Source organism: Erythrobacter ramosus, assembly GCF_009828055.1.
Lineage (GTDB): Bacteria > Pseudomonadota > Alphaproteobacteria > Sphingomonadales > Sphingomonadaceae > Erythrobacter > Erythrobacter ramosus.
On record NZ_WTYB01000003.1, the window covers coordinates 590 to 89,631 of the forward strand.

General features: G+C 63.8%; 65 protein-coding genes. 35 read left to right on the plus strand and 30 right to left on the minus strand.

All coding sequences use genetic code 11. The annotated features are described in order from the left end of the window. The 6 genes from GRI59_RS12935 to GRI59_RS12960 form a co-directional block, all read left to right on the plus strand. Positions 1 to 1,523, plus strand: a 1,523-nt coding sequence (locus tag GRI59_RS12935) for a VCBS domain-containing protein (RefSeq protein ID WP_202391016.1), incomplete at its 5' end; no start/stop codon positions are given. A gap of 44 nt (positions 1,524 to 1,567) precedes the next feature. Further along, a complete protein-coding gene (locus GRI59_RS12940; RefSeq protein ID WP_160761669.1) occupies positions 1,568 to 5,746 on the plus strand; it encodes a beta strand repeat-containing protein in 4,179 nt (1,392 codons plus the stop codon). 210 nt (positions 5,747 to 5,956) lie between these two features. Continuing rightward, on the plus strand, positions 5,957 to 6,169 hold the full coding sequence (locus GRI59_RS12945; RefSeq protein WP_160761670.1) for a hypothetical protein: 213 nt from the start codon (positions 5,957 to 5,959) through the stop codon (positions 6,167 to 6,169). 157 nt (positions 6,170 to 6,326) lie between these two features. Continuing rightward, entirely contained in the window at positions 6,327 to 7,565 is a 1,239-nt protein-coding gene (locus GRI59_RS12950; protein ID WP_160761671.1) for a TolC family protein, read from the plus strand. Next, positions 7,565 to 9,673, plus strand: a complete 2,109-nt coding sequence (locus tag GRI59_RS12955; protein ID WP_160761672.1) for an ATP-binding cassette domain-containing protein — start codon at positions 7,565 to 7,567, stop codon at positions 9,671 to 9,673. The genes GRI59_RS12950 and GRI59_RS12955 overlap by 1 nt, the downstream gene beginning before the upstream one ends. 78 nt (positions 9,674 to 9,751) lie before the next feature. Next, positions 9,752 to 10,870, plus strand: coding sequence for a beta-barrel domain-containing protein (locus tag GRI59_RS12960; RefSeq protein ID WP_202391017.1), 1,119 nt, complete (start codon positions 9,752 to 9,754; stop codon positions 10,868 to 10,870). 158 nt (positions 10,871 to 11,028) lie between these two features. Here the strand turns inward: GRI59_RS12960 and GRI59_RS12965 are convergent, their stop codons facing one another. Beyond that, positions 11,029 to 11,334 carry a helix-turn-helix domain-containing protein gene (locus tag GRI59_RS12965; RefSeq protein WP_160761674.1) on the minus strand — a complete coding sequence of 102 codons (306 nt, stop codon included), beginning with the start codon at positions 11,332 to 11,334 and terminating at the stop codon, positions 11,029 to 11,031. An 890-nt stretch (positions 11,335 to 12,224) separates the two neighbouring features. On the opposite strand from GRI59_RS12965, the gene GRI59_RS12970 reads away from it, so the two are divergent. Both GRI59_RS12970 and GRI59_RS12975 read left to right on the plus strand, forming a co-directional pair. Next, positions 12,225 to 12,737: a hypothetical protein gene (locus GRI59_RS12970; protein WP_160761675.1), complete on the plus strand. Its 513-nt coding sequence runs from the start codon at positions 12,225 to 12,227 to the stop codon at positions 12,735 to 12,737. Positions 12,738 to 13,289: 552 nt separating this feature from the next. Next, positions 13,290 to 14,390 carry a L,D-transpeptidase family protein gene (locus tag GRI59_RS12975; RefSeq protein WP_237440843.1) on the plus strand — a complete coding sequence of 367 codons (1,101 nt, stop codon included), beginning with the start codon at positions 13,290 to 13,292 and terminating at the stop codon, positions 14,388 to 14,390. 23 nt (positions 14,391 to 14,413) lie between these two features. Here GRI59_RS12975 and GRI59_RS12980 read toward each other — a convergent pair whose 3' ends face one another. Then, positions 14,414 to 15,868: a M20/M25/M40 family metallo-hydrolase gene (locus GRI59_RS12980; protein ID WP_237440844.1), complete on the minus strand. Its 1,455-nt coding sequence runs from the start codon at positions 15,866 to 15,868 to the stop codon at positions 14,414 to 14,416. Between the two features lie 29 nt (positions 15,869 to 15,897). After that, complete coding sequence (locus GRI59_RS12985; RefSeq protein WP_337190275.1) at positions 15,898 to 18,249, minus strand: zinc-dependent metalloprotease; 2,352 nt, start codon at positions 18,247 to 18,249, stop codon at positions 15,898 to 15,900. 325 nt (positions 18,250 to 18,574) lie between these two features. On the opposite strand from GRI59_RS12985, the gene GRI59_RS12990 reads away from it, so the two are divergent. Continuing rightward, positions 18,575 to 21,895, plus strand: coding sequence for an amidohydrolase family protein (locus GRI59_RS12990; RefSeq protein ID WP_160761677.1), 3,321 nt, complete (start codon positions 18,575 to 18,577; stop codon positions 21,893 to 21,895). A gap of 86 nt (positions 21,896 to 21,981) precedes the next feature. Then, complete coding sequence (locus tag GRI59_RS15955; protein WP_272917031.1) at positions 21,982 to 22,395, plus strand: hypothetical protein; 414 nt, start codon at positions 21,982 to 21,984, stop codon at positions 22,393 to 22,395. Between the two features lie 230 nt (positions 22,396 to 22,625). Here GRI59_RS15955 and GRI59_RS13000 read toward each other — a convergent pair whose 3' ends face one another. Then, a complete protein-coding gene (locus GRI59_RS13000; RefSeq protein ID WP_160761678.1) occupies positions 22,626 to 23,213 on the minus strand; it encodes a TetR/AcrR family transcriptional regulator in 588 nt (195 codons plus the stop codon). Between the two features lie 103 nt (positions 23,214 to 23,316). Here GRI59_RS13000 and GRI59_RS13005 point away from each other — a divergent pair, with 103 nt between their 5' ends. Continuing rightward, positions 23,317 to 24,717: an NAD(P)-binding protein gene (locus GRI59_RS13005; protein ID WP_202391018.1), complete on the plus strand. Its 1,401-nt coding sequence runs from the start codon at positions 23,317 to 23,319 to the stop codon at positions 24,715 to 24,717. Here GRI59_RS13005 and GRI59_RS13010 read toward each other — a convergent pair. After that, on the minus strand, positions 24,714 to 25,781 hold the full coding sequence (locus tag GRI59_RS13010; RefSeq protein ID WP_160761679.1) for a BLUF domain-containing protein: 1,068 nt from the start codon (positions 25,779 to 25,781) through the stop codon (positions 24,714 to 24,716). The two genes, GRI59_RS13005 and GRI59_RS13010, sit on opposite strands and share 4 nt — an antisense overlap. Before the next feature lie 598 nt (positions 25,782 to 26,379). Here GRI59_RS13010 and GRI59_RS13015 point away from each other — a divergent pair. Both GRI59_RS13015 and GRI59_RS13020 read left to right on the plus strand, forming a co-directional pair. Continuing rightward, positions 26,380 to 26,649, plus strand: a complete 270-nt coding sequence (locus GRI59_RS13015; RefSeq protein WP_160761680.1) for a GlsB/YeaQ/YmgE family stress response membrane protein — start codon at positions 26,380 to 26,382, stop codon at positions 26,647 to 26,649. Between the two features lie 17 nt (positions 26,650 to 26,666). After that, a complete protein-coding gene (locus GRI59_RS13020; protein ID WP_202391019.1) occupies positions 26,667 to 26,957 on the plus strand; it encodes a hypothetical protein in 291 nt (96 codons plus the stop codon). Positions 26,958 to 27,047: 90 nt separating this feature from the next. On the opposite strand, the gene GRI59_RS13025 is transcribed toward GRI59_RS13020, so the two are convergent. Then, a complete protein-coding gene (locus GRI59_RS13025; RefSeq protein ID WP_160761681.1) occupies positions 27,048 to 27,584 on the minus strand; it encodes a sigma-70 family RNA polymerase sigma factor in 537 nt (178 codons plus the stop codon). A 205-nt stretch (positions 27,585 to 27,789) separates the two neighbouring features. On the opposite strand from GRI59_RS13025, the gene GRI59_RS13030 reads away from it, so the two are divergent. Next, the gene (locus tag GRI59_RS13030) at positions 27,790 to 28,395 is read left to right on the plus strand and encodes a DUF4142 domain-containing protein (protein WP_160761682.1); all 606 of its coding nucleotides are present in this window, start codon (positions 27,790 to 27,792) and stop codon (positions 28,393 to 28,395) included. 69 nt (positions 28,396 to 28,464) lie between these two features. On the opposite strand, the gene GRI59_RS13035 is transcribed toward GRI59_RS13030, so the two are convergent. From GRI59_RS13035 to GRI59_RS13045, 3 genes are all read right to left on the minus strand, one after another. Continuing rightward, a complete protein-coding gene (locus GRI59_RS13035) occupies positions 28,465 to 29,883 on the minus strand; it encodes an alpha,alpha-trehalose-phosphate synthase (UDP-forming) (RefSeq protein WP_160761683.1) in 1,419 nt (472 codons plus the stop codon). A gap of 156 nt (positions 29,884 to 30,039) precedes the next feature. Next, positions 30,040 to 30,753, minus strand: a complete 714-nt coding sequence (gene otsB, locus GRI59_RS13040; RefSeq protein WP_160761684.1) for a trehalose-phosphatase — start codon at positions 30,751 to 30,753, stop codon at positions 30,040 to 30,042. Beyond that, positions 30,750 to 32,009 carry a cation:proton antiporter gene (locus GRI59_RS13045; protein ID WP_160761685.1) on the minus strand — a complete coding sequence of 420 codons (1,260 nt, stop codon included), beginning with the start codon at positions 32,007 to 32,009 and terminating at the stop codon, positions 30,750 to 30,752. The genes otsB and GRI59_RS13045 overlap by 4 nt, the downstream gene beginning before the upstream one ends. A gap of 626 nt (positions 32,010 to 32,635) precedes the next feature. On the opposite strand from GRI59_RS13045, the gene GRI59_RS13050 reads away from it, so the two are divergent. Continuing rightward, complete coding sequence (locus GRI59_RS13050) at positions 32,636 to 33,388, plus strand: helix-turn-helix domain-containing protein (RefSeq protein ID WP_160761686.1); 753 nt, start codon at positions 32,636 to 32,638, stop codon at positions 33,386 to 33,388. Positions 33,389 to 33,454: 66 nt separating this feature from the next. Here the strand turns inward: GRI59_RS13050 and GRI59_RS13055 are convergent, their stop codons facing one another. Together GRI59_RS13055 and GRI59_RS13060 are read right to left on the minus strand one after the other, a co-directional pair. Beyond that, positions 33,455 to 33,829, minus strand: coding sequence for a response regulator (locus GRI59_RS13055; protein ID WP_160761687.1), 375 nt, complete (start codon positions 33,827 to 33,829; stop codon positions 33,455 to 33,457). Between the two features lie 13 nt (positions 33,830 to 33,842). Continuing rightward, positions 33,843 to 35,981, minus strand: coding sequence for a PAS domain-containing protein (locus GRI59_RS13060; RefSeq protein ID WP_160761688.1), 2,139 nt, complete (start codon positions 35,979 to 35,981; stop codon positions 33,843 to 33,845). A gap of 152 nt (positions 35,982 to 36,133) precedes the next feature. On the opposite strand from GRI59_RS13060, the gene GRI59_RS13065 reads away from it, so the two are divergent. From GRI59_RS13065 to GRI59_RS13075, 3 genes are all read left to right on the plus strand, one after another. After that, on the plus strand, positions 36,134 to 36,379 hold the full coding sequence (locus GRI59_RS13065) for a hypothetical protein (RefSeq protein WP_237440845.1): 246 nt from the start codon (positions 36,134 to 36,136) through the stop codon (positions 36,377 to 36,379). Positions 36,380 to 36,557: 178 nt separating this feature from the next. After that, positions 36,558 to 37,286, plus strand: coding sequence for a Crp/Fnr family transcriptional regulator (locus GRI59_RS13070; RefSeq protein ID WP_160761689.1), 729 nt, complete (start codon positions 36,558 to 36,560; stop codon positions 37,284 to 37,286). 138 nt (positions 37,287 to 37,424) lie between these two features. Beyond that, positions 37,425 to 37,727 (plus strand): SemiSWEET family sugar transporter, encoded by a 303-nt coding sequence (locus GRI59_RS13075; RefSeq protein WP_160761690.1) that lies wholly within the window; start codon positions 37,425 to 37,427, stop codon positions 37,725 to 37,727. A gap of 35 nt (positions 37,728 to 37,762) precedes the next feature. Here the strand turns inward: GRI59_RS13075 and GRI59_RS13080 are convergent, their stop codons facing one another. Then, complete coding sequence (locus GRI59_RS13080; protein ID WP_160761691.1) at positions 37,763 to 38,125, minus strand: PRC-barrel domain-containing protein; 363 nt, start codon at positions 38,123 to 38,125, stop codon at positions 37,763 to 37,765. Between the two features lie 359 nt (positions 38,126 to 38,484). Between GRI59_RS13080 and GRI59_RS13085 the strand changes: the two genes are divergently transcribed. Continuing rightward, entirely contained in the window at positions 38,485 to 38,835 is a 351-nt protein-coding gene (locus tag GRI59_RS13085) for a hypothetical protein (RefSeq protein WP_160761692.1), read from the plus strand. An 83-nt stretch (positions 38,836 to 38,918) separates the two neighbouring features. On the opposite strand, the gene GRI59_RS13090 is transcribed toward GRI59_RS13085, so the two are convergent. The 6 genes from GRI59_RS13090 to GRI59_RS13115 all read right to left on the minus strand — a co-directional run bounded on the left by GRI59_RS13090 (position 38,919) and on the right by GRI59_RS13115 (position 46,467). After that, positions 38,919 to 39,533 (minus strand): 3,4-dihydroxy-2-butanone-4-phosphate synthase, encoded by a 615-nt coding sequence (locus GRI59_RS13090; protein WP_160761693.1) that lies wholly within the window; start codon positions 39,531 to 39,533, stop codon positions 38,919 to 38,921. After that, positions 39,530 to 40,102, minus strand: a complete 573-nt coding sequence (locus GRI59_RS13095; RefSeq protein WP_160761694.1) for an NADPH-dependent FMN reductase — start codon at positions 40,100 to 40,102, stop codon at positions 39,530 to 39,532. The genes GRI59_RS13090 and GRI59_RS13095 overlap by 4 nt, the downstream gene beginning before the upstream one ends. Beyond that, positions 40,099 to 41,601 (minus strand): glycerol-3-phosphate dehydrogenase, encoded by a 1,503-nt coding sequence (locus GRI59_RS13100; protein ID WP_160761695.1) that lies wholly within the window; start codon positions 41,599 to 41,601, stop codon positions 40,099 to 40,101. The genes GRI59_RS13095 and GRI59_RS13100 overlap by 4 nt, the downstream gene beginning before the upstream one ends. Then, entirely contained in the window at positions 41,601 to 42,695 is a 1,095-nt protein-coding gene (locus tag GRI59_RS13105; protein WP_160761696.1) for a YeiH family protein, read from the minus strand. The genes GRI59_RS13100 and GRI59_RS13105 overlap by 1 nt, the downstream gene beginning before the upstream one ends. An 85-nt stretch (positions 42,696 to 42,780) precedes the next feature. Continuing rightward, positions 42,781 to 44,046, minus strand: a complete 1,266-nt coding sequence (locus GRI59_RS13110; protein ID WP_160761697.1) for an MFS transporter — start codon at positions 44,044 to 44,046, stop codon at positions 42,781 to 42,783. 105 nt (positions 44,047 to 44,151) lie between these two features. Further along, a complete protein-coding gene (locus GRI59_RS13115) occupies positions 44,152 to 46,467 on the minus strand; it encodes a TonB-dependent receptor (RefSeq protein ID WP_160761698.1) in 2,316 nt (771 codons plus the stop codon). Positions 46,468 to 46,631: 164 nt separating this feature from the next. On the opposite strand from GRI59_RS13115, the gene GRI59_RS13120 reads away from it, so the two are divergent. From GRI59_RS13120 to GRI59_RS13155, 8 genes are all read left to right on the plus strand, one after another. Further along, complete coding sequence (locus GRI59_RS13120; RefSeq protein WP_160761699.1) at positions 46,632 to 48,620, plus strand: alpha-glucosidase; 1,989 nt, start codon at positions 46,632 to 46,634, stop codon at positions 48,618 to 48,620. Further along, positions 48,617 to 49,624 (plus strand): LacI family DNA-binding transcriptional regulator, encoded by a 1,008-nt coding sequence (locus GRI59_RS13125; protein WP_160761700.1) that lies wholly within the window; start codon positions 48,617 to 48,619, stop codon positions 49,622 to 49,624. The genes GRI59_RS13120 and GRI59_RS13125 overlap by 4 nt, the downstream gene beginning before the upstream one ends. After that, on the plus strand, positions 49,625 to 50,539 hold the full coding sequence (locus tag GRI59_RS13130) for an aldo/keto reductase (RefSeq protein WP_160761701.1): 915 nt from the start codon (positions 49,625 to 49,627) through the stop codon (positions 50,537 to 50,539). A gap of 150 nt (positions 50,540 to 50,689) precedes the next feature. After that, positions 50,690 to 51,781 (plus strand): LLM class flavin-dependent oxidoreductase, encoded by a 1,092-nt coding sequence (locus GRI59_RS13135; RefSeq protein WP_160761702.1) that lies wholly within the window; start codon positions 50,690 to 50,692, stop codon positions 51,779 to 51,781. A gap of 509 nt (positions 51,782 to 52,290) precedes the next feature. Beyond that, entirely contained in the window at positions 52,291 to 53,487 is a 1,197-nt protein-coding gene (locus tag GRI59_RS13140; protein WP_160761703.1) for an acyl-CoA dehydrogenase family protein, read from the plus strand. 24 nt (positions 53,488 to 53,511) lie between these two features. Continuing rightward, a complete protein-coding gene (locus GRI59_RS13145; protein WP_160761704.1) occupies positions 53,512 to 54,642 on the plus strand; it encodes an acyl-CoA dehydrogenase family protein in 1,131 nt (376 codons plus the stop codon). A 102-nt stretch (positions 54,643 to 54,744) separates the two neighbouring features. Beyond that, positions 54,745 to 55,269: a sigma-70 family RNA polymerase sigma factor gene (locus GRI59_RS13150; protein WP_160761705.1), complete on the plus strand. Its 525-nt coding sequence runs from the start codon at positions 54,745 to 54,747 to the stop codon at positions 55,267 to 55,269. After that, positions 55,266 to 55,916 carry an NrsF family protein gene (locus tag GRI59_RS13155; RefSeq protein WP_237440846.1) on the plus strand — a complete coding sequence of 217 codons (651 nt, stop codon included), beginning with the start codon at positions 55,266 to 55,268 and terminating at the stop codon, positions 55,914 to 55,916. Before GRI59_RS13150 ends, GRI59_RS13155 begins: the two co-directional genes overlap by 4 nt. Before the next feature lie 18 nt (positions 55,917 to 55,934). On the opposite strand, the gene GRI59_RS13160 is transcribed toward GRI59_RS13155, so the two are convergent. The 4 genes from GRI59_RS13160 to GRI59_RS13175 form a co-directional block, all read right to left on the minus strand. After that, complete coding sequence (locus GRI59_RS13160; protein WP_160761707.1) at positions 55,935 to 57,734, minus strand: DEAD/DEAH box helicase; 1,800 nt, start codon at positions 57,732 to 57,734, stop codon at positions 55,935 to 55,937. Between the two features lie 176 nt (positions 57,735 to 57,910). Continuing rightward, positions 57,911 to 58,171, minus strand: a complete 261-nt coding sequence (locus GRI59_RS13165; RefSeq protein ID WP_160761708.1) for a hypothetical protein — start codon at positions 58,169 to 58,171, stop codon at positions 57,911 to 57,913. Between the two features lie 51 nt (positions 58,172 to 58,222). After that, positions 58,223 to 59,248 (minus strand): LacI family DNA-binding transcriptional regulator, encoded by a 1,026-nt coding sequence (locus GRI59_RS13170; protein WP_183363654.1) that lies wholly within the window; start codon positions 59,246 to 59,248, stop codon positions 58,223 to 58,225. 2 nt (positions 59,249 to 59,250) lie between these two features. Continuing rightward, positions 59,251 to 60,579 (minus strand): MFS transporter, encoded by a 1,329-nt coding sequence (locus tag GRI59_RS13175; protein WP_160761709.1) that lies wholly within the window; start codon positions 60,577 to 60,579, stop codon positions 59,251 to 59,253. Between the two features lie 176 nt (positions 60,580 to 60,755). Between GRI59_RS13175 and GRI59_RS13180 the strand changes: the two genes are divergently transcribed. The 4 genes from GRI59_RS13180 (at position 60,756) to GRI59_RS13195 (ending at position 66,221) form a co-directional block, all read left to right on the plus strand. Next, positions 60,756 to 63,227, plus strand: a complete 2,472-nt coding sequence (locus GRI59_RS13180; protein WP_160761710.1) for a TonB-dependent receptor domain-containing protein — start codon at positions 60,756 to 60,758, stop codon at positions 63,225 to 63,227. Between the two features lie 88 nt (positions 63,228 to 63,315). After that, positions 63,316 to 64,395, plus strand: a complete 1,080-nt coding sequence (locus GRI59_RS13185; protein WP_237440847.1) for a glycoside hydrolase family 68 protein — start codon at positions 63,316 to 63,318, stop codon at positions 64,393 to 64,395. After that, complete coding sequence (locus GRI59_RS13190) at positions 64,395 to 65,255, plus strand: ROK family protein (protein ID WP_160761711.1); 861 nt, start codon at positions 64,395 to 64,397, stop codon at positions 65,253 to 65,255. The genes GRI59_RS13185 and GRI59_RS13190 overlap by 1 nt, the downstream gene beginning before the upstream one ends. Before the next feature lie 57 nt (positions 65,256 to 65,312). Then, complete coding sequence (locus GRI59_RS13195; RefSeq protein WP_160761712.1) at positions 65,313 to 66,221, plus strand: alpha/beta hydrolase; 909 nt, start codon at positions 65,313 to 65,315, stop codon at positions 66,219 to 66,221. Here the strand turns inward: GRI59_RS13195 and eda are convergent. From eda to GRI59_RS13215, 4 genes are all read right to left on the minus strand, one after another. After that, entirely contained in the window at positions 66,218 to 66,826 is a 609-nt protein-coding gene (eda, locus tag GRI59_RS13200) for a bifunctional 4-hydroxy-2-oxoglutarate aldolase/2-dehydro-3-deoxy-phosphogluconate aldolase (protein ID WP_160761713.1), read from the minus strand. The genes GRI59_RS13195 and eda overlap by 4 nt on opposite strands. 3 nt (positions 66,827 to 66,829) lie before the next feature. Then, entirely contained in the window at positions 66,830 to 68,641 is a 1,812-nt protein-coding gene (gene edd, locus GRI59_RS13205) for a phosphogluconate dehydratase (protein WP_160761714.1), read from the minus strand. Further along, positions 68,634 to 70,073: a glucose-6-phosphate dehydrogenase gene (zwf, locus tag GRI59_RS13210; protein WP_160761715.1), complete on the minus strand. Its 1,440-nt coding sequence runs from the start codon at positions 70,071 to 70,073 to the stop codon at positions 68,634 to 68,636. The genes edd and zwf overlap by 8 nt, the downstream gene beginning before the upstream one ends. 91 nt (positions 70,074 to 70,164) lie before the next feature. Next, entirely contained in the window at positions 70,165 to 71,580 is a 1,416-nt protein-coding gene (locus GRI59_RS13215; protein WP_160761716.1) for a sugar MFS transporter, read from the minus strand. Between the two features lie 178 nt (positions 71,581 to 71,758). Here GRI59_RS13215 and GRI59_RS13220 point away from each other — a divergent pair, with 178 nt between their 5' ends. Next, positions 71,759 to 72,778, plus strand: a complete 1,020-nt coding sequence (locus GRI59_RS13220; protein ID WP_160761717.1) for a LacI family DNA-binding transcriptional regulator — start codon at positions 71,759 to 71,761, stop codon at positions 72,776 to 72,778. Between the two features lie 205 nt (positions 72,779 to 72,983). Here GRI59_RS13220 and GRI59_RS13225 read toward each other — a convergent pair whose 3' ends face one another. The 4 genes from GRI59_RS13225 to GRI59_RS13240 all read right to left on the minus strand — a co-directional run bounded on the left by GRI59_RS13225 (position 72,984) and on the right by GRI59_RS13240 (position 79,674). Further along, the gene (locus GRI59_RS13225; RefSeq protein WP_160761718.1) at positions 72,984 to 75,740 is read right to left on the minus strand and encodes a phosphoenolpyruvate carboxylase; all 2,757 of its coding nucleotides are present in this window, start codon (positions 75,738 to 75,740) and stop codon (positions 72,984 to 72,986) included. Further along, complete coding sequence (locus tag GRI59_RS13230) at positions 75,737 to 76,726, minus strand: glucokinase (protein ID WP_160761719.1); 990 nt, start codon at positions 76,724 to 76,726, stop codon at positions 75,737 to 75,739. The genes GRI59_RS13225 and GRI59_RS13230 overlap by 4 nt, the downstream gene beginning before the upstream one ends. Positions 76,727 to 76,810: 84 nt before the next feature. Beyond that, positions 76,811 to 78,949 carry a S46 family peptidase gene (locus GRI59_RS13235; protein WP_160761720.1) on the minus strand — a complete coding sequence of 713 codons (2,139 nt, stop codon included), beginning with the start codon at positions 78,947 to 78,949 and terminating at the stop codon, positions 76,811 to 76,813. Between the two features lie 92 nt (positions 78,950 to 79,041). Beyond that, positions 79,042 to 79,674, minus strand: coding sequence for a DUF1826 domain-containing protein (locus GRI59_RS13240; protein ID WP_160761721.1), 633 nt, complete (start codon positions 79,672 to 79,674; stop codon positions 79,042 to 79,044). A gap of 185 nt (positions 79,675 to 79,859) precedes the next feature. Here GRI59_RS13240 and GRI59_RS13245 point away from each other — a divergent pair, with 185 nt between their 5' ends. From GRI59_RS13245 to GRI59_RS13255, 3 genes are all read left to right on the plus strand, one after another. Further along, positions 79,860 to 80,720 (plus strand): hypothetical protein, encoded by an 861-nt coding sequence (locus GRI59_RS13245; RefSeq protein ID WP_160761722.1) that lies wholly within the window; start codon positions 79,860 to 79,862, stop codon positions 80,718 to 80,720. 371 nt (positions 80,721 to 81,091) lie between these two features. Continuing rightward, positions 81,092 to 82,849 (plus strand): ShlB/FhaC/HecB family hemolysin secretion/activation protein, encoded by a 1,758-nt coding sequence (locus GRI59_RS13250; RefSeq protein WP_337190277.1) that lies wholly within the window; start codon positions 81,092 to 81,094, stop codon positions 82,847 to 82,849. A 1-nt stretch (position 82,850) separates the two neighbouring features. Then, positions 82,851 to 89,042: MBG domain-containing protein (locus tag GRI59_RS13255; protein ID WP_202391020.1), on the plus strand; the 6,192-nt coding region annotated here is incomplete at its 3' end.

Here is an 89,042-nt window from a genome sequence, read left to right on the forward strand (position 1 = left end):
TGAATGCGCCGGTGGCGGGCCTGACGTTGAACCCGAACGGCACCTACAGCTTTGATCCGTCGAACGCGGCGTATCAGCAGCTGGCGGCTGGTCAGACCCAGGTGGTTACGGCCAACATCACTGTGAGCGATGGCAACGGCGGGGTTGTCCCGACGACGCTGACGATCACGGTGACCGGCACCAATGATGTGCCGGTGGCGGTGGCCGATGTGGCGGCTGCGACCGAAGATGGCGCGGTGGTGACCGGCTCGATGCGTACCAACGACAGCGATGTCGATACGACCGATGTCCTGACCTACACGCTGAATGCGCCGGTGGCGGGCCTGACGTTGAACCCGAACGGCACCTACAGCTTTGATCCGTCGAACGCGGCGTATCAGACGCTTCGCTCTGGCGCGACGCAGGCGGTTACGGCCAACATCACTGTGAGCGATGGCAATGGCGGGGTTGTCCCGACGACGCTGACGATCACGGTGACCGGCACGAACGATGCGCCGGTGATCACGTCGCCGACGACTGGGTTGGTGTCTGAAAACGCCCCCAACACGACGGTGGTGTATGACGCGAACGCAACCGATGTCGACGCTGGTGACGTGCTCTCCTACAGCATCAGCGGTGTTGATGCGGCTGCATTCAATATCAATGCAGCCACGGGTGAAGTGCGGTTGAACGCACCGGCGAACTTCGAGCGTAAGACGAGCTACTCGATCACAGTGACGGCTACCGATAACGGGACCCCGGCTCTGTCGGCTACTCGGGCGGTCACCATTTCCGTGGCGAACGAAATCGATGTCCTGTCGATCGACGGCCTCGGTGCGACCAATGCTGCAGTTGTGGTCAATGCCGGAATTCAGGCCGGTGACGTGACGGACACCAACTTCCGGTTCGACGAAACTTCGGGCGGGTTTACCGAAGTCAACATCATCGCCTTCGGCGCCAACGACTTCATCCGGTTCGGTGGGTTGGATCCTAGTGACTACACCTTCCAGAACGACGGGAACGGCGATCTTGTGATAAGCCGTCTAGATGATGACGGGAGCACCACCAATCTCATCACTCTCGTCGGTGTGCTGAATGGCATCAACACTCCGATCGTGACCGAGGCAGATGCTGAAGCCGCTCTTGCTCAGGCCTTCGGGGCGGCTGGCGACTACTTCCGGGGTTCGGCTTCGCCGCTAGCTGTGGCGATCGCTGGTTCAAGCACGGTCAACGCAGCAGGTGCGAAGGTGACCTTCACCGAAGACCTCGCCGGACCGGAAAGCTCGATCATCATCAACAACTTCAGGGCTGATGATATCATCCGGTTCCTGAACGGGCCTGCTATCGAAGTCAGCTTTGGCACCGATCCGAACGATGCCAAGGACCTGCGCATTGACTACTTCGATCCGGACACGAACCAGGCGAGCGTGATTATTCTGAACGATGTGCTAGACGAAAATGGTCCGGCCATTTTCAGCGAAGCAACTGCGGAGGCGGCCCTTGCGGCCACCCTCGGGGCCGGGGACTACTTCCAGTTTGGTTGATTGAATTAAAAACAAGTTTGTCTTTTCAAGAAGGAAATTGAATTATGGCACGGGTTACTCTTGGTACGGGTGATACGATCACTGTCGGGGGCGTTACCGAGATTTTCGGGACGTCGGGCGCTCAGTCGGTCACCATTCTTGACGGTTCGACCGTCACTTTCCGCAGCGGCTTCAACACGGGCGGTGACTCCATTCGCCTGAACGGTCGGGCTTCCGACTTCCAGGTGTCAATCTCCGGGTCGAACGTGCGCCTGACCAGTGCCGTTGATGGTATCACGATCGTGATCCCGGTGGGGAATGTCGCTAACACGCTGGTATTCGACAACGGCGACACCCGCTCGCTGTCGTTTGTCAACGGCGTCCCGACCCTCGGCACCCAGACGATCACGGGCACCGCAACCGCGCTGACCGCCGGTCCGGGCGTGTACAGCGTCGCTGTTACGCCGCAGCCCGGTGTGACCGGCACCGAAGGTGACACGGTGACCTTCACCGTGACCCGCACTGATACGTCAATTGCCAATGAGACCCTTCAGTTCACTGTTCAGGGCGACACCGCGAACGGCACTCTGCCGGCCGCAGTTTCTGGCCTGGACTTCACGGCTGCCAACACCCCCATCACGTTTGTGGGCAATTCGGCGACGGCGACCTTTACCGTCGCGCTCAACGCCGACAACAATGTGGAAGGTATCGAAGGTTACCGCGTCGCTATCCTGAAGGGGGCGACCACTGTCGCTTCGACCTCGGCGCTGATCCTCGACGCCAACAATGTCGGGCAGACCTTCTCGCTGACCACCGCGCTTGATCGCATCGGCACCGGTTCGCAGCTGGATCTCATCGGTAGCGAAGGCAGCACCAACACCAATGGTCAGGACACCATCGTCGCGACCGTTGGAACGATCAACACCTTCGACAACATCAATGGCGGGCTTCAGCGAGACCTGTTCATCGTCCTCGACAGCGCGGCTCCGTTCACGTTCGCGCCCAACTTTACCAACGTGACCGTCACCAACGTCGAAGCGCTTGAGTACACCTCGCAGCGCGGTCTGTTCAACGGTACGATCGACACCCGCGCTTGGACCGGTCTCGTGAACACCGAGTTCAACCTCGATAGCAACTTCGATCAGACTTTCACGCTTGCCACCACCACCAATTCGGACATTACCCAAGCAGGTAACGGCGACGTTAACGTAATCGGCGGCGGCGGTTTGTTGACCATCGAACAACTCGGCAACGGCGATACCAATGTCGGCACCACCGGTGCGGCCAATGCTTGGACTTCCATTAGCGTTGATGGCGGCGACGATGTCACGATTGTTGACAACCTTGTCCAAGAACTCACCACGGTTGTTCTGAGCGACTTCGACGATGACGCGACCCTCACCGGTACGGCAATCACAAGCGTGACGGTTCGTGACCTCGACGGCGGTTCGGTTGATCGCGATGTGACGCTCACCAACGCCGCTGCCGTGGCGGTGACCCTCAGCAACATTGACGTCAATGATCTCGATGTCATCCTGCAAGGTTCCGGCCGCCTCACGGTAAACGGCGATGGCAGCGTGGACGGGCTCGACGACATCACTGCTGGCAACAATGTCACGGTGAATTCGACCGGCGGTACGTTGGTGTTCGACGACATTTCGGCGGGCGGCAGCGACCGCACCGTCACCCTGAACGCCACCGGTGGCAACCTCATTCTCGATGATCTTACGGCTGGCGATGTCATCGCCGTCAACATCACCGGCACGGGTTCTGTAGCACTCGACGTGGTGACCCAGTCGGGTGACGCCACGGGCACCGTGATTACCTCGACCAACACCGGCGGTGTGACCATTGGCTCGCCGCTTGCTAGCAACACCCGCTTCGCGGGCGCTGCCAGCAATGGTAACGACACCGTTGCTTTCAATGGCACGGATCGTTCCAACAGCTTCGGTGGTGGCAACGACGTGGTCACCTTCAACGCGAACGCTTTTGTCAACATCGCCAACAATGGTGACACGGGTTCGTTTGACGGTGGCGCCAACCGCGACACGTTCCGCATGGAATCGAACAACGCTAACACCTTCTCCGCTACGGCGCAGGCTGTGAGCAACTTCGAAGTGCTGGAGCTGCTCGCCCAGACGGTCGCCAAGCATGATACGATCAACCTCGCCAACCTCGGCTTCAATGCCACGACCGGTTCGGACGTAATTTCGAACGTCGGAAATGGCTCGGTTGCCGAAGTAACCAGCGTCGTGTTCACGGGGCCTTCGGCATCGTCGGTCACTGGTATTGGCGACAAGGTCGTCTTCACAGGTCGTCTTGATGCTGTCACCGACATTGTCTTTGCCGACAAGACCAGCGCAACCGCTATCGCTACTGCTGTTCGGGCTCAGATCCTCGCCGACCTGCCGGGTGTCTTCTCGATTGTTCAAAGTGGTAGCACCCTGACGTTGACGGACCTTGTCTCTGGCGAGATTACGGACCTTACGGGCTCTATCACCTTCACGAATGCAACTTCGGTCGGGACTCCGTCGCTCGAACAGGGTATTCCGGTTGTGACGCTCGTCGAGGGCGTGACCCCTGTGACTGCCGTCTCTGAGCAGCAGACCCTCGTGCTTACCGACGTTTCTCTCCTCAACGGTCAGTCGATCACGATCTCGTGGGATCCGGACGGCGCTGGCGGGCTTGCTCCGCGCACCTTCACGTACCTAAACAATACCGGAGGCGCACTTACGCAGAACGGTGGCGCTCTTGCGGATGCCATCGTTGCAGCAGCAAATGCAGCCTCTCAACCAGGTCTTGACTTTGACGATGTTTGGACAGCCGAGCGTGTCGGCAATAATGTGCGGTTCACAGCGATTGGTGCAGCGCAATTTAACCCCTTCCCGTTCCTCGAAGCTGTCCCTGCGGACGGTAATCGTCCATTGATCACTTTGTCCGGCCTCAATGGTGGTGATGTGTTCGCGGTCCAGGAGACCCGCACGGGTGCCACTGGGGTTACCGGTGTCCAAGAGGTGCAGACGTTTGCGCTCGATGGTGTGGCCAGCGGTGAGGACACCTTGACGTTTGACGGTGTCACGATCACGTTCGTCGACGGATCGACCCCGGCTCAGCTCGCCGCGCAGTTCAATGCGCAGTACACCGCCTCAGGTCTCACCAAGACTTGGGAGGTGATCGCTGTGGTCGGATCGACCGTTACGGTCCGCTCACTTGCGCCGGGCAACCGTCCGCAGCTGACGACGAGTGACTTCGTCTTCGGCGACGACACCAACGCTGGAGTGCCGTCGGCCAATGTGAATGTCACCACTCAGGGCACCGACGACTCGGTGACGCTTAACAACTTCGTCTCGGGTTCCACTCTGACCCTGAACGCGGTTAATGGTACTCACACTGTGAACACCGTCACCGACACCGGTGCCGATGTCCTCAACCTCGTGCTTGCTCTCGTTGGCAATCATGGTTTGGTGACTGTCAACAATGCTGAAACTGTCAACATCAACACTGCCGGTAACACTGCTGCGGTCGACACTCTCAACCTGTTTGGTGGCGATCTGACGACGCTGGTACTGACTGGTGCCAACGGTCTCACGCTCGACACCAACAGCACGATCGTTTCCTCGGTCGATGCCTCGGCTCTGGGCGGCAAGTTCACCTGGGATGCCGGTGCGAACACGGTGGCCATCACGGTCCGTACCGGTGCTGGCGGCAGTGACGTTGACTTCACGCAGATGACGATCCCGGGTGGAAACGCTTCGGCCGGCACTGCGCCGATCACCTTCCTCGGTGGCTCGGGTAACGATGAAGTCACCACCGGTGACCTCGGTACTTCGCGTGGCACGATCACGACTGGTGCTGGCAACGATGTCGTCTTTGTCGGGATTGTCGATGGCGGTAACGACTTCTGGTCGATCAAGGACTTCGATGCGTCGAACTCCGCTGGTCCGGCTGGCCGTGACGTCCTCGACTTCGCTGCTGCGTCGACCTTCCTCGGCCGTGACCAGGTGCTCGAACCGACTGCCATCTTCCAGGATTACCTGGATCAGGCGGCCCGTGGTAACACCATCGACGGCAACTTCGTTGCAGGCGGCGTCCGTTACTTCTGGTACGACGAAGACGGCGATGGCGACATCGATGCGACCTACGTGGTGCAGGACAACTCCAACAGCGAAGACTTCGTTGACGGAACCGACACTGTGATCCGCCTCGAAGGTCAGATCACCTTGACGGCTGACAACTTCATCTAAGCCGAACGATCATATCGTTCTGAAAATTGAGCGACGGCCCCCTAACGGGCCGTCGCTTTTTTCGTGCCTCAAGGCGAGATGCGTTGCGATCACGGAAAGTGAGGTCTAGAGAGCAATGACAAACCTCAGTATCAGCGATCAAAGATTGACGATTGTCTGAGGCCGTTCACCTGCCCTGAGGGCACTGTAAAAAATCTTGAAGGAATACCGATGTTGATTGAAGGTTTGGGCACTGCAACGATCGTTAACGGCATGATGCGGATTGAGACTCTCTATCGCAACGCCAAGGGCGCCGATGTATCCGGTCCGGAGCTGCTCATCCCGGTGGCGCGCGTTGCAGCAGTGGCCCAGGGCCTGCAGGTTCTCCTCGATCGTGCGGAAGAAGCCGCCAAGGCGCAGCCCGCAGACGCGGAACCGAATTGAAATTCGGCAAAGGGTATATTCTGATGAAGACATGTCTTGCCGTCTATGGGTGCGGGATATGAGATTGCGGGTCACGCCCGTAATTGTAGGCCTGTGCGGATCGTTGATCTTTGCCGGAGCGGCATTCGCGCAGTCTGAAGGAGTCTATGGTCCGCCCGTGCCCGCCGAATTGGTGCCGGCCGAGGTGCCAGAGCCTGAAGCATTGCCGGTCGGCATCCCGCTCGCGCTCGGGCAAGTCGTCGAAATCGCGGCCCGACAGCACCCTTTGATCATGCGGTCCATTGCTGATCGGCGATCAAGTCTCGCTGACCTGCGCGGTGCGAAGTGGCAAGTCTATCCGAGCCTGGCTGTCGAAGGCCTGGCGCTCGGCGGTGGGAACAATGTCGGCACTCAGAACGGGGTGGGCGCCAATCTCATTCTGGAGCAGCCGCTTTACACCTTTGGCCGGATCAACGGTACGATTGACCGGGCTGAAGCAGCCTTGGAGTCGAGCACCTATGCGGTTGTCGATACCCAGCAAGAGATCGCGTTGCGGACGGTCGGGGCCTATTACGATCTCTCACTGGCGACGCGCCGGGAGCTGATCTTGAAAGATGCGCTTGGTCAGCATCAGGAACTGCTGCGCACAATGGAGCGCCGCGTTGAGCAGGAAGTGTCGCCCGGTTCAGACCTCGACCTGGCGCAGTCACGAACTGCGCAGATCGAACAGGATCTGGCGTCGGTCGCAGGCCTGCGGTCGACCAGCTTTAGCCGATTGCAGGAACTGGTTGGCTACGCTGAGATTGAATTGGGATCGGTGCCGGAGTTTAATCCGAACCTGCTCACACCGACGGAAGATGAGCTCGTCGCCATGACGTTGGAGTGCAGTCCGCGGCTCAAGGCGCTCCAGTCGTTGCGGGCGGAGGTCGACGCCGAGCGGCGCGTTGCGAAGGCGCGGCTCTTCCCGCAGTTGTTGGCCCAAGCGAGCACCAATGAGATTACCGGGACACGCGCCGGCGTTGCGGTCCGCGTGCAGACCGGCAACGGCCTGTCGCAGTTCTCTGCGGTCCAGTCCGTTGAGGCTCAGATTGTCTCGGCCGAATTCGAATTGGCGACCAACGAGCGCGAGATCCGCGAGCTGATGCGGACAGATTATCTGACATACATTTCGGGATTGAACCGCGCTCTGGCTAGCGAGAGAGTCTCGCGCTCATCCGAATTGGTCACAGAGTCCTACAAGCGCCAGTTCATAACCGGGCGCCGCGGATGGCTCGATGTGATGAATGCCGTGCGTGAAAGCATGACAGCAAAGCTCTCCGAAGCCGATGCTGAGATTGGCACACTAGCCGCTTATTCGCGCCTCATGTTGCGCAGCTGCATTTGGCGGCCGACACCGATTGCTATGGAAGACAACTGATGACTGTCAGTGCAACATATAACATCTGCTCCGCAATCGACTTCCTGGCTCAGGCTCAGGGTAAGTCGCTTCCTCCCAGCTGGACAGATGAGATCGATGAGTCAGAGTTGGCCGGCGACGTCGCTGACATTGCCCGCGTCTGCAAAAAGATGGGTTGGGCGATACCCGTCCTTCAGCAGTCGCGTCCCAGGCCCGACCAGCTGCCGCTAATTGTCTACGATAAGAATGAGGGCTGGGCGGTCGTCGATCAGTGGGAAAACGAGCATCAGTTCCGGTTGCGGAACGGAGGGGGTCTGAAGGACTTCGATGATGACCTCGTCTTCTTTGATATGAACCTTCCTGATCCGCTTCAGGGCGGAAAGGTACAGACGGCACGGTCGATATTCTGGCAGGCTATTATGCGCCGCAAGCAGGTGCTTGTGTCGGCAGCAATTGCCACGATTTTTGCCAATATCATTGCGCTTGCTACGTCACTCTTCTCGATGCAGGTCTTTGACCGGGTTATCCCGCTAGCCAGCTATTCGACATTGTTTGTGTTGACGCTGGGGACGCTTGTAGCGCTCAGCTTCGATTTTGTGCTTCGTACAGTGCGCTCCCTCATGATCGAGCGTGAGGCCGCTGATATCGATTTTGAGGTGTCTGAGTACTTCTTTGCTCGGTCGCAGGCGCTGCGGATGGATACACGCCCGCCTGGCGTTGGCACTTTGGCCGCGCAGTTACGCGGTCTCGAGCAGGTGCGCAGCACCATGTCGTCCGGTTCGCTGTTCTTGATTGCCGACTTGCCTTTCGCGCTGTTCTTTATCGGGTTCATATATTGGGTCGGCGGGCCTGTGGCCTTTGTGCCGATCATTTCCCTGCCGATTGCTCTTATATTCGCGCTGATCTTGGCGCGACTGATCCGTAACGGGACCGATCGGGCTCAGGTCAGTGGGAACCGCAAGAACGGCCTTTTGGTCGAGTCCCTCGATGCTGTCGAAACGATCAAGGCGTCACGCGGCGGGTGGTTCATGCTGGCCAGATGGAACCGACTGGTCAGGGACGTCCATCACTATGAGGACCCGGTGAAGCGTACCTCAGCGGTCGCACAGTCGGTGTTTTCTATTCTTCAGCAGGTATCCTATATCGCAATCATTGCGGTAGGCGCGATCCAGGTTGGCGAAGGTCATATTACGTCGGGCGCTTTGCTTGCGTGTTCGATCATCGGCGGCAGGGTGAATGGTCCGTTGATTGCGCAGCTTCCAAACCTCATTGTTCAGTGGGGCTATGCCAAGTCATCTCTGGCAGCACTCGACTCGATCCTGAAGCTGCCGATCGAGCGTAGTTCTGGCGACAATTCGTTGCGTCCCGATGTTCTGAAGGGTCCGCTGATCGCTGATGGCGTACGGTTCGGCTACCCCGGCGCTCGCGAATCTCTCGAAGTTCCGGGGCTGGTCATTAAGGATGGCCAACGGATCGCGATCGTGGGTGGCATTGGGTCAGGAAAGACGACCCTGCTCAGGGTTCTGTCTGGTCTGTATTCGCCACAATCAGGGGCCCTGAAGTTGGGCGGCCTCGATATGGCGCAGATCGCTGATGATGTGCTTCGGAAGCACATCGGCTATCTTCCACAAGACTACCGTCTGGTGAACGGGACGCTGCGCGACAATCTGCTGATGGGTATCGGGTCCACTGACGATGAAGCCATTTTATCTGCCGCCAGCAAAACGGGGCTCGATCAAACGATTTCGGCGCACCCGATGGGTCTCGATCTTCCCATCCAAGAAGGCGGTCGCGGCCTCTCAGGAGGTCAGCGGACCCTCGTCGGCCTGACGCGATTGATGCTGATAAACCCTCACATGTGGATCCTGGACGAGCCGACTTCGAACCTTGATGCTAATTCCGAAGCGCAGTTCATGGACCTTATTGGCCGCGAATTGTCTAGTGACCGGACACTCGTCGTGGTCACGCACAAGTTGCAGCTTCTCAATCATTTCCAGCGGGTCATCGTAATGGCTCGTGGGAAGATAGTCGCGGATGGCCCGCGAGACGAGGTGCTGCGCAGGCTACAGGCGAATGCGGCAAACGTGGCTTCGAGCACCGTCCACCCGCTGTCTCGCGCAACTTCATAGTGTTCATGACGATAATTTAACTTTAATTAGTCCAGAGATATTATGTTACAAAGATTCCGCCTGTCTCACATTATCGTATTGACCATCGGGCTACTGATCATAGCCTCGATCACTTGGGCACGGTGGGCGGAACTCGATCAGATTACGCGGGCTCCGGGTACCGTTATCCCTATTGGGCGGGTTCAGATCGTCCAGAGCGTCAACGGCGGCGAGATTGCGCGCATCAACGTGCGTGAGGGTGATCAGGTCCGTAGGGGTCAGGTTCTCGTCGTCTTGAGCAAGGTGCGGGAAAAGGCTGCGGTCGATGAAGCTCAGGGAAAGGTCGCCGCCTTGCTCAGCCAGCGGACGCGCATCGACGCAGAGTTGTTCGACAAAGCGCTGGTCTTTCCGGCCGAAGCCCTTGCGTACACGGACTTCGTTCGCAACCAGACGCAGCTTTATCAGCGCCGGCGTGAGGCACTCGCGGCGGAGCTTTCAAGCTTGGCGGAAATGAAGGCACTGCTCAAGCAGGAGTTGGATTTGAACCTTCCGCTGCTTAGGACCGGTGACGTTGCACGCGTTGAAGTCATTCGGATGGAGCGTTCCATTGTCGATGTTGAAGGACAGATGTCATCCATCAGGCAACGATACATCCAGGAATTACAAACAGAACTAGCGCGAACCGAAGAAGAACTCGTCACAGCTCAGCAGGTTCTCGCGCAACGCAATGATGCTCTTAAAGTTACCGAGCTTGTTGCTCCGACTGACGGTATCGTGAAAAACGTTCGGCTCACCACTGTAGGGGGAGTTTTGCGTGCAGGTGATGAAGTTCTGCAGATTGTTCCGACCGGGGAAATGCTTGTCGTAGAGGCAAAAGTGCCACCGCGCGACATCGCCTTTGTCAAGGCAGGTCAAGCTGCGTCGATCAAATTTGATGCATATGATTATAGCACTTATGGCCCAGCCTCGGGGAAGGTCACCTACATTAGCCCGGATACCCTCACGGCAGAGGGGGCGGACGGTAAGCAGGAAGTTTATTACCGGGTCAGCCTTGAGGTCGACGTATCGGGAATGCGTCCAAAAGAAGCTGGAGAGAGGATTGTCATTCAACCCGGTATGACAATCGTAGCTGAGATCAAGACCGGTAAGAATACCGTGTTCGATTATCTCACGAAGCCCATCACCAAGACCTTCTCCGAGTCCTTGCAAGAAAAGTGATCATTGCGACCCGTGGGGTTTAGTGGCGCCCACCGTCGGGAAAATGGCTCGCTGGGAGTTTGCCAGCGGCCCATTGGTGCCCTTGAGCCATGTTGCGCCAAATGATCTCAACCACGGATCCTTGGCCAAGCGGGACGAGTGCCTAGCCTTGTGCGCAGTTAACGGTCGGACAGCGAATCTGAATTCTCGCTAAATGCTATGAGCGCGTCCTCGAGCACCTTGATCTCTTGCATAAGAGACATGCCCCATTCCGTAAAAACCACTCCCTTCCGGGTCTTTTGGAACACGGGGGATGGTGAGTTCTCTTCAAACCGTCGGCACGTCCGGGATACATTCGCGATCGAGGTGTTCAATGCCATCGCAGCCGCTGTGATTGAGCCTGTCCGCCGGACCATCGAAACGATTTCAATTTGGCGCAGCGTCGTTCGACGCTTGAACTGATCAATTGATCGCTCGGCCTTCATGCTTTTCCCCACTCTATGGGTGAGATGCTTCCCGATCCCGCTCGAAACAGCTCTAGTGGGTTACAAGCAATAAGAACATCATTGAATGTAATCAGATCGGTACATGAGTTTTGTTGTGTGGGCAGGTGTCAGCCTGACCATAGGAAGGCAGAGCATTTCGCTGAGAGGGCGGTTCCCGATCAGAAGAAGCATCGGTTATGAGCGACGCGCTCGGCCTGTGCAGCTGTGCTCCGTTTTTGGCAGGATTGGGCAAGCGGAGGCCGTTCAGTTTGCGCAAGCATTAGCCGAGCCGACGCGTGCGATCTTGTTCACTGTTCCGGAGCCGTTGAGCGATAGTGCTTCTAACCTTGATGATCTGGTGGTGGACACCGCCCCTCGATGTCAGTTTCAAGCATATGCCCGATTCAAAAGCCTGCGATGAGCGGCAACGACTACGTCAATATACGTAGGGCCGTCTAGGATCAGTCAGGCTGCTTCTTCGCCGTTTTACCTCCACTCCGCATTTCGCTGTGGTCGTTGGGCCATTCGTTGCGCCGGTGAGGAATGGCCAGCATCCTACAGCGTTTCGAGCGCCGCGAAGTAGCGTGTGCCGGTGCTTATTCGATCAGTCAGAAAACTAAGCTCTTGATGCTAGATATTTTTCCGCTAGTATAGATTGGTCGAACGGCAGTCGTCTTGCTTTGCGTGATAGCATCATGAAGACAAGGGCTGTCTAGGGACTTAGACAATAATGATTTATAGTTACATACGAACACAAAGGATGTGAATGAGATCATTTCAATCCAGGTTGTACTAAATTGTTATACACTATCAGATCCCTTAGGTGTGTTAGTCAAATTAACTCACTTCTGAGGGGCGGGTCGCAAAAATGTAAGTGGTTGTAACAAAACATGAACAAGGCAACATTGACGCTCACGATAGCGGACATAGAGGCGCTTAGCCTCGTCGCTCGTGAGGAATTGCAGCAGCTGTTTTTTGGGGCGCTTGAACAAGGTGTCTCAAGCGCGTTCGGGGTTCGGTCTGAGCCGGCCGAAGCTATCTCTGAGTTTTTGGAGGGGCCGGCAGACTTGACCGTCGCGATGTGTCGCAGGTTGATTGCCCATCCTATTCACGACAAAAGCCTCGCGATCCTGCGAACGATTGCGCAGAATGAGACGCCGAGGTTCCGCATGGCAGACATCTTGGCGGCAGCTCCTGATGCCAAGGAGCCCAATGACCTCCGCGGTGCCTGGGCCGGATTGTCTCGGCGGACCCGCACTATCCTCTCGAACGACGAGGCCGAGTTCGTGTGGTGGGAAGGTGAATTGATTTACGATGACGCCCACAAATATGTCGATCGGGTTGGCCGCGTCTCCGTAATCACTCATCAGTCGCTTAGGACCGCTTTGGGTATCCGTTCCTAGCGAGTGCGTACCGGATGGAGGTCATGCGCGCAGCAATTGCGATCATGCCACCGGCTCTTTAGCGGGAAATGCATAGGCTAGTGGAAAGCGGTCGATAGGTTGGGTCGAGGTCATGCTCAGACCCGGGAAGCCTGCGAGCCCTTTCCGCTACGCCAACGCTTCGCCCGAATTATTCGTTGGCTCTTGATGTGAGCTAAGCGGCCAAGCGGATCGGCGAATGCGGGATGTACGGGTGCGCGGTGGCAATCGGCAGTGCGATCCACAACGCCTGCGCCGCACACTTGCGGCACATCCCATGCCGCCTGACCGCGTCATTGCCACACTACAAACCAACGGCCTGGTGCCGTGCGTCATCCGCCATCTGCGTCCTCTGACGAGAATACCAAAAGCAGGATAGGATCTGGCCTCACGTCTCGTGCGATAGGGCGGATTGCCGCGGATTTCCCATGCCTACCGTCTGTCTGATGGAGCGGTGTGCGCAAGTTCTGAAGCGGTATCCTTGCGCCGAGAGCGCAGCTGATAATCGAAGGAAGTTTCTTGCGTCTGACATTAATGACTGCCGCCATCCTGTGCTCGTTCGGAATGCTCGGCGCTTGCGGCCCAAATGGGGCTGGCGAGGGTGCACAGCCCGATCAGACTTCCTCCACTGTTACTGCGGATAGCAACGGCGCCGACTCCATGGCATCGCGTGATCCAGGTAAAGGCGAAGTGGTTCAGAGCGACGATCCCGATACCGAATTGCGCCCCGTCATGCAGGCGCAGGTTGTGCTGGAGAGGCTTGGTTTCGGACCGGGCGCCATCGACGGCAAGCAAGGCGTGTCGTTGGTGAATGCGCTCAAGGGTTTTCAGGAAGCCCGCGATCTGCCCGTGACGGGAACGCTTGACGACGCGACACGGCTGTCGCTCGCCCAATGGGACAACATTGCTGCAACCCGGGTCGTCACGATCCCGAAGGCTTGGGGTGACATCCCGTTCACGACAATGCCGGCCGGCGCCGCGCAACAGGCGGAATTGTCCCATCTGGGATATGAAAACCTCGTCGAAAAACTTGCGGAGCGGTTCCACACGACCCCTGAAGTGTTGGCCCAGCTCAATCCGGGCGGTCAGGAGCCTCGCTTTGCGCCGGGACAGAAGCTGCGCGTGCCTAATGTCGGGGCCGACTGGATCGATGCGTCGCTGGTGGACAACAAGGAATGGCTGGAAACCCTGCGCTCTCTCGGGGTGGGAACCGGCCAGCCGGATGTTGCACGCATCCTCGTTGACGAATCCGAAGGCTGGTTGAAGGCCTTCGACAAGCAGGACCGGCTCGTGGCCATGTTCACGGTCACGACCGGATCACAGAACGATCCGCTACCGCTGGGCAATTGGGAGGTGAAAGGCGTGGCTTACAACCCGCCGTTCGCGTTTGATCCCAAGCTGTTCTGGGATGTTCCCGACAGCGACGAGAAACAGCAACTTCCCCCAGGGCCCAATGGCCCGGTTGGTGTTGTCTGGATTGATCTGTCCAGGGAGCATTACGGCATCCACGGTACGCCCGCACCAGAGACGATTGGCCGCGCGCAGAGCCACGGTTGCATCAGGCTGACGAACTGGGATGCCGCGCGGCTTGCACAAATGGTCAGCGGCAGCACCAAGGTCGTGCTCCAGAAGTAGAGCATTACGGCGGTTGCGGGACGTCAGCCGGCAAGGTCTTTGAGCAGGCGGTACCAGTGGTCGAGCCCGCCATAGAATGCATCGACCGACAGCCGCTCGTTAAGCCCGTGCGCGAACATGTCCTGCGGCCGACTGGCAGCGCCCGAGATCGCGACGGTGGCATAGCCGCGGGCGCGGTAGTGCATTCCATCGGTGCCGCCCGATTCCATATAGGGTTGGATCGGCAGGCCGGGATAGCGCGCGTCGATGGTCTTGCGCAGCGCCGCCATCACTTCGTCCGGAACGGCGGATTCCGGGCTTTCGGTGACGTCGGTGACAAGCTTGAACTGCACCTTGTCATTGGCGATCACTTGCTTGAGCGCAGCCTCGGTCGCGGCGGCTCCGACGCCCGGAAAGATCCGGCAATTGACCGTCGCAGTCGCCGATTGCGGCAGGGCATTTTCGGCATGGCCGGCCTTGAGCATGGTCGCCACGCAGGTGGTGCCGAGCGTGCCAACGGTTTCCGGGGTGGCGCGCAGCACAGCAATCGCCGCTTCGTCGGCAGGATTAGCGGCAAAGGCCCGCATCGCAGTCCCCACTTCGCCGGGCGTGATCTGTCCCAGCGCGCCGAGGAAGGAGCGGGTGAGCGGAGTCGCCTGCACCGGGAAGCGATAGGCGGCGATCTTCTGTATAGCGTCGGACAATTCGTAGATCGCATTGTCTTTGCGCGGACGCGAGGAATGGCCGCCGGGGTTGGTCACGGTGAGTTCAAAGGTCGCGAAGGTCTTTTCCGCCGCCTGCACTGCCATTGCCAAGGGCTTGTTGTCGGGCGCGAGCGTGATGCCGCCCGCATCGGAATTGAGCACATAGGCCGGGTCGATGGTCTTGGCGACATAGTCGGCTTGCGCCCGGGTCGAGATCATCCCGGTCTCCTCGTCGCCTGAAAACACCAGATAGAGATCGCGCTTGGGCGCCCAGCCTTCGCGCTTCAGGCGGATGAAGGTCTGGGTGAGGTTGGCGATGCCGTACTTGTTATCGGTCGTGCCGCGCCCGAAGAAGAAGCCGTCTTTCTCGGTCACGGTGAAGGGCGGGAGCTCCCAGTCTTCCGCCAGCGCGTCGACCACGTCCATGTGGCCGAGCAGCACAATCGGTTTGCGCCCATCGGGCTTGGCGGGGGCAAAACGGACGATGAGGCCCTGCACGCGTTCGCCATTGCTGTCGTAGTCGCTGACCATGATGTCGACATCGGTGAACCCGGCCTGCTTCAGCCGCGTGACCAGATAGGCGACCATCTCGGGGGTTTTGGCCTGCCCGCGTGCCGTGCGGATGGCGATGATGTCGCGGTAGATGTCGAACGCCTGCTGCTGATCCGCGGTCAGCGGTGCGCGCTCGGCCGCGTGGGCGGTGCCGCCCGATGCGAGCACGCCAGCGGCCAGTGCCAGCGCGGTGGCGGCGCGCAGTCCGAAGCTCCGCGCGGTGATTGCCTTGGTCATCATCATCCCCTCAATGTTGTCTCTTGTGGCCGCGCTCATTCAACTGGCGCGAGCAGGCTGGACAGGTCCATCCAGTCATCCTCGCCAATCGGGTCGCCCGGCGGCACCGTCACCATGCGCGGCAGGCTGGCCGCCAGCTGATCGCGCTGCGCGGGATCGAGCAAGCGCCGTGACAGGCTCAGCGCCCAGGCTCGCTCGGCCCCGCTCGCCTTGCGCTTGGCCAGCGCCGCGCCGACATCGGTGAGCTTCTGGTCGATCGCGGCGGCAACTTCGGGGGTGGCATCCGGACGGCGCGCGACCTGGGCCATGGTCGCCAGCGTGCGATAAGCGATACGGCGGCCAAGATCGTCGCCGGTCGAGGCCAGCACGGTTGCCGTCAGCCGGTCGAGCATCTCGCCCACGCCGAGAGCCGAAGCATCGCCCTGGCTTTGGACAACCAGCCGCGCCAGCCTGCGCGGGGCGAGTAGCGTCTGCGCGGTCAGTTGGGCGGCGGCGTCGGCGGCGACCAGCGGGTCGAACACCGGGCCGCCTGCGGTGGCGAAGATCTCGGTCTCGTACTGGCGGTCGGTATTGCCATTCTGCGCGGCCGAGAGCAGCGGCACCAGCGCGGGCGAGACGCGCAGCGCCTCGGGCCGGAGCGTTGCCAGCGCCGCTTCCAATGCCGCGCGCTGCTGCGCTGGGGCAACCGGGGCTGCCGCCTCACGCCCGTCACCCTTTACGGCATAAGCAAATTCGACCCCGCCAATCGCCTTGGCGGCCGCAACCAGTTGGTAACGATGCAGCAACCAGAGGGGTACGAACCGGCGACGAAGGTTCGCAACCGGCTCGCCGGGGCTGAGGGCATCGAGCCCGAAGCGAGAGAGCGCTGCCGCGCGCACCGCCATCAGCCGGTTGAGCTCCGCGGTCGGGTCCACGCCGTCGTCCCACAAGCCGCCCCACACTTGGGAAGTATCGGCCGCGCGGGCGTTATCGTCCTGAACAAAGCGGTAGCGCGCCGCCGCTTCTGCCGTCTCGCGCTCGTCTGTGTCAGCATAGAGCCAGCGCACCGTTGCCACGTCCCAGATGCCGATACCCTTGGCATAAGCGTCGGACAGGTCGGGCTTACCGTCGGCAAGGCCTATGCGCGGCGGCGGGTAGTCCATTACCGAGGCGCGGTCTTGCGTGCTGGCGGCAAAGTTATGCGCAAAGCCGAGCGTATGGCCGACCTCGTGTGCGCCGAGTTGGGCCAGCCGGTCGAGTGCGACCTTCACCGGATCGTTCGGCCCGCCGCTGTTCAGTTCTGCAGCACCGACCAGCGCCTGAAAGATCTGGATGTCCTGCCGCGCCCGCAAGGAGCCGAGCACCACCATGCCCTTCACGATCTCCCCGGTGCGCGGATCGACGATCTGCTGGCCATAAGCCCAGCCGCGCGTCGCCCGGTCGACCCAGTTGACCATGTTGTAGCGCGCATCGAGCGGATCGGCCCCTTCGGGCAGCATCTCGACCCGGAAGGCATCGATAAAGCCCGCCTGATCAAACGCATCGGACCACCAGCCAATCCCTTCCAGCAGCGCTGAGCGGATCGGTTCAGGCGTGTTGCGATCGAGATAGAAGATAATCGGCTTTTTCACGCGCGAACGGGGCGCAGTGGGGTCAAGCTTTTCCAGTCGGAAGCGGTTGGCCAGATCAGACACCACCGGCGCGCCCAGAGGCGCGGAGAAGTCCACCGCCTGCGTCGCAAAGCCGCCCAGCCGCGGATCGAACGGGCGCGGCACGAAGCCGGGTTCGGGCAGGCGGACGAAACTGTGGTGGACGGTGAGCGTTACCTTCCGAGGTTCAGGCACGATGTTCTCGATCTCGGCCCCCGGCTTGTCGGAGACGAAGGTCTGGATCGCGTCTACCTCGAGATTGTCGGGAAACAGCCGTACCGTCGCCGGATCGGCCAAGCTCAGCTTGTCGTCCAGCCGGAAGCCTTGCCCGGCAATCGCGGTGGCCGGACCAACGCCCAACACGTCCGACTCCTGATTGAGCGAGGCGGCAATACCCAGCGTGTCGAGCGCGAGGAACGGGGCTATGTCGATCACCAAGCGGCCATCTGGCAGCGTCTCGGCAATGTCGGTCAGCCAGACGGTTGAGATCCCGAAATCGCTGGCAACCGCGCTCTGCTGCGCTGCATCGCCCGCACTGGCGCGGAAGCGCGGGTTTTCGAACTGCACGGCAATCTTGCCACCGATCCGGCGGAAGGCGAGGAGCTGGGTATTGCCAATCCGCCCGCGATCCAGCCCCAGCGGCGCCGAGCCCAATCCGGTCTTGAGCGCGGTGCTGTAGAGCAGGCGCAGCGATACGCCATCTTGCGCAGGCGCGGGCAGGGTGACGAGGATGCGGCCCTTGGCAGCTTCGGTGCGCACTGGCACCAAACCGGTCTCACCTGCGGGTGCCGCAACCTCCTGCGGGCCAACCTGCGCGCTCAGCGTTGTAAGCGGTAGGGACCAAGCCAGCAGAAGCGCCCCAAGGCGCACGCGTCGCGTCATTGTTAGTCATCCCCTGTTGCGGCCTGTGGTCCCAGGCCGGTTTGCCAGAGTGGGTGTTCGGGCAAGAACCGCCAAAGCTCAAGCATGAATACTGACGGGGCCGTTCCAGCGGAGGCTCGCGCTAATCGACCAACGGCATTCCGCCCCCTAGCAATATCCTTTCTCGCCGCTAGTCTCCCGCCGCAACAGAGGAGACATTTCCATGCGCCATTTCGCCGCCGCCCTGCTTGCCGGGGCCGCCTGCATTGCCACACCGCTTGCCGCTCAGACCAAGGGCAAAGCCGCCAAAGCTGACGAAAGCTGGAGCGTCGAAGCGCCCAAGGGTGCCACCATCAAGCAGGTTCCGATCAAGACCGACGAAGGCACGTGGATGGATGTCAACGTGTCGCCCGATGGGCAGACGATCGCCTTCACGCTGCTCGGCGACATCTACACCATGCCGATCACCGGCGGCACGCCCAAGCGGATTGCAGACGGTCTTGCATGGGATGTGCAACCGCGCTTCTCGCCCGATGGCAGCCGCATCGCCTTCACCTCGGATCGCGGCGGCGGTGACAATATCTGGGTGATGAACGCCGATGGGTCTGACAAGCGGCAGGTGACCAAGGAAGATTTCCGCCTATTGAACCAGCCGACCTGGTCGCCGGACGGGCGCTTCATTGCCGCCAAGAAGCATTTCACCACGGAACGCAGCGCCGGGACGGGCGAGATCTGGCTTTATCATGTCAGCGGCGGCGGCGGGGTGCAGGTGGTGGAGCGCGCCAATGAGCGGCTCCAGAAGGAATTGGGAGAGCCCGTATTCGCGCCTGATGGCAGCGCGATCTATTACACCCGCAACACCACGCCCGGAAACACCTTCGAATATGCGCAGGATTCTAACGCGGGCATCTTCGCGATCGAGCGCCATGATCTGGCGACCGGCGAAGTCAGCACCGCGGTTGGCGGCTATGGCGGCGCGGTGCGGCCGGCGCCTTCGCCCGATGGCAAGGAACTCGCCTTCGTCCGGCGCGACAAGGATCAGAGTCAGCTGTGGGTGAAAGACCTCGCCAGCGGGCGGGAGCGGATGATCTACGGCAAGCTTGATCTCGATGTGCAGGAGACCTGGGCTGTCACCGGTGTCTATCCCAATATCGACTGGCTGCCCGATAGTTCGGGGATCGTGTTCTGGGCCGGCGGGAAGCTCAACCGGGTCGGCCGCGACGGATCGGGCCATGCGGTGATCCCCTTCACGGTCAACGACACGCGCGGGGTGGCCGATGCGCCGCACCCGCAGATTGCCGTCTCGCCCGACACCTTCGTCACCACGATGCCGCGCTTTGCCACGCTGTCGCCCGATGGCAGCCGGGTGGTGTTCGAAAGCCTCGGACGGCTGCACAGCAAATCGGCCAAGGGCAGGGACGCGCCAGCGCCGCTTACGGGTGACACCGCCGACGCGCTCGAAGCCTTCCCTGCCTTCAGCCGCGATGGGGCAAGCCTTGCCTATGTGCGCTGGAACGATGCGAGTTTGGGCGAGATCATCATCGCCGATGCCAGCGGGCAGAACCGCCGCGTGCTGACCGGGCCGGGGCATTTCGGCAATCTCGCCTTCTCGCCCGACGGCTCCATGATCGCCTTTGAAAAGCGCGAAGGTGGATACCTGACGGCGCCGGACTATTCGGAGAATGCCGGGATCTATGTGATGCCGGTCAGCGGCGGTGAGGCGCGGCTGGTCACGCGCGACGGGGGGAACCCGCAATGGGGCGCCGCCTCCGACCGCCTGTTCATGCTTGCGCGCGAAGATGGCGGGCTGGCGTTGGTCTCGACCGACCTCAACGGGGAGGCCAAGCGCGTCCACGCCAAGGGCGATCTCACCAATGACCTGCGTATTGCGCCCGATGGCCGCACCATCGCTTTCCGTCAGAACTATGAAGTGTTCGCTATGCCTCTGATCCCCGGAGGCAAGCCCGTGGATGTGAGCGAGACCGGCGGGTCGATCCCCGTCACCAAGGTCAGCACCGGAGGCGCGGATTACCTCGGCTGGTCGGGCGGCGGCGAGACGCTGTTCTGGTCGATCGGGCCGAGCTTGCAGAGCGCCAAGGTGGCCGAATTCTTCCCCGCTGCGCCCAAGGCGGACGCGGACAAGACTAAGCCCTATACGCCGCCCACCGTGGGCATTCCGCTGGGCGTGACGGTGCAGGCGGCCAAGCCCACCGGCACCACGGTGATCACCGGCGCGCGGGTGTTGACGATGCGCGCGGGCCTTGGCGCAGAGGATGCGGGCGTGATCGCAAACGGGATGCTTGTCATCACCGGCGACCGGATCACCGGCGTCTATGATGCGACGGTCGTGAAGATGGCCTTCCCGGATGGCACGCGCTTTGTCGACGCCAGCGGCAAGACCATCATGCCCGGCCTTGTCGATGCCCACGCCCACGGCGGCTACGGGGTCGGCGATCTGATCCCGCAGCAGAACTGGTCGCTACTCCAGGATCTGGCGTTGGGGGTGACCACGGTCCACAACCCTTCAAGCCAGGCGAGCACCGTGTTTGCCGCCGCCGAACGCCAGCGTGCGGGGCTGACGCTTGGCCCGCGCATCTTCTCGACCGGGGAGATCATCTACGGGGCCAAGGCGCCGGATGTGTACGCGCGGATCGACACCTATGATGATGCGCTCGCCCATGTGCGCCGGATCAAGGCGCAGGGCGGGATCTCGGTCAAGAACTACAACCAGCCCCGGCGCGAGCAGCGCCAGATGGTCGCCCGCGCTGCGGCTGCCGAGAATATGCTGGTCGTGGCCGAGGGCGGATCGCTGTTCGGGATGGACATGAACCTCGTCGCGGACGGCAATTCGACCATCGAGCACAATGTCCCGGTCGATGTGTTCTACGAAGACGTGCTGCAATTCTTCGGCCAGTCGAACAGCAATTACACTCCCACGCTGGTGGTGACCTATGGCGGGTTGGCGGGCGATCCCTATTGGCGGCAGGCGACCAACGTCTGGGAAAACCCGCTGATGGTGCACACGCCGCCCAAAATGCTGCTGGCCGAGACCGGTCGCCGCACCAAGGCGCCCGATTGGGCCTTCGTCGATGACGACAACGCCCGCGAGGCGCGCAAGCTGGCGCAGCGCGGCGTCAAGGTCAGCATTGGCGCGCATGGCCAGCAGGCCGGCATCGGCGCGCATTGGGAGCTGTGGAGCTTCGTGCGCGGCGGGATGACCCCGGTCGAAGCGCTGAAGGCGGGCACGATCACCTCGGCGCAGTCGCTCGGCATGGCCAAGGACATCGGCAGCATCGAGGTGGGTAAGCTGGCTGACCTCGTGATCCTGACCGACGATCCCAGCGCGGACATCGCCAATTCCGACAATATCGAACAGGTGATGCTCGGCGGGCGGCTGTATGACGCCAAGACCTTGAACGAGGTCGGCACCGGCACCGCGACGCGCCAGCCCTATTGGTGGGAAGCCAATGGTGGCAACGGCGCAGGCGGATCGGAAGCGGCAACGCAGGAAGGCCGCGGCCATGCAGACGGAGACGCAGGCTAAGGGAAAGCACGGCTAGTCAACAGACAGCGCAGAGCGAGGGCAGAAAGAAATTGCCTTATTGATAATCATCCGCAATAGGGTTGCGAATGATTATCAGGAGCGATTCACCGATGCGCCTCGCACTGCTGCTGTCTGCGGCCAGCCTTCCTTTCGCCGCGTCAGCTCAGGCCGCAGAGCCAATCATCGTTACCGCCGCGCGCACCAACCTTCCGGTCACTGCCCTGCCGCTGACGGCTGAGGTGATTGACCGCGAAACGCTTGACCTCTGCGCACCCTTACCGGCAGGCGGAGACCCTGCTGACCCAGACCGAACAGCAAATCGCCAGCGAGCGGCTGGCGCTGGCCAATTGCGCAATCAGCTCGCCGTGCCGGTCGGCGGGACCTTGCCCGAAACCTTGCCGCAAGGCCTCTCGCTCGCGGCGCAAGCGGATGAGCGGCGACTTGCGGCGGGGCTCCCGTCCGAACTGCTGCTGGCCCGCCCCGATATTATTGCCGCCTAAGAACAGCTGCGCGGCGCGCGGGCAAATATCGGGGCGGCGCGTGCGGCGTTCTTCCCTTCGATCTCGCTGACCAGCAATGCCGGTCTGACCTCCACCAGCCTCGGCAACCTGTTCAGCGCCGAGCAGCAATTGCTCGCGACCCGGCGCGCATGGCTGCAAAACGGTGCGACGCTGTTCGTGTCGCTGGGCGGCGGCGCCGGAACGGGCGAGCCGGACACCTGACGCCCTCGTCAGGCGCGCATCCCGAGCCTGCCGAGCAATGCCAGCGTTTGCCGGGCTGAGCCGGGCGGGGTCGTGCCTGCCAGTTCCAAGGTGACGGCGCCGTGCAGGGTCGACCAGATCAGCAGTTCCAGCGCCCGCGCTTCGGCTTCCGCCATTCCGCTCCCGATCAACCCGTCGCCATAGACCGACAGCGTCGCCCGCGCCCGCGCGACGGCGCGGCCAAGCGCGCTGTCGCTCCCGTCCTCCTGTTGATGCTGTTCGAACATCAGGCGATAGGTGTTGGCATTGCTCAGCGCGAAATCGAGATAGGCGCGCCCGGCCGCTGCGGCCTTGGCAGCGGCATCGCCGGGGGTTGCGGTATAGGCGGCCTCCAACTGACCGGCGAAGCGTTCAAAGCCGCGAATGCGTACGGCAGCGAGGATATCGTCCCGGCTGGCGAAGTAGCGATAGGGCGTCATCGGGCTGACCCCAAGCGCGGCGGCGATCTGCCGGATCGAGACCTGCTCTGCCCCGCGCTCGGCAAACATCACCTCGGCCACATCGCACAGCTGTGCCTGAAAGCGGGCGAGGTCATCATCGGTGAGCGCGCGGGACAAGGGGGTTCTCCGGATCGGTGCCGAGTATAGCCAAGGGCGCTTGACTCCTCAATCTTACGCTGTAAATTTACAGTGTAAATAGATTGCGAGCAGGGGCATAGGCATGACCACCATCGAAACCGACTACCTGATCATCGGCGGCGGCGCAGTCGGCATGGCCTTTGCCGATACGATCATTGCCGAGACTGACGCGCACGTCACCATCGTCGACCGGCAGGCAAAGCCCGGCGGTCACTGGAACGATGCCTATGGCTTTGTCGCGCTGCACCAGCCCTCGGCGTTCTACGGCGTCAATTCGCTGCCCCTCGGCGAGAACCGCAAGGACACCCATGGCGCCAATGCGGGGCTGTACGAACTGGCGTCAGGCGCGGAGGTGAGCGGCTATTACGACAAGGTCATGCGCCAGCGGCTGCTGCCATCGGGGCAGGTCACCTATCTGCCGATGAGCGAATATCGCGAGGACGGCCGCGTCGTGTCGCTGATGTCGGGCGGGGAAACGCAGGTGACGGTGCGCCGCAAGACGGTGGATGCGACCTACAACAGCCCGACCATTCCGGCTAACCACACCCCGCGCTTTGTCGTGGGAGAGGGCGTGCAACTTGTGCCCCCCGGTGAGCTGCTGCGCCTGTGGCTCAAGTCTGAGCGGCCGTCGCGTTTCGTTGTGCTGGGTGCTGGCAAGACCGCGATGGATGCGGTGGGCTGGCTGCTCGCGATGGGCACGCCGCCGGACGCGATCCAGTGGGTCAAGCCGCGCGAAAGCTGGCTAATCAACCGCACCTGCACGCAGCCCGGTGTGGAGTTTTTCGACGCGGTGTTCGGCGGGCAGCTGGCGCAGATGCAGGCCTTTGCCGAAGGCACCTCGCCGGACGACGTGTTCGCGCGGCTTGAAGCAGTTGGCATGATGCTACGGATCGATCCTGACGTCACGCCCACCATGTTCCACTACGCGACGATCTCGGCGGGCGAGGTCGAGCAATTGCGCCGCGTCACCAATGTCGTGCGCAAGGGCCGCGTGAAGGCGATCACCGCCGCAGCGATTGAACTGGACGAAGGCAGCGAACCGGCAGTGGCGGATGCGCTTTACATCGATTGCACCGCCTCGGCAGTCGAAGTGCGGGCGCCGGTGCCGATCTTTCAGGGCGACCGGATCGTGCCGCAACTCGTGCGGGTGCCGCAGCCGTGTTTCTCGGCAGCGCTGATCGCCTTTGTCGAGGCGCATTATCCCGATGATGCCGCCAAGAACGGGCTGTGCCGCACGGTGCCGTTCCCGCATGATCTGACCAGCTATTGCACCACCAACATCGTCAACCTGATGAATCAGGGCGCATGGTTCGGGGATGAGCGGCTGGGGACGTGGATCCGCCAGAGCCGGCTCGACGGTTTCGGCAAGATCGCCGCCAGTGTCGACCGCAGCGATAGTGCGCGGGTGGCGGTGCTTCAGCAGATGCGGCAAATGGGCCCGCTGGCGGTGCAGAACCTGATGCGGTTGGCCAGCGCTTCTTAACGGCCTCGGCGGCTGTTTTCACGCCGGCTCTTGCGAACCAGTTCAGCCATGCGGATGCTGGCGCCCGCAACCGTCATGCGCGCATGATCCGCGCCGACCGACGCTGCGGTCGCGGCGGCCTCCGCAAACAGGCGGCCGCCCACCGACACCACCGTCGGGTGGTTGGCCGGAACCAAGCGGCTGTGTTCGACCGCGCTGCGAAGGCGATCCAGCGACTGCTGGCGGAACAGCGCATCGGACAGGCCGATATCGACCGCATCGGGCTTTTGCGCGCCGAGCTGGTTGAGCAGGGCTTCCTCGGTATCGGGGAAAGCCATCTCCACCTGCCAGCCTGCATCGGTGAACTGGTCGGCCAGCAGCGCCGTGCCAAGCATATGCGGCTCCCCCGGCGCGGTGGCCAGCAGGATGCTGTAACGGCTGCTGCGGATACCTTGCGGGGCTGTTTCATACCGCACCGCGTGGCCTGCCATCTGCAACATGCTGATCGCGATCGTCAGATCAAGCTCGGTGCAATCATCGGCGAGCCAGGCATCGCCCAGCGCGCGGGCGGCAGGCTCGATCAGCAGGCTGAGCACCGCATCGCTCGTCCAACCCTGTTCGGCGAGCGCTGCCATCAGCGCGTTGAGGCCGATATCGTCGCCATCAAGCGACATCTGCACAGCCTTGCGGACATGCTCGGCCACGGCGGGCGGAAGGTCGAATTGGCCGCCGACGGGATCGGGAATGCGGCTGACATTGCTGCTGAGGAACATGTCCCAGCCGGTAAACAACCGGGCGGGGGCCATGTGCTTGCTCAGCACTTCGATTTCGCTGTGGCGCTGGTCGCGGGCAACCGAGGACCAGATTGCTTCCAACCCTTCGGGCGGGCCTTCGAGGGTCTGGAGAAACCGACCTTCTTCGAACAACAGCATTCCCGTAACGCCGACGCTGCGATTGCGCGCGCGGGCTTGCCGGGCGAGCGATTGCAGCTCGGTTGCGTCCGGAATTTTGGTCGCGGTGCTCTGATACGTCAGGCACCCGATCCAATTGTCTTGCGCGACTTGAAGGTTGTCCGTCCTGGCCATTCACCCATCCCCACTGCACCTTTACGGAAGGGTCAGTCGAGCGCCGCAGAGAACGAACTCCGCACAGGCCCGGCGCGATCCCTCCGCCGCCTCATTTCTTTCCCTGGGAAGTGGTCCGGCATCTAGCGCACCGGTCGTTCCGCCCTGGATTGCCGCTTAGCCCAATGAGGCCGGGCGACTTCGGCGTGCCCGTTCGATCATGCCGCGCCCGCACATCGCGTGCTGAAAGGTGCGGGCGGCCTGTTGGCACACCGTTTCGTCGTACCGGGATCATCCGGAGACGCGGTAGTTTCGTCAAGTGATATATCCGGTACCGGTTTGCCCGATACCGCAACAATCGCGGCTTTCCGGGCTATTGCGCCGGCAGATTTAACCACGGTCCCGCTCTGGCACGGGCTTCATCGGGCCGACATTGCCCGCGATCCTGCTCGATTGGCCGCGCGCAGGCCTGAGTCGCACCCACACTGGGAGCACAACATAAGTGATGGTGAATAGTCGCCGACCTGTCAGTCAGGGCCGCGTCGAAGCCGTTCCGCGCATCGCTGCCTGGCAGCGTTACGGTGCCGGAGCGGAACATTCCTCGGCCAGGAGACAACGAATGAACCTAATAATTGTCATCATCGTCGGCGGCATTCTCGGCTGGCTCGCCAGCATCGTGATGCGGACCAACGCCCAGCAGGGCATTCTCCTCAACATCGTGGTCGGCATTGTCGGCGCGTTGGTTGCCGGGTTCCTGATCTCGCCCTTGCTCGGCGTTGCGCCGATCACATCGGGCGCGTTTGATATCAGCGCATTGCTGGTGTCGTTCCTTGGTGCGCTGATTCTGCTCGCCATCGTTAATCTCGTTCGCCGCGGTTCCGTGCGTTGAACAAAGGAGCACGTTACATGAAGAAGACCATTACGATCGCTGCGCTCGGCGCATCGGCCCTCGCGCTTGCCGCCTGTGCGGAGAGCAAGCAGGAAGAACAGCTCGAAGCCCAGGCCGAAGACGTCCGCGAAGCGGGCGAACAGACCGCCGATCAGATGGAAGACCGCGCCGACACGCTCGATCAGACGGTCGACGGGGTGGATTCGAACGCCGAACAGAACCTTGAGAACAAGGCGGATGCCGTGCGCGACAACACCGAAGCGAAGGCTGACGCGCTTGAGGAAAAGGCCGACAACCTGCCCCAGTAAAGTCTTTCGGCTTCAGATGGTGCCGATTGTGAGGCACATCCGCGGCGCCGTCTGTGTGCGGGCCTGTCCAGTGGACGGGCCCGCCCATGATCAGGCCTCGGGCAAGGCGTCCGCGCCGTCGATAATCGCCCGGATCGCCGCGCGGCCCCGATTGATCCGGCTCTTGACGGTGCCGATCTTGCAATCTGTCGCAAGCGCCGCTTCTTCGTAGCTCATTCCCGCTCCCGCGATTAGCATCAGCATCTCACGCTGCGTGTTGGGCAATTGTCCCAGAGCCACCTCGATATCTTCAAGATGGAGTCCTTCTTCCTGATTGGGCTGCTGGATCAGGATGCGCTCCGCCGCCTCAGGGTCCCACGGGGTCAACCGGCTGCGCTTGCGCGCCGTGCTGTAGAACTGGTTACGCAGGATTGTGAACACCCACGGACGGAACTTGCTGCCCGGCTGGAAGGTATGACGCGATGACCACGCGCGGACCATCGTCTCCTGCACAAGATCGTCAACCATATCGCGCTGGCGGCACAGCGATTGCGCAAAGCGGCGCAGCGCGGGGAGCGATGCGGTCATTTCTTCGGTGAAGCCGGAGGCAGGGTTTTCACAGGAACTGGTCGGGGCTGGCTTGTGCATGGCACCTTTCCGTCACGTTTCTCCCCTTCACCTCTCTTGGGCCACCTTCCGTCCGGGTTCCCTATACTCGGCAAGGATTTGCGCCCCGCCAGGGCCCGCAAGGCATTAAAACGGGTCATTGGCCTATGTGAGTTCGTCCAGCTCGCTCGCGTCCTATCAATGGCAGCCTCCCGCCGCGTGCGCGGCCGATTTGAAAGGATGGACCATGCGTATCCCACTGCTGATCGCCGCCAGCCTGCTGGCAACGGCCTGTGACAGCCCCGGCACTGATGAGAACATGGCTGCAAGCGGTGTCGGCCCTGCCGTCAACGACGCGTCTGATGCCTTGACCGAAGGACCACCCTCATCGCTGGCCTTCGTGCAGGGCATCATCAGGTCGAACCTTTATGAAATCGCTGCGGGCAACATCGCGCTCGACAAGGCGGAAGCCAGCTCAGTGCGGGATTTTGCGCAGATGATGGTCACCGATCACTCGAAGGCGCTGGAGACGCTTGAGGATGCGGTGGGAAGTTCGGGCCAGACGCTCGCTCTGCCGACCAATCTCGACGCCGAGCATCAGGCCAAGGTCGACATCCTCCAGAGCCTTCAGGGCGCCGCCTTCGACCGCGAATACCTGAGCCAGCAAATGACTGCGCACCGCGAGGCGCTGACTTTGCTCAAGGCCTATGGCGGCAAAGGCGAGTTAGCGGAGCTGCGCCAGTTCGCCCAAGGCGCGATTCCGACCGTGCAGAAGCACCATGACTGGCTGGAGAAGAACACGCCGCAGCCGGGCACAGCGATGGCGAGCGGCGAAGCCACACCCACGCCTTAACGAGACCGTCGTTCCGACAACGCAAACCCCGTGTGGCCGCGCGCCGCACGGGGTTTTGTGTGCGGGTGCTCAGTCGGCGTTGACGGCTTTGGGAAGTAGGCGCGCGGCGGGCTTTGGCCCCGCCTTTTCCAGCGCTTCCATGAAGGTTTTCGACCACCAGTGAACGTCCTGTTTGACGATGCAGTCGAACATCGCCTTGTGCCGCTCCTGCCGTTCGGCGAGCGGCATGGCGAGCGCGCGGGCGATGCCATCAGCCATGTCCTCGCTGCTGTGCGGGTTGACGATCACCGCGCCTTCCAGTTGCGCGGCGGCTCCGGCAAAGCGTGACAGCACCAGCACGCCGGGATCGGCGGGGTCCTGGGCTGCGACATATTCCTTGGCGACCAGATTCATCCCATCCCGCAAGGGCGTGACGAGCCCAACCCGCGCGGCGCGGTAGATGCCGAACAGCTTCTCACGCGAGTATCCGTGATTGACGTAGCGGATCGGCACCCAGTCTATCGTCGCGAATTCGCCATTGATGCTGCCCGACAGCGCGTTGAGCTCAGCTCGGATCTGCTGGTAGCTCGGCACGTCCCCGCGTGATGGCGGTGCGATCTGAAGCAGCGACACCTTCTCGCACAGTTCGGGGTGGTTGGTGAGGAACTGCTGGTAGGCGATGAAGCGCTCCTGCAAGCCCTTGGAATAATCGAGCCGGTCGACGCCCACAATCATGTCGCGCCCGACCGCGCTGACCATCAGCTGGGTTTGCGACTGCTTGGCCGCCATCGAATGGGCTGCGCTGCAAAAATCGGCGGTGTCGAGCCCGATCGGGCAGACCAGCATTCGCGTGCGCCGGTTGCCGAAGCTGACGATCTCACCGTCGATATCGGCATCGAGATGGGCGGTGACATAGTCCATGAACGCCTGCCGCCACTCCTCCGACTGGAAACCGACCACATCGTAATCGAGCAGGCTTTCGACCAGTTCGCGGTGGTCAGGTAGCGATATCAGCAGGCTTGGCGGCGGCCAGGGGATATGGAGGAAGAAGCCGATCCGGTTGCGAAAACCGCGCTCGCGCAGCTGCTGGCCGAGCGGCAGGAGGTGATAGTCATGCACCCAGACCAGATCGTCCGGCTCGATCAGCGGGCCGACAGTTTCGGCAAAGCGATGATTCACCCGCGCATAGCCCCCGGCAAAATCGCGCGCGATTTCGGTCAGGTCGAGCCGGTAGTGAAACAACGGCCACAAGGTGCGGTTGGCAAAGCCGTTGTAGTATTCCTCGATGTCCTGCGCTTCGAGATCGATGGTGGCCGTGGCGACGCCATTGGCGCGGCGAAACGTGATCTGGCCGGTGAACTCCTCGGTCTGCTCACCCGACCAGCCGAACCAGATACCGTTGCTGGCGCGCAGACCTGCCGCCAACGCAACGGCCAGTCCACCGCGATTGGCGGTCTCGCCTTCGGTTTCGGTTTGCACGCGGTTGGAAATGGCAATCAGGCGAGGCATCGGCGACCCTCCGTTGGGGACAGGGCAGCGCGGGGCGCGGCCATGCAGGGGTAAAGCCAGGGCGGAGCTTGTCCGCGAGATCCAGCGACCTTGCGACCCTTGCCCGAACCAGCCGAACAAAAAATGGCCTATGTGGTAAATTTGGCCGAAGCCCTGTTACGCCAGCAATTTGCGGATGTGGCTGATCACCTCGGCAGGGCCAGAAAGCACGTCATCGGCGTGGGCGGCGATCTTCTGACCCACCGCAATCCCGCGCCCGCCGAACTTACGTGCGGCGATGATGGCGGGAATGTCGGTCAAGTCGTCACCGATATAGACGGGTGAGCTACCCGCAAAGCGCCGCCGGTCCATGATCTGGCGCACGGCCTCGCCCTTGTTCGCACCGGGCAAAAGCAATTCGAACACCATATCGCCGGGCTGGATCGCGAGGCGATGATCCTCCGCGCATTCCCTGGCCCAGTCGTGCACAGCCTCACGCAGCGTCGGCGCCAGTCGGTAGTGCAGGCCGAGGCCGAAGCTCTTGAGTTCGATCACCACACCCCGCTGCGCGCCGAAGCGCTTCTCGGTCTCGCGCGCCAGCCGGGCGAACAGCGCAGAGTGCTCGGGCGCGCTCAGCAGGCCGTCGCTGCGCAATTCGAGCCCGTGGCTGGCGGCGACCGTGACGCCCCTCAGGCTCTCGCCCCACAGTGCATCGAGCTGTTCGAGCGAGCGGCCGGAAATGATCGCGACGCGCCCTTCCAGCCGCTCCATCGCCTCGGCGATCAAGGCGTGCAGATCGTCACTCACTACGATGGCGTCGGGTGTGGCGACAATCGGCACGAGCGTGCCATCGAAATCGAGCAGCAGAGCGAGGGGCTTCGGCAGGGTCATTGCACGGCTGCCTGTTCGAGCCGAGGTCTCCGCTTTGGTTCCGATGCCGTATCGGCGCGGATTCCCGCGAGCACGGCGGCGGCGCTCAGGCCGTGGACCAGTGCGGACAGCGCAATCGCCACCAGCACCACCAGCCACAGGTCGGTCAGTCCCGCCAAGGGCGCCGCGCTTGCGGCAAAGGCGAGGTAATAAATGCTCCCGATCCCGCGCACGCCGAAAGCTGCGGTGACAAAGCGTTCACGCGGCGGCAGGCCCGACCCGGCCAGCGCCACCCACCCGCTCAGCGGGCGGACAAGGAAGATCAGGCTCGCAGCGATGGCGACATGCTTCCACTCCACCCACGCCGCATAGGTGCCGAGCGCCGCGCCGGTCATCAGCAGCAGGACCGCGGTCAATGCGTGTTCGATGGCAAGGTTGAAGAGGTGGAGATTGCTGTGAAAGCTGTGCTTGGCCTCGACCCGGCGGAATGCCATCCCGCCCACGAAGCAGGCGATGAAGCCATAGCCATGGACGAACTCGGCCGCGCCGTAACACACCAGCACACCTGCCAGCGCGAGCACGCCCGATCCGGTCTCGGCGAGGATATTGCCCATCGGCCAGCGGAACACCACCTGCCCGAGCAACCATCCGGTCAAGACCCCGCTGACCGCGCCCGCTGCGATCCGGTAGGCTACATCATAGCTGAGCCAGTTGAACGCTTCGGTGCCGGAAATCCCGCCTAGCGCTGCAATAGCGAGGTAGACGAAGGGGAAGGCCAGCCCGTCATTCAACCCGGCCTCGGTCGTGAGAGCGAAGCGCACCGGATGCTCACCGCCTTCGGTTGGCGGGCCGACCTGCAAATCGCCTGCCAGCACCGGGTCGGTGGGCGCAAGCACAGCGCCCAGCAGCAGCGCGCTCGCCAGCGGCAGGCCGGCTGCCGTGCCTGCCAGCACCATCGCGCCAATGGTCAGCGGCATCGCCACCGCCAGCAGACGCCACGTCACCCGCCAGCGCGCAAAGGGGCGCACCACATCGAGCCGCATGCCGGTGGCGAACAGCGCAACGATCACCGCCATTTCGCTCATCGTCTCCCACCACTGGGGATGGCTGATGGGCGTGAAGAGCGGCGGCGCTTCGTCGATCGCCAGCGCGCAAACGAAGCCCGCAAGGATCAACAAGGCCGATGCGGCAGGCTCGCGGCCCGAAACAAACCGCGGCAGCCAGAACGCTGCCAGAATGGCGAGCCCCGCGAACAGCAGGAATTCGTGATACGACATGAGTAGGTGACTGCCATTGGTCCCGCGGGAGGGGCGGGAGCCGCAGGCATGGCGCGGCGAACGGGGCCGAACATTAACCGGGGATAGGAACCCGGCAATACCGGCGCGCGAGGCCTCCACTCAGGGAGCGCTGCGACGCTCACAAAAAACCCCGCCCATCACTGGGCGGGGAGTATATTGGGGCAATGACCGAGCCATAAGGAAGCCGAACGCTGGCTGGGTCATCCGATGACCGGAAGGATCGGGACCTTCTGGTGCCCGTTCTCTGCCCAGCCCATGCACGGCACGCTCTAACCTAAATTGGACTCGCGCGATTTATGGCGCTCAGATGCCAATTCCGCTGTCATGTCCCGCCTGAGCGCGCCAAGCTTGGCAATCGGCAGCCGGGCTCTCCGGCGTGGAGGAACCTTGTGGCGCAAACCGGATTGTTCCATGAAATTTCGAATTTGTTATTTTTGTGCCGTTGCTTCGCCCAGTTTACCGATCGAAGTGGTTGTTTAAGCCAGTACGAAGCATTTACCCGGTGAGCCGAACACAATTCGACCCTCGGCGTAACTTTTGAATGAGAGAAGAACCGGCTATTCTGAGAAATTGTATATGACGCAACACTCCCGAGGAGGACGCCAGTGTCCAATGCTTTTTTACAACGCCTGACGCACGCTGCCGTACTCTCTGATGAGGAGTTGGCCGCCGTCGAGGAACTGTGCCGGCAGCCCAAGGATGTTGCAGCCAAAAAATACCTCTCGCGCGATGGTGACGAGATGGTCTCCTTCCCCGTGGTGCTGAGCGGCTGGGCCGCGCGCTACCAGATTCTGCGCGATGGCGCGCGGCAGATCACCCGCTTGCTGCTGCCGGGCGATGCTTTCTATTTCGACTCGTCGCCCGATGGCGTCGCGATCGAAGAAGTCATCACCCTCAGCTCGTGCCGGATCGTCAATATTCTGCACGCCGATATGCGCCGCGTGATCGACCGTTTCCCGGCGGTGGGTGAAGCGATGCGCAGCTATGGCAGCATGGAAAATGCCGTGATGGCATCATGGGTGGTCAATGTCGGTCGCCGCGATGCGCTTGAGCGGATGGCGCATCTGATCTGTGAGGCGCATTACCGGCTTTCGCTGGTAGATCCCAAGCTGGATGAGCAGATGTTCTTCCCGCTGACGCAGGACGATCTGGCCGACGCGCTCGGCCTGACCCCGGTGCACATCAACCGCAAGCTGCAACAGTTGCGTCAGGATCAACTCATCACTCTGCGATCAAAGCAGCTGATCATTCATGACCTGCGAAGCCTGCAACAGGTCGCTGGATTCGACAGCGCCTATCTCGCGCCGCGGACGCAGACACCGCGCGATGAGGAACGGCTGAAGGCTATCGCGGCCTGAGGTGACCCCGCGTGACGGGGGCAATGGGTGAGCGCAGTGGGATCGCTGCGCTCACCGGACATTGTTCTAGCCCCCGCGTGACGCCAGTCCGGCGATGACGCTGACTACCCGGTGAAGATCGGCGGGCTTGCTTATGCACACGTTGGTCGCAAGATCATCAGGCAGCATTCCCGCGTCATAGCCAGTCAGAAATGCAAACGGGATAGACCGCGCTTGCAACTCGCGCGCGAAGTCGAACGTGTGGCTGTGCCCCAGATTGATGTCGATCAGCGCCGCATCAATCCGCCCCTCGGCAAGCAGATCAGGCAGATCGGGCACGATCGCAGTGACCGCGACGACCTTGGCACCGGCTTGCTGGAGCATCTGCTTGCAATCATGTGCTTGGTAGTAATCATCCTCGACGATGATGATGCGGCATCCGGAGAGCACTCTGTCAGTCATGGCAGCGGCCCAATCAGGAACGGGTCTCGAGAATGCTGCCGGAATCCGTCAGCGGAAACTCCAGCTGCGCCAGCACTCCGGTGTCGTGAATATCGAAGCGACCTTCGCCCTGCAATTCGTAAGGCACGCGCTCCTCGATCAGCCGCCGCCCGAAGCCTTTGCGGTTGAACTTCGTCTTGCGCTGCGGCGAGGTTTCCTGCCAGCGCAAGTTCATCCAGGGCCTTCCGTTCTTTTCGAGAGTCGTCCACACGATCCGAATATACCCGGTATCGCCCAGCGCGCCATATTTGATCGAGTTGGTCGCGAGTTCATGGATCGCTAGTGTGACAATCTCGGCGGCATGGGGCGACAGAGCGATGGGGGGGCCGTCCAGATGATACTGATGCGGCTGGGCGGCATGGACCAGCAATTCCTCGCGCACCAGCTCGGCCAGGTCGACATTGCGGCCGGGTGAGCGAGTGAGGGTGCTCTGGGTCCGGCCCATCGCTTGCAGGCGGCCGATCAGGTGATCGACGTAATCGCTGACATTGCGATGGCTGGGCGCCGACAGCCGGGCGACCGAACGGACCATGCCGATCAGGTTGCGTACGCGGTGCTGCAATTCGGCCACCAGTAGCCTTTGCCATTCCTCCTCGCGACGGCGCTGGGTGGTGTCGACCATCGCGCCGAGCATCCGCACCGGCCGGCCGTCGTCGTCAAACAGAAAGCGGCCGCGCGCTGACAGCCAGCGAACTTCGCCGGTAGGATGGCACACGCGGTATTCGTTGACGTATTCGCAGCCGCTTTCCATCGCTCCCCTGATCTTGTCCTCGGTGGCGCCGCGATCATCCGGGTGGACACGTTCGGACCAAATATCATAGGTCGGGACGATCTCGCCCGGCTCGTACCCTTCCATGCGGAAATGTTCGTCCGACCAGGTCAATTCGCCGGTTTCGACATTCCAGTCCCACAGACCGACCTTGCCGATCTCGCTCGCCACCCGCAGCATTTCTGCGCCGTGGGACAACTGCTGTTCGACCTGTCGGCGGGCGGTGATGTCGGTTGCCATCCCGAACCATTCGGTGTTCTCGCCATCATCGCCGAAAACTGGGATAGCGCGCGAGGAAAGCCAGCTGAGGATTCCGTCGGCGGTCAGCACCCGGTGTTCGATCTTGAGCGGCTGGCGGTTACGGATCGCTTCGGCGAGCGCGGCCTCCACCATCGCCCGGTCGCTTTCAGGCACGAAGTCTTCAATCCAGTTGCCCGCCGCACCGCGATTGCCGAGCAGGTCTTTGCCGCCAACCTGCTCCATCTCCGTGCCTTGCGGGTTCATGCGGAAAATCAGATCGGACGTCGCTTCGATGAGGGATTGCAATCGGCCTTCGCTGTGACGCAGCGCGATTTCCATGGTCTTGCGCGGCCCGATATCCTCGAACAGGATTCCCACCTGATAGGGTGCCTGTTGGCCGATCGGGAAAGCGAAGACATCGAACCAGCGACCCATGGCGGAGGATTCGCTCTCGAACCGCTTGGCCACCCCGCTCAAGGCGATGGTGCCATAGGTTGCCGGCCAGTGATCCTCGATATCGGGCTGCATCGAGCGCATGGTCCGGCCGATCGGGTCGATCAGGCCGGTGTGACCGACAAAAGCGTCATTGGCTTCGAGGAAGCGATAATCGACCCCGTTGCCGTCATCATCGAAGACCACCTCGATGATGCAGAAGCCTTCGTCGATCGCATCGAACAGCAGCTTGTAGCGGGCATCGGCTTCGCGGCGTCCGGCGCGGGCGACGTGTTCGCTGGTGATGTCGCGGATTCGCACCATGATCGCCCCGCGCTGACCATGATCCATCGGGGTCAGTGCGATTTCGTAGACCAGCGGCTGATCCGACCCTTCTTCAACCAGCGTCTCAGACGTGCAGCTGGTGAGAGCGCGGGTGAAGTGTTCCGACCACTGGGTCGCGTGCTTGGGGAACCGGTCGCGCAGGCTTTGTCCGGCGAGGTCATCCAGCTTGAATAGCGTACAAAATGCCGGATTGGTCGAAAGATAGCGCCAGTCGCTATCCTGATCCTCCGCAACCTCCAGCGGTTCAAGGACGCACACAGCGTCGGGCAGCGCCTTGAAGACGGTGCTGAACAGGCTTTCGGCAGTTGCGTGTGGCAGATCCGGCATTAAGTCGCCTCTCAAGGGGGGCATAAGCGATGGGGCAGGGCACGGGATTAACATAAGTTGGTCTGGGGAAAAGCACCTGTGAGGCTACTAACGCACGATAGGGACACGCGCTCCCAGAGGCAGAGAATGGTTCGCATGCAAAGGAGCACATTATGCGAATGATCCTCACGATGGTCGCCCTCGGCGGCGCGGCCTATGCGTTGTCCCGCAAGCTGGGTGGCCGCAACAGCAGCCACGGGAATGCCGCCTATGCTGGTGGCCAGCCGCGTCAGTCCTATGATGATGTCCGCGATTCCGGCCCCGCAGCGATGCGCGATTCCCCCGGCCGCAAGTGGACGGGCGTGGACGAAGCCAGCGACCAGAGCTTTCCCGCAAGCGATCCGCCCGGCAATTACTGACACCAACGCCGCAGTACCAGTGAGCGAGCCAGACGTTATGCCGGATTTGCAAGTCATCCGGTCGCACACATCATGGCCGGAATGATGATTTGGGTTAGTGTCCCTTTTTGCGTATTCGCTTCCAAGCAGGCTGGGTGTTCCAGCCTGACTTATGCCGGGATCGATAATGATGGCCACTATGACCGATGCCGGGACGGAACCATTGTTCCGGTTGCTCAGCCGCTACATGGCGCTTGACCACGCCGACCGCGTAGCGCTTTCGGCGCTGGAGACAGGCCCGATCCGCAAACTCAATGCGCGCAGTGATATTGCCCGTGAGGGGGAGAACCCCTCGGTCGTCCGCCTGCTCGTGTCGGGCTGGGCGTGCCGTTACAAGGACTTGCCGGATGGCCGCCGGCAGATCGTCGGCTTTTTCCTGCCAGGCGATTTCTGCGATCTCAATGTCTATATCCTGAGCGAGCTCGATCATTCGATCGGCGCGCTGACAGGCGTGAGGTTTTTCGAGATCGAGCCTGAGCAGTTTCAGGAAGTGATCGACCAACGCCCGAACCTGATCCGCGCGCTGCTGTGGCACGAAATGGTCGCGTCCGGTATCCAACGCCAATGGCTGCTGTCGATCGGACAACGTTCCGCGCTGGAGCGACTCGCGCATCTGTTTGTGGAGCTTTACTATCGGTTGCAGGCGGTTGGGCTGGCGACAGGGCTTACGTTTGAGTTGCCGATCACCCAGAACCACTTGGCCGAAGCCAACGGGCTAAGCCCGGTGCATCTCAATCGCACATTGCAGGAAATGCGGCGTGAGGGCTTGATCGAACTGTCCGACCGGCAGCTGAAGATCGTTGACCTTAAACACCTGAAAAAGGTGGCGATGTTCAATAGTAACTACCTGCATTTCAACCGGACATAGGCCACGCCGCCGCTCTAAAGCGCCAATCGGTCGCACGCGCTGGTAGATTTCGAACCCAGGTTATGGGTGATTGCGCTGGCTGCTCCAGTCCTGCGGCAACCGTTGGCAACGGACAGCCTTGGAACAGGTGGAGGCGTCATGACTATCGATTGGGTGAGCATTGTCGGCACCATCGGTGCCTGTGCCTCGGTGGCGAGCTTTACGCCGCAGGCTTGGAAGATCATCCGCGAACGATCCACCAAGGGGCTGTCGCTTGCGATGTTTGCGCTGACGACCCTGGCGTTCGCAGCTTGGACGACGTTCGGGGTGCTCAAGGGCGAATGGACGCTGGTCATCCCCAACGCGATCTGCCTGTGCTTTGCCCTGTTTATTCTCGGCATGATCGCGCTGCCGCAACGCAAGACCGAAGAAGTCGCCGAAGCAATCGATCCGGTCGAGTGATGGCCCCGCCATTGTAGCGGGGCCATCGGATCAGCTTAGTAGGTCACGCCATAGTAGGAATAGACCTGCTGGCCGTAACCGGCGTTGTAATCGGGTTCGTCATTATCGGCATAGCGCGGTGCGTCCTGAAGCCGATCCTTGTCGAGATCGACCACATAGCCGCCACGATCCGTGCTGTAGTTCAGCATCTTCCACGGAATCGGATAGTAATCGGCGCCGATGCCGAGAAACCCGCCGAACTGCATCACAGCATATTCAGCCTTGCCCGAACGCTTGTCGACCATGAAGTTGTTCACGGTGCCGAGCCGTTCGCCGCCCATATCATAGACAGCAGTGCCTTCGACCTTGTTCGAAGCGATCAGTTCGCGGGTTTCGCCGGTGTTGATGGTATCTGTCATGGGAATGTCCTCCGTTAGTAGGCAGGCACGATGCTGCGGCTGGGGCGGACAAGCGGCACTCACATAAATCAGCCACCTGCGCCCGCGTCCGCGAACCGCCCCAAAGCTGCGGTGGAGGGCGGCTGCGGCAGAGCCGTGCTTCTGCACGGCCTGTTCGGGCGGGAGATTTGCGCTTAAGAGAGCCGCGTTCGTCCTGGGTTCAGGCGTAGGGCGGACAAGCTTCGACCACTCTTCGCCCTTACCGTGTCCGGACTCCCGATGGCCCCCACCGCCCCGATCGAGCAGGCCTATCTCGCCAACCGGACGCGCTTGCTGCGCTTTCTGCGCGCGCGCGGCGCGGGGTATGCGGCGGCGATGCGTTGGACCTGACGGTCGAGGGCCGGTCGAGCAAGGAAGCCGGCATCAATGGCGGCGTCACCGTCGGCGTCGATATGTGGGGTATGCAGGCGCGCGACACCGGATGGTTCCGCATCGAGGCCGAAGGCGGCTGGCGCGAATTACTGACGAGCGATCTTGGCGCAACCCGCGCGCAGTTCGGCGAAGGGGCCGAATTCACGCTGACCCCCGAAGGGCGCGATAGCGGCTGGTTCGCCCGCGCCCGCGCGCTGGGCGGGGACGGCAGTTACAAGATCGCCGGTGAAGTCGGGCTGGAAAACCAGTTCGGCAATATCGGCTACAGTTTGCGTGCGTCGATCCGCTTCGGCTGGTGACGCGCGCGGGTGCCGGCTTTGCTATGCCCCACCCGCACGTTGGGCCGGCACCCACCTTCATATGAGACCCCAGGGAGGCTCGGTCAGACCCGCGCTGATTCCAGACGGACGATCAATGCGCTGATTTCGGCGACGGCCAGATCATGGGCCGCGATAAGTTCGCCGATATCGTCGATCCGCGCCATCTCGCCATCATCGCGCATGATCGAACAGATCACCGCCGCGTCCCCTGCGCCAGCCATCCGCGCCAGATCGATCGCTGCCTCGCATGCCGCCGGACGGGCGAGCACGCCGCCGCTCTGGCCGATCAGCGGGAAGACGTGGCCGGGAGAATGGATGTCGGCATTGCTCGCTCCCTCGGCCATTGCGACCTGCACGGTATGCGCCCGGTCCGCAGCGGAGATGCCGGTAGACACGCCCTCGGCCGCTTCGATCGAGCGGGCGAAAGGCCGCCCGGTCTGGCGCGCGGTGCCGGGGTTCACCAAGGTGAGGCCCAGCTGATCGGCACGCTCCGGCGTGACCGCCAGACAGATCAGCCCGCGCCCGTGAGTGGCCATGAAATTGATCGCTTCGGGCGTGACGTGCTTTGCAGCACACATCAGGTCGATGTCCCCGCCGCGCAGCCGGTCGCCCGAAATCACCACGATCCGCCCCGCGGCAACAGCGGCAAGCGCCGCGTCGAAAACCGCGTTGGTCACGCCAGATCCCTTCCGGCAGCAAAGCTCTTGGCGCCGAGCACCACCTGCTTGCCGACCAGTTCCAGCTGGCCCCGCGCGCGTTCATCAAGGCATTCGCCGTCGGGCGAGAACAGCCCGCGATAGGTGCGGATCGTCGCGCCCATCGGGGTCGGCCAGCCGCGCAGGGCATGGGTGATCGCGCGCATAGTGAGCAGGGTCGACATCGACGCCTGATCGCCGAACGCTGTGGCAATCAGCCCGACCGCACGGCCATCAAGGTAAGGGCGCTCGTCTCGCGAAAGGTCTTCCAGGTAATCGAGCGCGTTCTTCACCACGCCCGAAATCGTGCCGTGATACCCCGGCGCCGCAATCAGCAAGCCATCAGCTGCGCGCACCGCTGCGACCATCTCGGCCCCTTGCGAAGGATCGTGCAGCGGGCCGAGGTAGTGAGGCAGCGCGGTCAGATATTCGCCGCCGAACACCGTCACTTCCGCCCCTTCGCTCGCGGCAATTCCGGCAGCGAGGCGCAGCGCCTGCTCGGTGGACGAGCCGGGGTTGACCGTGCCGCCAAGGGCTACGATTCGGGTCATGCGGGGGTAATCCTTTCGGTGATGTAGGCAGCGAGCCGCGCGGTTTGCGCGTCCGTGAAATGCAGGCCGAGCTTGGTCCGCCGCCACAGCACGTCAGCGGCAGTGCGGGCCCATTCGCGGGTGATGAGGTAGTCGATCTCAGCGGCGGTCAGTCCGTGGCCGAAAGCCTCACCCAAGTCAGCCGCGCTGGCGGCATCGCCTAGGAACGTGGCGGCCGAAGTACCGTAAAGGCGGATCAGGCGGTAAGCCTCGACCTCGCCCAGAAATGGATAGCGCACGGTCAGATCAGCGGCGAGGGCGGGCGCATCGAACCGCTCGAAATCGCCGCCGGGCAGGAATGCCTTGCCCGTCCAGTCCTCGCCTTTCAGCACTGGCAGGAAGGGCTCGAGCTGGCGGATCGCCTCGGCGGCGAGTTCGCGATAGGTAGTGATTTTGCCGCCGAACACCGAGAGTAGCGGAGCCGCGCCGTCCGCTCCGCCGTCGAGTTCGAAGCTGTAGCCGCGGGTCGCCGCCTCCGGCTTGCCCGAGCCATCGTCGATCAGCGGGCGCACCCCGGAATAGGTCCAGACGACATCGGCGGGGGTGACGGGCTTGCGGAAATACTCCGACGCGCCTGCGCACAGGTAAGCGATTTCCTCCGCACTGGCGCGCACTTCGTCAAGGCTGCCATCGTGATCGACATCAGTGGTGCCGATCAGGGTGAAGTCCTGTTCGTAAGGGATCGCAAAGAAAATCCGCCCGTCGGGCAGTTGGAAGAAATAGGCGTAGTCGTGGTCGAACAGCTTGCGGACAACGATGTGCGAGCCGCGCACCAGTCGCATCTTCTGCGCCGAAGGCTCGCCTGCGCGGCCCAGCAGATCAAGCACGCGCGGGCCGGCGGCATTGACGACGGCGCGGGCGTGGAAGGTCTCGCCCCCCGATTCGATCCGCCAATGTTCGTCCTCGCGGGTGAGCGCCGTCACCTCGCAGCGGGTGCGCACCTCGGCTCCGCGATCCGCTGCGTCGCGGGCGTTGAGCACCACCAGCCGCGCATCATCCACCCAGCCATCGGAATAGGCAAAGGCGCGGGTATATGCGGGCTTGAGCGGCGCGCCGGCGGGGTGGCGGGTCAGGTCGACACCCTCGGCAGACGGCAGATATTTGCGGCCGCCGATATGGTCATACAGGAACAGGCCCAGCCGCAGCAGCCAGCGTGGGCGCAAGCCCGGGCGGTGGGGCAGGATGAAGCGCAGCGGCCAGATGATGTGCGGCGCAATGCCCCACAGCACCTCACGCTCGGTCAGCGCCTCGCGTACCAGAGAGAATTCGTAATGTTCGAGGTAGCGCAAGCCGCCGTGGATCAGCTTGGTGGAATTGGACGAGGTGCCTTCCGCCAGATCTCCGCGTTCGAGCAGCAGCACCTTGGCCCCGCGCCCGGCGGCATCGCGGGCGATGCCTGCGCCGTTCACGCCGCCGCCGATCACCGCAAGGTCGAACATCGCTGAGGTAGGCTCAGGCATCAGATCATCCACCACGCAAAGCCCAGCGCTGCTGCGAGCGAGGCGATGGTGGCCGCCAGCACCGGCATCACCGACCGCCAGCCCAATCCGAGCAACAGGTCGGTCCGCGTCCGCATCGCTGTGGCGGTCACGGCGAGCAGCAGCAAGGTTTTTGACAAGGTCAGCGCATGGCCGGCCAGATTGGCGGGCAGGGTAACAAGCGAATTGACCCCCACCAGCGCCAAAAACGCGAGAATGAAGCCGGGCAGGATCGGCACCCGCGTGCGGCCCACGCCCTCGGGCAACGGCTCGGCGCGGGCAATCCACAGCGCGGCGAGCGTTACCAGCGGTGCGAGCAGGGCGACGCGGGTGAGCTTCACCACGGTCGCCTGCGCGCCAGCCGCGTCCGACACCGCGAACCCTGCACCGATTGCCTGCGCGACATCATGGATCGATGCACCGACCAGGAACCCGGCCTGCGCATCGCTAAAGCCGAGCATCCGGGTCAGCGGCGGATAGGTGACGAGCGCAATCGCGCTGGCGGCGGCAAGGATCACCAGCGTCAGGGTGAAAAGCGCCTGATCGATCCGCTCGCGCCCGATCACGCCATACAGCGCCAGCGCAGCAGACGCCCCGCAGATTGCGGTCGCCCCGCCGCCGAGCAGGCCGACCGATTGGCTCTGTCCGGACAGGCGTGCGGCTGCGAGGGCAGCGATCAGCGCGGCGCCCATCACTAGCGCAAGGCCAAAAAACGGCACCAGCCCCATTGCCATTACCTGCATCGCGGTGACCTGCACCCCGAGCAGCACGATCCCGGCGCGCAGGCCGTGGCGAGAGACCCAGTCGAGACCGTCATGGGTGCGGGGGTCTGTGGCCGCAAAGTTCAGCGCAAGGCCGAGCAGCAAGCCCGCTAAAATGATCGGCACCCCGTAATTCTGGCTGAGCCAGGCGGCAGCCGCTCCGGCAATGGCACAGATCGCCAAACCGGGGACGAAGCGCGACAACGGCTTCTTCTCAGCCTTAGTAGCGGCAGCAGCAGCCGTATCGGCGAGCATGATCTCGCCGAACAGGTCGCCGGCAAAAGCCTCGTAGTCGGGGCGCGCATCGCGCTTCATGCCGTTCAGCCTGCCTTATGTCTCACGGTGTCATAGCCCTACTCCGCAAGCCTGTTGAATGCAACCGCACCTGCGCCTTGGGCGGCTATGCGAACAGATCGACCGCTTCTTCTTCTGGCCGGCGGATCACTGGCAGCAGCCACTGGAACCACGCCAGCGCAAGCAGATAGGACGAGGCGGCAAAGATGAACAGCGGCACGAAGCCAAAGCCTGCATCGAGCACGCGGCCAGTAATCAACGAAATCGCGACTCCGCCCATATTGCCCATGAACGCGCCGAACGCGGTAACCCGCCCGACCTTGGCGTTGGGGACGACATCGGTGATGGTCGAAAACAGCGAGAGCGAGAAGCCCTGATGCCCGGCCATCACTACCCCGATCATCACGGCCACGGGCCAAAATGCGTTGAGCTCCAGCACCAGCGGCAGGGGCGCGACCAGTAGGGCCGAGGCCAGCATCACGCCCTTGCGCACCCGGTTGGGGCTATGCCCGCGCTCCAGCAGCCGGGTCGACACCCATCCCGCCAGCAGTGCGCCGAGGCCTGACCCGGCAAAGGCAATCGCCAGGGGCACCGCGAGCTCCAGCGTGGTGAGGCCGAATTCCTTGCGGTAGTAATCCGCCAGCCAGAAGTTGATGAACCACCAGGTCATGTCCGAAAGCGCTTTGGCACCGACGATTGCCCAGGTCGCGCGGTTGGCGAGGATTGCGCCGTAACGCGCGCTCTCGCCGCCCGGATCGGGGCTGTCCGCCAGCGTGCGCTCACGCAATTGCGCCACCCCGCGCGCCAGCCACATCCATGCGAGCAGCGACAGAAATCCGCCGATCCCGCCCGCCACCAGCGCCCCGCGCCAGCCCACCGCCAGCGCAAGTGCCGGGATGACGAAGGGCATCGCAATCGTGCCCGCGCCGGCCAGCATGGTCGCAAAGCCGAAGGCGAAGCTGCGCTTGTCCGGCGGGAACAGGCTGGCGACGGTCTTGATCGTCAGCGGGGTCTGCACCGCCTCGGTCACGCCCAGCCCGACGCGCGCGGCGACCACCTGCGCAGTGCTCAGCGCCCAGCCATGCGCGACCGCCGCAAGGCTCCACGCGGTCGCGCCCACCTGCATCGAACGGTTCACGCCGAGCCGGTCGACAAGCCAGCCGGTGAACAGGAAGGCGAAGGCGGCGGAGAATTGCGTGACTGCGGCGAGATCGCCGAAGTCACTATCGCTCCAACCGAAATCGGCCATCATGTCGGGCTTCAGGATCGCAATGATCGGGCGGTCCATCGCATTGAATACGCCCGCGACGCACAGCACCGTGAACAGCGACCAGCGCAGCCGCGCAGATATGGGCGAGGAAGGTTGGGCCATCACGGGTTCCTAGAGTTCAAGCACGCAGCAGGGCAAGCAAGGCCAGACAAAAAGGGCCGCCGGATCGCTCCGACGGCCCTTGTTGATTTCAAGTTGCCACGCGGGTCAGAAGGTCCGCACACGCAGGCTGATGCCGAAATAGCGGTCGGCATCGCGCGGGATCTGCAAGCGGCGCCCGTTCTCGATATTGAGCAGCACGTAGCTCTCATCAGTGATGTTGCGGGCGTGGAAGGTCACGCGATACTTGTCGTCCGGATCGGAGAAGCCGACCGAGGCGTTCCAGATGCCATAGGGATCGATCCGGGTGGTCGGCGACTGGCCGAGGTCCGAGAACTGCGTGCTGGTGTGGCGGTAATCGGTGTTGAGGTACAGCGTCACCCCGCCCAGTTCCTTGGTATAGTCCCCGCCGATGGTGTAGACGAACTTCGGCGCCAGCGGCAGCACGGTGCCGTTGCGTGCGTCGGGCGCGTTGGTGGTCGGGTTCGGATTGAACTGCTTGACCCGTGCGTCCGCATAGGCCGCGCTGGCGCGCAGGTTCAGCCCGTCGACCGGGTTGACGATCAGATCGGCTTCGAAGCCTTCGCTCTTAACCGTGCCCGCGTTGGTCAGGTTCGAAATCGTCGCAGTATTGACGACGATGAAGTTGTTCGCCTGGAACCCGTCATACTCGACCATGAACGCCGCGACGTTGAGCTGCACGCGGTTGTCGAGGAACTGCGTCTTCGCCCCGATTTCAAAGCTGTCAGACAGCTCTTCGGAGATTGGCACCGCGTTGTTCGGCGCGGTGTGGTTGAAGAACACGTTGAAGGCCGGACCCTTGTAGCCGCGGGTGTATGAGCCGTAGAGCATGATGTCTTCCGACGGCTTGAACTGAATCGCCGCCCGGCCCGACAGGTTGCCGTTGGTGGTCTCGCCGCGGCTGGTGTTGGTGCCGTTGCCGCCGCTGGCGATGGTGCCGCCCGCCGGGTTGCCGTTCGTGCCCGGGCCGGTTGCGGGCAGACCGGTGGTGCGGTTGACCGCCGGTGCGCGGGTGTGGGTGAATTCAAGATCATCCCATGTGTAACGCAGGCCGCCGGTCAGCGAGAGCTGCTCGGTGATCTGGTAGGTGGCCTGACCGAACAGTGCGTAGTTCTTCGACCGCACGTCGCTGCGCGAGGTGGCGAAGGGGAACAGCGTGTTGACCGTATCGGAAACATTGCACGGGATCGCTCCGCCCGGCAGCGCCGCGAGAGTCGAGGTTGCGCAGGTCACACCCTGACGGGTGAAATCCTGAGTATTGTCCGATTGCCAAGCGAAGGCGCCGACCTGATAGAAGAACGGCTTCGACTGGTCCGAAGCGAGGCGGATTTCGGCCGAGACCTGTTCGGTCTTGACCACACCAAGATCATGCAGCTGGCCTGCGCCGACGATTGCGCGCGGCAGGAAATCGCCCTCGCGGTTCTCGGTGTTCTCCCAGTTGCGGTAGCCGAGCACGACGCTGAGGGTGTGAGTGTCGGTGATCTCGAAATCGCCGGTGCCCGTCAGGCTCCACTGCTGATCCTGCGTGCTGGTAACGAGGTCATTATTGATGAAGCGCTGGTCCTCGCCCAGAGCCACGCCGCCCGGCAGTGCGAGTAGCGCATCCTGCAACGCGCCGCGGCTGGCGCCGGTCACGTCGACGCAGCAATCATCATCGGCCTTGTAGTAATCCGCAATCAGGCGGACGGTGTTGCCGCCATCGTCATAATCCATGATCCCGCGCACGCCGTAACGCTCGTAACCATTGACCTTGTCGTTGCGGCCGCCGTTGATATTGGTGATGTTGCCATCAAAGCTGCCGTAGAAGCCGGTCAGGCGAGCGCTGAGGTTTTCACCCAGCGGACCAGAAATGGCTGCGCGCAGGCGGTATTCCTCGCCTTCGAACCAGTCGGCGCTGGCTTCGGCTTCAAACGTGTCGGTGCCGCCCTTGGACACGATGTTGACCAAACCGGCCGAAGCATTGCGGCCGAACAGCGTGCCCTGCGGCCCGCGCAGAACTTCAAGCCGTTGGAGATCAACCAGATCCATGAAGGCTTGGCCCGAACGCGACAGCACCACGCCATCGACAACGGTGGACACAGACGGTTCAGCGGCGACCGAGAAGCTGATGGTGCCGACGCCGCGCATCACGATCGCGCTGTTGGCGCTGGTGGTGCCCTTGCGGAAGGTCACCGAGGGGACGACGGTCGAGATGTTCTCGAGGCTGATGACCCCCGCCTGAATCAGGCGATCGCCCGAAACCGCGGTGATCGCGATCGGCACGTCCTGAACGTTTTCTTCGACCTTCTGGGCGGTTACGATGATTTCTTCGACCTGCGCCATGGCCGGCGCAGTGTGCATCAGCGCCAGCGAGCTGGCGGAAATGGCGAGCGTTTTAAGCGCAATACGGGTGGTGGCGGACATGGTAATTCTCTCCCCTGCATCGTGATCGGGTCTTTCGGGCGATAGCAAAGACCATCGCCCGTGCGGTCGATCTTTCGGTGCTCGGGTTGCGCTTTCCGCCGCGATCTGTCAAGCGGTGTCAGAACGGGCCAAGGGATAGCCCGGTGAGGGAATCTGGGACGAGAATGGTGGCAATGACGCCATGCGAGGGGGGATTTGACCTGCGATTGGCGGGGTGGACGATCCTGCGTAACAGACCACATAGTCCTGTAATTTCAGTGTCTTCAGGCAATTCTCTGGTCACGATGGTGCGTGGCAATTTCCGCCTGTCGGATACCCCTGTGGCAGCAAGGCCACTGTCTGTTTGCGAAGTGGCGGATGAGGGCGCGGCGGTGCTCTCCAGCGCCGATGGAACCGCGAAACTGTCCGCGAGTCTTGCGCCAGACGCATCGCGGCTCACTATGACCGCGCTCACCGGGCATGACCGCATCACGCTCGACTTCACGCTGGCCCCCGATGATGTGCTGTGGGGCGGGGGTGAGCAGATGAGCTATCTCGCTCTCAACGGTCGCACATTTCCGATCTGGACAAGCGAACCGGGGGTCGGCCGCGAACCCGGCACGCCGCTTACCGATCAGGCGAGTGCCGACGGGTCGTTCGCGGGCGGGGACTACTGGACGACCAACTATCCCGAACCCACGGTGCTGTGCTCCAGCGGCTGGGCGCTGAGCCTTGCCAATGCCGAATATGTCGAACTCGACGCCAGCGAGCAGGGGCGGTTGCGCGTTCATGTGTGGTCGGGTGAGGTAGTCATCGACCTGTTCGAAGGCGCGCCCGCCGACCTTACCCGGCAGCTCGCCGCGCGCTTCGGTCCGCGTCAGGCGCTGCCCGATTGGGCATTGGGTGGGGCCATCGTCGGCCTCAAGCAGGGCGAGGCGAGCTTCGACCGGCTCGAAGCTTTGATCGAAGCGGGTGCTGCCATTTCCGGCCTTTGGTGCGAAGACTGGGTCGGCATCCGCGAGACGAGCTTCGGACGCCGGTTGTTCTGGGACTGGCAGTGGAACGCGGAACGTTACCCCGATCTGCCCTCCCGCATCGCGGCGCTGAAAGCGCGCGGTATCCGCTTCCTCGGCTATGTGAACCCCTACCTTGCGGTCGACGGTCCGCTCTATCCCGAGGCTGCGGCCAAGGGCTACTTCGCCAAATGCCTCGACAGCGATGAACCCTATGCGGTCGATTTCGGCGAGTTCCACGCTGGCGTCGTCGACTTCACCAACCCTGCCGCTGCCGAATGGTTCGCTGAGGACGTGATCGGCAAGCGTATGCTCGATTTCGGGCTCGATGGCTGGATGGCGGACTTCGGCGAATATCTGCCCACCGATCTGCGCTTGCACGATGGCGACCCGATGCAGGAGCACAACCGCTGGCCTGTGCGCTGGGCGGAAGTCAACGCGCGCGCCGTCGCCTCGCGCGGGCGGACGGGCGATGTGCTGTGGTTCATGCGCGCAGGCCACACGGGCGTCCAGGCGCATTGTCCACTCTTGTGGGCGGGCGACCAGTCGGTCGATTTCAGCCGCCATGACGGGATCGGAACGGTCATTACTGCCGCGCTGTCATCGGGGCTGGTGGGCAACGCGTTCAGTCACTCGGACGTGGGCGGCTACACCAGCCTGTTCGGCAATGTCCGTTCGCCCGAATTGCTGCTGCGCTGGTACGAGCTGGGCGCTTTCAGCCCGGTGATGCGCACCCACGAAGGCAACCGCCCCGACGATAATCTCCAGATCGACAGCAACGCCGAACTGATCGAGGGCTGTGTCAGGTGGAGCAATATCCACGCGCACCTTGCGCCCTATGTTCGGCATCTCGTGATCGAAGCGCAGGCGACTGGCCTTCCGGCCCAGCGCGCGCTGTTCCTCCACTATCCGCTCGACCGTGAAACGTTCACGATCCAAGACCAGTACCTCTATGGCGGGGACCTGATGGTGGCGCTGGTGATCGAGGCAGGGGCGGTAATGCGGAGAGTCTATCTGCCGGAAGGCGAATGGCGGCATGTCTGGAGCGGCGCAGACTTCACCCCCGGCTGGCACGATGTCACGGCGCCCATCGGCGAGCCGCCGGTTTTCTACCGCCGCACCAGCACCTTCGCGCCCCTGTTTGCGGAGCTCGCCCGATGAGCCGCGCCAACATCAAGGATGTGGCCGCCCGCGCAGGCGTAGCGGTCAAGACCGTCAGCCGCGTGCTCAACGGCCACCCCTATGTCAGCGATACGCTGCGCGAGAAGGTCGAGCGGGCGATGGCCGATCTCGACTACCGGCCCTCGGTGGCTGCGCGCATCCTGTCCGGCGCAAAGTCCCATCAGGTTGCGCTGATCTACGACAATCATAGCCCCTATTACATGTTCCAGATCCAGAAGGGTTGCTGGGAGGTGTGCCAGGAAAACGGCATCCGCCTGCTCGCCCAACCGGTGGACGTTGCCGATCCACGCGTCGGCGATCAGGTGCGCGGGCTGGTGAGTGAGACCCACGTGGATGGCATCATCCTCTCCTCGCCGGTCACCGATTGCGATCCGGTGCTGCGCGCGCTGGAGGGGATGGACGTGCCGTTCGTGCGCATCTCGCCGGGGACCAATCACGCGCTGACATCCTCGGTGTTCATGGACGACGCGCAGGCCGCCGACGACATGACCACGCACTTGATCAACGCCGGGCACCGCCGGATCGGGTTCATCAAGGGCCACACCAACCACATGGCGTCCGACGATCGCTTGTTCGGATACCGCCGCGCGCTCGACCGGGTCGGCATCCCGTTTGAGCCGCAGATGGTGGTCGACGGCGAGTTCGACTTCGATTCCGGCGTGGCGGGCGCGAAGGCGTTGCTCGATCAGCCCGAACGCCCCACCGCGATTTTCGCCTCGAACGACGATATGGCCGCCGGTGTGCTTGCGGTCGCGCATGATCGCGGCATCAATGTGCCGGGCGATCTGTCGGTCGCCGGGTTCGATGACACCACGCTGGCGCGAACCGTCTGGCCGCCGCTCACCACGATCCGCCAGCCGATGGCCGATCTGGCGCGCACCGCCACCCAAATCCTGATCGCAGGCGGGGACATCACCCACAAGCGCCTGCCCCATGACCTTGTCGAGCGCGCTTCGGTCGCTCCGCCAAAGAGGAACCCCTAGATGAGTGAACTGCCCCTTCCGCCTGCCACCCGCGCCCTTGGTGCGAGCGGCATTGAGGTGTCTCCCATTGCCTGGGGGATGTGGCGGCTGACCGAAAATGGCCGGACCGTCGCCGAAGCCGCCAAGCTGGTGCACGCGGCGCTGGATGCTGGGATCACCTTCCTCGACACCGCCGACATCTACGGCTTCGATGGTAGTGCGGGCTTTGGCGATGCCGAGGTGCTGCTGGGCGAGGTGCTGGCCGCCGAACCGGGCCTGCGCGACAAGATGGTGCTCGCGACCAAGGGCGGTATCCTGCCGCCGCTGCCGTACGATCAGAGCGCGGCTTATCTGCGCGCCGCTATCGAAGCGTCGCTGACCCGCCTGAAGGTCGACAGCGTCGATCTGTGGCAGATCCACCGTCCCGATATTCTCGCCCATCCGCAAGAGACGGCGCGGGTGCTGGATGATGCGATGGCGAGCGGCAAGATCCGCAGTCTTGGCGTCTCCAATTTCACGATGGCCCAGACCGCCGCGCTGAACCACTTCCTCGGCAACAAGCTGGTCACGACCCAGCCTGAAATCAGCCCGCTTCGGATCGATTGCTTCGAGAATGGCGAACTCGATCAGGCGATGATGCTGGGCCTGACCCCGATGGCATGGTCACCCTTGGGCGGCGGCAGGCTCACCGCGCCGGAGAATGCGCGCGAGAGCGCGGTGGCTGCCGCGCTGGATGTCGTGGCCGAGGCGCACGGCGTCTCGCGCACGGTCGCCGCCTACAGCTGGCTGATGGCGCACCCGGCGGGGATCATTCCCATCATCGGCTCGCAGAACGCCGAGCGGATTGCGGAAGGTGCGACTGCGCTCACGGTGCGCTGGACGCGGACGGATTGGTACGCGGTGCTGGTCGCCGCGCGGGGTGTGCCTTTGCCTTGAGTTAAATTCTCCGTTCGCCCTGAGCTTGTCGAAGGGCCGCACTTTTCTTCGGGTTCAGCGCGTGACCTCCAGAAGAACGGTGCTTCGACAAGCTCAGCACGAACGGGGAGCGGTTCTAAGCAGAACGAAAATTGGGATGGGATTGAAGTCATGACTGAACAGCAACAATGCGAAATCGCGTGGTTCTCCGCGCTCTGCGACGACGATTACGAGTTCCTCGGCGTCCCCGATCCCTATCTCGCCTCAAGCTGGGAGCATTGCCGCAACATCGTGCTGCGCGCGGAAGAAGGCGGGTTTGACAACATCCTGCTGCCCTCGGGCTATCAGCTGGGCGTCGACACCACGATCTTCGCCGCTGCCGTGGCGACGCAGGTCAAGCGCATCAAGCTGCTCTGGGCCACCCGCATGGGCGAAGACTGGCCGCCGCAGCTGGCGCGCCGGATCGCGACATTGGACCGCATTCTTGGCCCGAATGCTGCTGGCACCGGAGGCAGGCTCAACGTCAACATCATCTCCTCCGATATGCCGGGAGAGAAAATCGAGTCCGGCCCGCGGTACCGTCGCGGCACCGAGATCATGAAGATCGTCAAGACGCTGCTCAACGGCGAACACCTCGATTTTGACGGCGAGTTCTATCAGCTCAAGCTCGATCCACCGCGCATCACGACGCTCAATGGCAAGTGCCCGCCGTTCTACTTCGGCGGCCTCTCCCACGAGGCGCGCGAGTGTGCGGCCGAGGCGGCGGACGTCTACCTGATGTGGCCCGACACGATGGACAAGGTGCGCGAGAACATCGCCGACCTGAAGGCGCGGGCCGCCAATCACGGGCGGACCCTCAAGTTCGGCTACCGCGCCCACGTGATCGTGCGTGAGACCGAGGACGAGGCGCGGCACTACGCCGATCGCCTGCTTTCGAAGCTCGACGACGAGGCAGGCCGCGCGATCCGCGAGAAAAGCCTCGACGCCAAGAACTACGGCGTCCAGCGCCAGCAGGAACTGCGCGGCGCGGCGGATGGCGACGGCTTTGTCGAAGAGAACCTGTGGACCGGCATCGGCCGCGCACGCTCCGGCTGCGGCGCGGCGATCGTCGGCACGCCCGATCAGGTGCTCGCCAAGCTGCGCGCCTATCAGGCCGAAGGAATCGAAGCCTTCATCCTGTCGGGCTACCCCCACGCACAGGAGGCCGATCTGTTTGCCCGCCATGTGCTGCCACACATTCAGCACGGGCCATTGGAGATGTGACGCAGACGGCCTGAACGCGGCCGCGAACTTGACAAAGTTGACAGCGTGTCAAGCGTCCACTTTGCAATTTTTCGCTGATATTCCGGTATATTGCTTGCAAAAAGCGAAGTTGACACTTTGCAGGTTTGCGGGGGGGGGAGGCCTCTCGCTCCCTCCGCATGGCATGGGTTGGTTCAACGATAGAAAAGAGCCGCCCGACCGATAGCGCGTGGCAGGCGTGTAGGAAACGCGCGGCATGAGGCGGAACCTTCTTGCCGTCACCCCGGCGCAGGCCGGGGCCTAGGGCCGCATAGGGCAAGGTTTGCCGCGTCTGGGTCCCGGCCTGCGCCGGGATGACGGAATAAGGGGAGCGTCGGTCGATTCGCCGCCTCGCATCCCGCGCGCGGGGCCATCGACCACCTCCTTGCCGCTACGGCGACGCGGCCTCGCGCAATTGCCTCTTTTCCGCGTCCGCAGGGCGTGACAAAGCGTATCGCAAAGCACAGACCATCTGCTGGAGAGAGCACGCCATGAACCTCGAATTCACCGCCGAAGAACAGGCCTTCCGCGACGAAGTCCGCGCCTTCATCGCCGAAAGCCACCCCAAGGAGTTGGGCGATTTCGGCATGCGCGAAGACATGACCCGCGAGGAAATGGTCGCGTGGCACAAAATCCTCGGCACCAAGGGCTGGTCCGTCCCGGCATGGCCCGTCGAATATGGCGGCACCGGCTGGACCCCGACCCAGCGTTACATCTGGTCGGAAGAAAACGCCCGCGCCAACACCTTCATGCCGCTGCCCTTCGGCGTGTCGATGGTCGGTCCGGTGATCTACACCTTCGGCAATGCCGAACAGAAGGCCCAGCACCTGCCCGGCATCCGCAGCGGCGAAGTGTGGTGGTGTCAGGGTTACTCGGAACCGGGCGCAGGTTCCGACCTTGCCAGCCTCAAGACCACCGCGGTGCGTGACGGCGATCACTATGTCATCAATGGCCAGAAGACCTGGACGACGCTCGCCCAGCACGCCGATTGGGGCTTCTTCCTGTGCCGCACCGATCCCACCGCCAAGGCGCAGGAAGGCATCAGCTTCATCCTCGTCGACATGAAGACGCCGGGCGTGGAAGTGAAGCCGATCAAGCTGCTCGACGGCGGGTACGAGGTCAACGAAACCTGGCTGACCGATGTGCGCGTGCCGGTCGAGAACCTCGTGGGCGTGGAGAACAAGGGCTGGACCTATGCCAAGTTCCTGCTCGCCCATGAACGCTCGGGGATTGCCGGGGTGGCGCGCTCGAAGCGCGGCGTTGAAAAGCTGCGCGAAATCGCCGCGAACGAGACGCTGGACGGCGCGCCGCTGATCAAGGACTTTGACTTCGCCAAGAAGGTGAGCCAGCTCGAAATCGATCTCGCCGCGCTGGAAATCACCGAGTTGCGCACCCTCGCTGGTGAGCAGGCGGGCAAGGGGCCGGGGCCGGAAAGCTCGATCCTCAAGATCAAGGGCACCGAAATCCAGCAGCGCCTTACCGAACTGACGCTGGAAGCGGTCGGCACCTATAGCGCGCCCTATTACGGCAGCATCGCCAATGACACCGGCTCGAACGAATATGCCGTTGGCCCGGCGCATGCCCAGCACGCGGCGGCGACCTATTTCAACATGCGCAAGACTTCGATCTATGGCGGGTCGAACGAAATTCAGCGCAACATCATCACCAAGATGATCCTCGGCCTGTAAGAGCCGAAGGACGGGAGAGAATACGTGGATTTCAATTTCACTGAAGAGCAGGACATGGTCCGCGATGGCCTGTCACGGCTGGTGCGTGAACAGTACGACTGGGAAACCCGGCGCAAGGCGATTGCCTCGTCCGCAGGCTGGCGGCCCGAAGTCTGGGCGCAGCTGGCTGAACTCGGCATCCTCGGGATGCCGTTCAGCGAAGCCGATGGCGGCTTCGGCGGCGGCGCGATTGATGCGATGGTCATCATGGAAGAGTTCGGCAAAGGCCTCGTGGTTGAGCCGTTCGTCCCCACCGTGGTCTGCGCGGGGGGTTTCCTGAAGCACGGCGGCACCACGGCGCAGAAGGAAGAGCATATCGGCGGGATCGTCGCGGGGTCTTCCGTGTTCGCCTTCGCCTATGCCGAACCGCGCGGCCGGTTCGATTATGCCGACCTTGAAACCACCGCGAAGAAGGACGGCGCAGGCTATGTCATCAACGGCCACAAGGCTGTCGTCATGGGCGCGCCCTGGGCCAGCCACCTGATCGTCACCGCCCGCACTGGTGGTGAACGCCGGGATCGTTCGGGCGTCTCGGTGTTCGTGGTCGCCAAGGACGCCGCCGGGATCACCACCCGCGATTATGTGACCGTCGATGGCCGCCGCGCTGCGGAAGTCTATTTCGAGAACGTGTCCGTCCCCGCAGACGCGCTGATCGGCGCCGAGGGTGAAGGGCTGGCGCTTATCGAGCTGGTGACCGACGAAGCTATCGCCGCGCTTTGCGCCGAAGCTTGCGGAGCGATGAAGGTCGCGCACGCCATGACGGTCGAATACAGCCGCCAGCGCAAGCAGTTCGGCGTGCCGATCGGCAGCTTCCAGGTGCTCCAGCACCGCATGGTCGACATGTACACGGCTTACGAAACCGCCGTTTCGCTGACCTATCTCGCCACGCTGCGGCTGGGTTCGGGCGAGGTCGAGCGCAAGCGCGCGGTCTCGGCCGCCAAGGTCGGTGTCGGGCAATCGGCGCGGTTGATCGGACAGGAAGCGGTGCAGATCCACGGCGGCAACGGCGTGACCGATGAATATGCCATCGGGCATTACTTCAAGCGCCTGACGATCTTCGACAGCGAGTTCGGCAATGTCGATCACCACATGAAGCGCCACGTCGCCCTCGGTTGAGGCGCAGGCCCGCATGAACACCGCCCCGCTCTCGGCCATCCGAGGGCGGGGCTTTTTCGTGGGCAGTGTAACCGCCTGCACGGCGGCCGCGAACCAGCGGGCATGAGAGCCGACGAAGCCTCGCTCGCCCGGTTGATGGCGCTGTCGCAGCAAGGCGACAAGCAGGCCTATGCCTCGCTGCTGGACGCGTGTCAGCGCTGGCTGCGGGGCTATTACAGCCGCCGGATCGCGCCCTCCAGCCTTGACGATCTGGTGCAGGAAACGCTGATCGCGCTCCACACCAAGCGCGCCTCTTGGGATCCGTCGCGCCCGTTCCTGCCGTGGCTGGCCGCGATTGCGCGCTATCGTTGGGTCGATCACCTGCGCCGCCTGTACCGCGCTGACGAGCACGAATTGCGCGAAGAGCTGATCGGCACGGACGACGAACCCGCCGTCACCGCGCGCATCAGTTTGGACCGGCTGCTCGGCCTGCTTCCACCCGCACAGGAGCGCGCGATTGCGCTGGTGAAGATCGAAGGGATGAGCATCGCCGAAGCCTCGGCCGCGACCGGACAGAGCGAGGCGCTCGTCAAAGTGAACATTCACCGGGGGCTGAAAAAGCTCGCCCATATGATTGAGAAAGAATGACAATGCCGCGCAATTCCGATGCCCTGATTGCCGAGTTGGTTGGCGACCTCGAGCCGGTCAAGCCGCTGCGCTTTGGCGCGGGGATGGCGGCCACGCTGGCGGCGGCGACGCTCTCGTCGGCGGTCGTGATCGCCTTGTTCGGCTTGCGGCCAGATTGGCTGGAGGGGCGCGTCAATCCGATGCATCTGCTGGCGACCGGGCTGTATCTCGGCCTTGCGCTGGCAGCGACAGTCACCGTCGTGGTGATGAGCCGCCCGCAGGTCGGTAGCGACTACAGCGGCTGGCGCTGGGCGGCGGCGATGACCGGGCTGTTGCCCGTGGCGGGGCTGATCGTCGGCATCAGCCGTGGGCGCGACATGCTCTCTGCCGAGACCATGCGCCATGGGGGCGAATGCCTGGTGCTGGGCGGGGGCGCCTCGCTGCTGGTGTTCGCGATGCTGGTGCTGTGGCTACGGCGCGGCGCCCCGACCGCGCCCGACCGCGCCGGACTGGTCGCGGGCGTCGCGGCAGGGGCTTTCGGCATCTTTGCCTTCTCGCTCCACTGCCCGGACAATGACATCGTCCATATCGGCATATGGCACAGCACGGTGGTGCTGGCGATGGCGGGGCTTGGCCGTATCACGGTGCCTCGCCTGATCCGCTGGTAGGCCAGCGCCCAGAAGGGTTTAATCGCGACCCTTGGGCTTGCCCTTGAACTTGCCCTGAGGCTTGCCGCCTGCCTTGGCGAAATGCTTCGGCTTGGCGAAGCCAGCGCCGGGCGCAGCACCGGGACCGACGGGCTTGGGCTTGAACGGACGCTGCGGGGCAGGGCCGTTGGGCTTGCCGCGCTTGGCATTCTCCCGCGCGGCCATGCGCGGCGGCTCGTTCGATTGCTCGATAGCGACATAGCCGCCGTTTTCCTCGCTGCCCGCCGTCGCCGCAATGGCTTCGGCAAACTTGCCCGCGATGGCGCGGGGGATCTGGAAATAGGTCTCTGCCTGAGCGATCCGGATCGCGCCGATTTCGTTGCGGGTGATATGACCGCGGCGGCAGATCAGCGGCATGACCCAGCGCGGATCGGCGTTCTGGCGGCGGCCGATATCCATCCGGAACCAGACCGTATCCTCGAACCCTTCGCGGTGACGATCCTTCTGCGCGGCGCGCTGGGCATCGACGGATTGCGCCAGCAGCTCCTCAGGCTCAGGCATCGACGCACGGTGCGCCTGCACCAGCATGGCAGCGATTTCCTGCGGGCTTTTGGTTTCGAGCAGCTTGTCGGCCAGCTCGCGGTCACCATCGGTGACTTCGACGGGCTGCATCAGCTTGTCGAGCAACCGCACCCGGTCCTGCGCGATGATGTCCTCGCGGCTGGGCGCATTGATCCACTCGGCGTTGATCTTGGCATGGTGGAGCATCGATTCGACCCGCCGGCGGCGCGGGAAGGGAACGATGATGACCGCGATGCCCTTCTTGCCCGCGCGCCCGGTGCGGCCCGAACGGTGCTGGAGCGTTTCGGCATCGCGCGGGATTTCCACGTGGACGACGAGGCTGAGTGAGGGCAGGTCGATCCCGCGTGCGGCGACATCGGTGGCCACGCACACCCGGGCGCGGCGATCGCGCAGGGCCTGGAGCGCTTGGTTGCGTTCCTGCTGCGAATGCTCGCCCGACAGCGCGACGACGCCAAAGCCGCGCTCCTGCAAGGTCGCGTGCAGGTGGCGGACATTGTCGCGCGTGGCGCAGAAAAGGATCGCGGTTTCGGCTTCGTGGAAGCGCAGCAGATTGATGACCGCGTTCTCGATTTCGGACGGCGAGACCGTGACCGCCTGATAGGCGATGTCGCCATGCCCACGCTCGCTGCCGCCAGTCTGGATGCGCAGCGCATCGCGCTGGTACCGGCGGGCGAGGGCTTCGATCGGGCGCGGCATGGTGGCCGAGAACATCAGCACGCGCCGTTCTTCCGGCGTCGCGTCGAGAATTTCTTCCAGCTCCTCGCGGAAGCCCATATCGAGCATTTCGTCCGCTTCATCGAGCACCACGGCGGACAGCGCCGACAGGTCGAGCGCGCCGCGTTCCAGGTGATCGCGCAAGCGGCCGGGGGTGCCCACGACAATGCTTGCGCCGCCAGCCAAGGCGCGGCGTTCGACCTGCGGGTTCATGCCGCCCACGCAAGTGGCGATACGGGCACCTGCCGACTTGTAGAGCCAATCGAGTTCGCGGGCGACTTGCAGCGCCAATTCGCGGGTCGGGGCAATCACCAGCGCCAGCGGGCCGGAGGCGCGGCGCACGCGGCCATCTTCGTCCAGCACCTGATCGGCAAAAGCGAGGCCAAAGGCGACCGTCTTGCCCGAGCCGGTCTGCGCCGAGACGACCAGATCGCGGCCATGCGCTTCCGGTTCGAGCACGGCGGACTGCACCGGGGTAAGCGTTTCATAGCCGCGTGTGGCCAGGGCCTCGGCGAGGCCAGCGGCGATATGGGGAAATGGCATGGGGAGAAGGCTTTCAGACAAGGGCGCCGCCACAGGGGGCAGGCGGAGAGACAAGGGGGACAGCGGAGCGCGGATCGGGCCACCAGGCCAACCTCGCGCAGAGCGTCGACAAGCGGCCCTTACACAGTTTCGGGGTGTTTGGCTTGCGATTAAATCACAAGGGCGTTCCGCTATACCTATTCTGGTGCGGCGGCGGCCAGCATATCCATCAAATTGCGCGCGGCCTCACGGTCTTCCTCATGCGCGAAAGCGACATCCAGCTCGGGGGCATCGCCCAGCACCATCAGCAACGTCCACAAGGCAAAGCGCTGCCCGCGGTCCTGCGTCATGCCGAAATCGACCCGCATCCGCTCGACCCCGTCAGGCAGAGCGGCGGGCGATACGGCGTCGAGATCGCGGGTGCCGAAATAGCGTTGCAGGAGATCAACCATGTCCATGCCCGCGTCCCTATCGCACGCAGGCGCGTTTGCCTACCGGTCGCGGGGGCCTCAAGTGGTGGCGCGCACGACCAGTTGCGGGGGCAGGACGAGGCTTTCGGTCTTCTCGCCCGCCAGCCGCCGCAGCAGCAGATCGACCAGCCCGCGTGCGCCTGCTGCGATGTCCTGCCGCACGGTGGTGAGCGGGGGCACGGTCTGGCGGGCGATCGGCAGGTCGTCGAACCCGGCCAGCTTCATGTCGCCCGGCACGGCGATCCCGCAGGCGCGAAGCTCGGTCAGGCACAACGCGGCGAGCGTATCGGTGGCGGCGAAGATCCCGTCGATCTGGCTGGCACGGGCGGCGAGGTGCTGGGCGATCTCCTCGCTCGCGCGGTCGGGAGACAGGTGAGTGGGCAGGGTGATGATCGGCGGCAAGCCCATGCGCGAGGCAATGTCCTGCGCCCCGGCAAAGCGCGCGGCGAACTCCATCGCGGTGGTGTCCCCCAGAAACGCGAGGCGGGTGGCCCCGGCGGCGATCAGGCGTTCTGCTGCCAACCTGCCGCCCAAGCGGTTGTCGGTGCCGACTACGCAGTGCCGCTGGCCTTCGGTGTGGTTGCCCCACACCACCATCGGGCCGTAGCCATCGGCGACATCCTCGATCCGGTCGAACTGGTCGGACTGGCCGATCACGATCACTCCGTCGATCATGCCCGAACCGATAAAGCGGTCGAGCCAGTCGGCATCGTCTTCCGGCACCACCCGGCGCAGCATCAGGTCATAGCCTTCGCGCGTCAGCTCGTCGGCGAGATGGCCGAGCAGGGTCATGAAGAAGCTGTCGGAGATTTGCTGGCGGCTGTCATGGCCGAGCGGGATGACCACGCCAATCACGCCGGTCTTTTGGCGGCGCAATCCGCTCGCCATCTGGTTGGGGCGGAAGCCGTGTTCGCGCGCGAGCGCTTCGATCTTCTCGCGAGTTTTGGTGTTGACCAGGCTCTTGCCCGCCAGCGCGCGGCTCACCGTGCCGGGGGAGACGCCCGCCAGCCGCGCCAGATCGGTGATATTGCGCACCGTCACGCGGGTGGTCTTGTCCTCGTCCATCGTCAGCTTGTCGCCAGCCCCTGCGTGCGTGGCTGCCTGTGCCCCGCATCAACCAACAGCGTAGCCAGCGCGCCCGCCAGCATCAAGACGCCGCCCAGCATCAGCACGTGGCGCGGATCGCCGCCCAGCAGCGGGCGATAGATCAGCGGCATGGTGAGCGTCTGGATCAGCATGGGGATGACGATGAACAGGTTGAAGATGCCCATGTAGATGCCGTTCCGCGCCGGCGGGATACAGTCGGCGAGCATGACATAGGTGTTGCCCATCATTCCGGCCCAGCCGATCCCGATGCCGAGCATCAGCACGAACAGCGCGGCCGGGGTCGAGGCTCCCGGAATCATCAGCATCGCCGCGCCCGATGCGGCGAGGCACACCGCGTGGACATGGCGCGCACCGAAGCGCTTGACCACCGGGATCAGCACCAGCGCGCCGAGGAAAGCGATGAAGTTGTAGAAGGCGCCCGCCTGCTGCGCGGTCAGCGTCGCTTCGCGGAAGGCAGTGCTGGCGGGATCGCTGGTGTTGTAGATGCTGCGGCCCACGGCAAAGGTGATGTACTGCCAGTAAGCGAACATCGCATACCACTGGCACAGCATCGCACCCGCCAATTGGCGCATCGGGCGCGGCATTTCGCGGATCGCGGCGCCGATCTCGGCGAAGGTGGAGCGGATGGTGAGCGGTTTGGCGACAAGGTCCGCTTCCTCCTCTGGCGAAAGCGGCAGCTCACGCACCCGGAACACCGACCACACGATGGTCGAAATCGACAGGATCGCGCCGATGATGAAAGCAATCCGCACGATCACCGGAATGCCATTGGCGTCGAGCACATCGCGCGCCACGACAGCGGTAAGCAGGCTTGGTGCGAGATAGGACAGGGTTTGCGCGAGGCCGGTAAATGCGCTCTGCGTCAGGAACCCGGTCGAGCGTTGGTCGGGGGCGAGCCGGTCCGCCACATAGGCGCGGTATGGCTCCATCGTGATGTTGTTGCCCGCGTCGAGGATCCACAGCAGGCTGGCGGCCATCCACAGGGTGCTGGAATAGGGCATGGCGAACAGCGAGAGCGTGCAGATCACCGCGCCGATCAGGAAGTACGGCGTGCGGCGGCCCATCCGGGTGTTGGTCCGATCACTCATCGCGCCGACAATCGGCTGGATCAGCAGCCCGGTCATCGGGCCTGCCAGCCACAACAGCGGCATGGTCGCTTCGTCCGCGCCGAGGAAGCCGTAGATCGGCCCCATATTGGCCTGTTGCAGCCCGAAGCTGAACTGCAAGCCGAAGAAACCGATGTTCATTTCGATGATTCGCAGCAACGAAAGCCGTGGCTTATCGATCATGTCCGCCTGTCCCATCCTCTATTCCGCACGATCATGTCGCCGCGCTGTGCTTTTGAAGTGACATGATTCCACGCAATTTGCAAACGATTGCAAGATTCTTGTTGCAATCGTTTGCAGGAAAGTTAGGTCTGCATCGTCGTCGCCAAAGAAGCGCGCACCCGAGAGGAGAGAAAGCCATGAAATTGCGTACCGCGCTTTGCGCCAGTGCAGCCGTGTCGAGCCTGCTGATGAGCCCGGCTCTGGCACAGGATGTTGCCGCCACCGATGCCGCGACCGAAACCGAGGGCGAGGAAATCATCGTCACGGCGGTGGCCCGCGGGCAGAACCGGATCGAAAGCTCGGTCTCGGTCAGCACCATCGGTTCGCAGGCGATCACCAACCTTGCCGCGCCGTCTTCGGCTGACCTTATCCGCCAGATCCCGGGCATCCGCTCGGAAGCTTCGGGCGGAGAGGGTAACGCCAATATCGCGGTGCGCGGGATTCCGGTTTCGACCGGCGGTGCGCGCTATATCCAGCTTCAGGAAGACGGCCTGCCGATCCTCGAATTTGGCGACATCATCTTTGGCAATGCAGACAACTTCCTGCGCGCTGACCGCTCGGTCGCCCGCGTTGAAGCGGTGCGCGGCGGTTCGGCCTCGACCTTCGCGTCGAACGCGCCGGGCGCGGTGATCAACTTCATCTCCAAGACGGGCGAGCAGGAAGGCGGCGCGATCCAGGGCTCTGTCGGCCTCGATTTCGAAAGCTACCGGCTTGATTTCGATTACGGCGCGCCGCTGGCGGACGATCTCTATTTCCACGTCGGCGGCTTCTACCGCACCGGGGAAGGCCCGCGCGACATCGGTTACAACGGCTATGATGGCGGCCAGATCAAGGCCAACATCACCAAGGAATTCGACGGCGGCTACATCCGCTTTCACGCGAAGTATCTCGACGACCGCACCCCCACCATCTTGCCGCAACCGGTGCGGGTGACAGGCAGCGGCGGCAACCCCGATTATCAGGCGATCGCCGGCTTCGATCCGCGCACCGCATCGCTTTATAGCCCGTTCCTGACGCCGGCCCAGTCGCTCGACGGCAACAACAACCCCACAAGCTACGATTTCCGCGACGGGCTTTCGGTGCAGAGCCTCGCCTTCGGGATCGAGAGCGAGATCGATGTGGGCGGCGGCTGGACGCTAACCAACCGCTTCCGCTTTGCCGACAATTCGGGCAGCTTCCAGTCGCCCTTCCCGGCGGGCGCGGACACGGCGCAGAACATTGCCAATGGCATCGGCGGTGCGGGTTCCAGCATCGTCTTCGCCAGCGGGCCGAACGCTGGACAAAGCGCCAATGCTTCGACCATCGGCGGCAATGGGCTCCTTGCCAATATCGTGGTGTTCAATGTCCGTCTGAACAGCCTCGACAACGTCACCAATGATTTTCGCGTCAACAAGGCGTTCGACATCGGCGGCGGCACGGCCAACTTCACCAGCGGCTTCTACCTGTCGCGCCAGACGATCAACACCGACTGGCTGTGGACCAGCCACGTGCAGACCATTCAGGGCGACGGGCAGGCCGTGTTGGTCGACATCCGCAATGCGGGCGGCAACCTCGTTACGCAGAACGGCACGGTGGGTTACAGCGCCAGCTTCTTCGGCAATTGCTGCCGCCGGAACTATGATGTCGATTACAGCACCTATGCGCCGTTCGCCTCGCTGTCGCTGGAGTTGGACCGCCTGACCATCGATGCCTCGATCCGTTACGATTACGGCGATGCCAGCGGGACGATCACCGGATCGGACAGCGGCTTTGGCACCGGCATCGGCAGCTTCGATTTCAACCGCAATGGCACGATCAGCCCGGCGGAAGCACAGACCGCGATCCTGCCGCTCGGCAATGCGCGGCCGGTCAATTACGAGTTCGATTACTTCAGCTTCTCGCTGGGCGCGAACTACCTTGTGACTGACGATCTGGGTGTGTTTGCCCGCTACAGCCAAGGCGGCCGCCACACGGCGGACCGTTCGCTGTTTTCGCCCGCGATCAGCGCGGTCGACGGCAGCCTGCCGGGCGGCGATCAGGGCGTGGTTGCCACAGTCGATCAGCTGGAAATGGGGCTGAAGTATCAGGCCAATGGCCTGTCGCTGTTCGCCACCGGGTTCTTTGCCAAGACGGCGGAAACCAATGTCGAACTCGCCCCGCTGGAGCTGTTCGACACCGAATACGAAGCCTACGGGATCGAACTGGAAGGCGCCTATCGCACCGGCCCGTTCACGCTGTCGGCGGGGGCAACCTGGACCGACGCCGAGATCGTCGACGCGCTGGCGGCCAATACCATCGGCAACACCCCGCGCCGTCAGGCCGATCTCGTCTATCAGGCGACCGCCCAATATGACGCCGACATGTTCACCATCGGCGCCAACGTGGTCGGCACCACCGAAAGCTTCACGCAGGACAATAATGATCTGGTGCTGCCGGCCTTCGCTCAGGTGAATGCCTTCCTGGCCTTCCGCCCGATCGAGCGGATCGAGGTGGGTTTGAACGCGCAGAACCTGTTCAACGCCACCGGCTTCACCGAGGCGGAGGAAGGTTCGATCCCCGCCAATGGCATCGTGCGGGCGCGCTCGATTGCCGGGCGTACGGTACTCGCTTCGGTGCGGTTCGACTTCTAGGAGCCTCACCGGAAGCACACGGGCTGGCCGCCATTCTCCCCGGCGGCCAGCCTGTTTCTTGTTGCACGAATTGGGATAGATTGCCGCCATGACGAGCGCCTGGACAGCCGATCACGTGGGCCGGATTGAGCCGGGGCAGGGCGGCGTCATTCCGCCGGTGGTGGCGCCTGACCATTCGGGTCTGGATGCAGCGCGGCTCTACTGGGACATGTGGCCGGTGCAGGACGCGCACGGCGCGCGCGCACTGATCGCCGGGCGGGAGCTGTGGATGGCGCTGACCGCGCCGGATCGCGGCGATCCGGCGCTCCGCCATTTCGAGGCGAAGATCCACTGGATCGAGCGGCGTGGCGGGGCCTGGCATGATCGTGGCCCGGTCTTGCCCGATCTTGCCATCCCCTATGAACGCGAATGGGCAGGCTCCGCGCTGCTCGATCAGGGGGTGGTGACCCTGTTCTTCACCGCCGCCGGAACTGCGGCGCGCGCCGGGGGCTACCAGCAGGAATTGTGGTCGGCCAGCGCGCCGCTGGGAGCGGATGGTTGGCCCGGCGAATGGTCGTTTCCTACCCCGCTGGTGACGGGATATGGCCCGCATTACATGCCCGCCGATGCCCATGAGGGCGAGGCCGGAAAGATCAAGGCATTCCGCGATCCGGCCTATTTCCGTGATCCGGCTGACGGCGGTGAATACCTCGCCTTTACCGCCTCGCTTGCAGGGTCTGGCAGTGCGTTCAACGGGGCGTTTGGCTTGGCGCTGAAGGGCGCAAACGGATGGATCCTGATGCCGCCTTGCCTCCATGCAGAAGGCGTCAACAACGAGTTAGAGCGCGCCCATCTGGTGTATCACGCGAAACATTACTACGCCTTCTGGTCGACGCAGACGGCAACCTTCGCGCCCGATCTGCGCCATGCGCCGGGGGGATTGTACGGAATGGTGGCAGACAGCATGGCAGACCCGTGGCGGCCGTTGAATGGGACCGGACTGGTGCTCGCCAACCCGGTCGACCGACCGTTGCAGACTTATAGCTGGTTCGTCGACGCCTCGTTGACGGTTTGTAGCTTTGTCGATGTGCTGCCCGATGGCAGTTTTGGCGGCGTACCCGCGCCCTTGCTCCGGCTGGCGCTGGATGGCGACCGGGCGAGTGTCCATGCGGCAGAGCAGGTCGCCTGATGCTGGGCGCGATCGAGGCGGGCGGCACCAAGTTCGTGCTCGCGGTCGGACCGTCGCCTGAACGGATCACTGCGCGCCACACCATCCCGACCCGCGATCCCGAGACCACCCTGGCCGAGGCGGCGGAATGGCTCGCGGGGCAGGGCGGGATCACCGCGCTCGGCATCGGCAGCTTCGGCCCGGTTGAACTGGGTCGCACCTCGCCGCGCTGGGGCTTCATCACCACCACCCCCAAGCCGGGTTGGGCAGATTGCGACATCGCGGGATACTTCGGCGGAGTGCTGGGCGTGCCGGTGGGGTTCGACACTGACGTCAACGCGGCAGCTCTGGCCGAACATGCGGCGTCCGGATCGGCGGGGGGCAGCCTCGCCTATCTCACAGTCGGCACCGGGATCGGCGGCGGGTTGGTGCTCGATGGCCAGCCGGTCCACGGCATCGCCCATCCTGAGGTCGGCCACATCTACCCGCGCCGTCACCCCGAGGATCGCGACTTCCCCGGCACCTGCCCGAGCCACGGCGATTGCCTCGAAGGCCTCGCCAGCGGTCCGGCGATCATGGCGCGCTGGGGCATGTCCCTCTCGCATCTCCCCGCTGATCACCCCGGCCACGCGATCATCGCCGAATGTATTGCGCAAGCCTGCCACGTGCTGTTCGCCAGCGTCGCGGTCGAGGACGTGGTGGTTGGCGGCGGCGTGGCGAACACGCCCGGCCTTGTCGAGCGGGTCGCCCAGCGCGCCCGAGAGCTTGATGCGGGATACCTGCCCGGGACTGCCCGCCACCGCGTCATCCGCCCTCGGCTCGGCAGCGAAGCCGGGATCACCGGCGCGATGATGCTCGCTGATGGTGCTGCCAAGGCTTGAGTTGCCGCCCCGTCCCCCCGATAGTCGCGCCGGAGATTATCGCAGGGGAGAGCCGCCATGTACCGTTTGCTTGCTGCGCTGCTGGGCCTGCTGGCGTTCTCAATGCCGCTGCGGGCGCAGGAGGCGGGACGCTTGCTTGAATACGAACGCGTGTCCGCTGCGGGCCTGCCCGACCAGCGCCTGTCGATCTGGCTGCCTCCTGGCTATGACGCGGACGACCAGCGCTATCCGGTGCTCTATATGCATGACGGGCACAATCTGTTCGATCTGAAAAATTCCAACTTCAACAAGATTTGGGCCGCCGACAAGGCGATGCTGTCGGCGGTAAAGTCCGGCAAGGTCGAACCGCACATCATCGTCGGCATCTGGGCTCCGGGCTCCGATCGCTATCGCCAATATCTTCCCCGCAGTGCCTATGACGCAGCCAGCGGGACCTTGCGCACCCGGATGGATCAGACTGCCAATGGCGAAGTCGTGTCGGACCTCTATCTCGCGTGGATTATTGGCCCATTGAAATCATGGGTGGATTCGAGTTTTCGCACCCGCGCGGGGCGCGACGACACGGCGATTGTCGGCTCAAGCATGGGCGGGTTGATGAGTTGCTATGCCTTCCTTGAAGCGCCGCAAGTGTTCGGAAGGGCAGGCTGTGTCAGTTCGCACTGGCCAGCGATCGATCCGCGCGTGGTGGAGGGCGAGGATCGCGGCGTGAGGGATTTATGGGACGCGTGGTTCGCCGCGCGGCTGGGCCAGCCTGACGGGCGGCGGGTGTGGCTCGACCACGGCACCGCGACCCTCGATGCCTATTATGCGCCCTATCAGCAAGTCATCGACGCGCGGTTCGCCGCGTTAGGCTGGCAGAAGGGCCGCGACTGGGAGAGCAAGGTCTACCAAGGCGCCGAGCACGAGGAAAACGCCTGGGCGGCCCGCCTGCCCGAGATCTTCGGCTGGCTGCTGGCGGAGGACTAACGCAGGCTGACGGCCTCACGGGCCAAGGCCTCAATCACCGCCTTGTCCGGCGCGCCTTTGGGCGACACCCAACTGCCGCCGACGCACAGCACCGGATCGAAAGCGAGCCACTCGGTAGCGTTGTCCAAGCTGATCCCGCCGGTCGGGCAGAAGCGGCACTGGCCGAAGGGCGCGGCGAGCGCCTTCAGGGCCGGGAGCCCGCCTGCCGCCATCGCCGGGAAGAACTTGAAGCGATCAAGGCCCAATTCCAATCCGCGCATGATGTCGCCCGCATTCGCGATGCCGGGAAGGAACGGCACACCCGCCGCCACCGCTGCCTTGCCGAGCTTGTCGGTCAGGCCGGGGGAGACGATGAATTCGGCGCCCGCTGCCAGCGCCTTGTTGAGATCGGGAACTCCGGTCACCGTCCCCGCACCGACAATCGCGCCCGGCACCTGCTTCATCGCCCGGATCGCAGGCAGCGCCGCCGGGGTGCGCAATGTCACTTCGAGCACCCGCAATCCGCCCGCCACCAGCGCTTCGGCCAGCGGAACGGCATGGTCGACATCGTCGATCACGATCACAGGGATCACCGGCGCGGTGCGCATGATGGCGTCGATATTCATGGGTTACATACCTCCGGTGGCCAGCATCGCGCTTGCGCCTTGTTCGGCTCCGTCAGCGAAGCGGCGCATCATGCCGAACAATTCACGGCCCGTGCCGCTGTCTGCAATCGGATCGAGCGCAGGTTCCCGGTTGGCCAAATCGGCATCGGTGTTGAGATCGCCCGTCGCCGCGCAAACCCGCACGACATCGCCATCGCGCAGCCGCGCCAGCGGGCCGCCGCCCAATGCTTCGGGGGTGCAATGGATCGCAGCAGGCACCTTGCCGGAAGCGCCCGACATGCGGCCATCGGTGACCAGCGCGACCTTGAACCCGCGATCCTGCAACACGCCCAGCGCCGGGGTCAGTTTGTGAAGTTCGGGCATCCCGTTGGCGCGCGGCCCCTGGAAGCGCACGACCACCACGACATCGCGGTCAAGCTCGCCCGCCTTGAACGCGGCAGCGACGCTCGCCTGATCCTCGAACACGCGGCACGGTGCCTCGACCGTCCAGCGGCTCTCGTCCACCGCCGAGGTCTTGAAGCACGCCCGCCCAAGGTTGCCTTGCAGCAGCCGCATCCCGCCATCGGGCTTGAACGGATTGCTGACGGGACGCAGCATCGTGTCGTCCATGCTGGGGCCAACCTCGCGCCACACGAGTTCTTCGCCCTCAAGTCCGGGTTCGCGGGCATAATCGGAGAAATCGCCGCGTCCCACAGTGAGAATGTCGGGGTGGGCCAGACCCGCCTCCAGCAGCTCGCCAATGACATAGCCCATGCCGCCAGCGTTGTGAAAATTGTTCACATCGCCCGAGCCATTGGGATAGACCTGCGCGATCAGCGGGACGGCGTGGGACAGTTCGGAAAGGTCGTCCCAGTCGAAGATCACGCCCGCTGCGCGCGCCATGGCGGGCAGGTGGATCGCATGGTTGGTCGAGCCTCCCGTTGCCAGCAACCCGACCGCCGCGTTGATCACCGCCTTTTCGTCCACACACAGGCCGAGCGGGCGGTAGTCGTCACCCTTGCGCCCCAGCGCTGCGACGCGGTGCACCGCCTCACGGTCCAAGGCCTGCCGCAACTGCGTGCCCGGCTGGATGAAAGCGCTGCCCGGAATGTGCAGGCCCATCATCTCCATCATCATCTGGTTCGAATTGGCCGTGCCGAAGAAGGTGCAGGTGCCGGGCGAATGGTAGCTCGCCATCTCGCTCGCCAGCAGTTCGGCGCGGGTCGCCTTGCCCTCGGCATAGAGCTGGCGGACGCGCTGCTTTTCCTTGTTCGGGATACCTGTCGGCATCGGGCCGCTGGGCACGAAGATGGTCGGCAGGTGGCCGAAGCGCAGTGCGCCCATCAGCAGGCCCGGCACGATCTTGTCGCAGATGCCGAGCATCAGCGTGCCGTCATACATGGCGTGGGACAGGGCCACCGCCGCCGAGAGCGCGATCACGTCGCGGCTGAACAGTGACAGCTCCATGCCGGTCTCGCCCTGCGTCACCCCGTCGCACATCGCCGGGGTGCCGCCAGCGACCTGCGCCGTCGCGCCGATTTCGCGGGCGTAGATCTTCAACCGGTCAGGATAGCGGCCATAGGGCTGGTGGGCCGACAGCATGTCGTTGTAGCTGGTGACGATCCCGATATTCGCGCCGCGGCCCGAGACCAGCGCCGCCTGATCTTCCAGCGCCCCGGCATAGGCATGGGCGAGGTTCGAGCACGACACGGCGTTGCGCTCACCCATATTGTCGCCTTCACGGCGAATCAGGTCGAGATAGGCGCTGCGGCTAGGCTTCGATCGCTCGATCACACGCTGCGTGACCTTGTGGAGGGTGTCGTTGAGGTTACTCATGCCACGTGACTCCGTCGCGTTCCGCCAGCGCGATGGCCGCAGAGGGGCCCCAACTGCCGGCAGTATAGGTTTTGGGGGTGAGGCCTTCTGCTTCCCACCCGGCGCGGATCGCATCGACCCATTCCCACTGCGCCTCGACCTCATCGCGGCGGACGAACAGGGTCTGATCACCCTCAACCAGATCAAGCAGCAGGCGCTCATAGGCAATCCGCCGCACCGCGCCGCTGAACACATCGGGCATGGCGATATTGAGCGGCACCTGCCGCAGGCGGATGCCCTCGCGGTCGAGGCCCGGCACCTTGGCCATCAGCGACAGCGTGATGTTCTCTTCGGGCTGGATGCCGATCACCAGCCGGTTGGGCTGCATCGTCGCCCCCTTACCCGCGAAGATCGAGTGCGGAACGCAGCGGAACTGGATCACGATTTCGGTCACACGCTTGGGCAGGCGCTTGCCGGTGCGCAGGTAGAAGGGCACGCCCTTCCAGCGCCAGTTATCGACGTGGCCCTTGATCGCGACGAAGGTTTCGGTGTCGGAATCCTTGCCCAACTCTTCGTCATAGCCGGGCACCGCCTGCCCGGTGATCGCGCCGGCGCGATATTGGCCGGTGACGGTCTCGTTGGCGGAGACGGGGCGCAGCGCGCGCAGCACCTTCACCTTTTCATCGCGCACAGCTGTCGCATCGAAATGCGCAGGCGGCTCCATTGCGACCAGAGCGAGCAGCTGGAGCATATGGTTCTGCACCATATCGCGGATCGCACCGGCATCGTCGTAGAAGGCGACGCGGCCTTCGAGGCCGACAGTCTCGGCCACGGTGATCTGCACATGGTCGATATGCGCCGCATTCCACAGCGGCTCGAACATGATGTTGGCAAACCGCAGCGCCAGCAGGTTCTGCACCGTCTCCTTGCCGAGATAGTGATCGATCCGGAAAATCCGGCTTTCGGGGAAGGCCCCCGCTACCGCGTCATTGATCTCGCGGCTGGTGGCGAGGTCTGTGCCGAGCGGCTTTTCGAGGCACATCCGCACATTCTCGCCCGTCAGGCCCGCCGATTGAAGGCCCTTGATCGTGGGGCCGAACAGGCTCGGCGCGGTCGAGAGGAAGATCGCGAGGCCGCGCGCAGGCGTGCCGACCTTTGCGGCGAGCGCGTCATAACCTTCCAGCGTCGTCGCATCGAGCGGCTGGTAGGACAGGCGGTTCATGAACTCCGCCATGCGCCCGCGCCGGTCGGCGGGTAGGTACTTCTCCAGCGCCGCGCGAGCGAAATTGCGGTATTCGCTATCGGACATGCTGCTGCGCGCTGTGCCGATGATCTTGAGATCGGGCGCTAGCAACCCATCGGCATCGAGCGCGAACAGGCTGGGCAGCAGCATACGCTGGGCAAGGTCGCCCGTGGCTCCGAACAGCAGCAGGCGGTCAGCGGTGAAGCTCATGGCGGATGGCCCTTTTTCTCGTGCGCCCTACCTAGGCGCAAGGGCGCTTACCTGCCAGCTTCGCGCATACTTATTCAAGCGGGCATGGGCTTCATGCAGCCCTGCGCGCGTAGAACCCGAAGCCACCGATGATGGCATAGCAGATAATCGGCAGGATCATCGCGGTGCCAATGCTGCCGCTGGCATCGGCCAGAATCCCGGTCAGCAGCGGGATCACAGCGCCGCCGAAAATGGCGATGTTGATGATCCCCGATCCGTCCGCCGCCCGCGCGCCCAACTTTTCGCAAGCGAGGCTGAAGATCGTCGGGAACATGATCGAATTCATCAGGCCCACCGCCAGCAGGCTGTACCCCGCCGTCGTGCCCGTCATGTTGGTCGAGAACAGCACCAGCAGGATCGCCCCTGCGGCAACGCCGACGAGCACCAGGCCAGGGCTGACAAAGCGCAGCACCGCCGAGCCGATGATCCGGCCGACCAGCGCGCCGCCCCAATAGAGGAAGATCAGGTCGCCCGCGGCCCGCTCAGTCAGGCCCATGACGTGGGTTTGCATCAGATAGCCGACGATCAGCGAGCCGATCGCGACTTCAGCGCCGACATAAAGGAAGATGCAAAGCGCGCCGTAGCTGAATCGCGTGCGCGTCAGTAGCGGGTTGCCCCACAACCAGATCGCGGGGCCTGCCATCAGCAGGGCAATACCGGGCAGTTCATTGCCTTGGATCACCATCCAGCCACCGATGATGATGGGTGCCAGACCCGCCACATAGCGCCCCGGCGTCGTCAGCGCTGCATCGCGCGCGGCACTGGCATCATGCGGCAGCTTGTTGCGATAGACCCACACCACCGCCGCGATGACCGCCAGCGCCACGGCTAGACCGATATAGGTCGACACAATCGCGGCGCTTTCCGCCGTGCGATAGGCGTCAAGCTCCGCGCCGCTCAGCTCCTTGGCCGAAACGCCGGCGAGCCCGCCGAGGATCAGACCCGATCCGATGCGCGGGAAAATCGTGGTGCCAAGGCTGTTGAACGCCTGCGCAAATGTCAGACGGCTGTGCACCGTCTTTTGCGGCCCCAGCAGGCTGATCAGCGGATTGGTGACGACCTGCACCACCACAACGCCGCTCGCCAGAATGAACAGCGCGGCGAGGAACAGGCCATAGGTCGCGGTCTGGCTGGCAGGAATGAACAACAGGCACCCGCACATCATGGTCAGCAGCCCGACCACCGCGCCGCGCATATAGCCGACCCGCTTGACCAGCTCTGCGCCGGGAATGCCGATCAGCAGATAGGCGGTGAAAAAGCAGAACTGCACCAGCATCGCTTCGGTGTAGCTGAGCGTGAACAGCTCCTGCAGCTTGGGCAGGATGACATCGTTGAGGCTGGTGATGCCGCCGAAGATGAAGAACAGCGCGAAGACGAAATAGTTGAGGCCCGGGGCATGCACCTGGCGGTCGTCGCTCGCGCCATCCCCCACGGCGGTCGCCGCGCCCACACCCGGTGCCATTGCCATTGTCGCTCTCTCCCTTAGCGCCAAATCTTTTCTGCTAACGTTCACAATCCGCGCGCTGCTTCCGATTTGCAAGACCCGCGCGCACAAATCCAGTGCGAATAGCAATGCAGACCCCCGCACCCTTCGATGCACGCATACGCTTGCGCCTGTGCACCGTCCCGCCCTAGAAGCCAGAGCCATGAGCGGGGGATCACGCAGACGACCGACATCGTTCGATGTGGCGGAGCGGGCAGGCGTTAGCCAGCCGACCGTCAGCCGCGCGCTGTCCGGCTCGCCTGCCATCGCCGAAGCCACCCGGCGCAAGGTGATCGAGGCGGCCGAAGCGCTCGGTTACTTTGTCGATGAGCGCGCCGCGCGGCTGCGCCGGGGATCGACCGGGACGCTCGCGGTGGTGGTGATCTGCCGCGAGGGCGACAATGCCGCTAGCATCAATCCCTTCGCCTATGCCTTGCTCGGCAGCGTTTGTGTGGCCGCGTCGGAACGCGGGTTTGAGACGCTGGTGTCGTTCCAGGCGCGCCCCGAGGATTTCTTCGGCCATTACCAGGAACAGGGCCGGGCCGATGGCCTCGTGGTGATCGGCACCACCACCAATGCACCTGCGTGGGAGCATTTCCGCGCGCTCGATGGCGATGGTCGCAAGGTGGCCTATTGGGGATCGCCTTTCGATGAGCTGGACTGGGTGCGCTCGGACAACCGCGCTGCCGGAAGGCTCGCAGTCGAGCACCTGCTCGCCGCCGGATACCGCCGTCCGTGCTTCCTCGGCGCGCTGAACACGCCGCAGGTGCAATTCACCGAACGCTATGAAGGTTACGCCGAAGCGATGCGCGCGGCGGGGTTGGAGCCGTGCTTAGCCCCCACCGTCAACGCGCCTACCCGCGAAGAGGAAGGCCGCCGCGCCGCGCGCCGCCTGATCGAACGAGGGGAGGATATCGACGCCGTCTTCGCCGCCTGCGATGCGATGGCTCTCGGCGCAATCGAGGCCTTCGCCGCCGCCGATATCGCGGTGCCCAGCCAAGTCGGCGTGATGGGCTTCGACGATCTGGTCGCCGGCCGGTTCAGCCGCCCGCCCTTGACCACAATTGCTCCTGACCCGGCGGAGGCCGGTGTAGCGCTGGTCGAGGCGGTGCTCGACGAAGGCGAGGCCGCGCGGCGGCGCGTGCCGGTGAAGCTGATCGCGCGGGGGAGCACGGCGCGCTAGATCCTTCCCGGAACGGAAAGGGGGGACCATCCGGAGGATGGTGGAGGGGCGAGCCGTCTCTATGCTGCCGCAGGCGCTCAAAGGGGTTCGCGCCAAGCCGCCAAGCAAGCCAAGAGGGAGCACACGGGCGCGGCTGTGCCTGACATCTTGGCTGCCTTGGCGGCTTGGCGCGAACCTGACTGCGGCTCCGCCGCTGTCCCCGCTTCTACCCATGCGCCCCGAATTCGTTGGCGATCGCGGTCGAAATTCTCAGCGACAATTCCTGCGCGCGGGCGATGGGCGTCATGAAGTCACGCTCGATCGCGCCGTAGCCTTCCTCGCCGCCATCGGGGTAGTCGCTCTGCTCATCCAAGGGGAAGTCGCGCGGGCCGGGTATCCGCACCGGGAAAGCACGGCGCAGCTGCGCGAGGGCTTCCTCGACGCGCAAGGTCATGACCATCTCGATCACGTCGCGCCGGCTGATGTCATTGGCGCGGCTGAAGGCGGGGACGGCCACCGCTTTCAGGAACAAATGCTGGAGCAGCGCCAGCCGGAGCGCCTGCAACACCCCGATGCGGCGGCGCACATGTTCACGGGCTTCGCTTGGTGCTTCATCCGGTAGCAGATCGGTCAGCCGGTGCAGCTTGATCGCGTCGATCCTGAGGCGCGAGGCGAGGCGCCGGAACACCCCCGTCCGGTCATCGCCGACGAGATATTCCGCCAGCGCCGCGCAGCTTCCTGCAAGGTGATCCTCGGTCCCGCGATAGGTGCGACTGGCCCAATAGGCCGAGTTGAACAGCTCGCCATAAGCCGCCACGGTTTTGATACTGGCGAGCGCATTGGCGGAGCGCACCAGCCGCAGAATCTGGCTCCCCCGCGGGCTATCGGTCAGCAGAGCGGCGATTTCCTCGCGGTTGCTATCCGCTGCGCTGCCGATCCCGGCGATGACGTTGACCGGGTAGCCCAATTGCTGGAGGATCGCGTTGTGCGGGATCGCGCGGATCTGCCTGAGGCTCATTTCGCGATCGGCGTTGATGTCGGACTGGCGGCGCGAGACGCGGCTGCCGGTGGGGTTGAGCAGGCCGAGGCCGAAGGCGGTCACCGCGCGGGCATAGGTGCGGCTGGCCAGATGATCGCCCTGATGTTCCTTCACCGCGCGGTAAAAATCGAGGCTGATATCGGTGCGGTGGTAGAACGGGTCGGCGGGCGCGGCGAGGTCGGTTTCGGCCGGGCGCAGTTCGGCGATCCGGGTGAGGGTGGCGAGCGCCAGTTCGGGCGTGGCGAAAAACAAGTAACCGTCGCCGCCCTGAAAGCTGACCTCCGGCTCCAGCCGGACGCCTGCCCGCGCAAACCGCCGCCGTGCCCAAGGGGAGAGCGGCCATTCGAGCCGGTCGCGGAACGACGCCGGATGCGCCCCGCGGCCCATGCTCTCGCCGTGGGTGTTGAACACCAGCGCGGCGATGTCGGACAGCCCGTTGGCGGCCATCGCTTCGGCCAAGCGGCCTTGCAGGCGCTCAATGGCGAGGGCGGCGGGCACCTGCCCGACAAACCGGCCCGCATCCGAAAAGCCGGTCTGCACCGCCACGCGACCCCGCGTGCGGGCATAAGCGCGGTAGGCCGGCTCTGCCAGCAGGGCGTCGAGGAAGCGGCCGCCGTGCTCCAGCGCGGTCTCGGTCTCGAACAGGGGCGAGACATCGACCTTGCCCTCCACCCCGAACAGCTTGGCGAAATAGAGTGCGGCGAGCACCGTGGCAGGCTGTTCGCACTCGGCCACCAGCATCCGGATCGGGGCATCGGCGTCGATATGCTTGAGGATCTGTGCCATCGCCAGAAACTGGCGGATTGCGGTCGAGCTTTCGGTCGCGAGGGCGGCAAAATTGGTGCGCAGCGGGCGGGCTTCGTCCACCATCCGGCGCAGGGTCGCAATCGCGCCCTTGCTGGCGAGATCGATCGCCTCGTCATCGGCGAGGCGGCGGCGGATGGCGTTGTGGAGCTGTTTGGCGTTTACCCGGAAGTGGATCCAGCCCATACCGAGGCCATCAGCGCGCATCGCAGCAGCGAGGGTTAGGAGGCGGACGGCGCGGGTGGGATCGCCTGTCTCGGCCTCGGCTTCCAGCGCAGCGATCAGCGGCCTCAGCGACAGCAGGTTGTCGGGGCTGTGGGTGGTCAGACGGTTGGCGGCGGCGGCCAGGGCATCTGCGCTCGATAGATCGGCAGCAAAGTCCTCGGCCCGTGCGGCGGCAAAGGCGGCTGCGGGCGTGAGGGTGGCAAGCAGCGGGTGGGCTGCATCAATCGCTTCGAGGCTCGAAGTATAACGCGCCAACCGCTCGGCCTTTTCATGTAGCCGGAAGGCGATCGAGGTATGCCAGCCGATATCGGTGCGCCCATCCATGTCGTAGCCGACCCAGCTGGCGAAGCGGAACGGCATCGGGCGCAGCGCGCGCCAAGCCTGCGGCCAGCGGCTTCGCGCTTCCTCCAGCAAGCGCGCAACGATCACATCGCGCGCGTCCTGCGCGCCGGCCATGGCGTCCATCGCGGCGCGGTGTTCATGATCGAGCGTCACGGCGGTGCGGGTGGATGGCACGGCGCAGGCGGCTTCGTCATCCTCGCCCGATGCCGCAGCGGCGACCGCTTCGGCCTGTGCTGGCGCGAGCAGGAAAGTCGGGTGCGCGGTGAAGACAGCGTGGAGCTGCGGGCGTTCCCAGCGCGCGGCGAAGGCTTCGAAATCCTCGTCTTCGCCCGCCAGCGGCATCGCTTCGGCAGACGGAGCGAGCAGGGCACGCAGCTTGCCCGCGCGCGCCTTCAGCCCGTCGCATTCCAGTTCGGCGACGAGCGCGGAGAGATCATCGAGCGACAGCTCGTCCCCCTCCAGCGCGCGCGACAGGTCGAGCGATAGCTGGAACACCGGGTTGAACAGCGGCGTTTCCCGGGTGCGCTGGTGCAACTCGCCCAGCCGGGCTTCGAGGGCGGCTATTGTCTTCATGCGTGTTCGGAGGCGAAGGCCGCCGCTGCACCGAAAAGGCCGGGCTGCGGGTGGACGATCAGCTTGACCGGGATATTCGCCATCAGGCTTTCAAACCGCCCCTTGGCCTTGAACCGCGCGGCAAAGCCCGAGGCCAGCAGCGTGTCCCGGATGCGGTAGCCAAGGCCGCCTGCGATCACCACACCGGCAAAGCCGCCTTGAGCAAGGGCGAGATCGCCCGCTGCCGACCCTAGCGACAGGCAGAACCGGTCTACGGCGGCTGCGGCAAGGCTGTCTTCGCCGCTGGTGCCAAGGCCCCAGATGGTGATCGCATCAAGTTCGGGTACGCTACGGCCTTCCATCGCGGCGAGCGCTTCATAGATGTCGACTATCGCTGGGCCGGCCACCACGCGCTCCACCGAAACGCGGTTGTGGCGGCTGCGCAGCCGGGCGAGGATCGCGTCCTCAATGCTGTCCAAGGGGGCAAAGTCGATATGCCCGCCCTCGGTCGCCTGCACGCGGTAATCGCTTCCCGAACGATAAAGATGGGCGACACCCAGGCCGGTGCCGGGGCCAATCACGCTGATCGTGCCCTCGCTCCCCAGCGGTTGGTCCGGACCAGCGAGGTGCAGGAACTGGCTGTCATCGGCCCGCGCAACCGCATGGGCGACCGCGGCGAAATCATTGACGAGGGTGAAGCGCTCCACCTCCAGCTTTTCATTGATCAGCGCCGGGCGGATGATCCACGGATTGTTGGTGAAACGGATGACCGGATTGAGGTTGCCGGGGCTGCCGACCGGCCCGGCAATCGCCATGCTGACGGCTTGCGGCAGACTGCCGCCGCGCAATTCGCGGAAATGCTGCCATGCGGTCTGGAAGCTGGCGTGATCGGCGGTGTGGAGCGTTTCGGGCGTGTCGAGCGCGATGGCCCCGTCCGCGCCAATACTGGCGATCGCGAACCGGGCATGGGTGCCGCCGATGTCGACCACCACCACTTCGTGCATCATACTCTCCCCGTCTCAATGCAAGCGCAGGGGAGGCAATAGCAGGCGGCGCGCGGAAATCCCACGCGCCGCATACTTATTCAAATTTTACTCAGCCGTGACGCCCATTTCCTTGAGCAGGCGGTCCGCGCCGTCGACCTTTTCCATGGTCCACAGCATGAAGCGGCTGTCGACATGGATGGTGCGGTTGATCTTGGGATCATACATCCAGTCGCTGACCACGCCTTCGATCGTGCCGTCGAACGCGAGGCCGACAAACTCGCCGCGCGCATTCAGCGTCGAGGAGCCGGAATTGCCGTTGGTGATGTCCACGGTGGAGAGGTAATCGACCGGCAGGGTGCCCAGTTCCGGCGCGGCCCAGCGGCCGTAATCCTTCGACTTGATCAGCTCCACCATCTTGTCGGGCGCGTCGAATTCGCCGCGTCCGGTGTGCTTGGCGACGATGCCCTCGGCGGTGGTGAACGGCGTCCACACCTGCCCGTCAACCGCCTTGCCCATCACCTTGCCATAGGTGAAGCGCAGCGAGCCATTGGCGTCGGGATACATGGTCTTGCCCTGCGATGCGGCATAGGCAAGGCGCGCTTCCATGACCTTGGAACGGGCCTTCTGGACTTCGCCCGAACGAGCCTTTTCTTCCGCTTCATTGGCCATCGCTTCGTCATAGGTGGCGACCGCCAGCTGGATGAAGGGATCGTTCGACGCCTTGAAGTCGGCGGGGGTCTTACCCATCCACTCCATCCGCTTGGCGGTGTTGCCGAGTTCGGTCGCGGAATAGAACGCCGCAAGGTCGCGGCCTTCCATGAAGGTATCGAAGCTGGCGCTGCGCTGTTCGGCGGGCAGGGTGCGGTATTCGGCAATGCCGTCTTCCCAGATCGCCTTGTCGATCTCGGCCACGTAGCGCCGCTCGATCCGCTGCATCCCTTGCGTCATGAATGCGCGGTCACGTTCCTGATAGCCGGGTTCGCGGTCCTTGTCGGGCTTGGCCTGTTCGTTCGCCCAGCGATACAGCTGGCGCGCCGCACCATAAAGCTGGCCGCGGCCTAGCATTCCGCGCTTGGCATCGGCCAGCGCTTCGGAGTTGCTGGTCGCGATCAGCGTGTCGAGTTCTGCCAGCGCTGCGCCGTACTGCGCCTCGCGCTTGGGGTCAGCCTTGATCCACGCGCGGAAGCCCGCTTCCTCAGCCTGCTTCTTTTCGACCAGCGAGATGGCATCGGCGCCCGCCATCTGGCCAGCGATCTTCTTTTCGTAGTTTTCCACGCCCTGCAGCGTTGCGGCATAGGCGATGGTGGCGGCTTGATTGCCTGCGGTCAGCGCGTCGATCATGTCGCCATATTCGGCCAGCATCGCCTGCTGATAGGGATAGAGTTCCTCGTAATAGAAGCGCGCTTCTTCAGCCGAGCGCAGGCGCTCCGTAGTACCGGGGAAGCCGGCGACCATGATGAAATCGCCGTCCTTCACGCCTTCCTTCGCGATCGGGAGCCAGGCCTTGGGCTTGAACGGCACGTTATCCTTGCTGAACGCAGCCGACGAACCATCGGGCGCCACATAGGCACGGTAGAACGAGAAATCGCCGGTGTGGCGCGGCCACATCCAGTTGTCCTTCTCGCCGCCGAAATTGCCAACGCCCGCAGCGGGGGCATAGACCAGACGCACGTCCTTGATCTCAAGCTGCTGCTGGAGCCAGTACTGCTGTCCGCCGAAATAGGCGCGCACATCGCAGCGGCGGTTGGCCTGCTTTTCGCACGCTTCGATCAACGCGGTGCGGTTGGCCTGCAAGCGGTCATAGCGCGCGCGGCCTTCGAGCTTGTCGGCGCCCTTGAGCATGTCCTTGGAAACATCGCGCAGGTCTTCGATCACGTAGACGCGGCTGCCGGGGGCGGCGGGGAGTTCATCGCCCAGCGTTTTCGCGAGGAAGCCGTTGGTGAGGTAGTCGTTCTCGGGCGAAGAATTGTACTGGAGTGATCCGGCGACGCAGTGGTGGTTGGTCGCAACCAGACCTTCGGGCGACAGGAACGCAGCCGAACAGCCGCCCAGTGAAGCAATCGCGGTCAGCGGCGGGCGCTGAAGATCGCCGAGGGTCTTGGCGTCGAGTTCAAGCCCGGCGGCTTTCATTGCGTCGGCGATAGCGCCGGTCTGGCTCGGCAGCCACATGCCTTCGTCGGCTTGAACGGCGGCAGGAGCGGCAATCATCAGGGCCGAAACCCCGGCGAGCAGGAACTTCTTCATCGAGCAGATACCTCTTGCGAGCGATGGCCGGCGCGCACGTAGGCGGCGGCGGCTATCGGAGTGGATCGCGCCCGCGGGCGCATGGGGGGCTGTTAGGCCAGATGCGAAGGCGGCGAAAGACCCGAATCGGCCCCATCGGCGATTGACTTGCTTGCCGGGTTGAGCACCAGCAGCAGCCGCGCGGCGCCCGTCCCGGCAATTGGCGGCGAGCGGTGTATCGCGGGGCGCTCGGTCGCGAGCTTGCCCTTGAACAGGCCGATATCGAAGGGGGCGAGGCGGTTGATATGCCGGGGCGTTTCGCCTGCGGCGACGCGGGCGGCATCATCCTCGTCCAACCAATCGGTGCCTTCGCCGACATAGGTCGTAATCAGCCGGGCAGTAACGTAGTCGGCGTGGAACTTGCGGCAGGAATCGGTGCGCACAACTTCAAGTCGCAGCTCGAGCTTGGCAAGGTCCATTGCCGCGCAGAACAGCTCGGCGAGCCGGACGGCATCCTCAACCAGCGCGCGGTGTAGCGCAGCGCTGCCGCCATAGCCGCCCTGTGCCAGCCCCTCGGTAAGCAGTGCGGGCAGGCCTGCCACATCGCAGGTGAAGCGCAGGTCATGCGGCGTACCTTCGATAAGCGGCGCAAAATCGGCAAAGGGCGCGCGCTGCCAGATCGCAAGGTTGCAGTGGGGCTCCCCGATAGCGTGCAGCACCTCGGGACTTCCGGAAATATGGGACATGGGAGCGAGCAGCGTTGCCATAAATGGTGATGACCCTGTGCAGCAACTTATGAGACGTTGTATCATGCCTTTAAGCCCTTGCCGGATCACTGGCAAGGCTCGGGATGCGAAAGTCTCTTGCGAACCATTATCATCTGGGCCATGAGGCCACGACATATCTCCCGGCCTGAAGGATACCGCTTCCCATGAACAGCACGCTCAAACTCTGGACCCAGCTTGGCCTCGGCACCGCACTTGCCGGTGGGCTGCTGGCGGCCTGTGGCGGCGAAGCGGGCGGTGAGGGCGCTGCAACTGGCACGGTGGGCGGCGAAACGGCTGCGACCGCAGGCGAGGGTGAAGGTGGCAGCGGCGCTGGCGAAGGCGGCGGCGGCGAGACGGCTGGCGGCGAGGGCGAGGGCGGCGTTGCCGTCACCGATGCAGCCACCGATCCGGTCGCCTACGGGATCGCGCTCGCCGTGGCCGAAGCGCACGTCGTTGCTGCGCGCGATGCCTATGCGGCGGGCAAGAAGGAAGCGGCCGCCGAAATGTTCGCTCACCCGGTGAGCGAAGTGCTGGTCGACATGGACCCGGTCTTTGCCAAGCTTGGCGTCAAGGATTTCAAGGAGCTGTTCACGACAGCATCGCTCGCCGCAAATGACGGCAAGAGCGTCGCCGAAGTCGGCAAGGCCTATGACGCGATCATCGCCGCACTGCGCGGTGCGGCTCAGAAGGCTCCCAAGTCTGACGCGACGTCGGCGAAGGTCGCCATTGGCATCATCGCCGACCAGATCGAGCGGTCGAGCGCGATGTATCGCACTCTGCCCAAGAACGACAGTTACGAGCCTTATCTGGACGGTTACGGCTTCGCCAAGGTGGCCGCGTCTGCCTTCGCGACCAATGGCGCGGCGATCAAGGCCGAGAACCCCGCCGCCCATACCCGCATCACCGAAGCGCTCGGCGTGCTGGGTCAAGCCTATCCCGGCGCTGCCCGTCCGGCCAAGCTGTCGGTTGAACCCGGTGCGGTGTCAGGGGCGTCGGCAAAGGTGATGCTCGCGGCTGCGGGTTGACGCTTTCTCCTCTCAAGCTCCCTGCCCGGCGCTGGTTGCGCCTGCGAAAGTTGCTCAAACGCGACAAAGTGTCCCGCAAGCGCCCGCGCAGGCCTTTGCGCGCTTGTGTTTGCGGTGGGCCCGAGTAGTCTGCCTGCATACGAGGGGTCGTAGGTTCACCGGCGACATCAGCTGTTGGCGTGTGGACCATGGGGAAAGGCACAACGCCGCGAGCGCGCGCATAGCGCCTGCCCGGGCGTGAGCTTTTGGGGGGGACCTTGTCGCACGCTCATACCTGCCTGCATCAGGTGCAGTCCGCCGTCTTTTCGAACCGGCCCGCTCGGGATCGTCGGGCTTTGCGCCCTGTCGGCCTGCGCGTTCTCGTGTCAGCCGTGGCATTGGCCACCGGGCTGGTCAGCGCGAGCGATCCCGCCTTTGCCCAAGCCGCCCAGGTCACGCCGCCCAACCGCAGCGACCTGATCCCGCCGGAGCTGCGCCGCGAGGATCGCAGCGTCACCCTCACCATCGACGGAGATTTCGAGCGGCCCCCGTGCGCGCTCGACCGACCTGAGTTTGCCGGGATCAAGTTCACGGTTGCAGGCGCGCAGTTCAACGGGCTCGACCGGGTGCCGGGCCTGTCGCTCGAGAGCGCCTATGCCGACTATCTCGGGCGCGAGCTGCCGGTGTCCGTGCTGTGCGATATCCGCGCCGAAGCCAATGCGATCCTGCGCCGCCAGGGCTATCTCGCGACGGTCGAAATCCCCGAGCAGAACCTTGCCGATAACATCCCCGATTTCAACGTGGTGTTCGGGCGGCTGACAGCGGTGCGGGTGCGCGGCGATGCCGGGCCGTCGGAAAAGCTGGTGGCAGGCTATCTCGAAAAGCTCACCCAGCAGGACGTGTTCAACACCAACGCGGCTGAGCGCTATCTGTTGCTCGCCGATGATGTGCCCGGTCTGGATGTCCGCCTCTCGCTGCGGCCGGCGGCGGGCGGCGCGCCGGGCGATCTGGTGGGAGAAATCGCGGTTCTGCGCCAGCGCGCAGTGATCGATTTCAACGTCCAGAACTTCGGCTCCAAAGCGATTGGCCGGTTCGGCGGAACGCTGCGCGGCGAGCTTTATGATCTGACGGGTCTGGGCGACCGGACCACCGTGGCCATGTTCAGCACGCTGGAGTTTACCGAACAGCAGACAGTGCAGATCGGGCACGACTTCCGTGTCGGCAGCGAGGGCCTGCGGTTGGGCGGGCAGTTCACCTTCAGCACCTCCAACCCCGCAGTCGGGCTGGCCGGTATTGATGTCGAATCCGAAACAATCTTCGCTAGCCTGTTCGCCAGCTATCCGCTGGTGCGCACACGCGGCCACAGCCTGTTTGCCGATGTCGGCTTCGATTATGTCGATCAGGAAGTGCAACTGAACAATTTCGGCCTGACCGATGACCGGGTGCGGATGGTCTATGCCCGGTTGGCGGGCGAATGGACCGATCAGCAATCTGTCCTGCGCGCAGATGGCTATTCCCCCTATGAGCCCAAGCTGCAACTGCGCTACGGCATCGAAGCGCGCCACGGGCTCGATGTGTTCAATACCAGCCCGGACTGTCGGCCCAATCTGCTCGGCTGTCTCATCGGCGCGGCTGTTCCGCCAAGCCGGATCGAGGCTGACCCCACGCCGCTGCTGGTGCGGATCAATGCCGATTTCGAATATCGCCCCACCCCGAAGGTGACCTTCGCGCTCGATACCCAAGCGCAAATCACCAAGGATCCGCTGCCCGCCTTCGAGGAAATTGCGGCTGGCAGTTTCTCGATCGGGCGCGGTTATGATCCGGGCGCGGTGCTGGGCGATAGCGGGATCATGAGCGCGTTCGAAATGCGCTACGGCTCGCTTGTCTCCAAGAATGCGAGCGGGCTTGCCTTCCAGCCCTATCTGTTCACCGATGTCGCCTACGTCTGGAACGAGGACCCCAGCCGCTCCCCCACCAACCCCGACCGGCTGTGGTCGGCCGGCGGGGGCCTGCGCGTCAGCTGGGCGCCGGGTGTCCAGAGCGATTTTCTGATCGCGGTGCCGCTCCAGCGGCCCGATCTTGCCGCTGACCGCGGCGATGTCCGCTTCATGTTCACGCTCACTGCCCGCTTGCTTCCGTGGAGATATTGAGATGACCAGTGCGACCCGGAGCCGCCATCCCCGCGCCAAGCGTTCGCACCTCATGCTCGGCTGCGGCAGTGCCGCGCTAGCGCTGGCGCTGTTGCTGCCCACCCGGGCCGAAGCACAGGGTATTCTTGCAGACGGCAACGTCGTGTTCGGCGCGGCGAGCATCGTCGATACCGGGCCGACCAACACGACGGTCGATCTGTTCACGCCGACGGTGGTGATCGACTGGTCGCCGAACGAGGATAACAATGGCGACGCACTGGATTTTATCCGTGAAGATGCCAGCGCCTTGTTCCGCAACTTTCAAACGCCAAACTTCGCGGTTTTGAACCGGATCCTGCCGACCGCCAACGGTAACGTTTTGACGATTAATGGCACGGTCCTGTCGCGTTTCGTCGACCAAAATAGCGGGAGCTCGCCGGCCGGGACGGTCGCCTTCTATTCGCCGACCGGGATTTTGATCGGCGGCACTGCAACTTTCGATGTCGGCAGCCTGCTGTTGACCACGCTGAATATCCAACCGGGCGACTTCGAGGCTTTCGGGCAAGGCGCTCTTGCGACCTTCACCGGCGCCGCAGGATCGACCGCGCGTGTCCAGATCAATCCCGGCGCACAGATTCTTGCGACGCCGGAAAACGCCTATTTCGCGGTGGTCGCGGCCGACATCGAAATGCTGGGCACGGCGCGGATCAACGGCAGCCATGCCTATGTCGCGGGCGAGGTGGTCAATCTCGGCTTCTCGAACGGGCTGTTCAGCATCTTGGTCCCTGTTGGCACGGCGGCGTCCGGCGAGGTGGTGACGGTCAACGGCAATGTCGGCGGCCCGTCGAGCACCGGGTCGGGCGACAATCACATGATCTACGGCGTCGCCCGCGCCGGTGCTGACCCGATCAGCATGCTGTTCAGCGGCAATCTTGGCTTCGATCCCGCGCAGGGCGCCAGTATCGTAAATGGCGAAATCATTCTGTCTGCCAACTATAACGTGTCCGGCCGCTCTGTGAACGGCAACACCATCAGCAACGGGATCGCGGCGACCTTTAACGGTAACTCCGAGCTAAGTGATGTTCGCGCCGATATCTTCATCGATGATTTCACCGCCAGCAGCAGCCTGCTGGCGATCGGCACCCACCGGGTGCAGGCAACATCCTTCGATGTCGCGAGTTCGGTCGCCGGCAATCTGCTGCTCGTCGGCCGCCAGAATGCCGAACTGATCGCGCAAAACGGCCAGGGTTTCACCGTCACCGGCGATGTGCTGGTCGACTCGCGCGATTACGGGGAGAGCGGCCCCAGCCTGCAATCACTTGATGCGATCAACGCACAAGGCGGGTCTTCGCTGATCCTTGCTGGGGTTGGCAGTGATGTAACCATCTCAGGCAGCGCGCTGGTGACGGCCGATGCCTTTGGCGGATTTGATTCCGGCAATCTGACAGCAGGCAGGGCCATAGCCGGTTCGGCGGTGGTCAATGCGGCTGGCGGCGATATCAGCATCGGCGGGGCCGCGACCATCAAGGCGCGCGGGCTCGCTACCACAACCTCTGGTGCCGTAGTGGGCGCCGAAGCACGCGGCGGACTGGCACAACTTGCGGCAAGTCAGGGTGGCTCTGCCGATGTCGCCCAAAAGCTCAGCCTATTCGCTGAGGCGGTTGCCGCCGAGGGTTCGCAGGTCAGCCTCTCGACCGTGTCGAACGCCTATGGTGGGCAAGCGCTGATGACTGTGGCTGCCGGCGGCGGCACCCTGGCTATCGGCGGCGAAGTCGAGGCCAATGCCAATGCCCGCGGCGGTTCTTCGAATAGCGCTGGGGCTGGTTCTATTGGCGATGCCGGGACAGCTGCGGCCACGATCAACGGGCCGGGACTGATCACCATCACCGGACGGATGCAGCTCGATGCACAAGGGTTCGGCGGCGCCAATGGTAGTGGCACCGGCGGCGTCGGGCTAGGCGGCCGTGCTTCGGCGACGACGTTCTCGGGCGGAACGATCGCCATCGGCGGAACAATCGACGCCAGCTTCCGGGCCGACGCGCGGGGTGAGGGCGGCGCCGGGGTGGACGGCGGCGACGGGTCCGGCGGGATTGCCGGAGCGATCGCCGAAATCGGCACGGTCACCATACTTGGCCGCGCTCAGGCGACCAGCGACGGTATTGGCGGCAACGCGACATTCGGGTTTGGCGGCAATGGCGGGATTGGCCGGGGCGGTAATGCGTTTTTCCAGGCCAACGGCACGCTGACGCAGAACGCAACGCTCACCATCGGCGGCGATGCCAGCGTGTTCGCGCAAGGCACGGGCGGTGGCGGCGGGCAGACCGATGGTGCGGCGATTGCCCCCGGGCGTGGCGGCGATGGCATTGGCGGGGATGGTGCTGTCCCCAATCAGGCTGATCCGACCTTCACCAATGGAGCCTTCATTCTCGCTGGTGGAGACAGGGGCAACCTCACGGTAACCGGAAGCGCGCTGCTCGCGGCCACGGGAACTGGCGGTCAGGGCGGGGCTGCTGACTCACTGATCGACGGCGGGCGCGGCGGCGACGGGTTTGGCGGACTGGCGCAGACTGGCTTGGAATTGTTTGGGCTGAACGGCTCCGTCGGTCAGGGAGCCGCCATCTTCGGTGACGTGGTGGCATCCGCCAACGGCACAGGCGGAAGTGGCGGCGGTGCGGACTTCGGTTTTGCGACCGGCGCGGGCGGCAATGGCACCGGCGGCTCTGCGGCGCTGAGCGTGAGAGCGGGTGACGTGACCGCCAACCAGATTTCGCTCGAAGCCTTCGGCTCCGGCGGCGCCGGACGCGTGGGCGGCACCGGGACCGGCGGCGCGGCGACAGCTCTCGGCAGCCTCGGCGGCACTGTGTCCATGACGCAGTTCAATGCCTTCGCGACTGGCGCTGGCGGTAGTAGCGGCTTTTCAACGGGCGGGCTTGGCCTCGGCGGGGAAGCGGCTATCGCATTGCAGGGTATCAGCGTCACGGTTTCGGGCGACACGATCGTCGAGGCGAACGGCGCTGGCGGTTCTGCTCAGACCGGCAATGCCGGTAACGGCACGGGCGGCACGGCCTACATCGCGGTGACCAACGGCACGCAGGGTAGCGGGACCTTTTCGGGCAACACCGCGATCCTTGCCAATGGCTTTGGCGGCACACCGGATGAGGGTGGGATCGGCGGCGTCGGACGCGGGGGTGATGCCTATGCGCAGGCGCAAGCGGCCAGCGTGGTGCGCTTCGGCTCCCTGCAGGTTACCGCCAGCGGGCGCGGCGGCGAGAGCGAGGGTGATCAGATTGCCTATGTCGGCGGCGACGGGTTTGGCGGTTCTGCCGAACTGCGTAGCTTGGGCTCGGGCAGCAGCCTGATCGTCGAGCGCAATTTTGATTTCAACATCCTTGCCGACTCTCTCAATGGCGGCGCGATTGTCGCTGCGCTCGGGATTGGAGGCATTACCACGGGCGGCACCGGTATCGGCGGCGCGGGCAATGGCGGTGCGATTGTGCTCCGCGCGGCGCAAGGCGGGTCCATGGCCTTGCCCGCCAACCCCAACAGTGATCCGGGCAGTGGCGGGTTCAACCGGCTGCTCGCGCGCGGGTTGGGTGGTGGCTCTCTGGCGGACGGCGGCACCGGCGGCGCAGCCTTTGGCGGTACAGGCCTGATCGAAGTCGACGGCGGCACCATGACCATGGGTGAGACGCTGTTCTCGGTGTTTGCCGAAGGCGGGTCGAGCCTGCTGGCCAGCAACAACATCAGCGGCGGTAACGCCAGAGGCGGCAACCGCCAGATCCGGGTACTGAATGGCGGCACGGCAACGCTGGAGCTGCTTGGGGGCGTAGCCGGCGGCGTCGGAGGCAATGGCTCGGGCACCGGCGATGGCGGTGACGGCTTCGGCGGCCGCAGCACGCTTGAAGTGCTGGGGGCGACGCTCAACATCGTCGGCCGGACGGTGGTGGTCGATCAGGCCACCGGTGGCACCGGCCGGATCGGCGGGGATGCCTTCGAGAGCAGTGAAGGCGGGCTGGTCAGCTTCACCGCCAGTCAGGCGACGATCAACTTCCTCCCCAATGCGAGCGGCGAGTCAGGCATTTCGGTTGGCGGGATCAATGAAGGCGGTGCGGGCGACGTGGCGGGCGGCAATGCGCGCTCCACGCCGAGCACGATCACCATCACCGACAGCACCTTTACCGGCGGCAATTTCGAATTCCTCGCAACCGCGCTGGGCGGCGCTGCGACCGGCACTGGTGGGATCGGCGGCAACGCGGCCGGCGCGAATATGACGGTTGCGATCACCAGCTCGGATATCGGCCTGATCGGCCAGAATGTCATCGCGGTTGATGCGCTTGGCGGGGCCGGAGCGACTAACGGAACGGGCGGTACGGCAACCAGCGGCAATGCAGATGTGGTGGTGACGGACTCTACCCTCAACATCGGCACCAGCGCTGTCGGGCTGCCTGGCGTCCTGCGGGTGCGCTCGCAAGCCAATGGCGGCGCGGGGGCAATCACCGGCAACGCTGCGAGCGGCAGAGCATCGCTGAACCTGGTGAATTCGACCCTCGATGTCGGCCAGCTTTATATCGAGGCGCGCGCCTTTGCGGCGGCCTCCAATGCGGGGCAGACAGGCGGGGTCGCCAATGGCGGGTCCACGCGCCTTGAATATGGCGGTGCAACGCAGGTCGATACGAACCTGATCAGCATCAATAGCAATGCCCAGACCTCCAGTGGCGGCAGCGCGGCTGCGGGCGGCACTTTGCTTCAGGGGGCTGCCGGGAGCCAAGCGGTGATCAACACCGCCGTGCTCACCATGTCCGCCGATGCGAGCGGGGGCAGCCCCGGCACGCAGGCTAATGCCGCAGGCCGGTTCGTGGTCAGTCTTGGCGGCGGCAACGTTAATGCCGGCACCATGCTGGTCACGGCGCTGGGCGATGCGATCATCGGCGATCCCCCGGCATCGCAGTTGATCGCCCAAGGCGGCAATCTGAATGTGGCGGGCCAGCTCGATGTCTCGGCCTATGACGATATCCAGATCATCACCGGGGCCGGATCGATCATCGGCAGCCAGCCTGTCGCCGCCACCACCACGGCAATTACGGTGACCTCGCGCGGCGGGATCGAGATCACCGACGACAATAGCGGCAGTATCAGCCTTGGCGGGCAATCGATCAGCATCAACGCGGGCCGCTCGATCCTGCTCGATGCCAATCTTGCAGTGGGCGGTGGCACGGTCGACTTGCTGGCCAATGTTGCCGGGACGCTTCCGCCTCCGCCGGGCCCTGCCGGTCCGGCGGTCATTACGATGGCACAGGGCAGTTCGATCAATGCTGGCACCGGCACAGTGACGCTGCGGATGTTCGATGGGGGCGGCGTCCCCGGACAAGAGAGCGGCGCCATCACTTTGGCGAATATCACCGCCGGCCAGATCGACGCGCGCAACTTCGGCACCACGCCCGGCAGCGACATTGCAGTGATCGGCTCGGGCGTCTTGACCGCTTCGGGCACCGGACGCGCGATCGACCTTGCCTCGCTCAATGGCGAGGTCACCAACCTTAATGGCGACGCCGGTTTGATACTGACCGGCGGCGGGCATTACGGCATCTTCGCTGCGACACCCACCGGATCGCAGATCGGCTCCTTCGGCAATTATGCACGGCGCTACAGCATTGCGAACGAGGCGGCCTATGATGCGCTGAACCCGGGGGGCAATTTTGCGGCCTTCCGGATCGTGCCGGTCCTGACCGTGACCGCGAATGATCTCAGCCGCATCTATGGTAACGCGGACCCGGCGCTAACCGCCAGCGTCACCGGCTTCCTGCCGGGTGACGGGCTTGCGAACCTCTCCGGCGCGCCGCTGCTGACAACCTTGGCCGATAGCACCTCGAATGTCGGCCTGTTCGCCATCAACGCGGCGCAGGGATCGTTGCTGAGCGAGCAGGGGTACCAGTTCACCTTCAACCCCGGCCAGCTGACGATCACGCCGCGTCCCATCACAGTGACAGCGAACAATCTCGGCCGGGTCTATGGCAACGCCAACCCAGCGCTGACCTTCACGCTTGGCGGGGCGGGGCTGGTGAACGGCGACCAGCTGAGCGGCGCGCTGACGACCACCGCTGGCGCGACCACCGGGGTCGGCAATGTCGCGATCACGCAAGGCACGCTGGGGGCTGGCGCGAACTATTCGATAGCCTTTGTGGGCGGCCAGCTGACGATCACGCCGCGCCCGATT

Coding starts and splice junctions, on each gene's coding strand:
- GRI59_RS13235 (WP_160761720.1), bottom strand. CDS start 78,949: ATGAAGAAGTTCCTGCTCGCCGGGGTTTCGGCCCTGATGATTGCCGCT.
- GRI59_RS13080 (WP_160761691.1), bottom strand. CDS start 38,125: ATGACAGATACCATCAACACCGGCGAAACCCGCGAACTGATCGCTTCG.
- GRI59_RS13015 (WP_160761680.1), top strand. CDS start 26,380: ATGAACCTAATAATTGTCATCATCGTCGGCGGCATTCTCGGCTGGCTC.
- GRI59_RS13225 (WP_160761718.1), bottom strand. CDS start 75,740: ATGAAGACAATAGCCGCCCTCGAAGCCCGGCTGGGCGAGTTGCACCAG.
- GRI59_RS13190 (WP_160761711.1), top strand. CDS start 64,395: ATGCTGGGCGCGATCGAGGCGGGCGGCACCAAGTTCGTGCTCGCGGTC.
- GRI59_RS13125 (WP_160761700.1), top strand. CDS start 48,617: ATGAGCCGCGCCAACATCAAGGATGTGGCCGCCCGCGCAGGCGTAGCG.
- GRI59_RS12980 (WP_237440844.1), bottom strand. CDS start 15,868: ATGATGATGACCAAGGCAATCACCGCGCGGAGCTTCGGACTGCGCGCC.
- GRI59_RS12975 (WP_237440843.1), top strand. CDS start 13,290: ATGACTGCCGCCATCCTGTGCTCGTTCGGAATGCTCGGCGCTTGCGGC.
- GRI59_RS13215 (WP_160761716.1), bottom strand. CDS start 71,580: ATGGCAATGGCACCGGGTGTGGGCGCGGCGACCGCCGTGGGGGATGGC.
- GRI59_RS13100 (WP_160761695.1), bottom strand. CDS start 41,601: ATGCCTGAGCCTACCTCAGCGATGTTCGACCTTGCGGTGATCGGCGGC.
- GRI59_RS13220 (WP_160761717.1), top strand. CDS start 71,759: ATGAGCGGGGGATCACGCAGACGACCGACATCGTTCGATGTGGCGGAG.
- GRI59_RS12940 (WP_160761669.1), top strand. CDS start 1,568: ATGGCACGGGTTACTCTTGGTACGGGTGATACGATCACTGTCGGGGGC.
- GRI59_RS13115 (WP_160761698.1), bottom strand. CDS start 46,467: ATGTCCGCCACCACCCGTATTGCGCTTAAAACGCTCGCCATTTCCGCC.
- GRI59_RS13105 (WP_160761696.1), bottom strand. CDS start 42,695: ATGAAGCGCGATGCGCGCCCCGACTACGAGGCTTTTGCCGGCGACCTG.
- GRI59_RS13130 (WP_160761701.1), top strand. CDS start 49,625: ATGAGTGAACTGCCCCTTCCGCCTGCCACCCGCGCCCTTGGTGCGAGC.
- GRI59_RS12990 (WP_160761677.1), top strand. CDS start 18,575: ATGCGCCATTTCGCCGCCGCCCTGCTTGCCGGGGCCGCCTGCATTGCC.
- GRI59_RS13140 (WP_160761703.1), top strand. CDS start 52,291: ATGAACCTCGAATTCACCGCCGAAGAACAGGCCTTCCGCGACGAAGTC.
- GRI59_RS13160 (WP_160761707.1), bottom strand. CDS start 57,734: ATGCCATTTCCCCATATCGCCGCTGGCCTCGCCGAGGCCCTGGCCACA.
- GRI59_RS13135 (WP_160761702.1), top strand. CDS start 50,690: ATGACTGAACAGCAACAATGCGAAATCGCGTGGTTCTCCGCGCTCTGC.
- GRI59_RS13175 (WP_160761709.1), bottom strand. CDS start 60,579: ATGATCGATAAGCCACGGCTTTCGTTGCTGCGAATCATCGAAATGAAC.
- GRI59_RS13110 (WP_160761697.1), bottom strand. CDS start 44,046: ATGGCCCAACCTTCCTCGCCCATATCTGCGCGGCTGCGCTGGTCGCTG.
- edd (WP_160761714.1), bottom strand. CDS start 68,641: ATGAGTAACCTCAACGACACCCTCCACAAGGTCACGCAGCGTGTGATC.
- GRI59_RS12965 (WP_160761674.1), bottom strand. CDS start 11,334: ATGAAGGCCGAGCGATCAATTGATCAGTTCAAGCGTCGAACGACGCTG.
- GRI59_RS13095 (WP_160761694.1), bottom strand. CDS start 40,102: ATGACCCGAATCGTAGCCCTTGGCGGCACGGTCAACCCCGGCTCGTCC.
- GRI59_RS13025 (WP_160761681.1), bottom strand. CDS start 27,584: ATGCACAAGCCAGCCCCGACCAGTTCCTGTGAAAACCCTGCCTCCGGC.
- GRI59_RS13230 (WP_160761719.1), bottom strand. CDS start 76,726: ATGATGCACGAAGTGGTGGTGGTCGACATCGGCGGCACCCATGCCCGG.
- GRI59_RS13245 (WP_160761722.1), top strand. CDS start 79,860: ATGAACAGCACGCTCAAACTCTGGACCCAGCTTGGCCTCGGCACCGCA.
- GRI59_RS15955 (WP_272917031.1), top strand. CDS start 21,982: ATGATTATCAGGAGCGATTCACCGATGCGCCTCGCACTGCTGCTGTCT.
- GRI59_RS13010 (WP_160761679.1), bottom strand. CDS start 25,781: ATGGCCAGGACGGACAACCTTCAAGTCGCGCAAGACAATTGGATCGGG.
- GRI59_RS13165 (WP_160761708.1), bottom strand. CDS start 58,171: ATGGACATGGTTGATCTCCTGCAACGCTATTTCGGCACCCGCGATCTC.
- GRI59_RS13180 (WP_160761710.1), top strand. CDS start 60,756: ATGAAATTGCGTACCGCGCTTTGCGCCAGTGCAGCCGTGTCGAGCCTG.
- GRI59_RS13170 (WP_183363654.1), bottom strand. CDS start 59,248: ATGGACGAGGACAAGACCACCCGCGTGACGGTGCGCAATATCACCGAT.
- GRI59_RS12945 (WP_160761670.1), top strand. CDS start 5,957: ATGTTGATTGAAGGTTTGGGCACTGCAACGATCGTTAACGGCATGATG.
- GRI59_RS12970 (WP_160761675.1), top strand. CDS start 12,225: ATGAACAAGGCAACATTGACGCTCACGATAGCGGACATAGAGGCGCTT.
- GRI59_RS13020 (WP_202391019.1), top strand. CDS start 26,667: ATGAAGAAGACCATTACGATCGCTGCGCTCGGCGCATCGGCCCTCGCG.
- GRI59_RS13035 (WP_160761683.1), bottom strand. CDS start 29,883: ATGCCTCGCCTGATTGCCATTTCCAACCGCGTGCAAACCGAAACCGAA.
- GRI59_RS13155 (WP_237440846.1), top strand. CDS start 55,266: ATGACAATGCCGCGCAATTCCGATGCCCTGATTGCCGAGTTGGTTGGC.
- GRI59_RS12955 (WP_160761672.1), top strand. CDS start 7,565: ATGACTGTCAGTGCAACATATAACATCTGCTCCGCAATCGACTTCCTG.
- GRI59_RS13070 (WP_160761689.1), top strand. CDS start 36,558: ATGACCGATGCCGGGACGGAACCATTGTTCCGGTTGCTCAGCCGCTAC.
- GRI59_RS13030 (WP_160761682.1), top strand. CDS start 27,790: ATGCGTATCCCACTGCTGATCGCCGCCAGCCTGCTGGCAACGGCCTGT.
- zwf (WP_160761715.1), bottom strand. CDS start 70,073: ATGAGCTTCACCGCTGACCGCCTGCTGCTGTTCGGAGCCACGGGCGAC.
- GRI59_RS13240 (WP_160761721.1), bottom strand. CDS start 79,674: ATGTCCCATATTTCCGGAAGTCCCGAGGTGCTGCACGCTATCGGGGAG.
- GRI59_RS13005 (WP_202391018.1), top strand. CDS start 23,317: ATGACCACCATCGAAACCGACTACCTGATCATCGGCGGCGGCGCAGTC.
- GRI59_RS13120 (WP_160761699.1), top strand. CDS start 46,632: ATGGTGGCAATGACGCCATGCGAGGGGGGATTTGACCTGCGATTGGCG.
- GRI59_RS13045 (WP_160761685.1), bottom strand. CDS start 32,009: ATGTCGTATCACGAATTCCTGCTGTTCGCGGGGCTCGCCATTCTGGCA.
- GRI59_RS13060 (WP_160761688.1), bottom strand. CDS start 35,981: ATGCCGGATCTGCCACACGCAACTGCCGAAAGCCTGTTCAGCACCGTC.
- eda (WP_160761713.1), bottom strand. CDS start 66,826: ATGAATATCGACGCCATCATGCGCACCGCGCCGGTGATCCCTGTGATC.
- otsB (WP_160761684.1), bottom strand. CDS start 30,753: ATGACCCTGCCGAAGCCCCTCGCTCTGCTGCTCGATTTCGATGGCACG.
- GRI59_RS13075 (WP_160761690.1), top strand. CDS start 37,425: ATGACTATCGATTGGGTGAGCATTGTCGGCACCATCGGTGCCTGTGCC.
- GRI59_RS13150 (WP_160761705.1), top strand. CDS start 54,745: ATGAGAGCCGACGAAGCCTCGCTCGCCCGGTTGATGGCGCTGTCGCAG.
- GRI59_RS13195 (WP_160761712.1), top strand. CDS start 65,313: ATGTACCGTTTGCTTGCTGCGCTGCTGGGCCTGCTGGCGTTCTCAATG.
- GRI59_RS13055 (WP_160761687.1), bottom strand. CDS start 33,829: ATGACTGACAGAGTGCTCTCCGGATGCCGCATCATCATCGTCGAGGAT.
- GRI59_RS13065 (WP_237440845.1), top strand. CDS start 36,134: ATGCGAATGATCCTCACGATGGTCGCCCTCGGCGGCGCGGCCTATGCG.
- GRI59_RS13185 (WP_237440847.1), top strand. CDS start 63,316: ATGACGAGCGCCTGGACAGCCGATCACGTGGGCCGGATTGAGCCGGGG.